Source organism: Pseudomonas sp. K2I15, assembly GCF_002204795.1.
Taxonomy (GTDB): Bacteria; Pseudomonadota; Gammaproteobacteria; order Pseudomonadales; family Pseudomonadaceae; genus Aquipseudomonas.
Map to the genome: position 1 here is coordinate 1 of NZ_NIXO01000004.1, position 115,343 is coordinate 115,343.

Sequence of the window (115,343 nt, forward strand, 5' to 3'; positions counted from 1 at the left end):
GCTGGATGCGTCGTCAACCAGAACACTGCTGCTAAGCTTATCCACAATTGCTGGGACAAAAATCAGCAATCCGTCCTGGGTCAATTTTCAATCGGCAGGGTGGGTCAGTTTTCAATCAGCGCCAACAAGGTGAGGTGAACCTTTAACGGCGGGGCGTGTGGTCCCCAAGGAGGATCAAAGAATGGTGCATGCGTGAGAAAGAATGTAAGCCCGCGTATTTGGTGTTGACGCGGTGTTGCAAGGCTTGGTAATAAGGACATGGAGGAATGCGCTTTCGCCGCTTTAGCTCAGTTGGTAGAGCAGTTCATTCGTAATGAAAAGGTCACCAGTTCGAATCCGGTAAGCGGCACCATCCCTTGTAGAAATGATTTAAGAAGCACCAGGTGCAATTCAGGAATCATCGTATAGGTGTAACGTTACCTACCTTGCGTAGCGCGGCTTCAAGCTCCAACATATACTTTATATACAGTGCTTCGCGGCTTAGCGCTGCGTTTATCTCGCTCTGTAAGATTTTTATCTTGTCTTTGGCTTCTATTAGTTTCTTTTGATATTTATCATTACTTTTGAATTTCTTACCGTAGTGCTCCGAAATATTTTTGATCAGTAGCTCATGAGTTGGATTGTATTTTTTTATCGCGCCGCGCGGATAGCCAGCCTCTACAGCCACTGTATCATTGTTAATTTTGTATGGCCCATTGATATGGATTGGAACTTCGGATAGCAGGCGCTCAAGTGCAAGAAAGCCCTCTGTAATATTCATTTCTTATTCCTATGCTAGCTCGATGTTTTGTCGTTGGAAATGATCAGTTATTATATTTAGTTCTTTTATTGCACTTATTTGCTCCGGTGAATTAGGTTGCAATGTGGCTAGGAAATCGTTGAAGGTTGAGACTGCGAGACGTATTCTGGATGGTATTAGTGCGGCATGCGCACACCCAACACACGCAGATAATGGGTTTATTAGATGGCGGTGGCATGGGTTAGGGTTCATACATCCACCTGTTGCACGGGGAGTGTACGCAAGCAACCCTGCCTGTACTTGCTCGATGGTTTTCTGTCGGTGAATTAGAATATGCTCTTTGCCTAATGGTTTTATATTTTTTTCTACATGCTTCCCATAACCTCCAATAAGTTCCTCATCTGAAAGCAAAATAGTCTTAACGTAGTCTAGTGCTCGAACTATAGTGGTTACTCGTTTAAATTCGTGCTGAAAATGGTTAGTCGAATTACCGATCAGGGATGTCGCTACCGATCCGCCTTTTGAATAGTGCGTAGTCATCTGCATGCGGATGTGTTGCAGTTGCTCATGTAACGAAGAAAAACGAATAAGTCCGCTTTCAATTCCATAATAGGCAAGAGAGCGCCGAAACTGGTGAGTGGTGAAGTGCCAATGAACTCCAGTGATGTATATTTCTTCCGCATCCCAGTTGCGAGCATACTCAATGAATTGGACTTCAATAGAGTCTTTCTCGGAAATAATAAACTCTGATGTCTTGAAAATTCGATTGAACGTCGCGTGTGTGAGGTTGGAAAATTTGTTGCCATTTTCATTTGGCTTTATTCGATTGTGGGAAAGTGCGAAAGCAAAATGGCTGATATTAGAGAAAAGGGGTATGGCTCGTTCGATTTTACATGCTATCTTGATCCAATCACAAATGGCTTCGCAAACCGTAATTGCAGGACAAACATCAAGCGATGTTACCCAAGCAGCGGGCTTTTTACGACCGTATCCTTTAGTTGCAATGCCGTGAAGCCAATATCCTACCTCTCCGTCAACGGTTTCTTCGCACAGGCATCCAGGGAGTAAACTGTATGCTTCGTCGTCCCTCATTCCTGAGTATATGTGAATAAGTGTTTTCGATGAAAACTGTACTTCGGAAAGATAACGCCCAAACGATATTGAGTTATTCCATTTGTAATGCTCAGAAAGCTTCCTGAGGTTATATTGATCTATCAGTTCGTTAAATCTGAGGGGGGATATTTTACCTTCATGCAGGTATTGACGTGCTCCGGAGTATTTTGCGGTTTCGCGATGCATTTCTAATGTTAGGAGTTTGAGGTCCTCCAAATGCAGATTAAAATCTGAAACGATTTTTTTTGTTGTTTTTATACATTTGAAAAGTAGCCTGCTCGGTATTACTAAGGTCTGTTCTTCTTGGTTCGATTCAGTAGAAGTTGAAAGCTCGGAATGATACGCGTCAAACATTTTACATCCGATCTCTTCGATGGTAAGTGAGAATAACATTTTGAGCATTGATGCAGCGGTTCGTTTTCGCGGTTGTGGACAAAATTTATGAACAAATTCTAGGCACAACTTTTCTTGCGTCAAGCAAGTTGCTATTGATAAATTATTATTTGTGCAATAATTAGATAAGCAATGAAGTGCGGAAGCCCAGCGCAAATATGCACTTACTGAATGAGTTTTTTTCTTGTAAAAATTTAGTTTAATTAAGTGCCAAAGTAAATGCTTTACATCCTGAAGTATGCCTGGGTTTGAAAGGTAGGGTTCTTTGTTGAAGTACAGAATTCCATCTCCTTTGTTTGAGGCAACAAAATATCGGAAGTCCCATAACCAGTCCCCATAAGCTGATACGCTTTCGCCGTTTAGCAAGGTCGTTACAGTAGTTTTTTTATGTGTAAATTCGCGGGGGGACAGGGATGGAAGTAAGGAATCAGTAAGTTTAGTCTGAGTTCGCTGAATGACCATGGCTATTAAATTTTTCCAGTAAGTGCCCATAGATTTACATAGGCTTGCCAATAAGAGTGAAGTGATCCGTCGGCTAACTGTTTGTCGATGATTCTATCTGTGACTATTAAGTCTGGATTTTGCTCTAAAATGAGATTTATGTAGTATTTGGCACGGTTCAATGTCTCTGAAAGTGCTGGTGTGAAATCAGATGAGTTATCCCGAACAACCTCGATGGTGTAAGCCATGCTTTTAAGTTTATGCAGGTCTTCTGCGTCAGCATGAAGAGCATAATGGACGCAGAAAAGGCAGCCCCAAAAAGTGCTACAGTCTTTATCAAGGCCTATATTAGTGCCTATATCAATAGGTACTTGACCGCCTATACATGCACCCGAAGGCGTATTGATAGTGTCATCTATCTCGCTTTCAGATAGGTCGGTAATGTAAGCGTATAGTTTGGTGAATTCTTTTTGCCTTATTTTTTTTGCAGACGACGAATATCTATTGGAAAATACACGATGAGTATTTTGCATAACTAGGCTAGCAACTTGAGTTCCTTTGGTGTCGAGTACCCAGTTTGCTTTGTATTTTCTATACTCGGTTGAAGTGATGCGTGGTAGTGAGGCGTCGAGCATATGGCTAACGCGGTCATGATACGTCTGTAGAAACTGGTCGCAAATTTTAGAGGGGATTCCATTGTGAATCCGAACAAACAGATACTTGCTATTCTTCCCATTAAGTACATAGCTTCTGAGTTTTAAGTACTTGTTGAGCAATGGAACAAAAGCGCTTTGCACTTCAAAGTATACATATTTTTGCGCCCTCGCTTTATAGACGCGAAATCCCTGCTGCTCACTGGGCACTGATATAATGTCATTAGACCACGGTATGTTTCTGAATGACTCCAGATCCATGCCAGTAGCAGACAGCATAAGTATCTGAAATCCAGTCTGCGCCCATGAAGCAAGAAGGTGTCTTTTGTTGTGGTGTGTGTTTTCATTGGCTGAATTTAAAATTTTTTCTGCTTTAGCCAATTCGCTTTTAGCTTTGGATGGTTTATATCCATGTTTTTCTTGCACATATTCCACGCTATTTAGACTTCCCGTCTCGTAATCCCATCTCCAGTTAGGAGACTGCATCAAGTCGCGCTGGGATAAGCGAGATTTTGTGAGTGCCCACATTGTGCAAGGTATGACGGTTACAGATTCTTTCGGAAGTTTAAGCGTGAAAGGATATGGAGCATCATTCAGCACAAAATCGGATAGCTGTGTAAATAGCTGATAAGCCATTGTAAGGTTTTCGGTTACTGCCGCCTCCCCAGGAGGAGGGACCGGCCGCCCGATTGATCGAGCAATTATTGGCACACCTTGTCCCAATGCAAATTTTGGATTTGTTGATGCCAAACGGAAAAATTTCCTCGCTGCATGCTGTCGACGCGAAGTGAAATCATCTAGATTTTCGTGCTGTGATTTAAGCATCAGCAGATGTTTGGTGTACTCAGCATATCGCGAATTTAGTTCATGTTCATTGCTCAGTGAGTTGTTTAAAGCTTCGCAGTCTAGCCATGAAAAAAAGGGTTTAAGATGGTAGAGGTCTGAGGCCCAAATAGAGATGATTCGTTTTTTTCCGCTGCGCAAGTCGGTCGCTATGTCATCTAATAAGTTCTGAAGTAAGCAAACCCTCGCAGAATCTAGTGATGCAGGGTCAACGTACGTGCAGTCATCAATAGTTTCTCGAATCAAGTAAGCGTAGCTGCCGAAGTCGATAAAGGATTTGTTTTTTTCCGTGAGAATTCCGATGGTCTCTATTGCATTGAGATGTTGCGATAAATCTTCGTTGTCAATAAGCTCTTGAAGTGAAATAATGCTACAGCATGGATTAATTAATTTCACAGTCTTTATCCAAAGCTTTGACAATGTCAGATAATAATTTTGCGGTCCATGCCTTATTCACGGTATTGATCACAGGATTCAAATTTCTGTAATCAAGGTATCTGTAAGTTGTCCTGATGTCAGAATGCCCCATGGCGTCCTGTATTCCACGGAGGACTCCATCGAGCGTAGCTTCCCCACGCTCAACGCTTTGTAGCCCCTCGTCGAGTCTGTTCAGGCAGTAAGTGGCACGAAGGTCATGAAATCGGAAACGAAAGCTGTGCCCGAGTCGCGCTATTCTGGGGAAGAGTTGTTCTGTCATGAATACTCTTACAGCTGAGCCTTCTTTGCTAGCAGATGTAGCATCGTCGGTTGATGTGTAGTATGGGTTGCCTCTACTAGTATAAAAAATATACTTCTCCGACTCTGGAAGTTGACATATTTTTGCGCGGGCTAAATACCTGTCACTGCGTAGATAAACATAAATTTTTTTGTACAGCCACGCGGGAACGTCGAGATAGTGCTTTTTGCCCCGTTTGGTATCCACGCCCGTACCTTTGCCAGTGTGAATTCTGAAGAATTCTTGATGGGTAGGCAGTTCTCTGGCAAAGCTTCGTGCGCGCAGTGTAAATGCGGTTTGAATCCGAGCGGAAGATGATAACGCCATCAAAAATCCGAGTATCATTTCAGTATTCTTCGAATCATATAAAGCCTTAACGGTTTCAGTCTGTTGTTCTTCTGTAAGTGGCTTAAGTTTTCCCTCGTCCACAATATGGTTAGGGTCGCGTGGGGACCTCGCTTTTTTGATAGTTTCAGCGAGGTCTGTTGTAGTGTAAGTTGTTACTACGGTCACACCTTTGTCATCTACTGTCGATCTGGTTCGCGTAAATTCTTCCCACAGTGGATACATGCGTTGCAATCTGAATTGAAATTCCAACCACCGATAAAACTCCACTATTGTACTCACGATCCTTGACGCACTTGACTCTGCCAATTCGCCCAAACTCACACGTTGATTAAGCAGGCTTAGAAAGGCATATGTGGGACGATTCGTTTTAAAGCGCTCGTCCGCTTTGAAATCGATCTCCAAGGTATCGAGTGCATTTTTATAGTAAGCCAAATCATCAGCTTTACGCGAAATAGATCTCACACTTAAATTGGTACGAGTAAAATTTTGGTCGTACATACGGCTAATGAGAAAACCTACACCCTCTTTCCAGAGGGAACCGTCGTTAAGACGCAATACCGGCAGTTCTTTTATGTAGGTTGCAGCCGTTGGATACGACCAATTTAACAGCGAAGGTGATTGTAAAAGTTTTTCATTGGTCAAAAGGGCGAGAGCAGGCCTGGCGCAAGGCACCCGTTTAAGTACTATTTTTTTCATTGATCTAAACCGGGTGATATATGCGCTTTGCTCTGGCGTCTATGAACAGTGCATGCATGATATGCGCAAAGTTTTCGTTGTTTCAACTCTGCCGATCTGGGCTGTGGTAGTTAAGTTGTATACAATGTTTGTGGAGTTGACAAAATTGGTTCAAAAACGAAGTTTGTTTATATGATTGACATATTGATCGTATGTTTTAATGGGTGTCGCGCGCTTTAGGGGAAGTTTCAATCGCGATATTCGATTGCTGTATTTTTGATTGATCCGACGAATGGTAATGCTTTGTCGCTCATTAACCTTAAAAGATGACTGTGTCACGCTTCTTACAGAGTACTTAAGCCCGCGTCGGTAGGTGCGAACCCGAATAGATGAACGAGCCCCCGTGAAAGACAGGACACAGCTTCTCCCTTACGATAACGGATAGGCAAACGGTTATGACTAATAGCAACGATAAGAGTGGTGAGCTGTAGGGGCAGGAGCGGCGCCGCCGCTGGAGTCCAGAGCAAAAACTGGCCATGGTTCGAGAGAGTCTTGAGCCAGGGCAAAGCGTTTCAGTGGTGGTCGGCGCAACGGTATCAGTGCCAACCAGCTGTTCCTGTGGCACAAGATGTATCAGGACGGCAACATGTTGGCGGTCCGTGTTAGCGAGGCCGTGGTGCCACGTCGGAGCTGAGCGATGCGCTCAAGTAGATCCGTGAACTGCAACGGATGCTGGGCAAAAAAATGATGGAAGCAGAAATCCTCAAAGAGACCGTGGGGATCGCCCGGTCGCGAAAATGGACTACCAGTGAGAAAAAATGACGTCATTGATCTCTGGGACGTCGCTGCGAGGGTGCAAGAACATTCTCAGCATTCATGCGTTGCGCATGGCCAACGCTAAAAGTCTTGCTAGCGTTCCAAGCTCTCCGTGATTTCCATGGGCAGCCGCGAAGGAGGCTAAATCAGCTGTGTTGCCAAAGCGTCGAGACCCAGGTGCAGGTCCTTAGAAATTCAAACGCTTGCGCTCGGGTTCACACCATGCTCTTTGAAGTATGCGCGCCAGCTGGACGCTTGCCGCGATCCTAGCGCATCCCAACGGCTCAGGCTGCGGTTTTCACGTGAATGTCGGACCTAAAGATTCCCTCCGCGCACTCGAAGCTGCGTTGTTCATGATCGGCTACGACTTGGGTGAGTGACCTAACATCTTCGCCTGACTGGTCCTCGGGAGCACCGGAGGGGCCTCCAGATTAGGAGATCGATTAATGGAATCATTGAGCAACGGGCAGGCCTTGATCATGAGTCTCGCAAGTCACGGGATTTGCGTCAAAGCCCTTCAGCTGAGATGGTGGAACGTCTCCCAGAAATGACGCACGAACAATGCCAGACCCACCTCTTCGCCCTCCAGAAAGGAAACCGCATTATCAGTGAGGAAATGGATGGCCGGTGGGTGGTATCAACTGTTGATCTTGCTGTGCCAGCTTATCAGCCGGAATACAGTCCGGAATTTGCTGAAATGATCATTGCTGCGTCGTGCCGTGAAATGATTGAAATTGACCCTGATGAAATGATTGCCCAGCTAGAGGTGGTGATTAAAAACGCTTGGGTCAAAAAATCTCAGTTTTGATTCTCATGCCGTATTGTCGGGCATCGCCACGAAGCGGTAAGTCGTATGGATGAAACACTGTCGAGTGTCGGAGGCCTATTGCGTAGCATCGACTGGTAAGAGCCACAGACGACCTGCCCCGCGCGCCCCAATCTCGTCAGGTGATTAGCCATAGGGATGCCAGACATCCATCGCAACGATCCCTATCATCAGTTACGCGATGACCCTGGCGCTTGGATGTCAGGCGCGCTTCGGCAGCTTCCAGTTCGCCAGTATGAAGTGGCAGCTGTAGTCGTCAGGTAAGCGCTGCAAATAATCCTGGTGCTCAGGTTCGGCTTCCCAGAACTGCCCTGCCGGTTCGATTTCGGTGACCACAAGGCCTGGCCATAGATGCGAGGCGTCTATGTCGGCGACGGTGTCTTCCGCGACGTCGCGTTGCTGTTCGCTTAAGTAATCGATTGCCGAACGGTAGCTGGCGCCACGGTCATTTCCCTGGAGGTTGGGTGTTCTGGGATCGTGTATCTGGAAAAAGAATTCGAGGATCTGCCGGTAGCTGATATCGGCAGGATCGAAGACTATTTCAATGGCCTCGGCGCGGGTGCCATGCTTACGGTAGGTTGCATTTGGCACATCGCCGCCGCTTTAGCCGACCCGTATTTGCAGCACGCCGGGGTGAAATTCAAAGAAGCTCTGCATCAGTCAGAAACATGATCGCTCGGCTTTTAGTGAATTGACTGGCGAAAACACGAATTTTGAATGGAGAATTTGCGAGTTTTCATTAGCGCATGAACTAGGAGCGCTACAAAAAAGCGTACTCTCGCTCTGTTTCCTTTGAAAAGCGTACGCAGTTGATGAGCGAATAGGCTAGGTTCATCTGCTCAGCGCTTTGCAACAATGAAATTTAGCCATATCATTTTTTCGCTTATGTCGGAGGAAGCACTTTCCCACGAGTCTACAACTACGAGTTCCAACTGATTGGCGATTATCGAAACCAACTCGGATTGCCGGTAGTTGTAGAATAGTCTGCCATCAGGTTTTCGAACCTCTCCCTCTCCTCGTTTCACAGAAAAGTAAAAGACTCCGTTCCTTTTTAGTCGATCGGACACCAAAGAGAGCACTTTGCTCATATTTGGTGGTGCTACGTGCAAAAGAGATGCGCAAGCCCACACCCCATCATAAAATTTATTGATATGTAAATTCTCGGCAGTACACTCGTAAATGACAGTTTTTGTGCGAGTTCTTGCTATGGCCGCTACTTCTTTTGCAGGTTCTACACCATCAACCTCAAAACCAAGCGATAGAAAATATGCTATGTCTCTGCCAGGACCGCACCCTATATCCAGAATACTTCCGCCTTGTGGCACCCGCGATGTAAATTCAGACCAAGGCCGATGTAAAGCCAGAGAGCTGGTTCGCAAGTCGTAGCTGATAGCATTCTGGTTGTAATACTCCAAAGTCAGGTCGTCAGCTGCCACTTCTATTAAGCTCACGGTGTTTTGCCATTGATGAGTTGGTTTATGGTGGTTGGCCAATTGGTAATTTCGGCAGTGATTGTACGATAGTCGCTGCTCACTAGCTGTTCTAGTTTCCATGGATATGCAGCATCATGAACGCGGGCGGGAGTCGCCTTACCAGAAGTGGTTGCTTGGTTATATGCGTCAGTCAGCGCCAGTCGATGCGCAAGGTATTCAGCGAAACAAGCCATTAAAGGTTCATTCGCCGGGTCGGCAAAGCCTGATTTTTGTTCAATAAGGTCAGAAATTTTCTCGCCGGTGTCTAATATTAACTTTACATATGGCAAGCAATTCTGGTAGTGCTCAGCAAGCAAGTTAATATCTGATATTAGCTTAAATGGTCGATCGCCATTTTGAGATCTAATATAAAGAGACTCTCGACCGTCCCTGGCGGGGTCAGTTAAATAGTAAAAAGAGCTGGGGGATTCGTTTAGGAGAAGGCTGTAGAGTTGACGGCTAAGATTATAGCTTTGGCGAATCAATATCAAAAGCGGACCATAAAACTCATTCGCTTGTTTGTGGCGGTACTCAAGCATTTTTGACATGGCTTCAAAGCCAGATTTGCGATCTTGACTTTGCTCGTTATGTTTGAATTGTTTGGACTGAACATACAATGTCAGAAACGCACTAATCACTGATAGGATTATGGCAACCAGAAATGGGGAGTAGGTCTTAAGCCAGTTATCGGTTAATTTCTGGTCAATTGATTTAAGTTGTGCACCTAACTCAGCGAAATGGGATTGCGCAGACTGAGTAGTACCATCATGACCAACCGATACGGTATATTGGCTAGCATGTAGAACTCCGACAGATGAAGGGGCTGACGGTGAAATTGGAAATATTAAGGCGTTGTTAAAATCTGCCGCGTAAATAGTTGACGAAAACATCAGAGCTAAAAATGGACAAATGAGTAGCCGGAAACGCTTCAAGTGATCACTCCTAAAAATACAAATATCTCATGCCTCTTAAGCGTTTCATAGACCGAATTCCAAGGTACTCAAGCAGGCTTGAGCCTACCCCCATCAACCGTCTGAAACGCTTTTAGCTGTTGGTAGGCCCATTGAGCAAACCCTGGCAAACGGAAGCCTGAATTGAGTGCATGGCGACCTGCGAGCAGCAAACCTGGGGATAGCATTGAGCTATCATGGAGAGTAAGGTACGAATGCTGCTTTCGTGTGGATAGCTTCTTCGTCATAGTAAGTGATGCGGGCGCCACTATGCACCACGGATGGAATGAGATGACCCCTATACACAGCTTCTTCCGACCTACTGCCCCTTCCGTCCCGGTAGGTAAGCACGCGTCCCTGCCTGACATGCGACCGCCTCAATCGTATTCCTATTCTGTAAAAGTATTCCTGCGGTTAAGACCAAACATGCCGAAACCTTTCAGTTTTCAGATATATAACTACCATCTATTTTTTGCGTTGCTGAGGTTCAGTTAAAATGTCAATGACACTTCGGAAGGCATTAAGCGTTCTGGGCAAATCATCTCCGTTTTCAGTAAGTACCGTCAGTGACAAAGCTAGTGATGAGCTAGATATCTATAAAAACAGGTTATATGTACAACAGGATATTGAAAAAGAATTCGCAGACAGAGCGGAGCAGTTGGGTCCACACGGCGTTATATTTCTGTGCGGCAGCAGCGGTGATGGTAAGTCTGAAATATTAACAAGATTTTACTCACGACTAAGTGAGACATGTGATTTTCATCTTGATGCAACACATAGTTTCGCTCCTCATGAAACCGCTATCCAAGCATTGGATCAATTGTTCGATAAGTTCAAGAACTCAAATAAGCCGCTGATACTCGGAATCAACGTTGGTATGTTGGCCAATTACTCTAAAGAAGGTGCAGAAAGGCACAGGGATTTTAGAGAAAGCATAGATCTGTTTTTGAGTGGAAACCACAACCTTGTTGGCGAATTTCATTTTCTAGATTTCGAGAACTTTTCAAAGTTCAAATTTGCAATAGGTGAAGAGTCCTATTCTGAGTTCGCTGAGCAGTTAATCAGTAACCTTGCTTGTCGGGAAAATTCTAATCCATTTTATCTCCGTGCTCTTGAAGCCGAGTCCGCGGGAGTAGAGACAAAGCTTGTGGCCAATTTCAATATGCTGAGTATGCCAGGAGTCAGAAGGGTTATTATAACTCAGCTATTTAAAGCAAGGCTTCTGAAAGATCAGTTTATTACAACTCGCGCAATATTGGATTTGCTGCACCATTTGCTTACCGCTGATGGGTATTTATTCGACAATCTTTATGTGGGAACTGCCAATGAACTTGTGCAGCGAATTTCGGAATTTGACCCCGCACTTTTAAGAACGAGAGCCCTTGATGACTTTATATTGAGATATGAGTTGGGGTTGCCTGATATTGAGTTGGATGTTTTTGTCGCTCAAATATCCAGTTTAAATATATGCTTTAGTCGTGAAGGGGTTAAGCGGGGGGACGCGGCGTCATTGATAAGGCTCTTCAGCCTTCTACGAGAACAAAATATTAGTAATAACTACCATCAACAATTTACAAGCGAATTTTCCGAGCTTACTTTGCTATCCTATGCGCGTATGTGGAGTTTGCATATGGGTTATCAGGGTGGAGGCAATGATAAAAAAGAAATAAGAAAATATTATCATAACGATTTCATTACTGGTGTGCTGCGTTATGCTAACCGCAACGCACCACAGCTTCAAAATTCTCGCGGAGAGATCTATCTTGGTGAATTTGGTACTGTAAAACTTTCCGCAGTAGTCGAAGTTAAATTTGATTTTGACGCGCTAGCTAGCCTGAAAAAGAGTCGAGGGGTTTATTTCTCAGCTCTTTTGAAGGTTTTCGATCAGTCGCTTAAGTCGTTACCTTTGACGCTGAATTTGTTTCAATTAGTGGAAAAGCTTAATTATGGATATCGGCCTAATAAGTACGACAAAAATACTGTGGTGATTTTGGATGATATTGTTGAAAATATTAAAAACGTTGCCAGGCAGCATGGTGAGTTGAAACTTTATGAGGGTGATATCACGTACACTGCTAAAATGGATGATGATATGATCACAGTTGATAGGGGGGCGTAATGTACCCAATACCAGAAAGTATCGTGCCCGCAGATGATAATAAGCTTGATAGCTATTTTCCTATACGAAGTAAAGGTAATGAATTTGACTGGGGTGTTATCACCGGGCTCATCTTGAGCTATATTTTAAGATTGCAAATTAAAAACTATAGTATCGAGGACTTTCGCTCGGAATGTGAGAAGCATATGTCGGAGCTGCTCGGAAGTCATGATCATGGTTTTTTGGCTGTGCTTGAAAGAATGTACTTTTCTACTAATGACGTTTTGAAAATATCACCATTATTCCTTCTCTTTAAAGCCCAGTACAACGGGAGCGGCAAGGCTACTTTAGGGGCGTCGAACTGGAGAATGGGTGCGCTTTTTGCGAGCCTTCTGGGCGACCAAAAAACAGAAAGCGAACTCCCTCAAAAGCTTAATTTTTTGGAGGTTGAAATATTAAATGTATTGTCAGCCCGGTTAAAACCTGCCGCAGAAGTGCTTTTCGCTGAGGAACGGCCGTATCTCCCTTACCTAGCAGAGAAATTTAAACTCGATATTAGTTTTTTGTCTGGGCATCCCACGTATTTACTCGAACACCTTGAAGACGCTTTAAAGTTATATGCGTTTTCCTATTGCAGTCAGCTTGCGTTGAATATTCGAGCTTGGAAAGAAGGCTGTCCAGTTAGCCGAAAGCTTTATTTTATTCTAGACTCTGAAAAAGCCAGTGCTGAACGTTCAATGGTACAAAACCACGGTTATAAGATGTTTTCAAAAGCTTCTGAGTATTTGTTTCCTATACTTTCCGCTTTGGAAGTTCTCCAGCTTCAAGGGTCGAAGCGTCCTCTATGGCAGGTTTATGATGAATGTAATAGTTATTCTGATCACGTCCAGCTGCTAACAGATTTGAATAACTACCTGTCGGCGTTCATAGAGCTGCGTGTACTACCTAAGCAGGCACCATCAACAACTGTCGAAGAGGCTTTCACGCAACTTGAAAAGGTCGCGGTTGGTCAATTCCGCGACGAGAAGACAAAGCGCTCGGACGTAAATAAAAAATACATGATCGCACTTGAGGACCAGATCGGAGCTGAATTCATACAGTCCAGAGGTAGGGCAGGGCGTGTGCTAGTACTGAATCAAGATCAATTGGTATTATTAACAAATTTATCAATTGGCTTGCGTGATAAGTTGAGACTGCACGAGCTGATAGATGAGTTTAGATCCAGAGGTTTCTATCTTGATAGCCAATCACAGCAAGTGCTCGTTTCCTTTTACGAACGTATGGGGAACATCGAAAGGATGAGCGATAGTGGAGACGCAGTTTATGTCCGCAAAACCATATGAAAACTTTATGGTAGAGTGCCTGCTTAAGTCGATTAGTAAGGATATGCAGCCAGGCTCTCGTTATCAATTTAAGTCCTCAGACGACAAAAATTCTTTTAAGTTGTACGAAGCGTTTATGGTTTTTTCGTCTGAAAAAAGTATGATGTTTAATGGACAGAAGTTGAGTTATATAGAGGTTAATGGTGTCCGCTTAATTTTTGTTATGCAGGGTGTGTCAGAAGTTGGGTTTACCGAGAACTATATATCACATCTGCGTGATCAAGTTGCAGGTCAAGGCGGGGTATTCAAGGGTAGTGCGCTTTTATATGTTCATAATAGTATGCTGGATACGCTAATTAATAGTGCTAGTGATGTAGCGGCTGAAGGTGCAATATGGCACCCAAAGTTTTTCCAAGATGAATTATACCTTCTAGTTGACAAAGCAGTAGCGCATGCCTCTCTGTTCGTTTGTTTATTAGAAGATCAACTACGAGTGATAGTTGAAGACGGAGCAACGATTTTTGGTTTTGCCTCGTTGTACAAATCTCTTTCTGGAGGTGTGCTTGAGTTTGAGGAACTTGGTCTGTTTAAGGATCCTATCATTCTCCAAATGAGGGAGCAAACTCCTCAGATCAAACGGAGGCTCGACGAAAATAGGTCGCTACGTCGAGAGATAGAGTTTTGTGTTGCCAATTATCGAGATCAACTTGATGGTGTGCTAACTAAGTTTAGCCCTAAATTTATTAAGGCCCATTTTGAAGATGCTAAGGATTGGCAGTCTTTAAATTTCGAGGCCTTCTCTACCGAGATACGTTCAAACAAAACTCCGAAACTTGTCCTTGCAGACATTAAGGTGGAACGAGCTACTGCTGAGCCCCGAACTAAGAGCATGACAAAAGCTGGCCAGCGAGAAATAAGCTTACTTATGCATTACGTGCCAGGTGCTACGGATGTACTGATCAGTTTAGACTTTTCCGGAAGTGAGCTTCAGGCGTCTGATATAAGAGTAGTTAGTCGGCACGGCATTATCGACCACAAAATTGATGTTAAATCTATTGCAGGAGGAGCATCAGCTAGGATTAAGGTGTTCCCCCAGCAAAAAATTTCTTTCTTTAGTATTGAACTCAATCGGACTAACAAGGCAGAAGAGTATAAAGTGAGATGTCTGTTAGTAGAGGAAGGTTTATTTGAGCTTAATAGGTTTAAAACTTGTTTCAAACTTGAGCCTACTAAGCCAATCCTTACTCTTCAGCTAGAGGAGAACAAGCTATCAATTGGTCCATCCATTTCGAATATCTGGACTTTAACCGGCTCACAAGATGTTGTCGACTGGAACGTTTATGGAACGGTTGACTTTAACGCTGTCGCGAACCAAAGCGATATAATTCAGTTTTGGTTGGAAAGTTCAGGTCATAAAATATTTATAAATATTGAGGGTGCAAGCGCAAATACTGGCCTGGTAACCCCTTTATTATTTGATCGGGAACGATATAACAAGCTATTTAGAGACGACGGTAACGCGGAGTATAATCGAGCAAAGCGTCGGGTAATTTTAGATAATTCGGAACACACACTTGTAGGTGTAAGGCATCAACTTATAGAGTTTGAAGCATACTTGGTTGACAATCGAAAGCTTAACAAACTTTCTGATAATTCATTACACATAGATGACCTCCAGTATTCGCATCCAGAGCTTCATGGCGGCTACGTTAGACTATTTGATTACTATGACCAATACAAAACACTTCCTAGTCTATGTGCTTGGGGCCCTGAGTATTGTGAGATAGTGCAAGCCTTGCTTGATGCGTACGAAGATGCGTTGACGGCCATTCGGTTGAATCAAGTACTTTCGATTGAAGATCGAATGCTTCTTCAGATCGGTCTTCACGTGCATGAAGACAAAGAACGGTTGTCGCCTATTCACCCTCTTACGCTAGTTTACCATTTACAATTGGTACATGAGATTTTGCTGGAGAGGGATAAAAAAGGTAGCTTCTCATTTTTTGAACTACCGGAGGTCACGACAGAGCGTCTCGTAGCTTCTGGGTTGTTGCCATATATATACCATAGTGATGCTGACTACGCGAACTTGGTGCCAGTAAGGGAGAATCAGTTTTGGATAGATTTGATCCCTCAGCGTAAAGGAAGCAGTCAATACGTACGACGGCTTGTTAAGGACAAACTTACCGAGTTTACCAAGGCCTACACAAGGTTGTTCGAGGGTGGTCGGAGCAGCACGCTGATTGTTAACGCGATAAATCAAGGTCAGGCTAAAGAGTTATTCTTGGGGATAATTGATTTTTTCAAAGAGGACTTGCTTCACAATAAGAGTTGGCTTCATGTTAATTTTTATGATCAAGATGTGCTTCAAAATCAATTCGATCTCTTTGCTGAAGCGGGAACTTATGATAAAGCCCAAGAGCTGCTCGGGCTCAAAAGTGGTCAGCTTCGCGCCGATGTAGATACCTTAATCGACTATGTCAGGGGCCGATTAACGTATAGTAAGTTCCCTTCACCTACCTCCGATACTACGCTTGAATATGCACATCTTGCTTTTTTTAAAAATGATGTTCCAGTTGATAAACAAGATGTGAATATAGACAACCAGCTTAGCGGTGTATTGTGCGGCGGCTTGATATCTGGCGAAGCAGCGGAGACAAAAGGTCAAAGCTATTTTACAGCTTTTGGGCTGCGCGATGTTGACACCTCGGACGTGCAAAGTTTGAGGTTCGCTAGGCTGATTGGAATGCTATGGAAGCCTTCTCGACACCCCAATGCACAGTACTTAGGCACTGGTATTGGTTTGGCGGTTAGCCCTGATTTTAAAGAGCTTCTTATACGCTCGTACGATAGTGCTTTGTGGACCACTATAATCGATCCAAAAGTGACGCTAGATTTCTTTACTAGCCAGAAAGATGTGGTCTTGATTCACTATTCTGACCAATACACTAGTAGTGCTGGATATGACGCAATAACCGTTACGAAGCAAATCGAGCTATTTCAAAGACTGATCAAAGCGGATAGTAGCGTGGTTAGCGATAGGCTGCTTTCCGAATTTAATGCATTTAATGGTGAGTGGTTGTTAAAAATGCTGACGGCTCCAGCAAAAGATCGAAAAGAAAAGCACGGGATCATTGGCGCCTATAAGTTTGTTAACGCGATTCTGCGAAAATCCGATATCTGCTGGGTACCGCTGTCGGTAGCGGAGATGATTCGGGTGTCCGGTAATGTTGGTCTAAAGATGTCAGAGGGGGATTTTTCAAGGAAATTGCAAGGTTACAAAAAGGGCGCAATCTCTGATGATGTATTATTTGTGGGGTTACATGATGATGCTCTTTATCTTCTGCCACTTGAAGTGAAAACGGGTGCTCACCCGGATTATGAATATGCTGCTAAACAAGCAGCTGAGTTAAAGCGATATCTTGTAGATGATGTGCTTGGCCCTGACACTCTTGCTGGAAAGATGTATCGCTCGCTGTTTGTCCGTCAGATTTTTATTCAGCTTGAAAAGTTTAGGCTATACCAGGTACTAGTTGACGAAAAAGCTGAAAAATTGCTCGCGGCTCGTCAAAAATGGCTAAAAGGCGATTACGCTATCAAAAATTTATCTCATTACCCCGAGGGATTTGTCCTTGCGCATGTGGATAGCGATTGCTGTTTTGGACCTAGCTACAAAATGCGTGATCCAGATATCTTGCAAATCGAACTTCCTTATGCATTGTTGCCGACATTGATTGCGGCGGATAGTAATGCTGGTCTCGATGCTTTGGTTGAATCGTGCCACGTACCGCAAGAATACGTTCTCGTGAAGTCTATGGGCTTAATGAGCAAGTCAGCCTCAGTGGCCAATTTGAGCCTAGACGAATCAGTTAGCTCTGTTCACAGTCAGCACTACCAACGTTCCGAGACTGAGGACAGTTTTGTTAAGAAAAAATCTGAGCAAATAGACTGCGACCATCAATTAAGTGTGCCAATTGTAGGGCCTCTTCAAGTTTTGTTTGGCCATGAAGCCCTGCACGGTGCACCATTATTTTGGGAGCCAACCAATACCGATAAGTTCATGAATACCAATACTGGGATTATCGGCACTATGGGTACTGGGAAGACGCAGTTTACTAAGTCTCTGGTAACTCAGCTCATCAGGAACGAAATGTCTAATGTGGGTGGTGCGCCGATTGGTTTACTGATTTTTGACTATAAATCAGATTACGTCGACCCAGAATTCATAGCTTCTAATAATGTAAGCTGTATGAAGCTTCACAGGCTACCTTATAATCCGCTTAGCCTTTACGGAAACATGCCAATGTTACCGGTGCATACAGCAACTGGTTTTGCAGAAACTATGGCCAAGGCATTTGGGCTTGGACAAAAACAACAGTTTCGGCTTCGCAAACTGATTCTAGAGGCGTATGAGCGTGCTGGTATTAGCGTCTCCGACCCCAAAAGTTGGACGCTCCCTTGCCCCACTATATTTGCGGTTTGGAAACTTTTTCTCGCCCAAGACAAAATAGAAGAAGACTCTTTATATGCGGCGCTGGATAGCTTAGCTACGTATGAGATATTCGAATCAGATCCAAAAATGGTTACTCCGCTTTATGAAATGCTCAGAGGCGTAACAGTTATCGAGTTGGCGGGGTACTCTCCCCAAATTCAAAACCTCGTTGTGGCTTTGACGTTAGACTTGTTTTACGTTCAAATGCAGAAGCAGGGAAAGCCGAGGGTTGTTGGTAATTTGCGTCAACTAACCAAAATGATCCTTGTAGATGAAGCGGATAACTTCATGAAAGAGGACTTTCAAAGCTTGCGAAAAATACTGAAGGAAGGTCGTGAGTACGGTGTAGGAGTAATATTATCAACTCAAGAAATTACCCACTTTAAGACTGGCGAGAATAACTACGCGTCATATATTTTGACTTGGGTTATTCATCGAGTTGCGGAAATAAAAAATTCAGAAGTAAAAGCGTTATTCAATAAAGATGATAAAGCGGATCAAGAAAAATTAATGGAAGAAATAAGAAAATTGGAGAAGCACTATAGTCTTTATGTTGATGGTGACAAAAAAATTGTAAAGATGCGGGATCGAGCTTTCTGGGAGCTATAGATTTAATATTAGGACTTCGGCTATCGCTTGAGCATGTTACATCACGGCGGGAAATCCCGCTGTGATGTAGGGACGGACTTTTCGGTTTGGCGTTAAATTGCGCTAACAAAATCTTTCAAACTGCGATGATTCCGCAGTGACGCTACCCCGTCATGCACATGGGCGGCCCAAGCTTTTGCCATTTGTTTGGGGTCAAAATTTGAATAGTGTAGCCTCAGTACTAACTCTGTAACTACTGCTGTTTCTCCTAACCATGTTATCTTGTCCAAGACAAGTGCCCCATCGAGCTTCTTTTCGTCCTGTATATATCTGTGTCCTGCTTCTATTGATCTGAAGAACGCGATGCGAGCAGCAACATTCGGCGTGATGCCTGTATAGGCTTTGAGCTTCTTCAGTTGCTCTTCCGTATCCAGAGAAAGCTGCATTCTATTAGGCAGCATAAAACTTTCCTCCTTCAGTCTGATTCCAGAAATAGCCGTTTTGCAGCTTGGAAGATCTGCTAGATTCTTCAAACTCTATACGAAACGAATGTGATACTGATGAATTTAGCTTCTCCGCGAAGTATTGTTCATGGACTTCAGTATCGGTGGATAAAATGATGACTTGATGACTCGCATTAGGAAAGTAGTTTTCAATCAATGTATCACGATGGTGCGAGTCGAGACGACCCAATGGGGTATCAATAATGACAGGAAGCTCACGCCCGGAGCTTTTAGCTAAGGCGTCAAGAATTGAAAGCGCGTATATTTGTTTTTCACCAGCAGAGAGACTATCTCTGTCGATAGTAATACCTTGTTCATCGATAAGCTCAACATCGAATGTCTCAGGGTTGATCTTGGCTGAAATCTGCAATTTTTTCTTCCGCGCGAGTCGATGATAAGCTTCTTCGAACTTTCGCTCTAACTTTTCGACGCGAGCTTGCGTCAAATTTTTAGCATATTGATCCAACATATCTAACGTGCGCTCTGCATTTTGCACTGCGGTAGAAGCGTCATGCTGCGATCGCCTGCTGTCATGCAAACGTTGTAACTTACGACTACAATCTAACTGATCTGCTAAGGCTCCTTTAGCTTTTTCTAAGAGAGACCGATATTCATTCTGTGCGATTTGCCGTTTTCCATCTAGCTCTCGAATTGACTGGACGACACCCAGCAACTGCTCGTCATCAGGAGCGCGGTCAATGTTTGCAGCCGCTTGTTCCAAAGCGTGCTCTACTGCGAACAAGCTACTTCGTGCCTCTTCAAATCGTGCCCTAGCGCGCCCCGCCTCAACGTGTGTGGAATTTGTAAGCGCACCTAGCTCGCGCTCCGATATATCCAAATTCACCTCACCACGAGGCTGACCTGCAATATAGCCATCAAGCTCCCCAGTTAAAATCTTGATGGTTTCCGCTTTTTGCTGACTTGTTTCGAAACTCTTAGTCTTTTCAATTTGGCGCATGAACACAGAAAACTGATTAGCGAAAGCGTTGGTGTGTTTTATTTGGGCTTCAATGTTTAGTTGATCAACCAATCTCGCAATCGTATTGGGAGCTAGTGTGAAAGGGAATGTCCCTTCTAGTTCTAGTCTTATAGAACGCTCAAACTGCGCTTTGTCCCTTATGAGCAAATCTACCTTCGATTGTTCTTGCGCTTTTGAAGCCGCGAATGCCCCGCCTTGAGCGGCCAGGCTACCTTCTTGTTTTCTGATTTCATTGTCCATTAAACCTAACGACATCTTCGCCAGGTCAGCGGCATATCGAAAGTTCTCAGCACTTTTACCAAGTCCGTAGCTTTTTTCTTCAAGCTCGGACAACTCTTTTTTATAATCGGCCTCGGAACCGCGAGTGGCTTGGCGTTTTATATATATAACCAGGTCATTCCTAAGCTTTTCAATTAAGTCCAAGCCTAGTAGTCGACGAACAGCGGCTTGTAACGTTTTCCCGGTCTTGTCTTCTGCTAACGCAGCGATCTTTTCACCGTCGAAGAAGAAAAGATCGGCAATACCGCTCGGGATCAACTCATTTAAAAAGCCCTGGCACTGCTCATAGTTTAATTCACTCAGCTCAACGCCATTCTGCTGAAGGGTCAATTCGTCCTTCGAACCTCTGGACCAACTGCGCTTTACAGTAAATTCAGATTGCTCCCCGGCTTTATTGTAAGTGAACACTAGCATCACCGATGCAGAATCCCCTTGACAGCTATCCCCTTCCCCGTTATGAATCAGTGATGATAACTTTTCGATATAATCCTGAGTGGTATGGAGTTCACCAAATGCTAGCCGTCCATACAGAGCTAATCTAATTGCTGTTAGGATTGACGTTTTACCCGATCCATTAAGTCCACCAAAAAGAATAATTGGCTTTTCTCCAGGTGGCATCGGCTCCAAAGCCATTTCGTGCTTGCCTTGGAAGACCCTGAAATTTTCTACCGTCAACTTCTTAATGATCATTTTTTGTCCCCCTCTGGACCGGCAACAACTGTTGTGCCGCTCCTTGAAGCTGTGCTGTCACATCTAGCAATTCACGTTCAATTTTTTCTATATCGAGCTTGTGAATATCTCGTTCATGCTTTTTTTGCAACTGGGCTTGATCTTCTTCAATTTCAGCAAGCGAACCCCAATCTTTGGAAAGGATACTTTCAATCTTTTCGAATATGCCGTGGCGTCGACTAAGTCCTTCCATTGAAACTTCAAGCTCGATCAGTTTCATAACCATCTCGGCAGGCGCCCCTGTCTCAAGCGATACCTCCCTCAGTAATGCCGCATCGAGTTGATCAAATTGTGACTGGTCATCAACTATCCATGCCAGATTTCGGTTGTATACTTCTTGATATATCTTCGGTAGTTCATCAGCCCAGTCCGGCTCGTTCGGATCTCTAAGCCAATGCTGACGTATTACATGCAGTTCTGGCTCTGTAATCAAAGATATTTCATGGCCATCTTTATTAAGATCCCGTTCGAGTATAAGAAGCTCTTTCAACCAGGTTTTCCGGTATTTTAGCCAGTATGGGCCCGGAATATGTTTGCGCGCCGTTGTTAGGTCTTCACCATCTTTCGCATACTGGTAAGTAACCTTGCCATTCCGGCGCTTGTAGTTACGGTAAGTGTCTTTTTGCTCAGGCTCAGTTGTTTTGGCCAGGACGTCACGGAAAGACAACAGCGGTAGCATCCAGTCTTCACCATTTTGGATGAGGTTTTCCATTGCTCTGTCTTTGGATACTACAGTACACGTCCAGCACCCAAATCTAGAGTTACCGCAAGATGGTGTGCTTTCATCAATTACTAGTGGGCACTCGCCTTGGCTTGATGAGTGCATGTAAAGCGTCCAAAGAGGACGGTTATTTCCACCCCAAGGTGTCTCCCATTCCTCAATGTCATTAGACGAGTATTTAAATGCGCCACGCAGTAGACCCCATACTTCTTCGGTGCTCCATGTGTCAATAGGTGTATATATAAAAGCATTCGAAAGTGAGGTGTGTCTGGCCAGTCTCGAGCCATCTATCCTATGTTTTGCTATTACTTGGGCTCGTGACGAGCTTTCGTCACTTCTTGCCCCTAGAAGGATAATTACTTCTTCGAACTGACTAATTTTTTCCCGGATGAACTCGCTTACCGGATTGATTTTCATCCTTTCTGTGCACCAGCGGAAGCTACGGCTAGGCGCGGGGTATCCTTTCCCTAGCAAGTTTACCCAAAACGTTTCGCCTACCTTTGGCATAACAGTATGTTGAGTTATTGGAAGTCCATCGCGACGCGCGGACTGCTCTATCAATTTCATACTGGTTTTGATTAGATCGACGACTACAGGTGTTTCAACCAACGTATCAGATGTTACAAGAAATACATCTTTTTTTCTTAACTCTGGTGGCAGTCCGAGTAATGCCAAGTACACTAGTGTAGCGACTGCTGTCGAGTCTTTTCCTCCGCTATATCCAATAATCCAAGGTCGGTTGTCAAGGCAGTAAATCCTTTGTACCTCGGAAACGTATTCAGCGAGCGGTCTACCAGCGATTAACTCATTATTTATGAATTCTTCGTAATCTGCGAGATCATGTGAGAGTGCTAACATTTTGGTCATTTTTCCGGTAGCTGCTGCTCAAGTTCAACTTCTTCATCAGTCAAAGGAACTTTAATTATGTTTTTAAGTGCGTTACACGTCAGCCGAATCGCTGATATGGATTTACTTAATTTTCCATGCGACATAGTCCTGCGAAGCCACTCAGGGTTTGTCTTTCGCCAATCCACATCGCGGATTTTTTCGAGTTCTGTTACCCATGTATCCGGCTTATAAGCTATGAGGCTTCTACCTAACAGACCTAAGGCATGCAATCCGACCGCATGTGCATGCACATACTCTTGCCTCAAATGAGCAGGAGAAATACTCTTGGACATGGCCATTTGCCAATCAGGCATATGTTTATAAAGATTTTCCCAGTACGTAGCTGCTAGCTCTGCTTCGTCAGTACTGTATCCATCCTTTGGCCCCTTACCTAGAAGGGACCTTGTAGCTTGCTTTATACTGCTTAGAGTGAACAGTTTGCTGGATAACGCTGATACGCTTGACCGTTCCATTTCTGTCAGGCCAATGAACGGTACGGTAGCTCGTGCGAGGTGCCGTGCAAGTTCTGATGACGGGTCGCGGTGATCATACAAGGTCGAGAGAGACGGACTTGGCTTAATGGCGTGCTTGTTAAGATCAGCGAACATTTGCTGGCTTCGCTTCAAACCTTCGTCCACAAAAAACATTACAGGAATATTATCCTGACCAAGTTCGGGTCTTTCCTGAAGTGCTTGCTCTATCGCTTTTCTTCGGTGTTGCCCGTCATTAATCAATATCTGTGCATCCATAGGAACCCGCAATGTTCCTAAATTATGCGACGCTGGATACTCTTCAAAAGCGATATCTACCGCAATAGATGCAGTTAAGGCCGAGAACACATAGTCGTCGGGATTTTCCAGCAGGTACCTAACCATCTCTGGTATCCGTGTTTTATTTAGCGTGCGCTGGGCTCTCAGCTCAGGTGGAACTTCCGATTCGTCAAAGCTGAAGATTTTAGGAATTATTCTCATCGGGCACGTGGCGATGTAAAAAGGCCTACCTGCCTGCATCCCTCTGACGGCAGGGAAGGAGTAGCAATAGTCGACATCGAGCGATTTCATTTTCCGGGTAAGCCTGGGCTAGATGAGATTAATGCCCCATTTTACCCCATGCTTCGTCATTTTTTCACGTAATAATTTTATTTTTGACGTAGCCTGCACACAGCTACGGCACTCAGATGGGCTCAAGCCTCCACAATCCATTGCCGGTCATCGGACCCCTCGGGGGTATAGTTGCGTACCGTTAGCCTCTGGGAGCAAGACGTAATGCCCTGAGCAGAGCGTAGGTACAGCGTACCTGGCAGGGCGTGGACGTCGGGAGATGCTTATGCCTTTTTTGCAGGTCAAGGAGCCAAACTGTGCCCAAGTTAGAGGGCATTCTTTCTGCGATCACCGAGGATGTGCACGCGGTGCTCCACACGTTTTGAGAACCCACATAAAGGATGATTATCCATGGGGAATGAGAAAAAAATCGCGGACGAACGAGACGTCCTCGAAGCAGCAAGTAGCCTCCTGAGAGACCTATATGGGCACTTCGTGATCGATCCCAAGCAGATCGACAGGCCTGATGCCGCGATAGATGCCAGCGAGCCTAAGAAGCGAATCGGAATCGAGATTACATCTGTAGATGACCAGAAGGACAAGGCATACCTCAACGACGAAAAGTTTGGAAAGGACATCACACGCCAGCAGGTTGAAAACTTCCTGCGCGATGGGAGTTACACCATTGCCCCACGCAAGAAAATCGACATCGACGTCCATGCCAAGTACATCTACAAGGGTGCGGTAAAGAAGCTGGACGACCACAAGGTGTACGCCAACTCCGGAACCTTCGATGAGGTGATCTTGCTTTGCTACAGCGACTACATCACCCCGGAACTATCTGCGAAGCTTGGAATCATCGAGTGGACGAATTTCTTTCTGAGCGCCGACGATTTCCCCTATGACAAGGTCATTTACGCAAACGTGGAAGACCAAAAAGCTGCGGTGGTATACGAGCGAGGCGAGCCTCCCAAACAAAAACCTTTGCGCTACGAGTCAGCGACTACCACTGTTATCCAGGGCAGCTTCACGCCTATGGGCGCTGAGTTCAATATGAACAACACAGCCAATCAAGCTCCTCTCATCAGGCCCAAGCAATTTCGCAAGAAGGGCAAAAAGTAGCCTCGACTCCAGCCAAGTCTCGCGCTGCGGGGATTGAACGCCAGGAGCCATGGTCTCAGGCAGGCAGTCTCCACTGCTCCGACAGGCATCGGCAAGCTCTCAGGGGCAGGTTCATTATAAAAAGCGGTGTCGTAACAATGCATGGAGCAAGCCAGCGCGACCATTGTGGGATAGCCTCGCAAGCTTGTTGAAGCAAGCCACGATCCTGCGGTTTTCTTTCAACCAGCCAAGCATGGGTTCGACGATGTTGCGCTACCGGTATCGGTGTGGATGATGAATCGGGCCTGGTGCATAGCGTGGTGTGCACCAGGCCAATGTGGCAGATGTCACGCAGGTCGATAAACTGCTGCACGGCGACGAAAACGTAGTCTGTGCCGATGCCGGTTATACCGGAGTGGAGAAGCGCCCCGAGCATGAAGGTCGCCAGGTCATCTGGCAGATAGCCGCCCGGCGCAGCACCTACCATAAACTGGGCAAGCGCAGCGTCCTGTATAAAGCCAAGCGCAAGATCGAAAAAAGCCAAGGCGCAGATAAGGGCGAAGGTCGAACACCCGTTCCGGGTGATCAAGCGCCAGTTCGGTTATGTGAAGACGCGCTTCCGTGGCCTGGCCAAGAACACGGCACAGCTGGTGATGCTGTTTGCACTGTCGAATCTGTGGATGGCTCGCCGACATTTACTGAGCGATGCAGGAGAGGTGCGCCTGCAATGCGGGGAATAGTCGCTTCGAGGTGCTCGCAGCGGCTAAAAAGACAGGAATGAGTGAGTGATCTCAGCGTTTTGGATCGACTCGCCACTTTCAGAAACGGCGGTGGCCGAAGTCAGCCAGAAACACATGGCTACTTCAGACCATCCCTAGGTGTCGCAAGAGTCCTATAACAAGAAAGGTTCTCAGGTTCGCTCTACGCCTTTCTGTCTGCGCGTGAAACTAAATTGTTGGTTGAAAGAGTTTCAAAAAGCAGGCTTGACTGATGTACAGAGCATTTAATGGCAGCGTCTACAGGCTAAATTTTTATTCGATCGATATCATCGACCCTTTGAAGTGGATATCTATCCAGTATATTCTGATGCGGAAAGTAGAAAAATCAGAAGATCACTAGCTGTTGATCTAGAATATCACATAGCAAGTCGCGTAGTTAATTTGGGGGGATGATGACAATCGTCGGAGCAATACAGAAAGTCTTATCCCAAGATGGGCGGGCTCTCACGCATAAAGAGATATACGATTGCATAATTACAAACGGGTATTATGAGTTCGGGGCCAAAGATCCAATTTCGATTGTTAGGAATAAATTAAGAAAACATTGTGTTGGAGTTGATTTTCCCAGCGCTAGCCCTCGGAAGTTATTTGCTATTGCGAAGCAAGAAAAAAATGGCACTGCATCGTATTATGAACTTTGGGATGGTAAGTCATCCAATGCCTTTAAGGAAACAACGGGGTTAAAGGACTTAATATCGGAAGAGCTTATATATAAAAGCCATAAAGTACATATTCTAAATATAAAGAATCAGCTTCTAGATTGTATCAAATCGTCAGACCCTGCCTTCTTCGAAAAAATTGTTGTAGACCTGCTGTTAAAGATGGGTTACGGCTGGCATAGCTCACTCGCTGGGCACGTCACCGGTGGGAGAGGTGATGGAGGTATAGACGGCATTATATATGAAGATAAACTTGGTTTAGATCGGATATATATACAAGCTAAGCGGTACAAGGGGAATTTCGTCAGTCCTAGTGATATTAGGAATTTCATTGGTGCGATGTCCCTTAGAGGTGCTAGAAAGGGCGTATTTTTTACATCCTCTGACTTTACGGCGGAAGCAACGAAGCAAGCCGGGCAGGCACAAGGTATGAACATCACGCTCATCAACGGTCAATTGCTTTGTGATTATTTGGTTCAGCACGAAATGGGGATAGAAAAGATTGTTACCTATCCGGTTTACGAGATAGACCGCAATTTTTTCAATGACGAATGACACCGATCAGAGGGTGAATCAGTTGTTTTTTGCTTGTCGATTTTCTAATGTGATCTACAAACTGATTCTTGCGCCTCACGAAAGTTTAAAATTGATGCTCTGAAGTAGATAAATTTAATTTTTTTAGCAAGGGTTTAAGATGAAAATTAAAGCAACTGATCCTGATTTGAGCACTATCTACTCAAGAATTAAAGATGAGAGTCTTGATTTGCAGCCTGATTTTCAAAGGGCGGAAGTTTGGAGGATTCCAAAAAAGAAATTATTGATTGATACTATTCTAAGGGATTGGCAAGTACCTCCTGTGCATGTTGTTTTAAATGAAGATTCGATGGTTCAAGAAGTTCTGGATGGGCAGCAGCGCTTAAGTGCCATACGGGATTTTATGGATGATAGGTTTAGGGTGGACGGCCGAATAGAGCCTTTTGATGACGATCTTAATGATCTAAATGGTATGTTCTATTCGCAACTTCCGAACAAGGTAAAAAATAGGTTCGATCGGTACGCAATTAGGGTTTTTGAGATTTTAGAATATAATCAGGGAGAACCTGGTGAGTTGTTTAATAGGTTAAATGAGTCCTTAAAATTAACTTCGGCTGAAAAGAGAAATGCTTATGTTGGGGCCCTTCGTACCCAAATAAAGTCTTTGGTTGATGAGCTTGATATTAATGACATTGATAAAAGATTTTTGGGGTTTAGTAATCAGCGAATGGCTTATCACGATCTTTTTATTAAGCTGTGCTACATGTTGGAGGCTAGATCTGTCACAGCCTCATTTACTGAAAAGCAGCTGAATGATCGCGCTAGAGAAGACAGACCATTTGCCACTACTATCGTGAGTGCAGTGAAAACTGCAATCAAAGTGATCGGAGCAGCTAAAGAAGAATTGGACGAGGCAGGGAAAATAATTCACGTTACAAAAGCTTCGATAAATAGTTGGTTATTCTTTATAGCTTATCAAAAATTGACGACTCGAAAATTTGAAGAGAATTCGCTTATAGAGGCGTTTGTGAGTTTTGAGGCGGACAGGGCTTATTATCGCACATTGAATAAAGCACCGCGTAGAAGTTATTCTCTAGGCTATGAGGTTGTTAATGAGCTTTTTTCTATATTTGGAACTCGTTCTACGTCGAGAGTTACTACGGTCAGTTCCCTGGTGATTCGTGATAGCATAATATCGCTTTTTTATTATATGTATCAATCCGATTCGTTGAGCGAGTTCAATAGTTCTAAAGCGTCCTCGATGAAAACTTTGATCGAGTCGCTCGCTGTTAGCGATAAACCAGTAGTTGTCGTGGTTGAGGAGTTTGCTGATGATGTAATTTGGGAGGCTGCATTGTGAAGAAAGCACTGCTGGCGGACTATCGAAGATACATAGATGAATGTAAGCAGTTTTCATTCTATATGGAGGGGATTACGTTAGAAGGTGTTGATGGAATAGAAGATACCAAACTGAGTTTTTCTTCTGCATTGATTTCAATTTGCGGCAGAAATGGGGTTGGGAAAACTTCCTTCCTAAAACTTATCTATAGGGTTCTAACAAAAGAAGATCTTGGGCTGGGCGTTTTTAGTGAAAGTAATATAGATAATGTGAGCGTAGAATTAATCAGAAGAGGAAAGCCCATAATTGTAAAAGCTAACGATGAAACAAAGGTTCCAAAGGTTTTTTATTTTGACCCATCTACGTTTGCATTAAAAATAATAGATGAGTATAAGCGTGATGAGGAAAGAAATGGCTGGCTCAATGGTACTGCCGCTAATGATCTAGATAGCGAAACTTTGCGGTGGGTTAATAAAATTACTGGCAAGTCTTATGATAGAATAACTATTAGTGAGGTGAGTGGTATCATTGATGATACTGTTTTTCCATATTTTGAAGTTAGTGCTGGTTCGCGAATTTATCATACGCAAGACATGGGCCAGGGAGAGCATAAAATACTGATAATGGTTTGGAGGCTTATCTCCTTAGACAAAGAGAGTATATTGATTGTCGAGGAGCCTGAGTCATTCATCTGCCCGGTTAGTCAGATCAGGCTAATGGAATTTATCGTTACTCTAGCGTTCGAAAAAAAAATAAACATTGTAATGTCTACGCATTCTGAGCATATTTTACAAGGGCAAGGCATAAAGGCTATAAACGTTATGTCGCAGGTGGCGAAGAGAAGGATTGTGCCCGATCACTTGAAAGCTTTGTCTGCGCTAGGACTTACTCCAGAGAAGAAAAATGTTTTGTTAGTTGAGGACTCTTTTGCAAAATTAGTCCTAGAAAGTATTCTAAAAGCCAAGCTCCCTGATTTTTTTATGCGGAGTTATATTCATGTATTGGCTGGCGAGTCCAATATTCAAATGCTTTCTAAGCATTATCGTGGCATAACTGGGTTGAGTTTCACCGCAGTTTATGACGCGGATCAAATTACTCGGAATGATAATTTTGTTTCGAATATTGCGAAGGTATTCTTGCCGTCAGTCGATAAGCTACCGCCTGAAGCTGAGGTGATCAAAGCAATTAAACAGCACGCTACTCTTTTGGCTCAACGAATTGACTTTCCTGATGATTATCACGAATTTGTAGCAATCGTAAATAAGATGACTAGCGATCCTCACGACTTCTTTTTAGATCTGGTGAGTGAACTTGAGGGGCTTGAGATTTTCTACAATGTAAACGAGCTAAAGCAAAAATCCATCAAGTTGTGGATCGAGCTTAATTCTATTTTAATAGATTATTTTGTTTTTGAGCTTCAAAATATAACCAATAATATATTTGTAAATGTGATGGAAAAAGATGATGGTGATATAAGTCGATTTGGGAGTGTAGGAGTCAATTTAACTTATGAGCTTGACAAAAAATTTGATTCGTTCCCTGCTGGACAATGTAAGGGTAAGTTGATGCACTGTCATGTATCTCAGAAAATTATGCTAACGCTTTTAAATTGACTTCGATGTCTGTGTCTCATAGATAAAATAAGCCTTGTTGATAGTAAACCTCGCTTGCAATTTTTAGGGGCGATGTCAATAGGGCGCTTGTCAAGGAAGCAGATTTCGATATTGATTGGGGTTCACATGATCGGCTTTTTTGGGGGACTAGTTCCGAGCAATCCTTATGGCATTATGGCCAACTAGAGAACACTACTCATAAATCCGGAGAGAAATTGTGTCGAGGAACTACTGGGGTTTTCGTATCGACAAACGCAATATTATGTTTTTCCGGCAACAACTAGAGCATGGTCGCCTTCACCAGGGATGGGGGAAGCACCCAGAACAAGAACTGACCAATCCGCACCTTAGCGGTGGTGCTAAACGCAATCTACCAATCTACAACAAGGTAAAAAAAGGCGACATCCTTTTGGTCCCAAGGCTACCTAACTACCATGAGGTGGTCATCTTGGAGGCAACAGAAGACTTCAACCTTGGCTATACCTATGCGCCCGATCCTGTGTTCAGGGACTATGGGCACAGTTTCCCGGTTAAACGGCTCAAGCAGTTCACCCGCAAGAACTCCAACGTATCTGGCAGGATCCGCGCTGCGCTGGGTTCTCGCTCAAGGTTCTGGGACCTGAATGGATGCGCCGAAGAAATTGAAGCGCTGATCACTCTGGCTGACGAGGCCATGCGCTCGACTCAAAGCTTCAGTGATCGCTTTACTGAGGCGGTCCAAGACAGCTTTGCAGACTCATTCAATGAACACAAATTCGCTGCTTCGCTGTACGAAAAAGTACAGAGCGGTTTCTCCAACGCGGAATGGGAGTTTGCCTTGGTTGACGGATTGAAACGCCTGTTCCCAGCCCCTTGTAAGGTAGAGCGTCGCGGTGGCCCAGAAGAATCCCATCATGGCACCGATATTTCCATCACGATTCCTGGCTTGACTGATTACAGCTACTTAATCGCTATCCAAGTAAAGGACTACATCGGTAAAGTATCAGAAGCTCCGCTGAACCAACTCAACAAAGCAGATGCTTACTGGTGTAACGATCAAAAGGTTCGCTTGATCGACAAGATATTGATAGTAACCAAAGCTAATGCGGAGCAGAATTGTCAACTCGCCGAAAACCAACACGGCATCACGGTCCTGTTTGGTCATGATGTCCAGGCCCTCCTGCTACGAATAGGAAAGGCTTATAAAGGTCTCCAAGATTAGCTATCTTAATCACACTTGGATTACTAGATATAGCAGACTTACTGCTTTTGGCGTTTCACGGTCTAAGGCGAGAGCATCAGCTAGTAAAGGTAGTAGCCAGCGTCTTGTGATACGGATCGTTGGCAGGTTTTAGTCGCGGTGTAATGGCATATTTTGTTTATACTGTCAGGTACCTATTGAAAAGAGATACGTCATGTCTAAACTTGCAGAGTTCCGCCAGCTAGAAAAGCACCTCGCCGAGCAACTCGAAGCTCTTGATCCGTCATCAGGCGATTTGTCAGTAAAGGGGAGGTATCTAGTGGACGTGAGCCCGCTACATGCACTCACTCACGGTCCTCAAACTCAATATCTTCATAAGCAATGCCTGCTTTCTGAAGCCGAGCTTGGATTTTGTATTTGAGGTATGTCCATGTGTCAACGCCTTGATCGGCGCATGTGCTTATATCGAGGCATAGGGCTGTAACCTCAAGATCTACCTTCTCATCTCCATTCTCGTCGTAGAAGGAAATCTCCTCTACAGACCTATAGTCCTCACCGTCATACTGAGTTCGTACCACAAAAGTTTTCTTCATCGTGTCCTACTGTCGAGTGGGATGGAAGCGAGCAAGCGCAGCCGTTGATTAGCGGTACAGACGTACGAATACTCTTCACTAGCTAACGTCCGACCGGTAACCGAATTGGACCAGCTTGGGCTGGTGCAGCTACGTCGACTCTGTAGGAGTATTTGAAGATGAAAAGTCAGGTCTATTCCAACTTGCTGATATAGGCCATCAAATGCGCTTTACCCGCATCGCTAAGCCGAAAGTAACGTTCAAGCAGCTCCGCTTCATCATGGCAGTAGGCGTAAAAGTAAGCAGTAGGTAGGTCAAGCTCGGCTGCAACCCGCTCAATTAGCTCAGGGGCGGGAACACGCTTACCAAGCTCATATCTATTCATTCGGGTGCTTGCGGAGGCCGGCTCAAGACCGATACGTATGCCCAGCTCTTCTTGAGAGAGATTGGCACGTAACCGTGCGTACTTCAGCCGGATTGATAGCGTACTACTGGTCATGGCGTCGTCTAGTAATTCAGTGACGTCATGGTGCGATTTGCTGCTTTTCTTAATACTACCGATTTGGTAGCTTTGGCCGACGATGGCAAATCAGTGGCTCGGAAGCGCTGAGGTGGCCGTCACTACGGAAAAATCAAAGGGATAATATTCATGGTCTTGGACCACAAAACGTTGCTGGGACGCCGTTTGCTTGCGCTCGCAGTACCACTCGGCTGTGTTCTGTTAGCGGGGTGCGGCGGTGACGGTGAGTTGCCTAAAGAGAAGAACTCCGTGGCCACATCGGCTCCAGAAAAAGCGGGAGCGATTGACTCAACGGCCGCAGACCGGGTGGTGATGCAACAACTTGCGCAAGAAAATGCTCCACGCGTGGTCACCTTCCAAGATCCAGGGATAGGTGAGCCAAGTGCCTATCTTGACGCCAAGCAGCCAATGACGACTTTCAATCTTTATAATGCTAAGCGGGATTGGAACGAGGTTCCCGAAGATATCGCTGACTCTATTGGGGATGCGTTCAACGTCCGTACAGTTAGTCCCGAGCTTTATCGATTGGCTGCTGAGAGATTGTCTGAGCAAGACACATTTAAAAAACGGGATCTGACGACCGCGCTCGGCGTCTTGGTGGGACAGGAAGCTGAACAAAATAAGCAGCGCAATTTAGTAAAATTAAGTTCTGATGATTGGGCTCCAATTTCCCTGAGCAGCTATGATCCTCAAGCTAAAGGCTTCCGAATAGATAACTGCTTGTTTTCGGATAAGCTTGATTACACTGATGAAGAAAAGCGCAATCAGACCTCCCTAGCTAGAGCGTCCAAACTTCGGTGCTATATAAATCCTGGACCAACTTCTTATTATCTCGGGTTTCAAGGCGGTTCTGACGTACTACTAGATGTTCCCAGTGAATCGCTCGCGCGCGAAATAGAAAGCTCTAAAGGAAACTTGAAGATCGATATTTACGGCTACGTGAAATCCGTAGGGCGTGAGCGATTTGCAGGAGAGTTTGGTCCTCAACGATTCGTCTTAATCGGTCCGCAGCGTATTGATATCAAAAGCCCTGACGGCAAGATTATCTATTCCAAGAATATTTAACGTTACTCAATCAATGTCTTCCTCGAAGGGGGTGTGGATATGGCACTTGTAATATTAGATGGCGTCATCCAGGAAATTGGCGTGGGCTCTTCCATTGATGGGCAGAGAATCGTCTCATTTGTTAAGATAAATGGCGTTCGGATTAAAGATGTAATTTGTGACGATTACATGCGGTCATTTTTAGTCGTCGGGAAAAAGGTAAAGCTAGCACTAGTTCGACGGCTTCAGGGTGTGCATGTTCTATACTCCGCGCAGTTGGATGATGGCGAGGTTGTCACGAGCGGCAAAGCTCTTCCTGTTGCGCAGGTGATGATGGTCGGATTCGCATTTTCCCTACTGCTGAGTCCAATATTCATAGCTATCCTGCGAGCAACCAACTCGATAGTGATGTCATTGATAATACTTATAGGTGCTGGAATGGGGATGGCCTATTTTATAATGAAAGACCACTTTAAGGCCCGGAAGGTGTTCAACGCTAAGCATTGAATAAATCCGATACTTTGACGCTTGTATAATGGTTGTAAGCTTCTGCCATACAGCTATTTTCGCTCGTGACTACACCTCTATTTATCTGCCCGATCTGGCATAAAACGGAAAGGGCAGCGAGACAAGGACGGCCACTCTTCGCGGCGCGGGAATTGGCCAGCTCGCGGCTGTCATGACAGACAAATAGCCGCCACTTACCCAAGAGCTAAGGGCACGGGTTCGTCCGTTTAGATGAGCGAGGCGAGCGGTTTAAGCAATTAGTCATCTCCAAATAAATGGATATAAAGCTCATTTATGGTGTTTAGCTTGACGAAACTACCTTTGTTCAATACGCGGATATTAGGTCTCTCTAACTTCAAGCCCGTGGCATCACCTTTAGTATGTTTGGCGACTTTTAGATTTTCTAGGCTTGGCAGTGGTAGTCCAGGGCGGCTACCAAAGTAATAAAAGGGTCCAAGATCAAGCGTTTCATTATCGAAGTGGACTAATACAACGCACCCTGATGGTTTCTTTGTCAAGGAAATATGAATTCTATGACTTGCCGTGGTCGACCCGATAAATGTGGCTTTGAGTTGAATGTGTCTAATAATACCATTTGCTTCCGCGATGATATCGTAGCCAGACCTGTCGACTTCCGGTTTGGAAATTTCCAGAGTAAAGTCTTTATTTATCCAAGAAATTTTAAGTAGCTCGCCAATAAATAAATGTTCGATTAGCTTTTCACGGTAGGAAGAGTGCAGCGAGTGTTCAGCCATTTATGGTCGCCTGCGATAAAGTAGGGTTTGATGGTTATCGAGAGATCTTCGCTCACACGCCGGAAGTTAGTTTTGGATCAACTGTCGATGCCAAGGGGGGTCAGCATTGGGTGTGAGCTATGTGATTGTATTTCTAATACATAGACCTAACGCTTATTACTTCGACATATCTGAATTTTTTCTTCGCCGCTTTAGTAGCTTCCTGCTCCGCCAAGAGAGTGCTCAGTGTATCGGCCTCATGGATAATTTCGTGCGTTTCCCCTTCGAACTCATTTCCCACCTTTAGGGTGACCCTTAGCCTCGGTGTGAAGGCTTTCGAAGCTCTCTTTTTTGTCACCGCTTTTGCGAGCGGAAGGATCACGACATCCGCAGGTACTTCTTGCACACTGAAGGTGCCAGCATGCGGAGAAACCTCGCCATTACCAAACAGCGCACGGCGCATCTCTTCTTCTATCGATTCTTTATTCATGCAATGTCCCTGAGTGTTAATGTTCGAGCTTTTCCCGATTCTACCTGCATGGCTGATGACTGAAGCTGCCGCTCACGACGGGCTAGCATCGGCCAAAAACGGCGGCTCAGATATGTCGCTAAATGAGAGCTAAAATCTGCCTTCACTCCCTTCCAAGTCATGATTTTACGGGTTTTTTCCTAGTGGGAAGCGAGGATCGGGCTATCTGTAGTAACCGGGCCATTGAATTTAGTAAAAAGTCGTAGAATTCACATGTCGATGAAGGTGTACATATTTGACTGCCGAACCTCCTTGCGCGCGCGCGGTCATGCAATCTTCTAACAACCATTGCAGCACCAGGACCGGCTAGAAGTATCAAAATTTGGCCTAGATTAATCACTCCATGAAATATGATCCAAGCCCAAGGTTGGGATAGTTTCCACCCGGGTTGTTGAAGACGTATGTGCAGCTCTGGCCAAGTTGAGGAGCTTGATCTGTATCCACCCAATCCGAATCACTGATGAATACAATGCAAGCCAGATGCTTGTGACTAACATTGGTCATCAACGCCTCCGAAAATACTGAGAGTAGGTTCGGGTGTACCTGGCATACCGTCTTCATTTTGTGGCCAGACATCCCTTCAAGACGGATGATCAAACAACCAGGTCGCTTTCCACTCATCTGTTTTCGAATGGCGTTCTTGGCTGAGTCCTCCCACGCTTTCAAAGTGCCATCGCCTTCATCACTTGCGATTGTCAGCAGAACGCAAGCGAGATTTGGCGTGGTGGCGATAAGTCTCATCGAGTTCATCTCCCCCACGTGGTCCCGGACGTGTTTGCTGAACAGTTCGGCGAGATGAGCTTGTCCCTTTATTTCGCCCGGAGCAAAAGGCTCAATCGAAAGTTTCTCCAAGGAGAACAACTCTTCGACCACAGGAGCATTATTGTGAATGGCAGCGCAGATTTTGTCGCGCAACCCCTTCAATTCGGTAGTTCCCGTGGGTAGCCGCTTCGGCACGGAGATCGACACTGCAACCATTGCGCCACGGGAAAGTGTAGGGGATAGCGATGTCAGGAGTTCTCCCAAGAAGCCCTGAGCTTCTTTCGCCGGGATTTTCAGACCCTTGTCAGAAGAGAAGGACTTACATTCGACTTCGAAGACATCATGGTTCGCTCCACTGGCAAGTATATCGAAGGTGTCGACGCTATTAGGAATCGTCTCAGGCCATTGCACTGTGAGTCCTTTGCGATGAAGGCCGATAGCCGCATGCAATTCAAGGGTCATGGCCCGAAGATCGGCCGGGTTATTAAACGCGCCAGCAACCCGACCAGCGAGTCTGCTAGAGCCGGCTTGGGTCTCGGCATCACACATTGAGTTGACCTGAATCGCAAATGCCATGGCGGCCTTCACTGCTTCCCAAGATTCAATATCGTTTGCCTTTACGCCAGCATCAAACCAGGTCAGGCCATAAGCGATGCGGTTTTCGGCGACTAGAGCGGGGATTGATATGGGCTTGGCTTTAATCTCGTGTTGCAGGTTCTGAATACGCTTGAGCCAAGGCTTTTTGGGAAATCGTGTAACTAGCTGGGCGTAGATCAGAGGAAAGTCGTCGGCATGCATTTCGGTGATCATAGCTATACCGGGCCTGGGAGTTAGAAAGATGACAAGGAGCGCGGCCCTGCATGCACAATCTCAGAAACCGGAATCATGGTAGCCGATTGACAGAGTCCGAAAGGCTGCACAGGGCATGAGCTTCTCATGACCGTGCAGCATACGGCGTAATGACGTCTGACAGAAATCTCCCGAAAGGGTCCATCCGCGACCGGCGTCCATTGACAATACAGAAGCAGATATCTGCATGTTTCCCAATGCACGGGGCGGTTTATTACCCAGTAATTTGGGGAACACCGTTTAGAAACTTTAGACGGATCTTTTTCAACGTTGTTAACTCGGAGCGCAGTCTGTGTTATCGGGCAGTGCGCAAGATGAATGTTGTAATGGGTTGTGGTAGATCTGCTAAATTGAATTCAACCAATCTGGAACACCATTCGCGCGGTACGCGCAAACTATACCCGCCGTCACCATTCGATCTTAGGAGCCACATATGTCCAAGCTTGCAGAATATCGTCAATTGGAAAAGAATTTGGCCGAGCAACTTCAAGCGCTTGAAGCTTTGAAGGGGGACTCAGGTCTAAAAAAGGAAATTGAATTCGAGGCCAAGCTTCGCGACTTGCTCGCAAAGTATGGCTTCAGCCTCAGAGATGTCGTTAACATTTTGGACCCAAAGAGCGGACGTCGCGCTGCTGGCGCTGGCACTGACGCGCCGAAAGCAGGGGCTCGACGAGCGCGAGAGGTGAAGATCTACGAAAATCCGAAAACGGGTGAGCGAGTAGAAACCAAAGGTGGCAACCATAAGATTTTGAAGCAGTGGAAATCTGAGCATGGGTCTGCAACCGTCGAATCATGGCTCAAAAAGTAAAGTATTCGACTATGACAAAAAGGCCCTGCGGTGCCGAGTCGTTCGCTTAATCTGTTGAAAACCTAAAGCCCAGTGAAGGAGAGCTTGTCCCTGTACTTCGCTGGGTCTTGGGCCATACAAGATGCATGGCCAAGGTCTTACCGTCCTTGCTCTTGAGCACATAGTTCACTGCTCGCAGGATATCCCGAAGTTTCTGCACCTGATGGGGCTCCTAGTTAACCAAGACACTCGCGTAGGCCATTGATGAGTGACTGCGGTCCTCTACCTTGATGGCGAAATGGGCGTAAATGGGTGAGTAATTGGTTGTTGAGGCGCTGACATCGTTCGATCGCCTTTCCCCAATCCCGGAGGATGGACGCCTTGGGCTACTGGCTCGATGCTCTAGCCTTGGGAAGTTATTACCCAATGACAGGCGGGCTTCACTAGCATCGCCGGGCCGGCTGAGGGATCAGCCGACGCACTATGCTCAGGTCGGCATCAAGGCCGATGCGTGTGTCCAGTCCTGCCTGAGAGAGGCGGGCACGTTGTCGCGCGCCTTTGAGTCGGATTGCTAGCGCGCTACTGATCACAGTGTTTTCTCGTAAATCAGTAGCCCCGTGGGGCGATTACTGCTTTCTTAAAGGCTACCGTTTTGGTAGTTTTGGCCAGAATTTCAAACCAGCGGCTCACAAGCGCTCAAGTAGCCGTCTTCCTGGGACCTCATAGGGAGGCAGATTGCGGTCTTGGGCCAAAAAGTTGCTAATGCGCCTGTTGCTCGCCGTCACGACCTGCTCGATGTGCATTGATAGCTGGGTGTGGCGGTGATGGTGAGCCGCCTAAAGCAATGGGTTATCTGGAGAAAAAGTATGTTCGAAACTCACGAGCAAGCACTTGTGCAAAATCCTTTCTTCGTGCTTGAGGAGGGCGCACGTCGATGGGCGTATATCTCGCAAACGACAAACGACGAGTGGTTTTATGTCACCTCTGAATCAGCGGGCGAGGAGGGTAATGCCCAGCAACAATTCATAGTTTCGACCGTTCCTGTTCTATTGGCTTTATCGTCCAAAGATGGACCTGAGCGTTGGATTCAGCAGGTTCAACTGGTATCGCCGCCCTGGTTGAACAAAAAGGGTAGCTGGTTGATGGAGCCAATTTCTGCAATTTATAAGGTCGACAACCGGGTGTGTTACGAAGTGATAGATGGACATATCTATCCATCTGAACTGAGCGAAAAGCCTCGCGAACTTCTGTGGTCCCAAGAGTCGGGGATAGATGGATAATTTCATCGAAAGGCATCTCGCCGCTCAGTACCGCACTCTGCTTTTTCCGCACGACTACTCCGGGGAAGGAATGTTCGGTTTTGAATGCAATGACGGTTGGGCGGATCTCATCGAAGCGACTCTTCGGCTGACCCGGCAACATGCTGAGCTGAACGCGCTCGACGTGAAGGTTAACCAGGCGAAAGAGAAGTTCGGTCAGCTCCGGATCTACCACAGCGGAAGCGATGAAATCATTGGTTCAGTTTTTGAAATTGCGCAGCTTGCGTCTGGCAGTATCTGTGAGCTTTGCGGCAAGCCTGGCGAAGTGGTGAGTCTTGAGGGCTGGCTCGTAGCTCGCTGTGGCAAGCATACCGGGAGGGGGCATCTAGATCCGATTGAAGCCTACATCCCGGATGAAAAATACATCACCAGCTACACACAAGCCCTGGACATGATTTTGGCGTTTTTCGGAACAGGTGCAGTGCGTTGGGTACAAGACGAACGCACTGCCTTTGCATGGCGACGCCCCCTAGAAATGCTGGCGACAGAAGAGGGGTGTCAGGCGATTTTCACCTTTCTGAAACGGTTAGAACATGGGGTTGGCGTTTGACTTCGCAACTGGTTCGCGGGACGTGTGTGGTGATGGCCACCCACCCAAACCTAGAGAATCATTTGCGAGGTGAATTGAAATGGGAATTCAGTCAAGGGCTAGTGGATTTACGCCACGTTAGAAGCCTCGTATCGTCGCCTCGATTGATATCGTTAAGCGTCCGTGCTTTCAGCCATCCCGCACTAGCCGAAGCTGGGGACACGTTTTTGGATTCACGCACGCGGTTGGCGGATTACCCCCAAAAAACGTGGGCCATGTCGCTTGTCAATTTTCTACCTCTGGCGGACGCGGTCGAGATTGTCGAAGAATACAATCCCAATGATCCGTCGGTGATGAAGCTTCAAGTCTGGCCATACGAGCCGGGTGCTCTAAATGACTTCGCTATGACTGTCGCGGTGGCATTGAGTTACACGCCTGCGGAGCTAATGGCTGAATCGAGGATTTCGCTCGCGATAGATGAGTTAGTCAGTGAGTGGGGCTATTTCACGGATGGGTTCTGATTCCCGCTTCAGTTAATAGCTCTCTCGTCAGGTCAAGATGAGGGCGCGCATTGACCAATGCCCATGTGCTGCTTTTGCATTGCTCGACGGCCACGCTACATGCTGAATGTCATCCAATTCACCAGAACTCCAGCCCCACCGGTTGCAGTTCTTCCCATGCTTGGTCCACGTGGTTTCTCGGTGTCTCTACTAACAAGCCCTCAAGCGAATGTTTCGTACCTAATGGCACATCATTAAAGGAGTCCACTTGCGCGACGGCATGACCTTGCTTCGCCAGGCATTTTTTTGAAGTGGCCGACTCTTTTTTCCGCGCCATTATTTTTCTCTCGGGTTTGATAGCTGGAGTTCAGTAATTTGAGTGGAAGAGAGAACGGCGGGGTGACGGGTGGCAGGACCCGCTTGGAAGTCGAATATTGCGAGCGTTGCAGTGACGGCCTGAGCGTCCTTCGGTGACACCGCAAAGCGGTGCGCGGAAGGATGGCAGCACACGATTGAAATTGTGCTGCTACCCCACAGATGATTTTCCGTTTGGACGAAACCCAATCCTTATGCGGCTATCGGCCAATGCAATCTCGTTGGGGTGGAATAAGCCTATATTATCAGCTAGCGTTGCCCCTACGTTTTAGGTTGCACCCTTCAGGCATTCCTGAAACTGCGGTACTCTCGGATTCGTTTGCGATGGCATATTTTCTGCCACTAGCACGGCCCGGATAGGGTGGCCTTACTTACGCGTAGAAGGTCGCAGGTTCGATTCCTGTCTCGGGCAAAAAGGCAACACAGTTTTCAGATGATCCCAGAATGGTTCTGAAGGCCAGACGAACGGGTATTCATGCCTGTTCTTTTGTATCTGCGCGACCTTGATGACCCAGATGCATCCCCATTCCTCGATCTAAGAGAACGACATGACCACACAAGAAATGACCCAGGAAGCGCGGCACGAAGCAGCCCTCAAAAAGTACGTCGCGGAGTCGCCGGAACTGCTGGATGAGATCAAGGACCTGAGCGCCGATGATCAAAGGGACCAGATCCAATGGTCATTTGAGGATGAGGCCGAGGCCCAGGGCTTGCAGCCGTGGGAACTGACCCTGAAGTACACCTCTACCCCCGAAGAGTTCGAGGCGGCGCGCTTGGCTTTGCACAAGCAGGCCGCCGAGGTGCTGGGTGTCGACTGGAACGAGTATTGCGGGATGAATAATCTCGCGATCTGAGACGTAACTGTAGGAGCGAGCTTGCTCGCGAAAAACCTGAGGACCCTGCGGGGTGTCAGGTTTTTCGCGTTATCGTTGACGACCTTCGCGAGCAAGCTCGCTCCTACAGGTGTTGTCAGAGACTAAGCCGCATCGACAAATCCACCGCCTTCACATCCTTGGTCATCGCGCCGATGGAGATGTAGTCCACGCCGGTTTCAGCGATGGGCAGCAGGGTGCTTTCGTTGATCCCGCCACTCGCCTCCAGCTTGGCTTTGCCGCCGTTCAGGCGCACCGCTTCGCGCATGTCATCCAGGCTCAGCTCATCCAGCATGATGATGTCGGCGCCCGCCGCCAGTGCTTCGCGCAGTTCCTCCAGGCTTTCCACTTCGATTTCCACCGGCTTGCCCGGGGCGATCTTGTGGGCCGCGCTGATGGCCTGGGCAATGCCGCCACAGGCTGCAATATGGTTTTCCTTGATCAGGAACGCGTCATACAGGCCGATGCGGTGGTTGTGGCAGCCGCCGCAGGTCACTGCGTACTTCTGCGCCAGGCGCAGGCCGGGCAGGGTCTTGCGGGTATCCAGCAGCTTGACCTGGGTGGCGGCGACAAAATCCGCCAGATATTGGGCGCGGGTGGCAACGCCTGACAGTAGTTGCAGAAAGTTCAGCGCGCAACGCTCGCCACTGAGCAGCGAACGTGCCGGGCCTTCGAGGTGGAACAACACCTGGTTCGGGCTGACGCGCTCGCCGTCGCGTACCTGCCAATGCACCGCGACGCGCGGGTCCAACTGGCGAAACACCGCATCCACCCATGCCGTGCCGCTGATAACGGCGGCATCACGGCTGATGATCGTGGCCTTGGCCAGGCGCTCTGCCGGGATCAGTTGTGCGGTGATATCCCCACTGCCGATGTCTTCCAGTAGTGCTCGACGCACATTGGCTTCGATTTCGGCGGTCAGGTCGGCTAGACGAAGATTGGGCATAACAGGCTCCACAAACAAAGTGCCTGGATTATAGGGGTAGGGCGGGCCTGAACCCAAGGCGGCAGGTGCCACTGGGGCGACTCGCGGTGCTCATTTACACAGCAATCACAGAGTTTGCTGGCGCAACAACCCTCATTTGCAAGATAATCTCGCGCCTTGCAATTGGCGTCATAGCTTTGACGTCGCAGTGATAGGCCGATTTTCGCAGCGCTCCACGTTGCTGCACCGATCTTTCACAAAATCGAATACCGCCGGTTCAGGAGGCCAGGATGCACAATGACGGAAAGGTGGTGCCGATCAATAAGGCACGGACGACGCCATCGCCGCTCGCCCGCCTGCCGGTGGTTCTGCTCCAGGTCCGTGACAAGGCGGCGCAGCAACTCAAACAGGGGTTGCAGGAGCTATTTGATAACGCCGACGACACCCTGTTTGAAATGGCTGACAAGACTCGCAGCAACGTCGACCACGGTATTTTCTTTGAGGCCATGCGCGACTTGCGCCTCAAGCGCAAGAATTTCGAGCGCGGCTTCATGGAACAGCTCTACGAGGCATTCGCCAACCTTGGCAACGTGGAGCGCAGTGAGTTGCAGCTGATTCCGGTGGTGTCCTACGCGGCGGTGCCCGGAGCCTCCAGCGACGAACTGGAAAAAGCCGTGGCCCTTGAAGCGATGCTGGGCAAGGTGCTGCGCCGCGATGGCCTGGCCCTTGGGCAGTTGACGGCTCGCCTGAACGCCTTGCTCGACAAACACCTGGATGATCGGGACAACCCTCTGGGGCCAGCGATGTTGTGCGCGTTCTTTCTGCAAGCGGGGCGCAGCCTTGGCGTAGAGATTCGGGTCAAGCTGATCATTCTCAAGCTGTTTGAAAAATACGTCCTCAGTGACGCCGACCTGTTGTATGGCGAAGCCAATCAGTTGCTGATCGCCACCGGCGTGTTGCCTGAACTCAAGGCGGCGCCATCACGGCGTGCCGTTGCCCCCACTGACCAAACCGAAGACACCCCGCCCATCACCGACCACCCAGCGGACGACAGCGGGCAGGAAGTTTTCGCGGCGTTGCAAGAGTTGCTGTCTGCCGTGCGCGGCAGCGTTGCACCTACCCTTGAGGCCAGCGCCGAGACCCAGCCAATCTCCACCCGTGACCTGCTGCGCCTGCTCTCTCATTTGCAGCAATACGTGCCGGCGCCCGAGGTCGAGGATGACTTCGACCTGCGCAACCAGCTTGAACAACTGCTGACCCGGGTCAGCGTCAAGAGCGGCAAGTCGCGGGTGGTGGAGGACGCGGACGAGGATGTGATCAACCTGATCGCCATGCTCTTCGAGTTCATCCTCAATGACGGCACGGTGCCGGAGTCCCTCAAGGCGCTGATCGCCGGCTTGCAAATACCGATGTTGAAAGTGGCGGTGCTGGACAAGAGCTTTTTCAGCCGCGCCAATCACCCGGCGCGGCGCCTGCTCAATGAAATCGCCGCAGCGGCCATGGGCTGGAGCCGACGCGACGACTATCAGCGCGACAGCCTGTACCTGCACATCGAGCAGGTGGTGCAGCGGTTGTTGAACGACTTTGTCGATGATCCGGCGATTTTTTCCCAACTGCTGACGGAATTCACCGCGTTTACCCATGATGAGCGGCGCCGCAGCGAATTGCTGGAGCAACGCACCCGCGATGCGGAAGAAGGGCGCGCCCGGACCGAAATCGCCCGTCAGCGAGTGGCTGAAGCGCTCAATCTGCGGCTGCTGGGCAAAGTCCTGCCTGAGGTTGTGGTGCAGTTCCTGCAACAGGCCTGGAGCCAGGTGCTGTTGCTGGCCTGTCTGAAGCACGGCGAACACTCGCCGCAATGGGCGGCCGGGCTGCGCACCATGGACGAGCTGATCTGGAGTATCGGCCTCAGCGAAGACACCGAGGCGGGCCGGCGTTTGCTGGAGCAGTTGCCTGACTTGCTCAAGGCCTTGCGCGACGGATTGAGCGGCGCCGCGTTTGATCCCTTCATCACCCGGGAATTTTTCACGCAGTTGCAGACCCTGCATGTCCTGTCTTTGCGGGGCAATGCCGACGGAAATTCTTGGTTGGCGCAGGTCGAGGTGCGTGAGGCGTTTGTCCTCAGCCCCGCTGCGCCGGCCATTTCGGTGAGCCTGCCGGAAGATGATCCCGACCTGCTCAAGGTTCGCCAACTGCGAGTCGGTTGCTGGGTCGAGTTCCAGGAAGACGCCGAAAACACCCTGCGCTGCAAGCTGACGGCGATTATCGCGCCGGACCATACCTGTATTTTTGTCAACCGAACCGGCCTCAAGGTATTGGAAAAAAGCCCGGTTGAACTGGCGCTGGAATTCAAGCGCGGCGCGGTGCGAACCCTCGATGATGCGTTGCTGTTCGACCGCGCCCTGGCCTCGGTGATTGGCAACCTGCGCCAACTTCATCACGCCAAGTGATCGCAACCGGATAGCGGAACGCGGCATACTGAGGCACCCCAGCCTCGTTCAAGGAACCTGTATGCAGTTGGACCCCGCCAGCGGTTGGTGCCAGGGCATTCGTCATTGCCCCTCGCCCAACTTCAACGAGCGCCCCGGTGGCGAGATTTCCCTGTTGGTGGTGCACAACATCAGCCTGCCACCGGCGCAATTCGCCACCGGCAAGGTGCACGAGTTTTTCCAGAATCGTCTGGATGTCACGGAACATCCCTACTTTGAAGGCATCGCCGACCTACGGGTTTCTGCGCATTTTCTGATTGAGCGTGATGGCGCGGTGACGCAGTTTGTCTCGTGCCGGGACCGGGCGTGGCATGCCGGGGTATCGAGCTTCGAGGGCCGCGAGACCTGCAACGACTTTTCCCTGGGGATCGAGCTGGAAGGCACCGACGACCTGCCTTTCACCGATGCCCAGTATTCATCCCTGATCGCCCTGACGCGCCAGTTGCTGGCGGCGTACACGGGCATTACCCGCCAGCGCATTTGTGGCCATAGCGATATCGCCCCGGGACGCAAGACCGATCCCGGACCCGCTTTTGATTGGGCGCGCTTTCGCAGCGCCTTGCAGGATGGAGGACACGCACAATGAGTTTTCTGGTGTTGGTGTTGGCGGTATGGATCGAGAAGTTCTCGGCCCTGCGCCAGCGTATACAACGTGATGGCGGCTGGCTGCGGGAACTGGCCAAGATGGAATCGAGTGCCAGCCTGGGCAAACAGCCATGGCTGATCCTCGCGCTGCTGGTACTGCTGCCGGTGGCCTTGCTTGCACTGTTGCTGCTGGTGCTGGAGCCAGTGGCTTATGGCCTGTTGGCGCTGCCGGTGCACCTGCTGGTGGTGATCTACAGCCTGGGCCGTGGCGATCTATTGGCTGGGCTGGGACCGTTCCGGGATGCCTGGCGCCGGGGTGACCTGCAAGCGGCCGAGCATGTGGCCGAGCGCGACTTGAGCATCAGCGCGGACAGTGGCGAGCAGTTGCTGGAGCGGGTCCAGGGGCATTTGTTGTGGCAGGCCTACCAAAGCTTCTTTGCGGTGATTTTCTGGTACTTCCTCCTCGGGCCGGTGGCTGCCCTGGCCTACCGGCTGCTGGCGCTGGCGACCGAGAACAGCCAGAACCCGCTGGTGGCCGAACGTGCCGGGCAAATACGCCATGCATTCGACTGGTTGCCGGTGCGCCTGCTGGCGGCGAGTTTTGCCTTGGTAGGCAATTTTGTGGCGGTCGGCCGCGTGATGCTGCATGAGCTGTTGAGCTGGGACATCACGGCGGCGCAACTGGTGGACAAGGTGGGCCTGGTGGCCGCTGAAATCCCGCCGCCGGTGGTGGGCGCCGAGGGCATCAATAGCCTCGACCGAATTTGGGAATTGCTGCTGCGCGCCGCTGTGCTGTGGTACGCCGGCTTTGCCATCTGGACCGTGCTGCCGTAATTCGCCCCTGTAGGAGCGAGCTTGCTCGCGAAAAACGCAAAGACACCGCGTGCATCCAAATAGCGCGCGTTATCGTTGACGTTCTTCGCGAGCAAGCTCGCCCCTACCTCGTTAACCTTAAGTTACAAACCTCCTTTTCGAATTGAGCTATACAGACAGAGCGCCAAATAGTGGCTATCTGCCGCCGCCCTGCGCCCTCAATAAAAATAAAAGAAAAGGGAGTTCACCTGTGAAGAGCTTGCTCTATCCCGCCGTCGCGTTCATGAACCGCCTGACCTTCGGCATGAAGTTCAGCCTGATCAGCGTGCTGTTCCTGCTGCCCATGCTGGCCACCAACTACTTCCTGGTACGCGACTCCTGGCGTGAATTCCAGGGCACCCGCATCGAACTGCAAAGCCTCGACCTGCTGACCAGCAGCCTGGCCCTGCGCCGCGACCTGGAAACCCTGAACAACCAGGTGCAGATCAACGCAACCCTCGGCCAGTCAGGCAAAGCCGGGGATATCGAAAGCAAGATCACCGCCCTCGAACAAAGCCTGCTACAGCGCCTGCAAAGCTTCCACGCCCTGTCCGCCGACCCCGAACAAGCCGCTGCATTCGAAGCCAAGCGCGATGAAATAATCGCCGCCTTCAAGGCCCAGCAACAGGAAACCTCACTGCTCAGCAAAAGTGCACTGATTGGCAAACTCCTCAACAAGGCGCAGATGCTCAGCCAGCTCATCGCCAGCCAATCAGGCCTGAGCCGCGACCCCCACGGCGACCTGCGTCAACTCAGCGAACTGATCACCAGCGTCACCCCGCACGTCACCCAGACCTTGGGCGAAGGCCGGGCAATGGGCGCTTATTCGTTGGGCCAGGGTTTTCTCAACTCCTCCTCCAGCACCCGCTTTGACGAGTTGCTGCAGCAACTGGAAAAACTCCAGGCCGAATACGCCCTGAAACTGCAAGACGCCCTCGGCGCAAGTAAACCCGCTCACGCAGCGCTGGCGAGCCTGGCGGACGCGAGCAAAGCAAGCCTGAAGCAAGGCAGCGAGTTGTTCGAAGAGCAGGTGGTAATGGCCGAAACCCTCGACGCCCCCTGGCAAGGTTTCTACGACGAAGTCAGCACGTTGATGGCCAAGACCTACGAGCTGGACGAAGCCACCCTGACCTTTCTCGAACAGCAACTGGAGCAACGCCTGTCAGAAAACCGCACGCACATGATCGGATTGGTCGCGGCCCTGGCGTCGGTGTTTCTGCTGGTCTTCTATCTGTACGCCGGCTTCTACGCCTCCACCCGCACCACCTTGCGCCGACTCGGGGCGATGATGGACAAGGTGGCGGCGGGCGACATGACCGTCAGCTTCGTCGCCCATAGCCGCGATGAACTGGGCGACCTGGGCCAGGTGTTCAACGGCACCGTGGCCAAAATCCATGACCTGATCGAGCGGGTAGGGCACACGGTCAGCCAGGTCGAGCATCAGGCCGGGCAAGTGGAGTCGGTGTCGGCCCGCAGCAACCAGGCGGTGTCGGGCCAGCGCAGCCAGATCGAGCAAGTGGCGACCGCCATGAACCAGATGTCATCCACCGCCCAGGAAGTGGCGCGCAGTGCGGCCGCGGCGGTCAGCAGCGCCCACAGCGTCAACGATGAAACCGTCAGCGGTCGCGGCCTGGTGCAGTCCCAGCAAGGCAGCATTGCGGCATTGGCCTCGGAGATCGATCAATCGGTGCGGGTGATCAATCAGTTGGCCATCGACAGCCAATCCATCAGCCGCGTGCTGGAAGTGATCAAGAGCATCGCCGAACAAACCAATCTGCTGGCGCTGAATGCCGCCATCGAGGCCGCGCGCGCCGGTGAGCAAGGGCGCGGTTTTGCCGTGGTGGCCGACGAGGTGCGCACCCTGGCCCGGCGCACCCAGCACTCCACCGAAGAAATCGAGCAGATGATCGCCAAGCTCCACAGCGGCGTCGGCGCAGCGGTGAAGGCCATGGGCACCAGCCACGAGATGGCGAATGGCACGGTGGGGCAGTCGGAAAAAGTCCAGCAGGCCCTGGAAAATATCCTCGGCGCCGTAGGCATGATCGTCGACCAGAACCAGCAGATTGCCGCCGCCGTCGAGCAGCAGACGGCCGTGGCCCACGACATCGACCAGAACATCGTCGAGATCAATCGCGCCGGTGAACATGCCGCGCACGGCGCGCATCAGACCGAAGCGGCCAGCCGGCAGTTGTCCTTGCAAGTGATCGAACTGAAGCAGTTGATCGGAGCCTTTCGGGTGTGAGGCACGGCTGTAGGATTACTTCGCGGGTGGCGTGGCATTGTTCTCATTTTTGGCGGTGGTCTTTTTTGGCTGCCAAAATGGGTGAGAATTTGTGTCATCCATTTTCGCGGAGGTTCGGTCATGACCGCTGCCATTGTCGGCGTCCGAGGGCATTGCGCCCATTGCGACATATCCTTTGAACTCAAGCCCTGGCAGCTCAACGCCATTGCCATCAACGAACCCTTTGATTGTCCGTATTGCCACAAAGGCGTGCAGCCGAGTTGCCCCAAGCAGTTGAAGCAATTCAAGTCACTGGACAACCTGGCGCTGCTGCGCCCGAGCATGATGGTGCTCACCGGCATGGCGCTGTTGGTGGCGCTGGTGGCGGAGTGGATAGGGCTGATCAGCGTGATCGGCCAGCTCAACGTCTCGATGATGGCGGTACTGATTTACTTCATGACGTTGCGCTATGCCCGTCATCGGCAACGGATGACGCTGATGCTGCAGTGGGTAAAGCCCCTACCAGTTGAACAGCTCGCAGGCATTGCGGGTGCTCGCCTCAGCCAACGCTGAGGGGCTGATGCCCATGCGCTCGGCCAGGGCGGCGCAGATGTCGGGCAGGTGTTCAGGGCTGTTGCGCTGGCCGGGGTACATCACCGGCGCCATGTCTGGCGAATCGGTTTCCAGTACCACGGCTTCCAGCGGCAAACGCGCAATCACTTTGTGCATGCGCAGGGCTTGTGGCCATGTCGCCGCGCCGCCCAGGCCGAGTTTGAAACCCAGCTTGATGTACTCGCGGGCCTCTTCCTGGCTGCCGGCAAACGCGTGGATGATGCCGCCCCGTGGCAGGCGAATGCGTTTGAGGGTGGCGACCACGGCGGCGTGGCTGCGCCGCACATGCAGCAGCGCCGGTAGCTGGAAATCCACCGCCAACTTCAATTGGGCTTCGAACAAATGTTGCTGGCGCTCGCGGTCCAGCTGTTCGAGGAAATAATCCAGGCCGATCTCACCCACCGCACACAGTTGCCGGTGGCCGCTCAGGCGGGTCAGCCAGTCGCCCAGTTCCGTGAGGTCGGCGGGGCGATGGTCATCGAGATACACCGGGTGCAGGCCGAAGGCCGCGAATAACCCCACGTCCGTTTGCACCAGGTCCCACAGCCGTTGCCAATTTTGCTGATAGACCCCCAGCAGCACCATCCTGCGCACGCCCAACTCGCGGCTGCGGCTCAGGACTTCGCTGCGGTCGGCATCGAAGTCCGGAAAATCCAGGTGGGTGTGGCTGTCGATCAGCTCCACACCGTTTACTCCGAGTGAATCCGCTGTTTGAACGTACGGCCGATGGCATGCACGCCCGGCGCGTAGTGCTGTTCTTCAACGGCCGCCAGGGCCAAACGCAGCGCAGTGTCGGCGATCAATTGATGCTGCTGGGCCATGGCATTCACCGGCAGCGGCAGGAAATCCAGCAGTTGCGTGTCACCAAATGTACCCAGGCGCAGCGGGCGGGATTTGAGCGGGAAGTCATGCAGCGCATCAAACACCCCTTGCAGCAGGACGTAGGACGTCGTCACCAGCGCGTCAGGCAAATGCCCCAGGCTTTGCAGCAATTGCTCCATCAGCTGTCGGCCACAGTCGCGGCTGAACGATTCACCCTGTTCGATCAGTATTTCACCGCTGAAGTCTTTCAGCGCTTCCTTGAAGCCGGCGGCACGTTCCTGGCTGATGCTCAGCTCTGGTCGCGCGCCGATCAACACGATCTGCTTGGGCAGTGGTTGCAGCAGGCTGCTGGTCAATTGCTGGCAGGCCTGGCGATCATCACTGACCACCGAGCAAAACTGCGTAGACTCCATCACCCGGTCGATGGCGATCACCGGCAAACCCTTGGCTTGCAGTTCGCGGTAGCTGTCGTCGCTGGCCGGCAGGCAACTGGCAACAAACAGCGCATCGCAACGACGGGCGCGGAACAGTTGCAGCAATTGCCGCTCACTGTTGGCGTCGTCGTCGGAGCTGGCGATCAGCAGTTGATAGCCGCGGGCCCGCGCGCCTTGCTCCAGCAGCTTGGCGATGCGTGCGTAACTGGGGTTTTCCAGGTCCGGCAGGATAAAACCCAGGGTACGGGTATGCCGGCTGCGCAGCCCGGCGGCCTGGGGATTGGGCGTAAAGCCATGTTCTTCAACCACGGCGCGCACCCGTTCGACGGTTGCGCTGCTGATCCGTTGCTGTTCGGCCTTGCCATTGATGACGTAGCTGGCGGTGGTCACAGACACACCGGCAATGCGCGCGATATCACTGAGTTTCAAACCGGGATTTCCTTGTTTTTTAGAGCTTGCCCCGACACTTTGTCCAATCGTAACCGATTACTGCAGGCGACCATTGTCGCAACTCAACAGCCGAGTGGCTCTTCAATCATGCGTAATTAATGCGTAATCTGCCATAAACTCTAGATTAAACGTTTCAGCAAGCGTATTTTTACGATTATCGCGACGAACGTGGTCCTGCCAACTGACCGCTCAGTCAATTTATTCGAACGTCTTTGCACTGATTTATTCAAAATAATACCTAGTGCGCCCGCCGCACTAACTAGGAGAACGGCATGCTTGAGCTCACCCACGAGCAGATATCCATGGGCCAGACGGCTGTGGATAAGTCTGCTGCCTTGCAACTGCTCGCTGAAAAACTGGTGGCCGATGGCCTGGTCGCCGAGGGTTACCTCAGTGGCTTGCAAGCGCGTGAAGCCCAAGGCTCGACCTTTCTTGGCCAAGGCATCGCCATCCCCCATGGCACGCCCGAAACCCGCGACCAAGTCTTCGCCACCGGCGTGCGCCTGCTGCAATTCCCCGAAGGGGTGGATTGGGGCGATGGCCAGATCGTCTACCTGGCGATCGGCATTGCCGCCAAATCCGACGAGCACCTGCGCCTGCTGCAACTGCTGACCCGCGCCCTCGGTGAAACCGATCTGGGCCAGGCCTTGCGTCGCGCGAGCTCCGCCGAAGCCCTGCTGAAACTGCTGCAAGGGGCACCGCAAGAGCTGGCGCTGGACGCACAGATGATTGGCCTGGGCGTGTCCGCTGACGATTTCGAAGAGCTGGTGTGGCGCGGCGCACGTCTGCTGCGCCAGGCCGATTGTGTGAGCAATGGCTTTGCCGCCGTGCTGCAACAAGTCGACGCGTTGCCCCTGGGCGACGGCCTGTGGTGGCTGCACAGCGAACAGACGGTGAAGCGTCCGGGCCTGGCCTTTGTCACCCCGGACAAACCGATGCGTTACCTGGGCCAGCCATTGAGCGGCCTGTTCTGCCTGGCCAGCCTCGGCGAGGCGCACCAAACCTTGCTCGAACGCCTGTGTGCGTTACTGATCGAAGGCCGCGGCCAGGAACTCGGTCGCGCCACCAGCAGCCGTGCCGTATTGGAGGTGCTCGGCGGTGAACTGCCGGCCGACTGGCCAAGCGTGCGCATCGCCCTGGCCAACGCCCACGGGCTGCATGCACGGCCTGCGAAGATCCTCGCGCAATTGGCAAAAAGTTTTGACGGTGAAATCCGTGTGCGCATCGTCGATGGCGACGTCAGCGCGGTGTCGGTAAAAAGCCTGAGCAAGCTGCTGAGCCTCGGTGCACGTCGTGGCCAGGTACTGGAATTTGTCGCTGAGCCAGGCATTGCCGGTGACGCCTTGCCCGCCTTGTTGGCCGCCGTGGAAGAAGGCCTGGGCGAAGAGGTCGAGCCGCTGCCAGCGGTAAGCGCCCAGCAGACCGTGGTCGACATCGAACCTGTGATCAGCGCGCCAGTGTCCGGCAGCCTGATCCAGGCCATCGCCGCCGCCCCCGGCATCGCGATTGGCCCGGCGCATATCCAAGTGCTGCAACCCTTCGAATACCCTTTGCGTGGTGAGTCCCCGGTGATCGAGCGCCAACGCCTGCACAACGCGTTGACCGAGGTACGCCAAGATATCCAGGGCCTGATCGAGCGCAGTAAATCCAAGGCCATCCGCGAGATCTTCATCACCCACCAGGAGATGCTCGACGATCCGGAACTGACCGACGAAGTCGAAACGCGCCTCAAGCAAGGCGAAAGTGCGCAAGCGGCCTGGATGAGCGTGATCGAAGCCGCCGCCAAGCAGCAGGAATCGCTGCAGGACGCCTTGCTCGCCGAGCGCGCCGCCGATCTGCGTGACATTGGCCGTCGCGTGCTGGCCCAACTGTGCGGCGTCCAAACCGCGCAAGAGCCCGACGAACCCTACATTCTGGTAATGGACGAAGTCGGACCATCCGACGTCGCGCGCCTGGACCCGGTGCGCGTCGCCGGCATCCTCACCGCCCGTGGCGGGGCCACCGCCCACAGCGCCATCGTCGCCCGCGCCCTGGGCATTCCCGCGCTGGTGGGTGCAGGTCCCGCCGTGTTGTTGCTGGCCTCGGGCACGCCGTTGTTGCTGGATGGCCAGCGCGGTCGCCTGCATGTCGACGCCGACGCCGCCACCTTGCAGCGCGCCACCGTCGAGCGCGACACCCGCGAACAACGCCTGCAAGCCGCCGCCGCACAACGCCATGAACCGGCCCTGACCCGCGATGGCCATGCCGTCGAAGTGTTCGCCAATATCGGCGAAAGCGCCGGTGTTGCCAGCGCCGTGGAGCACGGCGCCGAAGGCATCGGCCTGCTGCGCACCGAACTGATTTTCATGGCCCACAAACAAGCGCCCGACGAAGCCACCCAGGAAGCCGAATACCGCCGCGTGCTCGACGGCCTCGGCGGTCGGCCACTGGTGGTGCGCACCCTTGATGTGGGCGGCGATAAACCGCTGCCTTACTGGCCGATCGCCAAGGAAGAAAACCCCTTCCTCGGCGTGCGCGGCATTCGCCTCACCTTGCAGCGCCCACAGATCATGGAAACGCAATTGCGCGCGCTGCTGCGCTCGGCGGACAACCGCCCGCTGCGCATCATGTTCCCCATGGTCGGCAGCGTGGATGAGTGGCGCCAGGCCCGGGACATGACCGAGCGCCTGCGCCTGGAAATCCCGGTGGCCGACCTGCAATTGGGGATCATGATCGAAGTGCCGTCGGCGGCCTTGCTGGCGCCGGTGTTGGCCAAGGAAGTGGACTTTTTCAGCGTCGGCACCAACGACCTGACCCAGTACACCCTGGCCATCGACCGTGGCCACCCGACGCTGTCGGCCCAGGCTGACGGCCTGCACCCGGCGGTGTTGCAACTGATCGACATCACCGTGCGCGCAGCCCATGCCCATGGCAAATGGGTGGGCGTGTGCGGCGAGTTGGCGGCCGACCCGTTAGCCGTTCCGGTGCTGATCGGCCTGGGTGTGGATGAGCTGAGCGTGTCTGCGCGCAGCATCCCCGAGGTCAAGGCGCGGGTACGTGAATTCAGTCTGAGCGAGGCCCAGGGCCTGGCACAAAAAGCGCTGGCGGTGGGTTCTCCTGCCGAAGTGCGTGCGCTTGTGGAGGCCGTGTAAATGGCAAGGATTTTAAGCCTGACGCTGAACCCGGCGTTGGACCTGACGGTGCGCCTGGCACGCCTGCAACCAGGTGAGGTCAACCGCAGCGAAGCGATGATCACCCATGCTGCCGGCAAGGGCGTGAACGTTGCCCAGGTGCTGGCGGACCTTGGCCATCAGGTGACCGTAGGCGGCTTTCTTGGCGAGGACAATCCCCAGGCGTTCGAGATGCTGATTGCCCGTCGTGGTTTTACCGATGCGTTTATTCGCGTGCCGGGAGAAACCCGCAGCAATATCAAGATCGCCGAGCAGGACGGGCGGGTCACGGACGTCAACGCACCCGGCCCGGTGGTCGGTGAGCAGGCGCAACAGGCACTGCTTGAGCAACTGGCGCGGATTGCGCCCGGCTATGACGCAGTCGTCGTGGCCGGCAGCCTGCCCCGTGGCATCACCCCGCAGTGGTTCCAGGGCTTGCTGCAGCAACTGAAACACCTCGGTTTGAAAGTCGCCCTGGACACCAGCGGCGAAGCGTTGCGCGCCGGGCTGAATGCCGGCCCGTGGTTGATCAAACCCAACACTGAAGAACTGGCCGATGCACTGGACTGCCCGACAGACTCTGTCGCCCAGCAGGCACAAGCAGCCGCACGTTTGCACGCCCAGGGCGTCGAGCACGTGGTGATCTCCCACGGCGCCGATGGCGTTAACTGGTTCAGCCCCGGCACGGCGTTGCACGCCACGCCGCCCAAGGTCAGCGTTGCCAGCACCGTGGGTGCGGGGGATTCGCTGCTCGCCGGGATGCTCCACGGTTTGCTGACCTTCGATGTGCCTGAAACCACCTTGCGCCGGGCCACCGCGATTGCCGCGATGGCGGTCACGCAAATCGGCTTTGGCATCACCGATGAGGCACAGCTTGAGACTTTGCAGAGCGGCGTCCACGTGCGCCCGCTGACAGAACAATAAGAGGGTTGGTCATGAAGTTAGCCATTGTTACTGCCTGCCCGAATGGCATGGTCACCAGTGTGCTGTGCGCCCGCTTGCTGGACGCCGCCGCGCAACGCCAGGGCTGGAGCACCAGCGTCGAAGTCGTGGACGTGCAGCACCCGGAACGCCAGTTGTCGGCGGCCACCATTGAAGCTGCCGAGTGGGTGTTGCTGGTCAGCAGCACGCCGGTGGACATGCAGCGTTTTGTTGGCAAGCGGGTATTTCGCAGCACGCCGGCCCAGGCGTTGCAGGATGTAGAAGCCGTGTTGCGTCGCGGGGCCGAAGAGGCCCAGGTGCAGATGGCGGATGCGGCTCCGGCTAAAAGCACGCCGCGTATCGTCGCGATCACGGCATGCCCGACCGGCGTCGCCCACACCTTCATGGCTGCCGAAGCTTTACAGCAAACTGCCAAGCGCCTGGGGTACGACCTGCAGGTTGAAACCCAGGGTTCGGTGGGTGCACGCACGCCGTTGAGCCCCGAGGCAATTCGTGACGCCGACGTGGTGCTGCTGGCGGCGGATATTGAAGTCGCCACCGAGCGGTTTGCCGGCAAGAAAATCTACCGCTGTGGCACCGGGATCGCGCTCAAGCAATCGGAGGCGACCCTCAACAAGGCGCTGGCCGAAGGCAAGCAGGAATCTGCCGCCAGCGGCGCCGCTGCCAAATCCGAGAAGACCGGTGTCTACAAGCACCTGCTCACCGGTGTGTCGTTCATGTTGCCGATGGTGGTGGCGGGCGGTCTGCTGATCGCCCTGTCGTTTGTGTTCGGCATTCATGCCTTCGAAGAAAAAGGCACCCTGGCCGCCGCGCTGAAAACCGTTGGCGACCAGGCGTTCATGCTGATGGTGCCGCTGTTGGCGGGCTACATCGCCTACTCGATTGCCGACCGTCCGGGCCTGGCGCCGGGCATGATCGGCGGACTGTTGGCCAGCACCTTGGGGGCGGGCTTTATCGGCGGGATTTTCGCTGGTTTTCTTGCTGGCTACTGCGTCAAATTCATCAGCCGCGCGATCCGTTTGCCGCAGAGCCTGGAAGCGCTCAAACCGATCCTGATCATCCCGTTGCTGGCGAGTCTGTTCACCGGCCTGGCAATGATTTACCTGGTTGGGCCGCCGGTGGCGAAGATGCTCACGGGCCTCACGGACTTCCTTAGCACCATGGGCACCACCAACGCGGTGCTGCTGGGCATCTTGCTGGGCGGCATGATGTGCGTCGACTTGGGCGGGCCGATCAACAAGGCGGCCTACGCGTTTTCCGTCGGTTTGCTGGCGGCGCAAAGCGGCGCACCGATGGCCGCGACCATGGCCGCCGGGATGGTGCCGCCGATAGGCATGGGTATCGCCACCTTGCTGGCGCGGCGCAAGTTCGCCCAGACCGAGCGCGAAGCCGGCAAGGCGGCACTCATCCTCGGCATGTGCTTCATCTCTGAAGGCGCGATTCCGTTTGCTGCCAAGGACCCGCTGCGGGTCATTCCGGCAAGCATCGCCGGTGGCGCGTTGACCGGTGCGCTGTCGATGTATTTCGGCTGCAAGCTGATGGCGCCCCATGGCGGGTTGTTCGTGATGCTGATCCCGAATGCGATCAACCATGCGCTGCTGTATCTGTTCGCAATTGTGGCGGGGAGTTTGTTGACCGCGGTGGTGTATGCATTCCTCAAGCGTCCGGAGACAGTAGAGCTGAGTGTCGCCTCCGCCAAGGCCTGACACGATCAAAAATGTGGGAGCGGGCTTGCTCGCGAAGGCGGTGTATCAGTCACCTGATGCATCGACTGACACACCGCCTTCGCGAGCAAGCCCGCTCCCACATTTGATCTCCAGTGTCTGGGGGGTGTCATAACCCGTTCATCCCGGCGTGCTTTAGTTTCCCTTTTGCTGCTCAAGAGGGAATCTGCATGAGCCACTTCAACCTCGGCCGCCGCCGCGTGATGCAAGCGGTCGGCGCTGGCCTGTTGCTACCGGGCCTCGCGCCTGCGGTGATCGCCTCGGTCAAGGACCGCCCGCAACTCACTGACGGCGTGCAGTCCGGCGACCTGCTGGGCGACCGCGCGATGATCTGGAGCCGCAGCGACCGTCCGGCGCGGATGGTGGTGGAGTGGGACACCCGCAGCGTGTTCAACAACCCGCGCAAATTCGTCTCGCCCCTGGCCGACAGCCGCACCGATTTTACAGCCCGTGTCGAACTCACCGGCCTGCCCGCCGACCAGGCGATTTTCTACCGAGTGCACTTCGAAGACGCCCAGACCGGCGTTGCCAGTGAACCCTGGTTCGGCCACCTGCGCAGCGTGCCGCAACAACGCCGCGATATCCGCTTCGTGTGGAGCGGTGACACCGTCGGCCAGGGCTTCGGCATCAACCCGGACATCGGCGGCATGCGCATCTACGAAGCTATGCGCCTGCGCCTGCCGGACTTTTTTATCCACAGCGGCGACACCATCTACGCCGACGGCCCGGTGCCCGCGCAACTGACCACCGAAGACGGGCGCATCTGGCGCAACCTCACCACCGAGGCCAAAAGCAAAGTCGCCGAAACCCTGAATGAATACCGCGGCAACTACCGCTACAACCTGATGGATGAAAACGTGCGCCGCTTCAATGCCGAAGTGCCGCAGATCTGGCAGTGGGACGATCACGAAGTGATCAACAACTGGTCGCCGAGCAAGCAACTGGATGAGCGCTACAAGACCCGGGACATCAACACCCTGGTGGGCCGTGCGCGCCAGGCCTGGCTGGAATACTCGCCCATGCGCCGGCAAAGCGCCGACCAGGGCGGGCGCATCTATCGCAAGCTCAGCTACGGCCCGTTGCTGGATGTCTTTGTGCTGGACATGCGCAGCTATCGCGGGCCCAACGACGACAACCTTGGCGGCGAAAAACCGTTCCTTGGGCGTGAGCAACTGGATTGGCTCAAGCGCGAATTGAAGGCCTCTCAGGCACAGTGGAAAGTCATCGCCGCCGACATGCCCATCGGCCTCGGCGTGCCCGACGGTGAAGTCAGCCCCGGCGTGCCGCGCTGGGAGGCGATTGCAAACGGCGACCCGGGCCCGGCCCAGGGACGCGAGTTGGAAATCGCCGAATTGCTCGCGTTCCTGCGGGCGCAACAGGTGCGTAATCACGTGTGGCTGACGGCGGATGTGCATTACTGCGCGGCCCATCATTACCATCCGGACCGGGCGGCGTTTCAGGATTTCGAGCCGTTCTGGGAGTTTGTCGCGGGGCCGCTGAATGCCGGGAGTTTTGGGCCTAACCCGCTGGATAAAACCTTCGGGCCGCAGGTGGTGTTCGAGAAGGCGCCGACGGTGCAGAACAGCTCGCCGTTTGCCGGGTTCCAGTTTTTTGGCGAGGTGCAGATTGATGGGCAGACGGCGGAGTTGACGGTGGTGCTGCGGGACCTGGATGGGGTGTCGGTGTTTGAGCAAAAGCTGCAGCCGGTGTGAGGCTCCAGCTTTTGGGGTGCTCATTGGGACGGTCAGTAAACATCCCGGCGATAGCGGCCCTGTTCGATCAACCGCTCAACCGCTTCACTGCCCAACACATCGTGCAGCACCTGATCCACACCCGCCGCCATCCCTTGCAAACTGCCGCAGACATAAATCGCGGCGCCTTGCGCGATCCATTTACGCAGCACATCAGCCGACTCACGCAGGCGGTCCTGAACGTAGATTTTCTCGGCCTGGTCCCGGGAAAACGCCAGGTCCAGCAACGCCAGGTCACCGCTCGCCAGCCAGCCTAGCAGCTCGTCCTGGCAGTGGTAATCGTGGGCGATAGTGCGTTCGCCAAACAGCAGCCAGTTGCGCTGCTGACCGTCGGCAATCCGCGCCTTGAGCAAGCTGCGCAACCCGGCAAGACCAGTGCCGTTGCCCAGCAGAATCATCGGCACTGGTTCGGTCGGCAGATGGAAACCACTGTTGCGTCGCAGGCGCAGGCTGATCGCCGAACCCATCGGTGCATGTTTGCTCAACCAGCCGGAAGCCACGCCCAGGCTGCCGTCGGAATGACGTTCCTGGCGCACGATCAGTTCCAGCACGCCGTCGCTGGCAATCGAGGCGATGGAGTATTCGCGCATGCTCAACGGCACCAGCGCATTGACCAACGCCTGGGCATGCAGGCCCACCAGGTGCGCGCGATTGTCCGGTAGCTGGCGGCTGGCCAACGCCTGGTCGAGGGTGTGCGCCAGGCCGTCGATCACTACACCTTCACTGCCGGCCAGTCCCAGGCCTTCGAGGAAGTGCTCGATGGCCCGTGGGCAATTGCGCGGCAGCACTTCTACCAAATCACCGGCCAGCCAATCACGGGGCGCTGGCGGGGTGAGTCCGAGCAAATAGACGCCGGAGCCGCTGCTGTGCGGATTGAGCAGGGTGCGTTGGTTCAACGTCCAGTTTTCATAGGTCGCGGTGGCCCATGCTGCCGCCGGTGCATGGCCGGTCAGTTGGCCCAGTTGCTGTTGCCAGTGCAGCAAGGCATCGGTGTCGCCATTGTCGACTTCCACCGGGGCGAATAGCGGGTTGCCGCCCTGGTGGGTCAGCCAGAAATGCAGGCGCCGGGCGAAGCCGCAGAAGTGTTGGTACTGGCGATCACCCAGGGCCAGCACCGAGTAGTTCAAGCCCTTGAGTGACAGGTCCTGGCCGAGCACGCTGCGCTCGAAACCGCGGGCGCTGTCTGGCGCTTCGCCGTCGCCGAAGGTGCTGACCACAAACAACGCATTGCTCGACTGGCGCAAATCTTCCTCGCTGACGCTGCCCAGCGACTGCACGTTTACCGGCAAGCCGGCGGCCTGCAATTGCCCGGCGGTTTGCCAGGCCAGTTGCTCGGCAAAGCCGCTCTGGCTGGCAAAACCGATCAACCAGGCCGGCGCGTCGCTGGGGTTGTCGGTCAGGCCGTCGCGTGCATCGCGCACCTGGCGTTTCTTGCGGCGGCGGTCCAGGTACAGCAGCCAGCCGGTGATAAAGAACAGCGGCATGAGCAGTGCGGTGAGGGTCAGGATGATCCGGCCGGGCAGGCCGAAATAGCTGCCGGTGTGCAACGCATAGATGCTGGTCAGGATCTGCGCCTTGAAGCTTTTGCCGGCGTAGGTGCTGTGGGATTTGACCTCACCGGTGGCCGGGTCGAGGTTGATCTGGTTCAGCGCGCGGTCGTGAGGTGAGGTCTTCAGCAAGTAGTAGACGGTGGCCGGTTGCCCTGCGACCGCTGGCATGCGGATGTTATAGCCACTCAGGCCGGGCCCGGCGTTGCTGTAGATGCTGCTCCAGATCGCGTCGTAATTGGCTACAGGCGTGGGGCCGTCCGGCGCTGGGCCGCGCTTGCGCACCCGTTCGTTTTGCGGGGCGTCGGACAGCAGTTTGGTCATGCCATCGCTGTACCACTCGTAGGACCAGAACAGCCCGGTCAGCGCCGCCAATAGATAGAACAGCAGGCACCAGGTGCCGAACACCGAGTGCAGGTCCCAGTTGAAACTGCGGCCTTTTTTACGCCAGTCCAGGGTCAGCCAGGCGCGCCAGCTTGCCACCTGGCGCGGCCAGCGCAGGTACAGGCCCGAGAGACAGAAGAACACCAGTATCAGCGTACAGGCGCCGGTGATTTGCTGGCCGGTTTCGCCGATCGCCAGGAAGCGGTGCAGTTGCAGCACGAAGCCGAAGAAGTCCTGGCCAACGGGGTCGCCCAGGTAGTCGCCGGTGTACGGGTCGAAGTAGCGCATCTGGCCGCGACGTTCACCGGGCGGCGGGGTGAACCAGACCTTGGCGGCGTTGGCGCTATCGGGTTGCACCGTGAGCATCGACACCACTTCGCCTTCACGGGCTTGCAGCAGTTGCACCAGTTCAGCAGGTGGCAGTACGCCGGCCGGACGCTTTTCAACCGTCAACACCGTCGGGTTCAGCAGCTCGATGATTTCATCCTGGAACGACACCGTCGCGCCGGTGATCCCCATCAAGGCCAACACCAGCCCGGCGGTAATGCCGAAGAACCAATGCAACTGGAACAGGGTTTTCTTCAACACGTCGTGCGGCCTCGTCATCAGGTTAGGTGGTTCACGGGGCGCATTATGCCGCGAGTAGTCGAGAAAGATTCTTTTTTACATGCAATAAATCCGACCGTCCGATGCATGGGGTGTTGTGCGCGATCAATAAGAATCACTACCATTGGCAATTCTCCGCCTTCAGGTACTTCCCATGCTGCTGCACATTCCCGGCCTGTTCTCTCGCGAGGAAGTGCTGCGCATCCGCGAAGCCCTGGCGCACACCGAATGGGCCGACGGCAAAATCACTGCCGGGCATCAATCGGCCAAGGCCAAACACAACCTGCAACTGCCGGAAGGCCACCCACTGGCGAAGGAAATCGGCGCGGCGATCCTTGATCGCCTGTGGAAAAATCCGCTGTTCATGTCAGCGGCGTTACCGCACAAGGTCTTCCCCCCGCTGCTGAACTGTTACACGGCGGGTGGCAGTTTTGATTTTCATATCGACAACGCCGTGCGCCAGTCCAAGGGCAGCCACGAGCGGGTGCGCACCGACCTGTCCTCCACCGTATTTTTCAGCGACCCCGACGACTACGACGGCGGCGAGCTGGAAATCCAGGACACCTTCGGCCTGCAACGGGTCAAGTTGCCGGCGGGCGACATGGTGCTGTACCCCGGCTCCAGCCTGCACAAGGTCAACGCCGTAAGCCGTGGCGCGCGCTACGCCTCGTTTTTCTGGACCCAAAGCCTGGTGCGCGAAGACAGCCAGCGCACCTTGCTGTTCGAAATGGATGGCGCGATCCAGCGACTGAGCCGGGACGTGCCCGACCACCCGGCACTGATCCAGCTCACCGGCACCTATCACAACCTGCTGCGCCGCTGGGTTGAGGTCTGAGCGTGGGCATTTGATGGCGCGCAATATGCTCGGGCGTTGCCTGGAGCATGGCTGGGGTTGCCGAGGATCAAACCCAGGCGCTGGCGTGTTATCGACAGGCGGCGCGAGGTGGGGATTTTCGCGGGCAGTTCAGTTACGCGGCGGTGTTGGCGGACCGGGGCGAGATAGAAACGGCGCTGGAATGGCTGCGTAAGGCACTGGCAGGCGGGAATTTGAAGTTTTGCGGGTGGCTTACAGCACGTTGGTAAACGCAGCACAGCCTGAAATCAGGCTTTTGGCTAGGGACTATCAACTGCGTACGATTCAACTAAACGATGGGTGGCAGGATGCTGAGGTTGCTGCACAAGTTTAAATCACTATGATTGGATTTGATTCATTCTTAATCAGCTGTGTATTACGCACCAGCGAGGAGATTTTATGGGCGCCGATACTAAAGTCCTGACAGCTCACGTTCCAGCGGCGCTGGCTCAAAAAGTTGATCAGATGGCAGCGCGAATGGACCGCTCACGCGGTTGGATCGTCAAGCAGGCGCTTGCCGACTGGGTTGATCAGGAAGAGGAGCGCAGCCGCCTTACACGAGAGGCAATGGCGGATGTCGATGCCGGTCGCGTAATAGATCAGCATGCGGTGCAGGCTTGGGCTGACAGCCTGAGTACTGATACTCCGCTTCCGGTACCGCGCTGATGGAGTTGAAATGGACGAGTAAGGCCTTATCGGACCTGGCTCGGCTTTTCGATTTTCTCTGCGTTGTAAATCGGCCGGCAGCTGCTCGTACCGTGCAATCACTTTCTCAGGCTCCCATCAGTCTGCTGAGTAATCCGCGAATCGGTGAACGCATTGAAGAGTTCGCACCAAGAGATCTGAGAAGGCTGTTGGTCGGACACTATGAGATGCGCTACGAGATTCAGCAGTCGACGATTTATATTTTGCGCTTATGGCACGTTCGCGAAGATCGTTGAAAATTGAGACCCACAAAAAAACCCATGACACGTCATGGGTTTTTTATTTGCAGCCGGCTTACAGGTAGAACGATTTCAACGGCGGGAAGCCATTGAATTCAATCGCGCTGTAGCTGGTGGTGTACGCACCGGTAGACAGCCAGTACATCCGGTCACCAATCGCCAGGTTCAGCGGCAGGCCGTACTTGTAGTTCTCGTACATGATGTCGGCGCTGTCGCAGGTTGGGCCGGCGATGACCACTTCTTCCATCTCGCCTTTCTTCTCGGTCCAGATAGGGAACTTGATGGCTTCGTCCATGGTTTCGATCAGGCCGGAGAATTTGCCCACGTCGGTGTACACCCAACGCTCGACGGCGGTACGCGATTTACGCGCAACCAATACCACTTCACTGACCAGGATCCCGGCGTTGGCGATCAACGAACGGCCCGGCTCCAGGATGATTTCCGGCAGGTCGTCACCGAAGTCTTCCTTCAGGAAGCGGATGATTTCCTCGGCGTAGGTTTCCAGGCTGTTGGTGCGGGTGATGTAGTTGGCCGGGAAGCCACCGCCCATGTTGATCAGCTTGAGGTGGATGCCGTCTTCTTCTTTCAGGCGCTCGAAGATCACTTTGACCTTGGCGATCGCAGCGTCCCACACGCTGATGTCACGCTGTTGCGAGCCGACGTGAAAGGAGATGCCGTAAGGCACCAGGCCCAGGTCGCGGGCGAGGATCAGCAGGTCCATGGCCATGTCGGTCTGGCAGCCGAATTTGCGCGACAGAGGCCAGTCGGCCGTGGTCGAGCCTTCGGTGAGGATGCGCACATAGACTTTCGAACCCGGGGCGGCCTTGGCGATGTTGCGCAGGTCGGCTTCGGAGTCGGTGGAGAACAGGCGCACGCCTTTATCAAAGAAGTAGCGGATGTCCTTGGATTTCTTGATGGTGTTGCCGTAGCTGATACGGTCGGCGCTGACGCCGCGGTCCATGACCTTGTCCAGCTCGTAGATCGACGCGATGTCGAAGCTCGAACCTTTGGCTTTGAGCAGGTCGATGATCTCGACGGCCGGGTTGGCCTTGACCGCGTAATACACCTTGGCGAATTCGAAACCGGCGCGCAGGTCATCGTAGGCCTGGCTGATCATCGCGGTGTCGATCACCACGAACGGGGTTTCCTGGGTATCGGCGAACGCCTTCATTTTGTCAAAAGTGGCGCGCGCGAAATAATCTTCGACCTGGATCGACATGCTGGGAACTCCTACTGGCAAACTAGATTGATCAATGGGTGCAAATGAACGTCCTCCGTATCCCCACTTTGGTTCGCCTACTTCCCAAGGCATGTCGCCGAAAGCAAAAAGGCCATGGGATCAACCGCTTCCCTTGGCCTTGCTGTCTCGTCGTCAGTACTTGAGCCGGATGGATCGTTTCCAGCATGGACGTTCGGCGCGAACTTTAGGACGTGAGGGACTTTAGATCAACTAAAAATGTCGCGTTTTTGCACGCGTTCGTCGTGAGACCGTGTGCAGCTACTTATGTAACCGACCGGTATGACGGATTGATGTTCCCCGGGAGGGGATATTTGAGGTGTTTCTGACACAGTGAAGATCTAAATGTGGGAGCGGGCTTGCTCGCGAAAGCGGAGTGTCCGTCAATACATCCGTTGACTGACACACTGCCTTCGCGAGCAAGCCCGCTCCCACAATTTGAACCGCGCTGTGTCAGGTCATGCGAGCGCCGTCTCGGCTGGCGACACGATACTGGTCTTGCCCCCACGCGACTTACCAGAGCTCAAGTACTCGGCAATCGACTCCTGGGTCACTTCCCCCAGGAACACCCGCTCTGCGTCCATTACCGGCAACCACGAGCGGTTGAACTCGTACATGCGCGACAACAGGATGCGCAAATGCTCGTCGTACGCCGCCGTGGCGTTGAACTCGCGCAGGTACTGGCCGCAGGTACCGGTCTGACGGTGCAGGTCGCGGCGTCGTACATAACCCAGCGCCTTGTTCTCGGCATCGGTCACCACCACATAGCGACGGTCGAGTTCGTCCATCTGCTCCAGGGCATCCGCCACTGGCGTCTCCGGGCTGACCGACGGCGCGTTATCCGCCGCATCTTCAGCTTTCACCAGCAACAGACGCTTGAGGGTGCTGTCCTGGCCAACGAAGTTGCTGACGAATTCGTCGGCAGGGTGGGCCAGCAGGGTGTCCGGGTGATCGATCTGCAGCAGCTTGCCGGCCCGGAAGATCGCGATCTTGTCGCCCAGCTTGATGGCTTCGTCGATGTCGTGGCTGACCATGATCACGGTCTTGTTCAGCGCGCGCTGCATTTCGAAGAACTCGTTCTGGATCATCTCGCGGTTGATCGGGTCGACCGCGCCGAACGGCTCATCCATCAGCAGCAACGGTGCATCCGCCGCCAGCGCACGGATCACGCCGATCCGCTGCTGCTGGCCACCCGACAGCTCACGCGGGTAGCGGTGCAGGTACTGCTTGGGTTCCAGCTTGATCATGCTCATCAATTCGCGGGCACGGTCGTGGCATTTCTGCTTGTCCCAGCCCAGCAGCTTGGGCACCACCACGATGTTCTCTTCGATGGTCATGTTCGGGAACAGGCCGATCTGCTGGATCACATAGCCGATGTTGCGACGCAGGGTCACTTCATCCAGGTCAGTGGTGTCTTCGCCGTTGATCAGGATCTTGCCCGACGTCGGCTTGATCAGGCGGTTGATCATCTTCAGCGTGGTGCTTTTACCGCAGCCCGAGGGCCCCAGGAATACGCAAATTTCGCCTTCGTTGACGGTCAGGCTTACGGAATCAACGGCGGTGATGGTCTTGCCGTTGCTTTGGAAGGTCTTGGTCAGGTTTTGAAGTTCGATCATTTGAGCAGTCCTTTTGGAGTCAGCGTGCGTTGCAGCCATTGCAGAAGCAGGTCGGCGAAGATGGCCAGGAGACTGACCAGTACGGCGCCAACGATCAGCATCGACATGTCGCTGCGGCTGATGGAAGCCAGAATAAGTACACCCAGGCCACCGGCGCCGATGGTGGCGGCGATGGTCATCACACCAATGTTCATGACGACGGCGGTGCGCACACCGGCGAGGATCACCGGCACGGCAATCGGCAGTTCGACCATGCGCAGGCGCTGGCCGAAGGTCATGCCGATGCCTTTGGCGGCTTCGCGGATGCCCGGTTCCACGCCGGTGAGGGCGAGGTAGGTGTTACGCATGATGGGCAGCAGGGAGTAGAGGAACACCGCGGTGATCGCCGGCATCGGCCCCAGGCCCTGGCCAAATTTGGAGTAGAACGGCAGCAGCAGGCCGAACAGCGCGATCGACGGCACGGTCAGCAGCACCGTGGCGCTGGCCTGCAACGGGCCGGCGAGGGTCGGGAAGCGGGTCATCAGCACGCCCAGAGGCACGCCCACGACGATTGCCAGGATGACTGCAATGCCGACCAGGGTGATGTGCTGCCAGGTCAGTTGCAGGACGAGTGCCCAATCAAGATGGGAAAAGGCGTTCAGAAATTCCATGTCTTCTCCTCTTATTGATTGATCGGATGTTGGCGCAGGAAATCTGCGGCCACAGCGGACGGGCTTTCATGGTCGACGTCGACCCGCGCGTTCAGCTGGCGCATGGTTTCGTTGTCGAACAGTGCGGCCAGCGGCTTAAGGTCAGCGGCCAGTTGCGGGTGGGCGTCGAGGTAAACCTGACGCACCACGGGTGCTGCGGTGTAGTCCGGGAAGTAATGCTTGTCGTCATCCAGCAGCTTCAATTTGAAGGCGTTCAGGCGACCGTCGGTGGTGTAGACCAAGCCGGCAAACACCTGGCCATTACGCAGCGCGGTGTAGACCAGGCCGGCGTCCATCTGCCGGGTGTTTTTGCGGGTCAGGTTCATGTCGTACAGCTTGACCATGCCGGCCATGCCGTCGGAACGGTTAGCGAATTCAGTGTCGAGGGCTACCAGGCGGTTTTCGCGGGTTTTCTCGGCCAGCGCCACGGTCAGGTCGCTGATGCTGTTGATCTGCGGGAATTCCTTGGCCACGTTCTCTGGCAGGGCCAGGGCGTAGGTGTTGCTGAACTTCGACGGGGAGAGCCAGACCAGGCCTTTTTTCGCATCGAGTTCTTTAACCCGGGCGTAGGACTGTTCACTGTCGAGCTTCTCGTCGACGTGGTTGTAGGCCACCAGCGACACGCCGGTGTATTCCCAAATCAGGTCCAGTTGCCCGCTTTCCTGGGCACTGCGCGCCAGGTTGCTGCCCAGCCCGCCGGTCACACGGGTGTCGTAACCTTTGGTGCGCAGGTACTGGGAGGTGATTTCGGCGAGCAGGGTCTGTTCAGTGAACACCCGGGCGCCGATACGAATGACCGGTTTTTCAGCGGCTTGCGCAAACCCTGCGAACAGCAGGACGCAGCCCAATATCAATGTCAGTTTTTTCATGTGAATTCCTTTGCCAAGCCTTAAGACGCACGCACTCCGCGTTCCAGCCAGAGGCGGCTGGCCATGGTCACCAGACCGTCGAGCAGCAAGGCCAGCAGCGCGGTGCACGCGGCGCCGAGCAACAGTTGCGGCTGATTGTTCAGGGCGATGCCGGGGAAAATCAGGCTACCCAGGCTGTTGGCGCCAATCAGGAACGCCAGGGGCGCGGTACCGACGTTGATCGCCAGGGCCACGCGCACACCACCGATGATGATCGGCACGGCGTTGGGCAATTCGACGCGAAACAGCACCTGGCGCGGCGTCATGCCGATGCCGACGGCGGCTTCTTTCAATGAGCCTTGTACGTTTTTCAGGCCTTCATAGGTGTTGCGCACGATGGGCAGCAACGAGGCGAGGAACAGCGCGAAGATCGCGGGGCCGCTGCCGATGCCGAGGACACCGAGGGCGATGGCCAGCACGGCCAGGGGAGGGACGGTATTGCCGATGTTGAAGATCTGCATGAAGCGTTCTGCGCGCCCGACCATATTCGGTCGGCTGAGAGCAATACCGGCGGGGATCCCTACGATCAGGGCGGCCAGCATCGAAACAAGGACGAGGATCAAGTGAGCTTGCAGGTAAAACAACAAATCGTCGCGGTACAGTTCGATCGTGTTGATGCCGATCCAGTGGACCAGCAGGGCCAGGAGAGCGACGACAACCGCTCCTCCTATCAGCCCTTTGCCATAGCGAATAGCCACAGGCGGACTCCTTTTTTCTTCTGTCGGCGAACACATTTCCGAGCGGCAATGCCATTCCTGGCTGCCTCTAAATGTGGTCGCGAAATGCAGCTCGCCAATACCGGCAAAACGGTATGAGGTCGAGCCATGAGCGCAGCCTCGTCAGGCTAACTTGCTGATTTTTCAGCCCCTGTTACGAGTGCGATAGCAGGGGAGTGGACGTCTCTACCTTTTAAAAGGTTCCATACTTGGCAGCATTTAGCCACCCCCAATGGGGTGAACGGTGGTCCGTCACCCTGGGTTTGCGCTATACTCGCCGCCCTTTTTTGACTCACCTGCCAGGCGATTTCCCATGACCCACCAGGCCGCCGAAGTCGCGAAACGCCGCACTTTCGCCATTATTTCCCACCCCGATGCCGGTAAAACCACCATCACCGAAAAGCTGTTGCTGATGGGCAAGGCGATCGCGGTGGCCGGCACGGTGAAATCCCGTAAATCCGACCGCCATGCCACCTCCGACTGGATGGAAATGGAAAAACAGCGTGGTATTTCCATTACCACGTCGGTCATGCAGTTCCCGTATCGCGACCACATGATCAACCTGCTCGACACCCCGGGCCACGAAGACTTCTCCGAAGACACCTACCGCACCCTGACTGCGGTCGACTCGGCACTGATGGTCCTCGACGGCGGCAAAGGCGTTGAGCCACGTACCATCGCGCTGATGGACGTTTGCCGTCTGCGGGACACGCCGATTGTCAGCTTTATCAACAAACTCGACCGTGACATCCGCGACCCGATCGAACTGCTGGACGAAATCGAAGCCGTCCTGAAGATCAAGGCTGCGCCGATCACCTGGCCGATTGGTTGCTACCGCGACTTCAAGGGTGTGTACCACCTGGCGGACGACTACATCATTGTGTACACCGCCGGTCACGGCCACGAACGTACCGATGTGAAAATCATCGAGAAGCTCGACTCCGACGAGGCCCGCGACCACCTGGGTGACGAGTACGACCGTTTTGTCGACCAGTTGGAACTGGTGCAGGGCGCCTGCCACGAGTTCAACCAGCAGGAATTCCTTGACGGCCAACTGACGCCGGTGTTCTTCGGTACCGCCTTGGGCAACTTCGGTGTCGATCACGTGCTTGATGCCGTGGTCAATTGGGCACCCAAGCCGCTGGCCCGTGTTGCCAACGAGCGTACCGTTGAGCCGGTGGAAGAGAAGTTTGCAGGCTTCGTGTTCAAGATCCAGGCGAACATGGACCCCAAGCACCGCGACCGTATCGCCTTTATGCGTATCTGCTCCGGCAAATACGAAAAAGGCATGAAGATGCGCCACGTGCGCACCGGCAAGGACGTGCGCATCGGCGACGCCCTGACCTTCTTCTCCTCCGAGCGTGAGCAACTGGAAGAAGCGTTTGCCGGCGACATCATCGGCTTGCACAACCACGGCACCATCCAGATCGGCGACACCTTCACCGAAGGCGAAGTGCTGGGCTTTACTGGTATCCCGCACTTCGCCCCGGAACTGTTCCGCCGCGTACGCCTGCGCGACCCGCTGAAATCCAAGCAACTGCGCCAGGGCTTGCAGCAGTTGGCGGAAGAGGGCGCTACCCAGGTGTTCTTCCCGGAACGCAGCAACGACATCATCCTCGGCGCCGTCGGTGTGCTGCAGTTCGATGTGGTGGCCAGTCGCCTGAAAGAGGAATACAAGGTCGAGTGCTCCTACGAGCCGATCACCGTGTATTCGGCACGCTGGATTGATTGCAGCGATAAGAAGAAGCTTGAAGAGTTCAAGGTCAAGGCGGTGGAAAACCTCGCGATCGACGGCGGTGGTCACCTGACCTACCTCGCCCCGACGCGGGTCAACCTGGCGCTGATGGAAGAGCGCTGGCCGGATGTGAAATTCCGCGCGACCCGCGAGCATCACTAAGGGTTAGCGATATAAGAGAGGGCGAAGCTGTCATGGCTTCGCCCTTTTGTTTGGCCACCCTGTAGGAGCGAGCTTGCTCGCGAAGAGCTCACGAGCACCGCGTTTATCCGGGGTTGACGCGTCATCGTTGACGACCTTCGCGAGCAAGCCCGCTCCCACAGGGGGTGGCGAAAACTTCAGTTCAGGACTAGCTTGAAACGAGGCGACGGCGGACAGCTGTCGTACGCAGTTCAACTCCTGACTGGGCGGAATTCGACCATGAGTATCTTTCAACGTGTGGTGCTGTTGCTCAAAGTGCTGGTGATGTTGTCGTTGGGTATGTCTTCCGCGTGGGCCAATACGGCTGTGCAAAGCCATGGCACAGGGTTTGTCGCGGCGAAGACGGTGCAGGCGGGTGGCTTGCAGCTGGCCAAGAGTGAATCCGAGCCAGACGACCAGAACCAGGGCGGTTCCAAGGACGATGACGACGCCGAGAACCCGGATAACGACGGTGAAGACAGCGACACCTATAACGACGGCGACAGCGATACGTAAGTAACGCAGGCAAAAGAAAGCCCCTCTTGCCGGACAGATGCGCTATCCGACAAGAAGGGCTGTAGAACTCAGGAATTTCAATGGCCTTTGTAGGCGCGAGCTTGCTCGCGAAGGTCTTCAACGATGACGCGAGGTGCTTGATACCCCGCGTCGCTCTCACGGTTTTCGCGAGCAAGCTCGCTCCTACAGATACAGCGGCCGGTCAGACCACAAATTGCTCCGCGTAGTGGCAAGCCACCTGGCGGTTGTCGAGTGGTCGCAGCACCGGTTCATCGGTGCTGCACAGCTGGGTCGCGTACGGGCAGCGCTTGTGGAACGCGCAGCCAGACGGCGGGTTCAATGGATTGGGCAACTCGCCGACGATTTTGATCTTCGGTTTGTTCGGATCCGGATGAATGGTCGGTGTCGCCGACAGCAGCGCCTGGGTGTACGGGTGCAACGGGCGCGCATAGATGTCGTGCTTGGGGCCCACTTCAACCGGGCGGCCGAGGTACATCACCATCACGTCATCGGCGACGTGTTGCACCACCGCGAGGTTGTGGGAGATGAACACGTAGGCCGTGTTGAATTCCTGCTGCAGGTCCATGAACAGGTTCAGCACCTGGGCCTGGATCGATACGTCCAGCGCCGAGGTTGGTTCATCCGCCACCAGCACCTTGGGTTGCAGCATCATGGCCCGGGCCAGTGCGATCCGCTGGCGCTGGCCACCGGAGAACATGTGCGGGTAGCGCTGATAATGCTCAGGGCGCAGGCCCACTTGCTTCATCATCGCCTGGACCTTTTCCCGACGCTCGGCGGCAGACAGGTTGGTGTTGATCAGCAGCGGCTCGCCCAGTTGATCACCGACCTTCTGGCGCGGGTTCAACGAGGCATACGGGCTCTGGAACACCATCTGCACGTCTTTGCGCAATTGCTTGCGCTGGGCCTTGTCGGCGCCGGTGACTTCCTGGCCGGCGATTTTCAGCGAGCCGGAGGACGGCTCTTCAATCAGCGTCAGGGCGCGGGCCAGGGTGGATTTGCCGCAACCGGATTCGCCCACGACCGCTAGGGTCTTGCCGGCTTCCAGCTCGAACGACACACCATTGAGCGCGCGCACCAGGGCGTGGCCCTTGAACAGGCCACGGGACACTTCGTAGTGACGGGTCAGGTCGCGGGCGGTAAGTACGACGGCCATTACGCCACCTCCTGATTCAGCGGGTAGAAGCAGCGGGCGAGGCTGTTGCTTTTTGGGTCAAGGCCCGGGCGTTGGGCGCGGCAGGACTCCTGCACATACGGGCAGCGCGGTGACAGCAGGCAACCCTGCGGGCGGTCATAACGGCCCGGAACGATACCCGGCAGCGTCGCCAGGCGCGTGGCGCCCAGGCTGTGCTCGGGAATCGCCTTGAGCAGCGCTTCGCTGTACGGGTGCGCCGGGATGTCGAACAACTGCGGTACCTGGCCGACTTCAACGGCTTGGCCGGCGTACATCACGCACACGCGCTGGGCGGTTTCGGCCACCACCGCGAGGTCGTGAGTGATCAGCACCAGGCCCATGTTCTGCTCTTTCTGCAAGGCCAGCAGCAGGTCCATGATCTGGGCCTGGATGGTCACGTCGAGTGCAGTGGTGGGTTCATCGGCAATCAGCAGTTTCGGCTCGCCGGCAATGGCCATGGCGATAGCCACACGCTGGCTCATACCACCGGACAACTGGTGCGGATAAGCATCCATACGGCTGGCTGCGCCTGGGATTTCCACCTTTTCGAGCAGTTCGATGGCACGCTTGCGCGCTTGCTTGCCGGACATCTTCAGATGCAGGCGCAGCACTTCTTCGATCTGGAAACCCACGGTGTAGCTGGGGTTCAGGGCGGTCATCGGGTCCTGAAACACCATCGCCAGGTCTTTACCGACGATCTGCCGACGCTGGCGGTTGCTCAGCTTGAGCATGTCCTTGCCGTCGAAGTTCAGGGCGTCGGCGGTGACGATGCCGGGGTGCTCGATCAGGCCCATCAGCGCCATCATGGTCACGGACTTACCCGAGCCCGACTCGCCAACGATCGCCAGTACTTCGCCTTTGTCGACGCAAATGTCGAGGCCATCGACTACAGGCACGGCGGTCTTGTCGCCGAAGCGGACATTGAGATTCTTGATTTCTAGCAGTGACATGGGAATCTCCTCAGGCGGCGTTCTTGAGTTTCGGGTCCAGCGCATCGCGCAGGCCGTCGCCCATCAGGTTGATTGCCAGCACGCTGAGCAAAATGGTCAGGCCAGGCAGGCTCACTACCCACCAGGCGCGTTCGATGTAGTCGCGGGCCGAAGCCAGCATGGTGCCCCACTCAGGGGTTGGCGGTTGTACGCCAAGGCCCAGGAAGCCAAGGGCGGCAGCATCGAGAATCGCCGAGGAGAAACTCAAGGTGGCCTGAACGATCAGCGGCGCCATGCAGTTTGGCAGCACGGTGACGAACATCAGGCGCGGCAGGCCGGCGCCGGCGAGGCGGGCGGCAGTCACGTAGTCACGGTTCAGTTCGCCCATCACCGCAGCGCGGGTCAGACGGACATAGGACGGCAGCGACACGATCGCGATCGCGATCACGGTGTTGATCAGGCCAGGGCCGAGGATCGCCACAATGGCCACCGCCAGCAGCAGCGACGGCAGGGCCAGCATGATGTCCATCAAGCGCATGATGGTTGGGCCGAGCAGGCGCGGGAAGAAACCGGCGAACAGACCCAGCAGGATCCCCGGGATCAACGACATCACCACCGACGACAAGCCGATCAGCAAGGACAGGCGCGAACCCTGGATCAGTCGCGACAGCAGGTCACGGCCCAGTTCATCGGTGCCCAGCAGGAACTGGATCTGCCCACCTTCCAGCCAGGCGGGCGGGGTCAGCAGGAAGTCACGGTATTGCTCGCTCGGGTTATGCGGGGCCACCCAAGGGGCGAACAGCGCGCAAAACACCACCAGCAGCATGAACAACAGGCCGGCAACGGCGCCCTTGTTCTTGGAGAAGGCTTGCCAGAATTCTTTGTACGGGGACGGGTACAGCAGGCTTTGATCGACTGCTACCGCGGGAGTAGGTGTGGTCATGGTCATGATCTCAGCGCTGGTGACGGATGCGTGGGTTGGCGAAGCCGTAGAGGATGTCCACCACGAAGTTCACCAGAATCACCAGGCAGGCGATTAACAGGATGCCGTTTTGCACCACGGGATAATCCCGCGCGCCAATGGCTTCGATCAGCCATTTGCCGATGCCGGGCCACGAGAAGATGGTTTCGGTCAGGACCGCACCGGCCAGCAGCGTGCCGACTTGCAGGCCGACTACGGTCAGTACCGGGATCAAGGCGTTACGCAGGCCGTGGACGAATACCACGCGCGCCGGCGACAGGCCTTTGGCCTTGGCGGTACGGATGTAGTCTTCGCGCAGTACTTCGAGCATCGACGAACGGGTCATCCGCGCGATAACGGCCAGCGGAATGGTGCCGAGCACGATGGCCGGCAGGATCAGGTGGTGCAGGGCGTCGAAGAACGCGTCTGGCTCGTCAGCCAGCAGGGTGTCGATCAACATGAAGCCGGTGCGCGGCTCGATGTCGTAGAGCAGGTCGATCCGTCCGGATACCGGCGTCCAGCCCAGGCTCACGGAGAAGAACATGATCAGGATCAGGCCCCACCAGAAGATCGGCATCGAATATCCCGCCAGGGAGATGCCCATCACCCCATGGTCGAACAGGGATCCTCGCTTCAAGGCCGCGATCACCCCGGCTAACAGCCCCAGGATGCCGGCGAACAACAGGGCGGCCATGGACAGTTCCAGGGTCGCCGGGAAAAGGGCGGTGAATTCAGTCCACACGCTGGTACGGGTGCGCAGGGATTCGCCGAGGTCGCCGTGGGCGAGCTTGCCGACATAATCCAGGTATTGCGCATACAGCGGTTTGTTCAGACCAAGGCGTTCCATTGCCTGAGCGTGCATCTCGGGGTCGACTCGTCGTTCGCCCATCATGACTTCGACGGGGTCGCCAGGGATCATGCGAATCAACGCGAAAGTCAGCAAGGTGATGCCGAAAAACGTGGGGATCAATAACCCCAATCGGCGGGCAATAAAACTAAACATCTTGTTGTGTACCTCAATCAGCCGGTTAGGCAGGTTCGGCACCGTCAATGTCGACGGTGCCGAGCGTTTCTTATCTACTTCACCTGGGTGGTGGCGAAGTTATTTGTAGTCAGAGGGCTTTGGGTAAAACCTTCGACGTTTTTACGCATGGCGGTGAACATTTTCGGGTAAGCCATGGGAATCCATGGTTGCTCCTTGTCGAAAACGTCCATTGCTTGTTCATAGAGTGCAGCGCGTTCGGTGGGTTCAGCGATAGCACGTGCCTTGTCGATCAAGTCTTGAAACTCTTTGTTACACCAGCGGGCGTAGTTTTCGCCGTTTTTCGCAGCATCGCAACTCAAGTTCGGGGTGAGGAAGTTATCCGGGTCCCCGTTATCCCCGGCCCAGCCGGCGGAAACCATGTCATGTTCGCCATTTTTGGCGCGTTTGAGCATTTCGCCCCATTCCATGACCTTGATGTTCACTTTCAGGCCGATTTGCGCCAAATCCGCCTGCATGCGCTGGGCGCCGAGCATTGGGTTGGGGTTGGTCGGGCCGCCGCCGTTGCGGGTGAACAGGGTGATCTCGGTGCCTTCCGGTACGCCGGCTTCCTTGAGCAGGGCGCGGGCCTTGTCCAGGTCACGGGGCGGGTTCTTCAGTTTGTCGTTGAAGCCCAGCAGGGTTGGCGGGTAAGGCCCGGTGGCGTCGACTGCGTTGCCTTTGCCGTACAGGGACTCGTTGTAGCCTTTCTTGTCGAACGCGATGTTGATCGCGTGACGCACCCGCGCGTCGCTCATGTACTTGTGGGTGGTGTTCATGGCGGTGTAGGCGGTGGTCATCGCTGCCAGTTCCGCCACCTTCAGGTTCGGGTCGGCCTTCATGCTCGGCACGTCATCCGGTTTTGGATACAGCGCGATCTGGCATTCATTGGCCTTGAGCTTTTGCAGGCGCACGTTGTTGTCAGTGGTGATGGCCAGGATCAGCGGATCCGCCGGCGGCTTGCCACGGAAGTAGTCCGGGTTGGCCTTGAAGCGCACTTGGGCGTCTTTGGCGTAGCGGGTGAAGATGAACGGGCCGGTGCCGATTGGCTTGGCGTTCAGGTCATCGGTCTTGCCGGACTTGAGCAACTGGTCGGCGTATTCGGCGGAGTGGATCGAGGAAAACGCCATGGCCAGGTCGGCCAGGAACGGTGCTTCAGGACGGGTCAGGGTGAAGACCACGGTGTGGTCATCGGTCTTCGTTACGCTCTTGAGCAGTTCCTTGAAGCCCATGCTTTCAAAGTACGGGTAGCCCACGTTGGACTTGTTGTGCCACGGGTGATTCGGGTCCAGCTGGCGCTGGAAGCTCCAAAGCACGTCGTCGGCATTCAGGTTGCGCGTGGGTTTGAAGTAGTCGGTGGTGTGGAACTTGATGTCGTCACGCAGGTGAAAGGTGTAGGTCAGGCCATCGGCGCTGATTTCCGGCAGGGCTTTGGCGAGTGCCGGGACCACTTCGGTGGTGCCGGGCTTGAAGTCCACCAGGCGGTTGAACATGGTTTCAGCCGCGGCGTCCGCGGTGACAGCCGTGGTGTACAGAACCGGATCGAAACCTTCCGGGCTGGCTTCGGTGCAGACCACCAACGGTTTGGCCGAAATGCCGACGGCGACGCTCAGCAGCGCAGCGGCAATAGCGGCTTGTAACGGGAGCATTTTCATCTAAGAGCCCTCTGCAATCGATTGGACCAGACAAGCGTAGGCGGCGGGCTCGTCCTGAGCCCGCCGTCTACCTGGCGCTAATTAAAGAATGTTGAACGGGATGGTGGTGACCAGGCGGAACTCTTTGATGTTGCCGTCAGCCTGATCGGCGCTGGCACGGTGAGTTACGTAGGTTGCACGAATGGTAGTGGCCTTGAGTGGGCCGCTCTGAATCGCGTAGGACGAACCAACACCGTATTCCTGGTGGGTCTCGCCATCCATCAGGCGCAGATCGCTACGTGCCACGCCAGCTTCGCCGTAGGCAGTGCCGGTGTAGTGAGTACCGTCGATGCCCCAACCGCGAGCCGAGTAGACGTTGAATTTCAGGCCTGGTACGCCGTATTCAGCCATGTTGAGGCCGTAGGCGATCTGGAAGGATTTCTCGTTCGGTCCGTTAAAGTCGGAGGTCAAGGAGTTGGCCAGGTAGATGCCGTTGGTTTCGTGCAGGTAGTCGAAGTACTCGTTACCGTTGATGGCCTGGTAGGAGAAGGTCAGGCTGTGGGCTTGGTGAGTCAGGCCCAGGGACAGGGAGTAGGTATCGTTGTCGATATTCCCCATCAGCTTTTTACCGGTATCGGTAGTTTTGTAGTAGTTCAGGCCGGTGGTCAGGGCCAGGGTCTGGCTGTCACCCAACTCGTGGGTAGCGCCGAAGTAGTACTGGTTCCAGAAGTCTTCCACGTTGGCGGCGAACAGGCTGGTCTTCAGGCTCTTGAACGGCTGGTAGTTAACGCCGAAGGTGTTGACCTTGTCGGTTTCCTGGCCATTGCCGTATTCGGAACGGAATTTCGACAGGCTCTGCTCGGTCCGTGGCGAAACGCGGTCAAACACGCCGCCCTGGAACGACAGGTTGCTGAACTCTTCGCTGTTGAAGCTCACACCTTCAAAGCTCGAAGGCAGTGCACGGTTGCCGATGGTGTCGACGATGCCGCTGCTGAAGTTCTGGCGACCGGCGGTCAAGGTGGTGTTCGAGACACGGAACTTGACGTTGGCCAGGCCCAGTTTGCTCCACTGGTCTACGGCGTCGCCGTTGGAGTCGGCCAGGGTACGGTTGGAACCGCCCTTGATGTCGCGCTTGCTGCGGTCCAGGACCAGAGCGTTGTAGACCGCAACCTCAGTGCTCACGCCCACGGTGCCTTGGGTGAAGCCCGAGGTGCCGTTGAGGATGGTGCCCTGTACCCAGTTGGTACGGTTGGTGTCGGTACGCGTTTGGTTGTGCTTCTCGTAGCTGAAACGCTGGCCACGGAATTTTTTCTCGGTGGAGTACCAGTTACGGGTTGTACCGCCCAGGCTGAATCCATCGATAAAGCCTTTGGCCTCGCTTTGGGCGCTGGTGCCGGCCAGTGTGGTAGGAACGAAGTCCTGGCTTGCAGGTTCAGCGTAGGCGGTAGCCGTGATGCTGCTGATGGCCAGGGCCAGTAGCGCGGTGCTGCTCAGTTTCATGGGTGAAGCTCCTTTGGTTCTCTTTTTAATGCCGGTCTTTTTAGGTGAACCGGCTATTGGGTGTGTAACTCGTTCAAGCCTTTGCAAACGTTTGCCTTGGGGTAAAACCCGAAATAAGGCTGCACGTTTGCAGCAAGGCGAATGTTCGCCCTGCGCAATCCGGTTATTTTTTATGGGGTAATGCTGACGCCCGAGAACACGTTGCGGCCGAAGGGGCTGACTTTGAACCCTTCGACTTTGGCGCTTAACGGCTGGTTGACCGTCGAGTGGGCGACTGGCGTGATCGGCACCTGTGCTTTAAGCAGTTGCTGCGCCTGTTTGTACAGAACAGTCCTTTGTTCGCGGTCGGTCACGACCTTGGCTTGCTTGATCAGCTTGTCGTACGCCGGGTCACACCACATGGAGTAGTTGTTCCCGCCGATGGCGTCGCAGCTGTAGAGAGTGCCCAGCCAGTTGTCCGGGTCACCGTTGTCGCCGGTCCAGCCGATCAGGCTGATATCGTGCTCGCCGTTCTTGGTGCGCTTGATGTACTCGCCCCATTCATAGCTGACGATCTTGACCTTGAGGCCAATCTTGGCCCAATCGCTTTGCAGCATTTCGGCCATCAGCTTGGCGTTGGGGTTGTACGGCCGTTGTACCGGCATCGCCCACAGGGTGATCTCGGTACCTTCCTTCACGCCGGCGGCCTTGAGCAATTCCTTGGCTTTTTCCGGGTTGTAGGCGGCGTCCTTGATGGTGTCGTCGTAAGACCACTGGGTAGGCGGCATGGCGTTTACCGCCAGTTGCCCCGCGCCCTGGTACACGGCGTTGAGAATGCTCTGCTTGTTCACCGCCATGTCCAGGGCCTGGCGCACTTCGAGCTGGTCGAATGGCTTGTGCCGCACGTTATAGGCGATGTAGCCGAGGTTGAAGCCTGGCTTGGTCAGCAGTTGCAGCTTCGGGTCGGCCTTCAGGGCTTCGACGTCGGCCGGGCGCGGGTGCAGGGTGATCTGGCATTCGCCGGCCTTGAGCTTTTGCACTCGCACCGATGCGTCGGTGTTGATCGCAAAAATCAGCTGGTCGAGCTTCACGCGGCTCGGGTCCCAGTACTGTTTGTTGCCGGTGTAGCGAATTTGCGAGTCTTTCTGGTAACGCTGGAACACGAACGGCCCGGTGCCGATCGGCTTCTGGTTGATGTCGCTGGGCTTGCCGATCTTCAGCAAATGGTCGGCGTATTCAGCCGACAGGATCGCGGCGAAGCTCATGGCGATGTTCTGGATAAACGCGGCGTCGACCGTGTTCAGGGTCATCACCACGGTGTGTGGGTCGGTTTTTTCGACCTTCGCAATATTCTTGTTCAGGCTCATCCCGTTGAAGTACGGAAACTCGGTGGGGTAGGCCTTGCGGAACGGATGTTCGGGGTCAAGCATGCGATTGAAGGTGAACAGCACGTCGTCGGCGTTGAAATCACGCGTCGGCTTGAAGTCTTTGTTGCTGTGGAATTTCACCCCTTCACGCAGATGGAAGGTGTAGGTCAGGCCGTCTTCGGAAATATCCCAACGGGTTGCCAGGCCCGGTACGACGTTGGTCGCGCCTTTTTCGAACTCGGCCAAGCGGTTGTAGATAGGCTCGGCTGCGTCGTTATCGGTAGCCGTCGTGTATTGCGCGGTGTCGAAGCCAGCCGGGCTGCCTTCGGAGCAAAACACCAGACTCTTTTTATCGGCAGCCTGGCCCATCGAGGCCACAGCCAGCAGGCTGGTGCCAAATATCGCGGATAGAACGGTGGTATGGCGCATGACAATCCCGATCCTTGTTTGTTGTTTTCGTCAGTGAGCAATCGCCCGGTCGTTCATGACCTGGCGACATCACTGATCCCACAACGGCAGTTGCCATACAGAGACGATGCTTCTGCCGTACCACGACGTTATGGGTCGGGAGCCGGGCAGTAAATGCAACGAATCTGACAGACCTTGTAGGCAATGGAGCCGCGATTCGCAGTTAACGGCCGTAGGACGGCAGCTGGTACGAACGTGGTCTGTTTCCTACGGTCTTGGCGGATGCAATAACGGCGACGTTATGAACGTCGCCGCCAGTGACCCTTACTTGCCGCTTACGCTCACGCCGTAGAAGGAGTTCAAGCCAAATGGGCTGATCTTGAAGTCCTGCACGTTGTTGCGCATTGGTTGATACACCGTCGAGTGCGCGATAGGTGTCATCGGGACTGCATCTTTGAGGATATGTTGCGCCTGCTTGTACAGCTCGGTGCGTTTGGCTACGTCGGAAGTCGCCTTGGCTTCTTTCACGATGCCGTCGAATTTCTTGTCGCACCACTTGGAGAAGTTGTTGCCGGCCAGGGAATCGCAGCCGAACAGCACGTTCAACCAGTTGTCCGGGTCACCATTGTCGCCGCTCCAGCCAATGATCATGGCCTGGTTCTCGCCGCCTTTGGAGCGCTTGATGTACTCGCCCCACTCGTAGCTGACGATGTTCACTTTCAGGCCGATCTGTTTCCAGTCGTTCTGCAGCATCTCAGCCATCAGCTTGGCGTTGGGGTTGTACGGACGCTGGACCGGCATCGCCCACAGGGTGATTTCGGTGCCTTCCTTGACGCCTGCTTCCTTGAGCAGTTCCTTGGCTTTGGCCACGTCGTGCGGCGCATCCTTGATGGTGGTGTCGTAGGACCACTGGGTTGGCGGCATGGCGTTGACTGCCAGCTGGCCTGCACCCTGGTAAACCGAATCGATGATCTGCTGCTTGTTCACCGACATGTCCAGGGCTTCACGCACCCGGATGTCCGACAGCGGGTTAGGCGCGGTCTGGCCCTTGAGGACCGGCATCACGTTGTAGGCGATGTAGCCCAGGTTGAAACCGGCCTGGTGCGGCAGTTTCAGGTCCTTGTCTTCACCCAGCGCCTTGAGGTCGGCCGGACGTGGGAACAGGGTGACCTGGCATTCGTTTTTCTTCAGCTTCTGGATACGCACCGACGGGTCGGTGGTGATAGCGAAGATCAAGTTGTCGATCTTCACATCTTCAGGCTTCCAGTAATTCTTGTTGCCGGTGTAACGGATGTTGGAGTCTTTCTGGTAGCTCTTGAACACGAACGGACCAGTGCCGATGGGCTTCTGGTTGATGTCCTGAGCCTTGCCTTCCTTCAACAGTTGGGCGGCGTATTCAGCCGACTGGATGGAGGCGAAGCTCATGGCCAGGTTCTGGATAAAGGCGGCGTCCACGGTGCCAAGGGTGAACTTGACGGTGTGGGCATCGACTTTCTCGATGTTCTTGATGTTGGTGTCCATACCCATGTCCGTGAAGTACGGGAACTCGGTTGGGTAGGCTTTGCGGAACGGATCATCTTTGTTGATCATCCGGTTGAAAGTGAACAGTACGTCGTCAGCCGAAAATTCACGAGTTGGCTTGAAGTACGGGGTGGTGTGGAACTTGACGCCTTCACGAAGGTGGAAGGTATACGTCAGGCCATCCGGGGAAACGTCCCAGGTAGTGGCCAGCCCAGGAATCACAGCAGTGCCGCCGCGTTCAAACTGGGTCAGACGGTTGAACATGGTTTCGGCCGAAGCATCGAAGTCTGTTCCGGTGGTGTACTGGCCTGGATCAAAACCGGCCGGGCTCCCTTCGGAGCAGAACACCAGATTGCTCGCCGCTTGGGCGAAGGGTGCAGCAGCCATTAAACCGGCGCTGACTAATAACGGAATGACTGCGTGTTTAAGCATGTTGGCCTCATGATTTGTTGTCATTTTTGGTAGTGAGGGCGACCTCGTGAGTCGACCTGCGGATACTTATGCAGGGCCCATACCCATTGCAAGATGTTGAGAGCCTACAACCGCTAAACAGTGGTACGAACGTACACGAATGTCGCATATGTGTAAGTTCGGACATATTTATGCACTTTTGAGGGGTTTTTTCGGTGCGAGGGGCGCACCAGGAATGCCCAACCGAGGCGTCTGGCGCACTCGGTTGGGGCGCAGCTGTTACTTATTCAGGCTGACGCCATAGAACGGTGTGAGTCCAAATGGACTGATCTTGAAGTCCTGTACTTCTTTTCGAAGGGGCTGGAAAACCGTCGAGTTTGCAATAGGCGTTATAGGTACTTGTTCTTTAAGGATTTTTTGTGCCTGCTGATACCACTTGATGCGCTGCTCGCGGTCGCTGCTGACCTTGGCCTGCTGCACGAGTTTGTCGTAGGCGGGGTTACACCATTTCGCATAGTTGCTGCCTTTCACCGCGGCACAACTGTAGAGCACGCCGAGCCAGTTATCCGGGTCACCGTTGTCGCCGGTCCAGCCGTAAATCATCACGTCGTGCTCGCCGGCTTTGGCGCGTTTGATGTACTCGCCCCACTCATAGCTGACGATATTGGCCTTGATGCCAATTTTGTCCCAATCCTGCTGGATCATCTGCGCCGACATTCGGGCATTGGGATTGGAGGCGCGTTGTACGGTCATTGCCCACAGGTTGATGGTGGTACCTGGTGCAACCCCTGCTTCTTTTAGTAGCGCCCGGGCCTTGGCCGGATCATAGGGAGCGTCCTTGATGGTGGGGTCATAAGACCACTGCGCCGGAGGCAGTGCGTTCTGCGCCAATTGTCCGGCGCTCTGGTACACGGCCTTGATGATTGCCGGCTTGTCGATGGCCATGTCCAGGGCCTGGCGCACCTTGAGCTGGTCCAGCGGCGGGTGGGTCACGTTGTAGGCGAGAAAGCCCAGGTTGAAGCCGGCTTGTTGCAGCACCCGCAGGTTTGGGTCCTGCTTCATCACGTCGATGTCGGACGGGCGCGGATAGCCGCTGACCTGGCACTCGCCGGCCTTGAGCTTTTGCAGGCGCACGGCGGCGTCCGGGGTGATCGAGAACACCAGGTTATCGAGTTTCACATCGTCGGGCTTCCAATACTGTTTATTGGCGCTGAAACGAATCTGCGAATCCTTTTGGTAACGCTTGAACACAAACGGCCCGGTGCCCACCGGCTTCTGGTTGATGTCGGCGGCCTTGCCTTCCTTGAGCAACTGAGCGGCGTATTCGGCGGACTGCACCGAGGCGAAGCTCATGGCCAAGTTCTGCACGAAGGAGGCATCGACGTTGTTCAGGTTGAAACGCACGGTGTGCTCGTCGAGTTTTTCGACGCTCTTGATCGTGGTGTTCAGGCCCATGTCGGTGAAGTAGGGCGATTCCGACGGGTAAGCCTTGCGGAACGGGTTCTCGGGATCGAGCAGACGCTGGAAGGTGAACAGCACATCGTCAGCGTTGAAGTCGTGGGTCGGGGTGAAATAGTCGGTGGTGTGGAACTTCACGCCATCGCGCAGGTGGAAGGTGTAGGTCAGGCCGTCTTTGGACACGTCCCAACTGGTCGCCAGGCCAGGTTCGACTTCGGTGCCGCCGCGCTTGAACTGGGTCAGGCGGTTGAACACGGTTTCGGCGGAGGCATCAAAATCGGTGCCGCTGGTGTACTGGCTGGGGTCGAAACCGGCTGGGCTGGCTTCGGAGCAGTAGACCAGGGTGCTGGCCGCCTGGGCCATCGGCATAAACGCCAGCAGGCCGGCGGCGAGGAGAAGCGGTTTAAAGGCGATTCTTTCCATGGAGACCCCTGAGATGGCAGCACTCAGCTGCCCGAACGAAAACGGCGGTCACCGAGGTTACCGCCGTTCAGGGGGGGCCAGATAGTGGGGAGTGCGTATCAGCCCAGCTTGGGTGTGATTTCTATCCGTGTGGGTGCGGAGGGGTCTATGTCATAACCGTCGCCGTTAACTTCATTATTGCGTCGTATAGTTATCGTCCTTGTCGACTTAACATTTATGTCAGTGAGGGTATCAAGTTCGCCATTGTTATCGTCCAGCTTGTTAATTATAAAGTCGGACTTGGCGGTAACAGTGGTTGCAGTACCCTTGGGGTCATAGTTGATATAGTAGTGGGGGTCACGTCCGCTGCCAAAGACGGTGCCTTTGAATCGAGAGGTCTGAAATTCGTCCGGCGCGGCGCCTAATAACCATTGATTGGCAACTTCAGAAATTCGTGCTCTTAGTGCCGGGTCAGGAATGAATTCCTCAATGTTCAAGATATTTTTTTGTATGACTTGATCGAGCTCGGCGGTTGATAACTTATCGCCTTTTTCCAGTTCGAGTGTTTTTACCTCGTTGCCGATGTCAATTTCCAGCTTGGTGCCATCGGGTTTTTGTATTGTGAACTTACTGCGGTTTATATCTTTAATAAACTGCTCGCTGTAATCGCTCGTGCCGAATGTCGAAGCACTGGCTGTTGGATGCGGCGTGGCCTTGGCGGGGTCTTCCTCAGCTGTCCAGGAGATTTGCGGTACGCTCTCACCTTCCTCGTTCACGGCAATGCCGTATGTGTACTTGTTTTCACCAAGATTGAGGTATTTGTCCAGTATGTCTGCACCCTTCATTTTCGAGCCATCCAGCTCCAGGAACTGATCTGAAATCATTGGCGGGACCTTGGGTTCAGTACTTACCGTCGTCGAAACCTTACGTTGCCATGGCCATTTTCCAGAGCCGTCTGCGGGCGCGCGTACCCAATCCCCGTCGGCCCCCGGATGAACTCTCATCACCGCTCTTCCAGTGTTGGGGTCTATTATCTGAGAAGAAATGTCACCCATCCTGTAACGGCTTTCAAGTTCAAACACCTGGCGCTTGCCGGTTTCGTCGGTATGCCGGACGAACCGGCGATACAAACCGTTACTGCCTTTGATTTGATAAACGCCTTGGCTATTACGGGTGGCGTCGCTGATTAATGCCTCGCCGTCGGGCACGGCGTAGTCGCTCATCTTGATCAGGCTTGGGCCAGAAGGTATGGCCGGGACGGTATTCGCAGCGCGGCCACTGGAAGGCCCGGCTATTGGCTCCCCACCCGCTGGGGGCAGTTCCTGCGTTGAGGTCACCGGTGTTTCAGGCTCGATAAATGGGTCTTCAACGCGCCCACTGGCGCCGGCCGAGAACAAGGTGTTGAGCGTGCCATCGAAGGCTTTCCACGCACCATCACTGCGTTCTGCCTTGGTGTCACCCGAGGCGGATTTCTCCGCACCCAGCGCTGTTTCGGTAATACCGACACCCACGGCAGCCACCGCAGCGGGAGCCCCCAGTGGCGCCAGTTTGCCCAACAGCCCCGCAGCTGCCGAGATATCGTTGAGCCAGGTGTCCCGCGTGACCTCGCTGCTGGACTTGATCGCGGTGTCGGCGTCACGGGTCATCCGCGCCTTTGCCTGCTCTGTCATGTGGCTGAAGACATCCCCGGCAATTTTGATATTGGCGCGGTCAATGGTGTTGCCTTCCGCGTTATCCCAGTTTCCGGAGGCCAGGTGGCCGAGTGCGGCGTCCACCCCGAACTTGCCAAAAATGCCGCCATCCTGGCGGTTGTACAGCGAGAAGTGCGAGGCGAGGCGTTCGCGTTTTTTCGGGTCCTTGGCCTGATCCACCACCCAGTCGTCCATTTTCTGCAGTGAGTCGAACCTTAGAAATGCCGGCGTGTTACCCGGGATGTAGAGGATTTGTGTGCCGTCTCGACGGTTGTTTTCGAAGTTGTATTGGCCGTCATCCACCTCAGCAAACCGAATGATGTCGCTGGAACCCCAACCGTTGATATCAAAGGCATGCGCCCGCACCTTTCCGCTCGTGGGAGCCTGCGCCTGCAACTGCGCAACGGTCAGGGGCGCGTTCTCGTCGAGAGGAAGATTGGAGACGGCGCCCATCACGATTTTGTAGTCGCCGCGGGTGAATTTCTCCTCGTCCGGCATCAACTTTTGTTCGATCGGGGTTTTTGCCTCAAAGCCCTTCAACTGCTGGCGTGCCTGTTGGGTAAATTCGCCCTTCAGGGCTGTGCGGTAATCATCCCCGTGGGCACTCCAGAATTGGTCGATTTTTGTGGTCATGCGCGACTGAAAATCAGTTTTCCAACTGGCATGCATCAACGTCGAGGGAGCCAGCGGGAATTGGTTGTTGGCACCGTATCCGCCCTGTGTGCTTGCGCCGCGGCCTACCGTATAAATGCCGGCTTCAGCATCAAGCTGGCCGGGGATCTGGTCGTGTTCAGAGAAGTTGTCCAGCAACGCATCCGGGAGGTTTTTCGAGTAAAACGGTTCTTCGTCCAGATGCATCGCGCCAGTGGCGGTCCCTGGCGAGGCGCTTTGATTATGACGAAAGCGATTAAAAAACAGGGTGTCGGGGTCTACGTTTTTTTGGCCGGTTTCTTTTTCGATTATCTCCCCAGCCCACCGCTTGGCCTCGTCATGCACGTTCGGGTAGGCGTTCGCCACCCCGACTGCCAGGTGCGTAAAGGCCAGCTTTTGCGGTGCGGCGCTGTAAAACGTTTCGGCATTGGCTTTTTGTGTTTCCAGCGCCTGCGCAGAGCGTAGGTTGGCCGGTCGCAGGCGGTCATCGGGGGAGATGGCATCGAAGGACTTGTTCTGTTCCAGCCGCTTGATTTGCGCTTGGCCCTGGGTTCGGTTCGACGGTGATGGTTCGCCATAAAAGCGCGCGACCACGGCGACTGACACCTTTGCCGTGTCTGCACTCAACCCTACTCGGAGTTCCTGGCCATCGCCGGGGACAATGATCTTCCCGGCTGCAAGGAGTGGCCCTGAAACCTGTCCCCATCCCGAACCGTCCGTGAGGGAAAAGTCTTTCCTCACCCCGTCTACCTTGGCTGACATGGCACCCGTGGAGGGTATGACTGTCACGCTGGACGGGTCGATTTTCTGCTCGCGCATCCAGTCCTGAACAACCGGGTGTTCCAATTGTGAGCGATACAGTTCAAGCCATTGGCCCAGTACGGTCTGGGAGGGTACCGTTATATTGCCGGGTTTATTGCCGTCTATTTTGTTCTGCACTCCCCGAATGTAAGCCTCGACCAGGCTTGCGTCACCGGGCGCTGTATTGCTGGCCGGTACGGGCTGTGTTGCAGGGGTGCCAATACCGGTTTGAGCGGTGGGCTGCGAGTTGGCCGCAGATGCCGCAGCTTCAGCCTGGGCCCTTTGCTGCATATAGTCATTACGGGCACTTAGCATGCCAGGAGAAAGAATTTTTGCCATGGATGTGGTTCTCGGTAGTGGTTTGAACACGTACCCGCAGAGCAATCCCTGTCAACCTGGGGGGTATACATAAGTGTCGAAACCGGGCTACCGATTACCATCGGCAAATACAGAAATGGATTACAAGATATTGTTTTAAAGACAAAAAACGGCGCGAGCCTGAGGTCGCGCCGTTTTTGTACCCGCAGGCAGAGTGTTACTGAATAACTTCGATCACGCCATCGGCGGTCATATTGACCTGGCTGGTACCGGCCTCGACTTCCGGCGTTGGCGCCGAATCCATCGCAGCGGCTTTCATCATCATCCCGCCACGCGCAAACGGCTGTGGATAACCGTTGGTGTTGAAGTTCAGGTTGACGATCTTGTAGCCCTTGCCGCCCAGCGCGTCGGTGGCCAGTTGTGCACGAGCCTTGAACGCGGTGACCGCTTCTTTAAGCAAGGCATCTTCGCTGGCCTTGCGGGTTGGGTTGGCGATGGCGAAATCCATGCTGTCCATTTTCAGGTTGGTCAGCATGTCGCCGGTGAGCTTGGACAGCGCGGCAAAGTCAGCACTTTCCATGCGCAGTTCGGCGCGTTCACGCCAGCCGGTGATTTTCTGGTTCTTGTTGTCGTAGATCGGGTAGCTGTTACGGCTGCCCTGGCGCAGGGTCACGCCTTTGACTTCGCGGGCCTGGGCCAGCGCCTTGTTCATGGTGGTGGTGATTTCGGCGGCAAGCTTGGCCGGGTCGGTGTTCTGCGACTCGGTGTAAAGGGTGACGATCATCTGGTCGCGTGCCACTTCCTGGCTGACTTCGGCACGCAGGGAAATCTGGTTGTAATGCAGTTCATCAGCGGCCATGGCAGGCAGACTGGCGAGGGTGGCGGCGCCGAGGGTGAGGGTGGCTGCACTGCGAATGAAACGTGACATGGAAGCTCCTTGAGATGTTCGTGTTCGGTAAGACTGTAGACGCAAGGTTTCAGTTCTTCGGGTTTACACATTCGCTACAAGTCAGCGGATGCCGACGAATGGTCATATTCCTGACCCCTGCGTCAAAGAGCCACACACGCCGTGCCAGCGCTGTCGCTTCGTTTATACTCCGTGCGATCCGCCTGCAGCGCTCATCGGGAGAGCTCATGCTCGCCGCCGTAAAACTGACTTCCGCCACCCGCCAGAACCTTTGGCGCCTGACGTTCATCCGCACCCTGGTGCTGGCCGCACAGGCCGGTTCGGTCGGGCTTGCCTATTGGTTCAACCTGCTGCCGCTGCCGTGGCTGCAACTGGCCGTGACCCTCGGTTTTTCCACGGTACTGTGCGCGTTTACCGCCATCCGCCTGCGCACCACGTGGCCTGTGACCGAGCTGGAATACGCCCTGCAACTGGCCTGTGACCTGTTTATCCACAGTGTGTTGCTGTACTTCTCCGGCGGTTCCACCAACCCGTTTGTTTCCTATTACCTGGTGCCACTGACCATTGCCGCAGTGACCTTGCCATGGCGCTATTCGGTGGTGTTGTCGGGCATCGCCCTAACCCTGTACACCCTGCTGCTGGCGCAGTTCTACCCGTTGCAGACCTTTCCCATCGCCCGTGAAAACCTGCAGATCTATGGCATGTGGCTGAGCTTCGCCCTGTCGGCGGCGGTCATCACCTTCTTTGCCGCACGGATGGCGGAAGAGTTGCGCCGCCAGGAAGAGCTGCGCGCCATTCGCCGTGAAGAAGGCCTGCGCGACCAGCAGTTGCTGGCCGTCGCCACCCAGGCCGCCGGCGCAGCCCACGAATTGGGTACGCCGCTGGCGACCATGAGCGTACTGCTCAAGGAAATGACCCAGGACCATCACGACCCGGCCCTGCAAGACGACCTGAGTGTGCTGCAGGAGCAAGTGAAGCAGTGCAAGCTGACCTTGCAGCAACTGGTACGCGCCGCCGAAGCCAATCGCCGCCTGGCGGTGGAGATGCAAGACGTCACCCACTGGCTGGACGAAGCCCTGAACCGCTGGCACCTGATGCGCCCTGAAGCCAGCTACCGTTTCCACCTGCTGGGCCAGGGCACAGTACCGCGCATGGCGCCGCCCCCGGACCTGACCCAGGCGCTGCTGAACCTGCTGAACAACGCCGCCGATGCCTGCCCGGAAGGGTTGGAAGTGACCCTGAACTGGGACGCAGAAGACCTCACCATCAGCATTCGCGACCACGGCGCGGGCGTGCCGCTGGCGATTGCCGAGCAGATCGGCAAGCCATTCTTTACCACCAAGGGCAAAGGCTTCGGCCTGGGCCTGTTTTTGAGCAAGGCCAGCGTGACTCGCGCGGGCGGCTCAGTGAAACTCTATAGTCATGAGGAAGGCGGCACGCTCACCGAGCTGCGCCTGCCCCGTGTCGCACGAGGAGACATCGATGAGTGACGAGATCCAAGTCGAAGGCGAAGAACTGCCGCACCTGCTGCTGGTAGATGACGACGCCACCTTTACCCGCGTGATGGCCCGCGCCATGAGCCGTCGTGGCTTTCGCGTGAGCACCGCAGGTTCCGCCGAAGAAGGCCTGGCCATCGCCACCGCCGACCTGCCGGAATACGCCGCCCTGGACCTGAAAATGGACGGCGACTCCGGTCTGGTGCTGTTGCCCAAGCTGCTGGAGCTGGACCCGGAAATGCGCGTGGTGATCCTCACCGGGTATTCCAGCATTGCCACTGCCGTCGAGGCCATCAAGCGTGGCGCCTGCAACTACTTGTGCAAGCCGGCCGATGCCGACGACGTGCTGGCTGCCTTGCTCTCCGAGCATGCCGACCTCGACACCCTGGTGCCGGAAAACCCGATGTCGGTGGACCGCCTGCAGTGGGAACACATCCAGCGCGTGCTGACCGAACACGAAGGCAATATCTCCGCCACTGCCCGCGCCCTGGGCATGCATCGCCGGACTTTGCAGCGCAAGTTGCAGAAGCGCCCTGTCCGACGTTGAACGGCGACTGAACAATCTGCTTCAGGCTGCACGGAGCCTGGGCTGATCACCTATGATCAGCCCAGTACTTGATGATCGACTGTAGGAGCGAGCTTGCTCGCGAAGGTCGTTAACGATGACGCGGGAAACCGGAAAGCACGCGGCGTCCTTGAGTTTTTCGCGAGCAAGCTCGCTCCTACATCGGTCTGACGCCTGTTCTTTATTTCCTACCGAGCCTGAACAATGAATCAGAACGCTGAGTATTCCGCGGTCAACGACGCGGTGCGTGGGCAATTTTTAAGGAAAGTATGGGCGCTGATCACCCCTTACTGGCGCAGTGAGGAGAAGGGCAAGGCCTGGCTGTTGCTGCTGGTGGTGCTGGGGCTGTCACTGTTCAGTGTGGCGGTGTCGGTGTGGTTCAACAGCTGGAACCGCGACTTCTACAACGCCCTGCAGAAAAAGGACTACGACGCCTTTACCCACTTGCTGATGTATTTCAGCGTGATCGCGGTGGTCGCGATCGTCACCGGTGTGTTCACGTCTTATTTGCAGCAAATGCTCACCATCCGCTGGCGGCGCTGGCTGACCGAAACCTACTTCGCCAAGTGGCTGAGCCAGAAGAACTACTACCACCTGGAATACGGCGGTTACACCGATAACCCCGACCAACGTATCTCCGAAGACCTCAACGCCTTTACCAGCAGCACCCTCAGCCTGGGCCTGGGTTTTATCAGCAACCTGGTGAGCCTGGTGTCGTTCTCGGTGATCTTGTGGGGCGTGTCCGGCAGCATTGAAGTGTGGGGCATCACCATTCCCGGCTACATGTTCTGGGCAGCGCTGGTGTATGCCGTGCTGGGCAGTTGGTTGACCCACTTGATTGGTCGAAAATTGATCGGCTTAAGTAACCGTCAACAACGGTTTGAGGCCGACTTGCGTTTCAGCCTGGTGCGGGTGCGGGAGAACGCCGAAAGCATTGCGCTGTTCAATGGTGAGCCCAATGAACACCAGCAGCTGAGTGCGCGTTTCGGGCGGGTGTGGAGCAACTTCTGGAGCATCATGCAGCTCAAGAAGCGTCTTAATTTCTTCACCAGCGGTTACTCGCAGATCGCGATCATCTTCCCGTTTGTGGTGGCAGCGCCGCGCTACTTTTCCGGCCAGATAGAGCTGGGTGTGCTGATGCAAGTGGCCAGTGCGTTTGGCAGCGTGCAGGGCAGCCTGAGCTGGTTTGTCGACGCGTACACCGTGTTGGCCAGCTGGCGCGCGACCTGTGATCGTCTGCTGAGTTTTGGCGAGGCGATGGAGGAAAACGAAGGCCGCAACATGGGCATTCAGTTGCAGCGCCAGGGTGGTGATTTGCAGATGAACAACCTCAGCCTGGATCTGGCGGATGGTCGTCATCTGCTCGATGGCGCCAACCTGACTGTTGCCCAAGGGGAGCGCTTGATGCTCAGCGGGCGGTCCGGCAGCGGCAAATCAACCTTGCTGCGGGCCATGGGGAATTTGTGGCCAAACGGGCATGGCAACATTCGTTTGCCGGCCGAGCGTTATCTGTTCCTGCCGCAGAAGCCGTATTTGCCGATTGGTACTTTGCGTGGGGTATTGAGTTATCCACAGGAGGAGGGCGCGTATCCGGCGGAACGTTATGCACAGGTGCTGGAAACTTGCCGCCTGGCGCACCTGATTCCACGGTTGGATGAGGCTAACCACTGGCAGCGCATGTTGTCGCCGGGTGAGCAGCAGCGTCTGGCGTTTGCTCGGGCGTTGTTGTTTGAACCGCAATGGTTGTACATGGATGAGGCCACCTCGGCGATGGACGAGGAGGATGAGGCGGCGCTGTATCAGGCGTTGATTGATGAGTTGCCGGGGTTGAGTATTGTCAGCGTCGGGCATCGCAGCAGTCTCAAGCGCTTTCATGGGCGGCATGTGCGGATCGAGGATGGGCAGTTGGCGGAGCAGTCGGTGGTTTGAGGTGGGGGGCATATCCGTTGCTGCGGTAACGGCTTCCTAGGGTTTCGCTCTTACAGCGGGTCACTTTTGGCAAACGCCCGGAATGCCGGCCCAGCCAAAAGTAACCAAAAGGTCTTTGCCCCACCACTCGGTGCCTCGCCTAGGCCCGGCTGCGCGGGTCGCCGCGATGGGCTATCCCTGGCCAGCGCGGGTAAACCGGCATCCTTGCCGATTTACCCGCTCCACCGTGCCTACTTGCGGCCATCGTGGTTAACGGGGCCCGCAGATCAAGGGCACGGCGGCCTGAAAGCTGACCTGAGTGTTAAAGGCAAGGTCCAGAGCGAAAGCAGAACTGCTTTTCTGTGGGAGCGGGCTTGCTCGCGAAAAACCCGAGAGCGCCGCGTTGAATCAGAAAACCATCGTCATCGTTAACGACCTTCGCGAGCAAGCCCGCTCCCACATTTGGACCGCGCCCGCTTTAGCTTTTGATTTTGCTTCACCACACTCAAGCCGGCCGGCAGGCCGCTGTGTTCTTGATCTGCTGTTGATCTTGATCTTAGGCGCCCCGTTAAACCACGCTGGTCGAACGCAGGTAGTACGGAGCGGGTAAACCGGCAGGACGCCGGTTTAGCCGCGACGGGGCAGGGACGCCCCGTCGCGGCGGCCCGCGCAGTACTACCGGAGAGAGGGCACACCGAGCCCAGGCGAGGTGCCGAGTGGTGGGGCAAGAGCGTTTTGCTTACTTTTGCGCTGTTCAAAAGTGAGCCGCTGTAAGAGCGGAACCAATAGCCGCCATCACCGCAGCAACGGATATGTACTCAACCCACCCACCCATCCAAACAAAAAAAAGCCCGGCTGATCATCAATCAGCCGGGCTTTTTAGTATCGCTCGAAAACGTATTACTTCTTCAAACCGTAATGCTCATCCAGCATCCCCGGAGCGTTCGGCGTTTTTGGCGCGTAGTCCCGTGGCGGTTCCTGATTTTCCCGAGGTGGGGTCAGGCGCTCCCGTGGCGCTTGCGGTGCATCGGAATGCAGCGCGGCCAGCAGACGCTGGCGGGTAATGTCGTCCAGGGCCAGGCGGTTGGCACCCTCGGCGAGATGATCCTGTACTTCCTGATAGCTCTGAGTGAGCTTTTTCACCAGGGTCGCGGTGCTGTTGAAGTGGGTAACAACCTCGTTCTGATAACTGTCAAAACGTTCCTGAATGTCATCCAGCTGACGCTGCGTGCGGTTAGGCGCGGCATTCGGCAGCAGGCGGGCAACCAGGAATCCAATGGCGACACCGGCAACCAAGGCGAGAGTCGGCAACAACCAAACTAAGAGCGAGTGTTCCACGAGTCCTTCCTCTATAAACGGCTTTGCTTTACGTTAACGGCTCGGACCTGCGCTGTATACCGCGATTAAGCTCGCAATGATGCCATGCACAGACTTTTAGCTAGACGAGTCGACCCCTTGAGAGGTCACGGAGTTCCTTCCTTGCTGATGCGTGAAACCCCCGTTTTGATCGATGGCCCGGTAGGCCAACTGGAAGCCCTGTACCTGGATCACCCCGAGCCACGTGGCCTGGCGCTGATCTGCCACCCTAACCCGGTGCAGGGCGGCACCATGCTCAACAAAGTCGTATCGACCCTGCAACGCACTGCGCGCGATGCCGGCTTGATCACGTTACGTTTCAATTATCGCGGTGTCGGCGCCAGCGCCGGTACGCACGATATGGGCACTGGTGAAGTCGACGACGCCGAAGCCGCCGCCGCCTGGCTGCGTGAAAAGCATCCCGACCTGCCAATCACCCTGCTGGGTTTTTCCTTCGGTGGGTTTGTTGCCGCAACCCTCGGCGGCCGCCTGGAAGCCAAGGGCGAAAAACTCGCGCACCTGTTCATGGTGGCCGCGGCCGTGATGCGCCTGCGCGATAACGACGTGCTGCCACAAGGCTGCCCATTGACCGTGATCCAGCCGGAAACCGACGAAGTGGTCGACCCTCAACTCGTCTACGACTGGTCCGCCGCCCTGAATCGCCCCCATGAGCTTCTGAAAGTGGCAGAATGCGGACACTTTTTTCATGGCAAGCTGACCGATCTCAAGGATCTTGTGCTGCCACGTCTTTCGAATTGATGACAAGCGATCACCCATGACGACCCGTACCCGCATCCTCACCGGCATCACCACCACCGGCACGCCGCACCTGGGCAATTACGCCGGCGCGATTCGCCCGGCGATTCTTGCCAGCCAGGACGCCAACGCCGACTCCTTCTACTTCCTGGCCGACTACCACGCCCTGATCAAGTGCGATGACCCGCAGCGCATCCAGCGCTCGCGTATGGAAATCGCCGCGACCTGGCTGGCCGGTGGCCTGGATGTGAACCGCGTGACGTTCTATCGCCAGTCCGACATCCCGGAAATCCCCGAGCTGACCTGGCTGCTGACTTGCGTAGCGGCCAAGGGCCTGCTCAACCGTGCGCACGCCTACAAGGCCTCGGTGGACAAGAACCTGGAAAACGGCGAAGACCCTGATGCAGGCATCACCATGGGCCTGTATAGCTACCCGGTGCTGATGGCGGCGGACATCCTGATGTTCAACGCGCACAAGGTACCGGTCGGTCGTGACCAGATCCAGCACGTGGAAATGGCCCGCGACATCGGCCAGCGCTTCAACCACCTGTTCGGCAATGGCAAAGAATTCTTCACCATGCCCGAGGCGTTGATCGAAGAAAGCGTCGCCACCTTGCCGGGCCTGGATGGCCGCAAGATGTCGAAAAGCTACGACAACACCATCCCGTTGTTCACCAGCGCCAAGGACATGAAGGATTCAATCTCGCGGATCGTCACCGACTCCCGCGCACCGGGCGAAGCCAAGGACCCGGACAACTCGCACCTGTTCACCCTGTACCAGGCGTTTGCCACCAAGGCCCAGGAAGAAGAGTTTCGCGGCGAGCTGCTGCAAGGCCTGGGCTGGGGCGAGGCGAAGAGCCGTCTGTTCCAGCTGCTGGACGGCCAGTTGGGCGAGGCGCGCGAGCGTTATCACCAACTGATGTCCCGCCCATCCGACATGGAAGACCTGCTGCTGATCGGCGCCAAGAAAGCCCGCGCCGTGGCTGCGCCGTTCCTGGCCGAGCTGCGTGAGGCAGTGGGCCTGCGTTCGTTCGTCAACCAGGCCGCTGTTACCGCCACCACCAAGAAGAAAGCTGCGAAAGCCGCACGTTTTGTCAGCTTCCGCGAAGACGACGGCAGCTTCCGCTTCCGTTTGCTGGCGGCCGAAGGCGAGCAACTGCTGCTGTCGCGCAACTTTGCCGACGGTAAAACCGCAGGCGCGGTGACCAAGCAGCTGCAATCGGGCCAGGCGCTGGATGTGCGCAGCGAAGCCTTGAGCTTCAGCGTCTGGCTGGAAGGCGCGGCTGTGGCCGATAGCCCGGCGTTCACCGACAGCGCCTCGCGCGATGCGGCGATCGAAGCCTTGCGCGTTGCGTTGACCCCAATCGAGGATTAACCCGACCAAGGGTTGATTGCCATTCTTCAGGGCCGTCGTTACAGTGGCGGCCCGTTTTTGTTGCCTTGCTAACGAATTATGACGCCCCTAGAACGATATCAAGCTGATCTGAAACGCCCTGAATTCTTCCATGACGCTGCCCAGGAAACTGCGGTGCGCCATTTGCAGCGCCTGTACGACGATCTGGTCCAGGCCTCGCAGAACAAGCCGGGCATGTTCAGCAAGTTGTTTGGCAAGAAAGACCACACACCGGTCAAGGGCTTGTACTTCTGGGGTGGCGTCGGCCGGGGCAAGACTTACCTGGTCGATACCTTCTTTGAAGCGCTGCCGTTCAAGGAAAAGGTCCGCACTCACTTCCACCGCTTCATGAAGCGCGTGCACGAAGAGATGAAGACCCTGCCGGGCGAGAAGAACCCGCTGACCATCATCGCCAAGCGCTTCTCTGATGAGGCGCGGGTGATCTGTTTCGATGAGTTCTTCGTGTCCGACATCACCGACGCGATGATCCTCGGTACCCTGATGGAAGAGCTGTTCAAGAACGGCGTGACCCTGGTTGCCACCTCGAACATCGTGCCGGACGGCCTGTACAAGGACGGCCTGCAACGTGCGCGCTTCCTGCCGGCCATCGCCCTGATCAAGCAGAACACCGACATCGTCAACGTCGACAGCGGCGTCGACTATCGTCTGCGTCACCTTGAACAAGCCGAACTGTTCCACTTCCCGCTCAACGAAGCGGCCCAGGAAAGCCTGCGCAAAAGCTTCCGCGCACTGACGCCGGAATGCACCCAGGCGGTCGAAAACGACAAGTTGATCATCGAAAACCGTGAAATTATCGCGTTGCGTACCTGCGACGACGTGGCCTGGTTCGACTTCCGCGAACTGTGCGACGGCCCCCGCAGCCAGAACGACTACATCGAACTGGGCAAGATCTTCCACGCGGTGATCTTGAGCGGCGTCGAACAGATGACTGTGACGACTGACGACATTGCGCGGCGCTTTATCAACATGGTCGACGAATTCTACGACCGCAATGTCAAGCTGATCATCTCGGCGGAAGTTGAGCTCAAGGACCTCTATACCGGCGGTCGCTTGAACTTCGAATTCCAGCGGACCTTGAGCCGCTTGCTGGAAATGCAGTCCCACGAGTTCCTGTCGCGGGCGCACAAGCCGTAAGCGATGTGCTCGAAATGAAAAAGGCCCGCAGCGATGCGGGCCTTTTTTATGCAAAATTTCCAGGTCAACAGAAATCAACTGTGGGAGCCGGGCTTGCCCGCGATAGCGGTCTGTCAGCTAATGCATCTGGGGCCTGACACGCCGCCATCGCAGGCAAGCCAGCTCCCACATTTTTACTGTGTATACCCTTTGGTTACGCGGCTTGCTGGAATTGCTGGCGGTACTGGTTGGGCGACAGTTCGGTGTGCTGCCGGAACAGCCGCGCAAAGAAGCTCGCGTCGTCGTAACCCACTTCGTAGCTGATGGTCTTGATGCTTTTGCGGCTGCCCGACAGCAGGCCCTTGGCGGTCTCGATGCGCAGCCGTTGCAGGTAATGCAGCGGCTTGTCGCCGGTGGCGGTCTGGAAGCGGCGCATGAAGTTGCGGATGCTCATGCCGTGTTCCCGGGCCACGTCTTCGAAGCGGAATTTGTCGGCGAAGTGTTCTTCGAGCCAATGCTGGATCTGCAGGATGATCACGTCCTGGTGCAGCTTTTGCCCGCCAAAGCCGATACGCCCTGGAGCGTAGTTGCGCTGCACTTCATAGAGGATATCGCGGGCCACGGCCTGGGCGATGTTGGCGCCGCAGAAGCGTTCGATCAGGTAGATGTAGAGGTCGCAGGCCGAGGTGGTGCCGCCGGCGCAGTACAGGTTGTCGGCGTCTGTCAGGTGTTTGTCCTGGTTCAGTTGCACCTTGGGAAAACGTTCGCTGAAGGCGTTGAAAAAGCGCCAGTAGGTGGTCGCTTCCTTGCCGTCCAGCAGGCCGGCTTCAGCGAGCCAGAACACCCCGGTGGCTTCGCCGCACAGCACCGCGCCACGGGCATGTTGTTCGCGCAGCCACGGCAGCACTTGGGGGTAGCGTTGGCACAACGAGTCGAAATCGTCCCAGAAGGCTGGCAGCACGATGATGTCGGCGTTTTCGAGGCCGCCGTCCACCGGCATGATCACATCGCTGAAGCTGCGCACTGACTGCCCGTCGGGGCTGACCAGGCGGGTTTCGAAGGCGGGAGTAAGGCCTTGGCCCAGCTGTTTGCCGTAGCGCAGGCTGGCGAGATGGAAGAAATCCTTGGCTTGCATGAGGGTTGAAGCGAATACCCGATCAATGGCCAAAATGCTGACGCGCCGCAAGGGCGTGGAGATTTGGTTAGACATAATTTCATTTATTCTTATAGGGGAAAGTGGTCACCAGACGGCTGGATCGTCTTATTTTTTGTCGCATGTGTCCAGTGTCCCGTGACGCCTTCGCGGCTTAGGCTCTGTGATCCCGGTCTTGTCCGACAATTCACGCAGGTGACCCATGATTCCCAGAACCTTGTTCAGCTCGGAGCACGAACTCTTCCGCCAGAGCGTGCGTACCTTCCTCGAAAAAGACGCGGCGCCGTTCCACGGGCAATGGGAAAAGCAGGGCTACATTGACCGCAACCTGTGGAACAAGGCAGGGGAGGCGGGGATGCTCTGCTCGCACTTGCCGGAAGAGTACGGTGGCCTCGGGGCGGACTTTCTCTACAGCGCGGTGGTGATCGAAGAGATCAGCCGCCTGGGGTTGACCGGGATTGGCTTCTCCCTGCATTCGGACATTGTTGCGCCGTACATCCTGCATTACGGCAGTGAGGCGCTGAAGCACAAGTACCTGCCCAAGTTGATCTCGGGTGAGATGGTCACGGCCATCGCCATGACCGAGCCGGGTGCCGGGTCCGACCTGCAAGGGGTCAAGACCACCGCGGTGCTGGACGGCGATGAGTACGTGATCAACGGCTCCAAGACGTTCATCACCAATGGTTTCCTGGCGGACCTGGTGATTGTTGTCGCCAAGACCGATCCCAAGGCCGGCGCCAAGGGCACCAGCCTGTTCCTGGTGGAAGCCAACACGCCGGGCTTCGACAAGGGCAAGCGCCTGGAGAAGGTCGGGATGAAGGCCCAGGATACGTCGGAGCTGTTCTTCCAGGATGTGCGGGTGCCCAGGGAGAACCTGCTGGGCCAGGCGGGGATGGGGTTTGCCTATCTGATGCAGGAGTTGCCGCAGGAGCGTCTGACGGTGGCGATTGGTGCGTTGTCGTCAGCCGAGGCGGCGTTGCAGTGGACGCTGGAGTACACCCGAGATCGCAAGGCGTTCGGCAAGGCGATCATCGACTTCCAGAATACCCGTTTCAAACTGGCGGAGATTGCCACTGAAACGCAGATTGGCCGGGTGTTCGTCGATAAGTGCATGGAGTTGCATCTGGAAGGCAAGCTCGACGTGCCCACGGCCGCGATGGCCAAATACTGGGCCACGGACCTGCAATGCAAGGTGCTGGACGAGTGTGTGCAGTTGCACGGCGGTTACGGTTTTATGTGGGAATACCCGATTGCGCGGGCGTGGGCGGATGCGCGGGTGCAGCGGATTTATGCCGGGACCAACGAGATCATGAAGGAGATTATTGCGCGGGCGCTTTGAATCTTCGGTGATTTTTAGGGACCCTTCGCGAGCAAGCCCGCTCCCACATTCGACCGAGCTCCATCTTTGGAATGCAGTCGAATGTGGGAGCGGGCTTGCTCGCGAAGGCGGTCTAAAGGTCAATCAAGGCGCAGGGTTCGGATGATCCTTCTGGATCGCCTCAATCCCCGCCAGCACCTCATCCGACAGTTTCAAATCAGCGCTGGCGATGTTGCTGTCCAGCTGCTCCAACGTCGTGGCGCCAATGATGTTGCTGGTCACGAACGGCTGTTGCGTCACAAAGGCCAACGCCATCTGCGCCGGGTCCAGGCCGTGCTCACGGGCCAATGCCACGTAACGGCTGCATGCAGCTTCCGACTGCGCATTGAAGTAGCGGCTGAAGCGGCTATAGAGGCTCAGGCGACCCTTGGCCGGGCGCGCGCCACCTTCGTACTTGCCGCTGAGCATGCCAAACGCCAATGGCGAGTAAGCCAGCAAACCACACTGCTCACGAATCGCGATTTCCGCCAGGCCCACTTCAAAGCTGCGGTTGAGCAGGTTGTAGGGGTTCTGGATCGACACCGCGCGGGTCCAGCCACGGGCTTCGGCCAGGGCCAGGAACTTCATGGTGCCCCACGGGGTTTCGTTGGACAGGCCGATGTGGCGGATCTTGCCGGCCTTGACCTGCTCATCCAACGCTTCGAGGGTTTCTTCCAACGGCGTCAGGTCTTCTTCGGCCTTGTGCTTGTAGCCCAGTTGGCCGAAAAAGTTGGTGCTGCGCTCGGGCCAGTGCAGTTGGTAGAGGTCGATCCAGTCGGTTTGCAGGCGCTTGAGGCTTGCATCCAGGGCTTCGGCGATATGCTTGCGGTTGTGCTTGAGGCTGCCATCGCGGATGTAGTCGATGGTGTTGCCGGGGCCGGCGATCTTGCTGGCGAGGATCCAGTCGGCACGGTCGCCGCGGCTTTTGAAGTAATTACCGATATAGCGCTCGGTGGTGGCGTAGGTGTCTGCCTTGGGCGGCACCGGGTACATTTCCGCAGTGTCGAGGAAGTTGATGCCCGCGGCCTTGGCCCGTTCGATCTGTGCGAAGGCCTCTGTCTCGCTGTTCTGCTCGCCCCAGGTCATGGTGCCCAAGGCTATCGCGCTCACGTTCAGATCGGTTCGGCCCAGCTGTCGATAGTCCATCGGGTACTCCTTCGAGGAAAACAATCATAAAAGCAGGTTGAAATTTTTTTGGCAATCTGCATAATTGCCCACCTCTTTCTGCAGTGGAAGTGATGCGCCGCCTGCCGAAGAATCTTGCCGTTGAACGGACGCGCCGACCCGAGCCCCCGATAGCGTCTGTATCCGGCTGCCTTTGACTTGTCAAAGTACGCACTATTCAGTAAGATCCGCCGTCTAATTTACAGGGCGGCCCCTGAGGCTATTAAAGAATGACAACTTTTACTGCAAAACCAGAAACAGTTCAGCGCGACTGGTTTGTCGTCGACGCCGCTGGTCAGACCCTGGGTCGTCTGGCCACTGAAGTCGCCAGCCGTCTGCGTGGCAAGCACAAGCCTGAGTACACCCCTCACGTTGATACCGGTGACTACATTGTCATCATCAACGCTGAGCAGGTACGTGTTACCGGCAACAAAGCGCAAGACAAAATGTACTACCGTCACTCCGGTTTCCCAGGCGGTATCAAGTCTTCGAACTTCGAAGGCCTGATCTCCAAAAAGCCTGAAGCCCCGATTGAAATCGCGGTCAAAGGTATGCTGCCGAAGGGCCCACTGGGTCGCGACATGTATCGCAAGCTGAAAGTCTATGCGGGCGCTGCTCACCCTCATGCTGCTCAGCAGCCCCAAGAACTGAAGTTTTAACGGAATAGTTCATTATGTCGGCGACTCAAAATTACGGCACTGGCCGTCGCAAAACCGCTACCGCTCGCGTTTTCCTGCGTCCGGGTACTGGTAACATCTCGATCAACAACCGCACTCTGGAAAATTTCTTCGGTCGCGAAACTGCCCGCATGGTAGTTCGTCAGCCGCTGGAATTGACCGAGACTGTTGAAAAGTTCGACATCTACGTCACCGTTATCGGTGGCGGTGTAAGTGGTCAAGCTGGCGCAATCCGCCACGGTATCACTCGCGCTCTGATGCAGTACGACGAAACCCTGCGTGGCGCTCTGCGCAAAGCTGGCTTCGTTACTCGCGATGCTCGTGAAGTTGAACGTAAGAAAGTTGGTCTGCGTAAAGCGCGTAAGCGTCCGCAGTACTCGAAGCGTTAATTCGCTTTTACGTTCCAGAAAACGCCCAGCCTCCTCACGGAGCTGGGCGTTTTTTATTGCCTGCTATTTATGTAAAAAATCTGTGTGACAACTTGCCACATCCGTAGAGCCCCTATACTCAAAGGCTTGGAGCCAGCGCCGGGGGTAATTACCTTGTCAGGCGTGTGGCTTTTCATTACCATTCGGCAAAATTTTTATAAGTTCAGATTTAACACTTAGTAGACGCCTGATTTAACAGGCCACAAAGCTGATGGGAGAGGACTGAATGAGCAATGACGGCGTGAATGCAGGCCGGCGTCGCTTCTTGGTAGCAGCCACATCCGTGGTGGGTGCTGCAGGAGCGGTGGGGGCTGCGGTCCCGTTCGTGGGGTCATGGTTTCCCAGTGCCAAGGCGAAAGCCGCAGGTGCACCGGTGAAGGTGAATGTCAGCAAGATCGATCCAGGCCAGCAAATGATTGCTGAATGGCGCGGTCAGCCAGTGTTCATCGTTCGTCGAACTGAGGAAATCCTGGGGAATCTGAAGAAGATCGAGGGCCAACTGTCTGACCCCGACTCGAAGAATTCCGACCAACCCGCTTACGTCGATAAGGAAAATCGCTCGATCAAGCCGGAGATTCTGCTGCTGATCGGTATCTGCACCCACTTGGGTTGCTCTCCCACCTTCCGTCCGGAAGTGGCGCCCGCAGACCTGGGCAAGGACTGGGTCGGGGGCTATTTCTGCCCGTGCCACGGTTCTCACTACGACCTCGCTGGCCGCGTCTACAAGTCACAACCCGCACCACTGAACCTGCCAGTTCCGCCACATCACTACGAGACTGACAGTGTCATTGTCATTGGCGTCGACGAGGGGGAGAAAGCCTGATGAGCAAGTTCATGGATTGGGTTGATGCGCGCTTCCCCGCGACTAAAATGTGGGAAGACCACCTCAGCAAGTACTACGCACCGAAGAATTTCAACTTCTTCTATTTCTTTGGCTCCCTGGCACTTTTGGTACTGGTCAACCAGATCGTTACCGGTGTCTGGCTGACGATGAGCTACACCCCGTCAGCCGAAGAAGCCTTCGCCTCCGTCGAATACATCATGCGCGACGTCGAGTACGGCTCGATCCTGCGTCTGCTGCACTCCACAGGTGCCTCTGCGTTCTTCATCGTGGTCTACATGCACATGTTCCGTGGACTGCTCTACGGTTCATACCAGAAGCCCCGCGAGCTGGTGTGGGTGTTCGGCATGCTGATCTACCTGGCGCTGATGGCCGAGGCCTTCATGGGCTACCTGCTGCCGTGGGGCCAGATGTCCTACTGGGGCGCCCAGGTGATCATCTCGCTGTTTGGCGCGATCCCGGTCATCGGCAACGACCTTACCCAGTGGATCCGTGGTGACTACCTGATCTCCGGGATCACCCTGAACCGCTTCTTCGCCTTGCACGTGGTGGCCTTGCCGATCGTGATTCTCGGCCTGGTCGTTCTGCACATCCTGGCGTTGCACGAAGTGGGTTCGAACAACCCCGACGGCGTGGACATCAAGAAGCACAAAGACGAAAACGGCGTACCGCTGGATGGCATTCCGTTCCACCCGTACTACACCGTAAAAGATATCGTCGGCGTGGTGGTGTTCCTGTTCATCTTCTGCTCGATCGTGTTCTTTTTCCCGGAGATGGGCGGTTATTTCCTCGAGAAACCGAACTTCGAACAGGCGAACGCCTTCAAGACCCCGGAACACATTGCCCCGGTCTGGTACTTCACCCCGTTCTACGCGATCTTGCGGGCGATTCCCGACAAACTCATGGGCGTTATCGCCATGGGTGCGGCGATTGCGGTGCTGTTCGTGCTGCCTTGGCTCGACCGTAGCCCGGTCAAGTCCATGCGCTACAAGGGCTGGCTGAGCAAGATCTGGCTGTGGGTGTTCTGCATTGCGTTCGTGATCCTGGGTGTACTGGGCGTACTGGCGCCGACTCCGGAGCGTACGTTGCTGTCGCAGGTCTGCACCTTCCTGTACTTCGCCTACTTCATTCTGATGCCGTTCTATACCCGGCTCGAGAAGACCAAACCGGTACCGGATAGGGTGACTGGCTGATGAAAAAATTATTCGTTGCATTCATTCTTGCGGCCCTGCCGCTGCTGTCTTTCGCTGCTGAACACGGCCCCGAGCTGGAAAAAGTCGATATCGACGTGTCGGACAAGGCTGCCATGCAGGATGGCGCACGTACGTTCGCCAACTACTGCATGGGCTGCCACAGCGCCAAGTTCCAGCGTTACGAGCGCGTTGCCGATGACCTGGGCATCCCGCACGACGTGATGCTCAAGAATCTGGTGTTCACCGGGGCGAAGATCGGCGACCACATGACCATCGGCATGCAACCTGCCGACGCCAAGACCTGGTTCGGGGCTGCACCGCCCGACTTGACCCTGGTGGCCCGCGTGCGTGGCACCGATTGGCTCTACGGCTACCTGAAATCCTTCTACGAAGACCCGACGCGTCCCTACGGCGTGAACAACAAAGTGTTCCCGAACGTCGGTATGCCTAACGTTCTGGTCGGCCTGCAAGGTCGCCAAGTGGTAGGATGCAAGCAAGTACAAATCGTCGAAGACGGCAAGAAGCAGTATGATCCGCTCACCGGTACGCCTTTGACTCATGAAGCGTGCGATCAGCTGACCATAGTGCCGAAGACCGGCGCGCTGAACGAAGAGCAGTTCGACGAGAAGGTCAAGAATCTGGTGACCTTCCTGGCCTACTCGGCCAACCCAGTGAAGCTGCAGCATCAGCGCATTGGTACCTATGTGTTGCTGTACCTGGCCTTCTTCTTCGTGTTCGCTTATCTGCTGAAACGCGAATACTGGAAGGATGTGCATTGATCCAACCGTAAGTAATTGCTGTTAATCTTGCGCGCCCAGCGGCATCTCTGAAGGTAAGTCTGGTTTATCCAGGCGTCACGGAGATGCTCACTGGGCGCGCTCGTTTTTGAGCTTCCGATAATTTCAACAAGCGAGGAGGACCGCCATGGGCGTGACCAATCGGTTGGCCTGTTACTCCGACCCCGCCGACCACTATTCCCACCGAGTACGCATCGTGCTCGCAGAGAAGGGTGTCAGCGCAGAGATCATTACTGTTGAGGCGGGTCGTCACCCACCGAAACTGATCGAAGTGAACCCTTACGGCAGCTTGCCCACCCTGGTCGATCGTGATCTGGCGTTGTGGGAGTCAACCGTGGTGATGGAATACCTGGATGAGCGTTATCCCCATCCGCCGTTGTTGCCGGTGTATCCGGTGGCGCGTGCCAACAGCCGCCTGCTGATCCATCGGATCCAGCGTGACTGGTGTGGCCTGGTGGACCTGATTCTGGATTCACGCAGCAAAGAAGCAGCCCGGGTTCAGGCGCGCAAGGAATTGCGCGAGAGCCTGACCGGTGTTTCGCCGTTATTTGCTGACAAACCTTTTTTCCTCAGCGAGGAACAAAGTCTGGTGGATTGCTGCCTATTACCCATACTCTGGCGCTTGCCGATTTTGGGCATTGAATTGCCGCGGCCTGCCAAGCCGCTGCTTGACTACATGGAGCGCCAGTTTGCGCGTGAGGCTTTCCAGGCGAGTCTGTCTGGTGTCGAACGCGATATGCGCTAAGGCTTAAGGAGCCGTTGATGAACTCCAGTCGACCTTACCTGGTCCGCGCGCTCTATGAGTGGATAGTGGACAACGATTGCACCCCGCACATGCTGGTCAATTCCGAGTTTGCTGCGGTTCAGGTACCGCAAGGTTTTGCCAGCGACGGACAAATCGTCCTGAACGTTTCACCCAGTGCCGTGCGACACCTGCACATGGACAATGAAGCGGTCAGCTTTGAAGGGCGTTTCGGCGGTGTGCCGCATACGCTGTTCGTGCCCATCGGCGCCATCCTCGGGATTTACGCCCGGGAAAACGGCCAGGGCATGGTGTTTGATCTGGAGTCCTCCCTTGAGGAAGACGAAGCGATCGAGCTCGAAGGCGAAGATGATGCACCGCCGCCGGATTCCGAGCCACCGCGCCCAAGCGGTCGGCCGAGTCTGAAAGTGGTGAAGTAACAAGCCGCGGGCCTTCGGGCCAGTGTTAAAAGTGCCTCGGTGATGCCGGGGCATTTTTTTGCGTGGCGAAAACCCCGTCAGTTATAGATGAAAGTCATGACAGGACGGTGATCGTACAACCGCCATGGGCTATCATGCGTGCTTCAGATCGCCGAGATAGATGATTCATCATGGAAAACGCCAGCGCCGCCCCACGTCTTCCCCGCAAGCGCCGCAGCCTTGCCCAGGAATTGGTCACGGTGTTGTCCGAGCAGATCCGCGACGGCCAACTCAAACGTGGCGACAAACTGCCTACCGAGTCGGCGATCATGGACACCCATGGGGTCAGCCGCACCGTGGTGCGTGAAGCCATCTCGCGATTGCAGGCGGCCGGGCAGGTGGAAACCCGCCATGGTATCGGCACCTTTGTTTTGGATACGCCGAGCCCTAGTGGCTTCCGGATCGACCCGGCCACGGTGGTCACGCTGCGTGATGTGCTGGCTATCCTTGAATTGCGCATCAGCCTGGAAGTGGAGTCTGCCGGGCTTGCCGCTCAGCGTCGTAACGACGAGCAATTGGCCGGCATGCGCGCAGCCCTCGACGCGCTGAACGAAAGTGCAGCCCACGCCGGTGATGCGGTGGCGTCAGACTTCCAGTTCCACCTGCAGATTGCCCTCTCCACCGGCAACCGCTACTTCACTGACATCATGACCCACCTGGGCACCAGCATTATTCCGCGCACGCGGCTGAACTCGGCACGCCTGGCCCATGATGACCAGCAGCACTACATGAGCCGCCTGAGTCGCGAACACGAAGAGATCTATGAGGCGATCGCTCGCCAGGATTCGGATGCGGCACGAGCGGCCATGCGTTTGCACCTGACCAACAGCCGTGAGCGGCTGCGCCATGCCCATGAAGAGGCAGAGGCGCAACGCGGTTAAATGCGATCAGTGTGGGAGCTGTCGAGCGTTAGCGAGACTGCGATGCAGGCGCTGAGGTCTATCAGGTACACCGAGTCGATCCCATCGCAGCCTCGCTGGGGCTCGACAGCTCCCACATTTGATCTTTGTGGCCTTGAGGATAGGCTTGCTTAGCTGGCCGGCTGATTCGGCTTGTAGTCCTTGAGCAGCAGGTACGTGCTCCAGCCCCACCAATCATTGGTCCACTGCTTGTCGTTCAGGTTGTTGACGTCCTTGCGCCGCAGCACCTTGTCGCCCTCTGCCTTGAACAGCGGTGAGAAGTTATTCGCCGGGTTTTGCGCGGCATTCAGGTCCGGCACATACAACGGCGCCTTGAAGTTGGCCGGGGAGGGCGCCACGCCGCTGATAAACGTTTCGAAGATTTCATCGGCCGAGGCCTGCACGGCACGTTTGACCATGGCCCGGTTGGCCGCGTCGTTGCTATCGAAATAACGTTTATCACCGTAAGCATGCCATTGCTCGCCGAGGGCATTGCGCACATTGAGCCCGAACTTGCTGTCTTCATCGTGCATGAAGCGGCTGATCAGCGAGCCCAGTTCACCCGGTGTCACCACCGCCGCGAGTTGTTTACGCGGTACCCGCAGGTGGCCAGCGGAAAACAGATCGGTCAAAAAGTGATCAGCGAAGCTGTTCATGGCATAGGCCAGTTCCAGCGCCTGGTCGGTACCGGTCTGATGCGCCAAGACCGCTTGTTGCAGCGCCGCGGTATGGCCCGCCAGATAGGCCGCCAACGCCCATTCGCCGAAGTGGTCGGCATTGTCTGCCGCCAGTTTCAGGTAGCGCCCCAGTGGAATCAGCGCCGACACGGCACTGCCGCCGCCGGTGATACGGTTCCATTCCTCGGACAAGGTGTCGCCCAGCGCGTCATAGGCTTCGTGGGGTTGCTTGCCATCCTTGATCGCCTGGTTGACCGCATTGATCTCCTTTTGCATCACCGCCAGGATCTTGCCCGCTTCCTCCCGTGAGGCCGGCAATACCGCCAGCGAGTTAAACGCATCGGTAAAGCGCTGCACGCGATCAGCAGGTGATGCGCCTTCGTTGATGGGGCGCCCGGGAATCCCATAGAAATCGCCGCCCAGGGCGATGATCTGGCCGTAGCTCAGAGCGAGGCCATTGGGCAGGTGCAATTCAACCTGCCGCGCGGGAATCGCCGGGGCGTCCTTGACGAAGCGCAACAGAGTGTCGTCGCCGATGGCGGTGTGTTCACCGCCTTCGAAACGCAGGGTGTGCGGTTTTTTTTCAGGTGTGGCGAGTTCAAGATCTGACATGTTAGCTCCTTGCTATGTCGTAGGAATCTTCCGTATTAGCTGTATATATATACAGTAATATAGAGCATAGAGGAGAAATTTCCTACGTCAAGAAAGCAGCAACCAGGAAGAACACCGATGAATTGCAGTTGACGAATATTTTTATAGTTGTACGATGACGTACGACATCAAGATAACCATCCGTAATCTCTCAACAGAAAGTCTTCGCCCAGGGTGTTCGAATAATGAATCCACAAGAACTGAAGTCCATCCTCTCTCACGGTCTGCTGTCTTTCCCGGTGACCGATTTCAACGCCCAGGGTGATTTCCACCAGGCGGGCTATATCAAGCGTTTGGAATGGCTGGCCCCTTACGGCGCCACGGCCCTATTCGCCGCTGGCGGCACCGGTGAGTTTTTCTCCCTGGCGGCCAGCGAATATTCGCAAGTGGTGAAAACAGCGGTAGATACCTGTGCCACCAGCGTGCCGATTCTCGCCGGTGTTGGCGGTGCCACCCGCCAAGCTATCGAGTACGCCCAGGAAGCCGAGCGTCTTGGCGCCAAAGGCCTGCTGTTGCTGCCGCACTACCTGACCGAAGCCAGCCAGGACGGGGTTGCCGCCCACGTTGAAGCGGTATGCAAGTCGGTCAAGATTGGCGTAGTGGTCTATAACCGCAACGTTTGCCGCCTGACCGCGCCGCTGCTGGAACGCCTGGCCGAGCGCTGCCCGAACCTGATCGGCTACAAGGACGGCCTGGGTGACATTGAATTGATGGTGTCGATCCGTCGTCGCCTGGGTGACCGTTTCAGCTACCTGGGCGGCTTGCCGACTGCAGAGGTTTACGCCGCTGCCTACAAGGCCCTGGGCGTGCCGGTGTACTCCTCGGCGGTGTTCAACTTCATTCCAAAAACCGCGATGGATTTCTACCACGCCATTGCCCGGGACGATCACGCCACCGTCGGCAAGATCATCGACGACTTCTTCCTGCCGTACCTCGACATTCGTAACCGCAAGGCCGGTTACGCTGTGAGCATCGTCAAGGCCGGGGCGAAAATCGTCGGTTATGACGCAGGCCCCGTGCGTACGCCGCTGACCGATCTGCTGCCGGAAGAATACGAAGCCCTGGCCGCGCTGATCGACAAGCAAGGCGCGCAGTAACCCATCACCAAGGCCGCTGAGTAATCAGCGGCTTTTTGCGTCAGGAGAGAATTCGTGTCCCAAGCCAAGCGTTTTGAAAACTACATCGGCGGCCAGTGGGTTGCCGGCGCCGACTATTCGGCCAATATCAACCCGTCGGAGTTGTCTGATGTCATTGGCGAATATGCCAAGGCGGATGTCACTCAAGTCAACGCTGCCATTGACGCTGCTCGTGCTGCATTCCCGGCGTGGTCCACTTCCGGCATCCAGGCACGTCATGACTCGCTGGATAAAGTCGGCACTGAAATCCTCGCCCGTCGCGAAGAGCTCGGCACTCTGCTGGCCCGGGAGGAGGGCAAGACCCTGCCGGAAGCCATCGGCGAAGTGACCCGCGCCGGTAACATCTTCAAATTCTTCGCCGGTGAATGCCTGCGCCTGTCCGGCGACTACCTGCCGTCGGTGCGCCCAGGCGTCAACGTGGAAGTCACCCGTGAAGCGTTAGGCGTGGTTGGCTTGATCACCCCGTGGAACTTCCCGATTGCCATTCCAGCCTGGAAGATCGCCCCGGCCCTGGCCTACGGCAACTGCGTAGTGCTCAAGCCGGCTGAGCTGGTACCGGGCTGCGCCTGGGCCCTGGCCGAAATCATTTCCCGCGCCGGCTTCCCAGCTGGCGTGTTCAACCTGGTGATGGGTAGCGGCCGTGTGGTCGGTGACGCCATGGTCAACAGCCCGAAAGTCGACGGCATCAGCTTCACCGGTTCGGTGGGTGTGGGTCGCCAGATCGCCGTCAGCTGCGTTTCGCGCCAAGCTAAAGTGCAGTTGGAAATGGGCGGCAAGAACCCGCAGATCATTCTCGACGACGCCGACCTCAAGCAAGCGGTCGAGCTGTCGGTGCAGAGCGCGTTCTACTCCACCGGCCAGCGTTGCACGGCGTCCAGCCGCTTTATCGTCACCGCCGGGATTCACGATCAGTTCATCGCGGCCATGGCTGAGCGGATGAAGTCGATCAAGGTCGGCCACGCGCTGAAAACCGGTACCGACATTGGCCCGGTGGTTTCCCAGGCCCAGCTGGACCAGGACATGAAGTACATCGACATCGGCCAGAGCGAAGGTGCTCGTTTGGTCAGCGGTGGTGAACTGGTGACCTGCGATACCGAAGGCTACTTCCTTGCACCAACGCTGTTTGCCGACAGTGAAGCCGCGATGCGTATCAGCCGTGAAGAGATCTTCGGTCCGGTGGCCAACGTGGTTCGCGTGGCGGATTACGAGGCGGCGCTGGCGATGGCCAACGACACCGAGTTCGGCCTGTCGGCCGGTATCGCCACCACGTCGCTGAAGTACGCCAACCACTTCAAGCGTCATTCCCAGGCGGGAATGGTGATGGTCAACCTGCCGACTGCTGGTGTGGATTACCACGTTCCATTCGGTGGCCGTAAGGGTTCATCCTACGGTTCACGTGAGCAGGGTCGCTATGCGCAAGAGTTCTACACCGTGGTGAAAACCAGCTACATCGGTTCGTAACGCCAGCACTGTGGCGGGCCCGTGCCCGCCACAGGCTTACAATTTGATTACCCGCAAAAAAAATAATTAGTGGGAGTACATTTTCATGCAAGCGACCAAGCCGACTCACGTCCGCTATTTGATTCTGCTCATGCTGTTTCTGGTGACCACGATCAACTACGCCGACCGTGCCACCATCGCCATTGCCGGCTCAAGCCTGCAAAAAGACCTCGGCATTGACGCCGTCACCCTCGGCTATATCTTCTCCGCATTCGGTTGGGCCTACGTGGCCGGGCAAATCCCCGGCGGCTGGCTGCTGGACCGTTTCGGTTCGAAAAAAGTCTACGCCCTGAGCATCTTCACCTGGTCACTGTTCACCGTGCTGCAAGGCTACGTCGGTGAGTTCGGTGTCTCCACCGCCATCGTTGCGCTGTTCATGTTGCGATTCCTGGTGGGCCTGGCTGAAGCGCCATCCTTCCCCGGAAATGCCCGCATCGTGGCGGCATGGTTTCCTACGGCTGAACGCGGCACTGCCTCGGCGATCTTCAACTCGGCGCAATACTTCGCTACCGTGTTGTTCGCGCCGCTGATGGGCTGGATCGTCTACAGCTTCGGCTGGCAGCACGTGTTTGTGGTGATGGGCGGCATCGGCATCGTGTTCTCGCTGATCTGGCTGAAAGTTATCCACAGCCCGCGCCAGCACCCGATGATCAACGAGGCCGAGTTCGAGCACATCGCTGCCAACGGCGCCATGGTCGACATGGACCAGGACAAGGGCAAAGGCAAGAAAACCGACGGCCCGAAGTGGGATTACATCCGTCAGTTGCTGACCAATCGCATGATGCTCGGCGTGTACCTGGGCCAGTACTGCATTAACGGCATCACCTATTTCTTCCTGACCTGGTTCCCGGTGTACCTGGTTCAAGAGCGCGGCATGACCATCCTCAAGGCTGGCTTCATCGCCTCGTTGCCGGCGATCTGCGGGTTTATCGGTGGCGTGTTGGGCGGGGTGATTTCCGACTACCTGCTGCGCAAAGGCCATTCCCTGACCTTCGCCCGCAAGGCGCCGATCATTGGTGGCTTGCTGATTTCCAGCAGCATCGTCGCGTGCAACTACGTGGACATCGAATGGATGGTGGTGGGCTTCATGGCCCTGGCCTTCTTCGGTAAAGGCGTTGGCGCACTGGGTTGGGCGGTGGTGTCCGACACCTCGCCGAAACAAATCGCTGGCTTGAGTGGCGGTTTGTTCAATATGTTCGGCAACCTGGCGTCCATCAGCACCCCGATTGTGATTGGCTACATCATCAGCACCACCGGCTCCTTCAAATGGGCGCTGGTGTTCGTCGGTGCCAACGCGTTGCTGGCGGTGTTCAGCTACCTGGTAATCGTCGGCCCGATCAAGCGTGTGGTACTTAAAGAGCCGCCGGCCAACGGCCCAGAACTGACTAAACTTTCCCAAGCGCATTCCTGAAGGGGCTCGCGTCATGCAGTTGATTGAACATGCCGATTCGCCACGCTCCATCCGTTTGCACGCGCTGGATAACGTGGTGATTGTGGTCAACGACCAGGGCGTACCGGCGGGGACCGAGTTTCCCGACGGCCTGGTGACGGTGGATTTCATTCCCCAAAGCCACAAGGTGACCCTGGAAGATATCCCCGAAGGCGGTCGGATCATTCGCTACGGCCAGACCATCGGTTACGCCTTGCGCCCGATTCCTCGCGGCAGTTGGGTCCAGGAAGATCAACTGCGCATGCCCACCGCGCCGCCGCTGGACAGCTTGCCGCTGTCCACCGAGGTGCCCGAGGCCCAGGCGCCGCTGGAAGGTTTTACCTTCGAGGGTTATCGCAATGCCGACGGCACCGTCGGCACGCGCAACATTCTCGGCATCACCACCACGGTGCAGTGCGTCACCGGCGTGTTGGACCATGCGGTGAAGCGCATCAAGGACGAGTTGTTGCCCAAGTACCCGAACGTCGATGACGTGGTGGCGCTGACCCACAGCTACGGCTGTGGCGTGGCGATTACTGCCACCGACGCCTACATCCCGATCCGCACCGTGCGCAACCTGGCGCGTAACCCGAACCTGGGCGGTGAAGCCCTGGTGATCAGCCTCGGTTGCGAGAAATTGCAGGCCGGGCAGGTGATGCATGAAAACGACAGCTCGGTTGATTTGAGTGAGCCGTGGCTGTATCGGTTGCAGGATTCCAGCCACGGCTTTACCGAAATGATCGAACAGATCATGGAGCTGGCCGAAACCCGCCTGAAGAAACTCGACCTGCGTCGGCGGGAAACTGTACCGGCGTCGGAGTTGATCCTGGGGATGCAATGTGGCGGCAGTGATGCCTTCTCCGGCATCACCGCCAACCCGGCGCTGGGTTATGCCTCGGATTTGCTACTGCGAGCGGGTGCGACGGTGATGTTTTCCGAAGTGACCGAAGTGCGCGATGCCATCTACCTGCTGACATCCCGCGCAGAGAACCAGGACGTGGCCCGCGAGCTGGTGCGGGAAATGGACTGGTACGACCGCTACCTGGCCAAGGGCGAGGCGGATCGCAGCGCCAACACCACGCCGGGCAACAAGAAGGGCGGGTTGTCGAATATTGTCGAGAAGTCGTTGGGTTCGATCGTCAAGTCGGGCAGCAGTGCCATCAATGGCGTGCTTGGCCCGGGCGAGCGGTTTAATCGCAAAGGCCTGATTTTTTGCGCCACGCCGGCCAGTGATTTTGTGTGCGGTACGTTGCAGTTGGCGGCGGGGATGAACCTGCATGTGTTCACCACCGGGCGTGGTACGCCGTATGGGCTGGCGATGGCGCCGGTGGTGAAGGTTTCGACACGCACCGAGCTGGCACAGCGTTGGCCGGACCTGATTGATATCGACGCCGGGCGAATTGCCACCGGGCGGGCGACGATCGAGGAGCTGGGTTGGGAGTTGTTCCACTTCTATCTGGATGTGGCCAGCGGCAAGAAGCAGACGTGGGCGGAGCAGCACAAGCTGCATAACGACATTACGTTGTTCAACCCGGCACCGATTACTTAAGACCGAGTCGCCTGCTTCGCGAGCAAGCCCGCTCCCACATTCGACCGCATTCCAAAGGTGGAACTCGGTCGAATGTGAGAGCGGGCTTGCTCGCGAAAGCGGTAGTCCAGACGAAGCCGCTCATGCTGGCTTATCATTAGCCACCTACCGACGCCCACCCAAGGTTCTCCCCGGCATGCTGGCAATCTTCCTACAAACCCTGAACATCACCGCGCCGGTGTTTGCCATGCTGTTCCTGGGCGTCCTGCTCAAGCGCATCAACTGGATCAACGACAACTTTATCCACACCGCCTCGTCCCTGGTGTTCAACGTCACCATGCCGGCGTTGCTGTTCCTCGGGATTCTCCATGCCGACCTGCATTCAGCCCTCAAGCCCGGCCTGCTGATCTACTTCGCCGTTGCCACACTGCTGAGCTTTGCCCTGGCCTGGGGCTGGGCGATCTTTCGTTGCCCGCGTGAAGACCGCGGCATTTACGCTCAAGGTGCGTTTCGTGGTAACAACGGCGTGATCGGCCTGGCCCTGGCGGCCAGCATGTACGGCGACTACGGGATTTCCCTCGGGGCGGTGCTCGCGGCGCTGGTGATCCTGTTCTACAACACCCTGTCGACCATTGTGCTGGCGGTATACAGCCCGGTGATCAAGTCCGACCCGTGGAGCATCTTCAAGAGCGTGCTGGCCAACCCGTTGATCATCAGTGTGATCGTGGCGGCGCCCTTTGCGTATTTCCAGCTTGGCCTGCCCGGCTGGCTGGAATCCTCTGGGCGTTACCTGGCGGACATGACGTTGCCTTTGGCGTTGATCTGTATCGGCGGCACGTTGTCGTTGGCGGCACTGCGTAAAAGCGGGGACATGGCCCTGAGTGCCAGCCTGATGAAGATGATCTGGCTGCCGGTGCTCGCCACCCTGGGTGCGTGGCTGTTGGGGTTTCGTGGGCCGGAGTTGGGGATTCTGTTCCTGTACTTCGGCGCACCCACGGCGGCGGCCAGTTTTGTGATGGCGCGGGCGGCGGAGGGCAATCATGAGCTGGCGGCCGCGATTATCGTGATTACCACCTTGATGGCGGCGGTGACCACGAATATCGGGATCTTCGTGTTGCAGGCGGGCGGCTGGATTTAAACGTCTTTCTGGTAGCTGTCGATCACTTCCTGAGCAGCACGGAACGCATCAATCGCCGCCGGCACACCGGCATACACCGCACAATGCAGCAGCGCCTCACGAATCTCTTCCACGGTGCAACCATTGTTCAGCGCGCCGCGTACGTGGCCCTTGAGTTCCTGCGGGCATTTGAGGGCGGTCAAGGCGGCGAGGGTGATCAGGCTGCGGGTTTTCAGCGGCAACCCTTCACGATTCCACACGCTGCCCCAGGCATGCTCATTGACGAAGTCCTGCAGCGGCTGGCTGAACTCGGTGGCATTGCCCAGCGCCCGATCGACAAACACATCACCCATTACCTGGCGGCGCATTTCAACGCCGGGCTTTTTCTGTTCGGTCATTGCGATTCCCTCTTGTGTTGGCGGCGCCAGGCTTGCAGCGAGGTGAATAACAGGAAAGCCACCAGCACTGGCAGGACGTAATACAGCATCAAATGTTCGAGCTTGTTAGCCAGCGGCATGCCGAAGGTGAACGACACCACATGCAGCCCATACACCAGGTACAGGCCCAGGAACACCAGGCCTTCGGCCCGAGTGACGCGGTAGCCCGAATAAAACACCGGCAGGCACAACGCGATTACGCCGAGCATCACCGGCAGGTCAAAATCCAGGGCATTGGGCGACACCGACAACGGTGATGGCGCTACCAGGGCGGTAAAACCCAGCACCCCGAGCAGGTTGAACAGGTTGCTGCCGATCACGTTGCCCACGGCAATTTCCCGTTGGCCGCGCAGCGCGGCGATCAATGAGGTGGCCAGGCAGGGCAGGGAAGTGCCGACGCCAATCAGCGTCAGGCCGATGATGCGTTCCGACAGCCCAAGGTCCTCGGCCACGTCCACCGCGGCGCCCAGCAACAGGTGCCCGGCCAGGACGAGGATCAACAGCCCGCCGATCATCAGCAACACGCTGCTCAGCCAAGGCGCTTGCACCACGGTGTCGAGGGTGCGGGGGCGGCGGGAGTGGCGGGTCTGGTAGAGCAACACGCCGAGGTAGGCCACCAGGGCCACCAGCAGCAACAGGCCGTCGACCGGCGTCAGCTCTTCATTGGCGGCGAGCACAAACACCAGCAGGCTGGCGAGGATCATCACCGGAATATCCAGGCGCACCAGTTGCCGCGAGACCCGCAGCGGAATGATCAGCGCCGACAGGCCAAGGGTTACGAGGGTATTGAAGATACTGCTGCCGATCACACTGCCCACGGCGATGTCGGTGTTGTCCGCCAGGGTGGCTTGCAGGCTGATCGCCATCTGCGGCGCACTGCTGCCGAAGGCGACGATGCTCAGGCCGATGATCAGCGGCCGCACCTTCAGGCTCGCAGCCAGGCGCACGGCGGCTCGCACCAGAATTTCGGCACCGACGATCAGCAGCAGCAGGCCGCTGATCAGTTCGATCACGCTAAAGAGCGAGAGGGCGGTTAATCCGAAAATGGCCTGGGCTCCGTTTGTCAGTTGCTGAGTGCTTGCACGCGAACACGCGCGGTGCCGCTGCTGATCATACCCAGCTGTTCGGCGGCCTTGCGTGAAAGGTCGATCAGGCGCCCACGGGTGTGCGGGCCGCGATCGTTGATGCGGACAACGACGCTTTTGTTGTTGTCGAGGTTGGTGACCTTCACCTGCGTGCCGAAGGGCAGGCGACGATGGGCGGCGGTCAAGGCATTCTGGTTGAACGGTTCACCACTGGCAGTACGGTTGCCGTGGTGTTTGGCGCCGTAGTAGGAGGCGGTGCCGGTTTCGTCGTAGCCGTTGGGGTCGATGAGGCCGCTGGCGCAGCCGGTGAGCAGAGAGAACAGGGCCCAGAGGCCGAGTAGACGCTTCATTTTCAAGGTTTCCCCATTACAAATGTGGGAGCGGGCTCGGGTGGGGGGCGGGCTTGCTCGCGAATACAGTGTGTCAGGCAACGAATAGGCTGACTGATCCACCGCTTTCGCGAGCAAGCCCGCTCCCACACACGCCCGCTCCCACAAGGGGCCAGAGTTGGACGTGAGATCCTGCTCCGACCATTTCACCGCGATCAGCCTTCGAGTTTGCTTTTCAGCAGTTCGTTGACCTGTTGCGGGTTGGCCTTGCCTTTGGAGGCTTTCATCGCCTGGCCGACAAAGAAGCCGAACATCTTGCCGCGCTTGGCTTCATCGGCCGCACGGTATTGT

92 protein-coding genes, 1 tRNA gene and 7 pseudogenes (1 of these 100 running past the window's edge) are annotated in these 115,343 nt (G+C 54.9%); 55 read left to right on the top strand and 45 right to left on the bottom strand.

The features are described 5' to 3' along the window. The first annotated feature begins 276 nt into the window (after positions 1 to 276). Positions 277 to 352 (top strand) — tRNA-Thr (locus CEC48_RS04395). Between the two features lie 45 nt (positions 353 to 397). Here CEC48_RS04395 and CEC48_RS04400 read toward each other — a convergent pair. From CEC48_RS04400 to CEC48_RS04410, 4 genes are read right to left on the bottom strand one after another with little or no spacing between them, the layout of a single operon-like run. Then, a complete protein-coding gene (locus CEC48_RS04400) occupies positions 398 to 760 on the bottom strand; it encodes a hypothetical protein (RefSeq protein ID WP_088422644.1) in 363 nt (120 codons plus the stop codon). A gap of 9 nt (positions 761 to 769) precedes the next feature. After that, positions 770 to 2,737 (bottom strand): hypothetical protein, encoded by a 1,968-nt coding sequence (locus CEC48_RS30860; protein ID WP_141099648.1) that lies wholly within the window; start codon positions 2,735 to 2,737, stop codon positions 770 to 772. Beyond that, a complete protein-coding gene (locus CEC48_RS30865) occupies positions 2,713 to 4,578 on the bottom strand; it encodes a hypothetical protein (RefSeq protein ID WP_141099649.1) in 1,866 nt (621 codons plus the stop codon). Before CEC48_RS30865 ends, CEC48_RS30860 begins: the two co-directional genes overlap by 25 nt. Further along, entirely contained in the window at positions 4,565 to 5,941 is a 1,377-nt protein-coding gene (locus CEC48_RS04410; RefSeq protein WP_141099650.1) for a site-specific integrase, read from the bottom strand. Before CEC48_RS04410 ends, CEC48_RS30865 begins: the two co-directional genes overlap by 14 nt. A 515-nt stretch (positions 5,942 to 6,456) precedes the next feature. Here CEC48_RS04410 and CEC48_RS04415 point away from each other — a divergent pair. Continuing rightward, positions 6,457 to 6,718, top strand: a pseudogene (locus CEC48_RS04415) (transposase); the annotation flags it as partial. Positions 6,719 to 7,283: 565 nt separating this feature from the next. After that, complete coding sequence (locus CEC48_RS04420) at positions 7,284 to 7,544, top strand: hypothetical protein (RefSeq protein ID WP_088422648.1); 261 nt, start codon at positions 7,284 to 7,286, stop codon at positions 7,542 to 7,544. Between the two features lie 219 nt (positions 7,545 to 7,763). Here CEC48_RS04420 and msrA read toward each other — a convergent pair. From msrA to CEC48_RS30870, 3 genes and pseudogenes are all read right to left on the bottom strand, one after another. Next, positions 7,764 to 8,198, bottom strand: a pseudogene (gene msrA / locus CEC48_RS04425) (peptide-methionine (S)-S-oxide reductase MsrA); the annotation flags it as partial. A 203-nt stretch (positions 8,199 to 8,401) separates the two neighbouring features. Next, positions 8,402 to 9,013, bottom strand: a complete 612-nt coding sequence (locus CEC48_RS04430; RefSeq protein ID WP_176438667.1) for a class I SAM-dependent methyltransferase — start codon at positions 9,011 to 9,013, stop codon at positions 8,402 to 8,404. Beyond that, complete coding sequence (locus tag CEC48_RS30870) at positions 9,010 to 9,966, bottom strand: hypothetical protein (protein ID WP_141099651.1); 957 nt, start codon at positions 9,964 to 9,966, stop codon at positions 9,010 to 9,012. The genes CEC48_RS04430 and CEC48_RS30870 overlap by 4 nt, the downstream gene beginning before the upstream one ends. A 514-nt stretch (positions 9,967 to 10,480) precedes the next feature. On the opposite strand from CEC48_RS30870, the gene dptF reads away from it, so the two are divergent. From dptF to dptH, 3 genes are read left to right on the top strand one after another with little or no spacing between them, the layout of a single operon-like run. Beyond that, positions 10,481 to 12,103 carry a DNA phosphorothioation-dependent restriction protein DptF gene (gene dptF / locus CEC48_RS04435; RefSeq protein WP_088422650.1) on the top strand — a complete coding sequence of 541 codons (1,623 nt, stop codon included), beginning with the start codon at positions 10,481 to 10,483 and terminating at the stop codon, positions 12,101 to 12,103. Positions 12,104 to 12,126: 23 nt separating this feature from the next. Then, a complete protein-coding gene (dptG, locus tag CEC48_RS04440; RefSeq protein ID WP_218192524.1) occupies positions 12,127 to 13,425 on the top strand; it encodes a DNA phosphorothioation-dependent restriction protein DptG in 1,299 nt (432 codons plus the stop codon). Further along, positions 13,406 to 18,505 carry a DNA phosphorothioation-dependent restriction protein DptH gene (gene dptH, locus CEC48_RS04445; RefSeq protein WP_088422765.1) on the top strand — a complete coding sequence of 1,700 codons (5,100 nt, stop codon included), beginning with the start codon at positions 13,406 to 13,408 and terminating at the stop codon, positions 18,503 to 18,505. Before dptG ends, dptH begins: the two co-directional genes overlap by 20 nt. Positions 18,506 to 18,597: 92 nt before the next feature. On the opposite strand, the gene dndE is transcribed toward dptH, so the two are convergent. From dndE to dndB, 4 genes are read right to left on the bottom strand one after another with little or no spacing between them, the layout of a single operon-like run. Next, positions 18,598 to 18,945, bottom strand: a complete 348-nt coding sequence (gene dndE, locus CEC48_RS04450; protein ID WP_088422652.1) for a DNA sulfur modification protein DndE — start codon at positions 18,943 to 18,945, stop codon at positions 18,598 to 18,600. Then, a complete protein-coding gene (gene dndD, locus CEC48_RS04455) occupies positions 18,935 to 20,935 on the bottom strand; it encodes a DNA sulfur modification protein DndD (protein WP_088422653.1) in 2,001 nt (666 codons plus the stop codon). The genes dndE and dndD overlap by 11 nt, the downstream gene beginning before the upstream one ends. Then, the gene (gene dndC / locus CEC48_RS04460) at positions 20,925 to 22,562 is read right to left on the bottom strand and encodes a DNA phosphorothioation system sulfurtransferase DndC (RefSeq protein WP_088422654.1); all 1,638 of its coding nucleotides are present in this window, start codon (positions 22,560 to 22,562) and stop codon (positions 20,925 to 20,927) included. Before dndC ends, dndD begins: the two co-directional genes overlap by 11 nt. After that, a complete protein-coding gene (gene dndB, locus CEC48_RS04465; protein WP_088422655.1) occupies positions 22,559 to 23,644 on the bottom strand; it encodes a DNA sulfur modification protein DndB in 1,086 nt (361 codons plus the stop codon). The genes dndC and dndB overlap by 4 nt, the downstream gene beginning before the upstream one ends. Positions 23,645 to 24,034: 390 nt before the next feature. Between dndB and CEC48_RS04470 the strand changes: the two genes are divergently transcribed. Further along, positions 24,035 to 24,745 (top strand): hypothetical protein, encoded by a 711-nt coding sequence (locus tag CEC48_RS04470; protein ID WP_088422656.1) that lies wholly within the window; start codon positions 24,035 to 24,037, stop codon positions 24,743 to 24,745. A gap of 134 nt (positions 24,746 to 24,879) precedes the next feature. Here CEC48_RS04470 and CEC48_RS31755 read toward each other — a convergent pair. After that, positions 24,880 to 24,997 (bottom strand): annotated as a pseudogene (locus CEC48_RS31755) (IS5/IS1182 family transposase); the annotation flags it as partial. Between the two features lie 64 nt (positions 24,998 to 25,061). On the opposite strand from CEC48_RS31755, the pseudogene CEC48_RS04475 reads away from it, so the two are divergent. From CEC48_RS04475 to CEC48_RS30875, 6 genes and pseudogenes are all read left to right on the top strand, one after another. Further along, positions 25,062 to 25,464 (top strand): annotated as a pseudogene (locus tag CEC48_RS04475) (transposase). A 431-nt stretch (positions 25,465 to 25,895) separates the two neighbouring features. Beyond that, complete coding sequence (locus CEC48_RS04480) at positions 25,896 to 26,717, top strand: restriction endonuclease (RefSeq protein ID WP_088422766.1); 822 nt, start codon at positions 25,896 to 25,898, stop codon at positions 26,715 to 26,717. A 139-nt stretch (positions 26,718 to 26,856) separates the two neighbouring features. Further along, entirely contained in the window at positions 26,857 to 28,056 is a 1,200-nt protein-coding gene (locus CEC48_RS04485) for a DUF262 domain-containing protein (protein ID WP_088422657.1), read from the top strand. Continuing rightward, positions 28,053 to 29,648: an AAA family ATPase gene (locus tag CEC48_RS04490; protein WP_088422658.1), complete on the top strand. Its 1,596-nt coding sequence runs from the start codon at positions 28,053 to 28,055 to the stop codon at positions 29,646 to 29,648. The genes CEC48_RS04485 and CEC48_RS04490 overlap by 4 nt, the downstream gene beginning before the upstream one ends. A gap of 217 nt (positions 29,649 to 29,865) precedes the next feature. Beyond that, positions 29,866 to 30,849, top strand: a complete 984-nt coding sequence (locus CEC48_RS04495; protein ID WP_088422659.1) for a hypothetical protein — start codon at positions 29,866 to 29,868, stop codon at positions 30,847 to 30,849. Positions 30,850 to 31,042: 193 nt separating this feature from the next. Continuing rightward, positions 31,043 to 31,135 (top strand): annotated as a pseudogene (locus CEC48_RS30875) (transcriptional regulator); the annotation flags it as partial. 458 nt (positions 31,136 to 31,593) lie between these two features. Here CEC48_RS30875 and CEC48_RS04505 read toward each other — a convergent pair. After that, a complete protein-coding gene (locus tag CEC48_RS04505) occupies positions 31,594 to 31,899 on the bottom strand; it encodes a helix-turn-helix domain-containing protein (RefSeq protein ID WP_088422661.1) in 306 nt (101 codons plus the stop codon). A 150-nt stretch (positions 31,900 to 32,049) separates the two neighbouring features. On the opposite strand from CEC48_RS04505, the gene CEC48_RS04510 reads away from it, so the two are divergent. After that, positions 32,050 to 32,985: a hypothetical protein gene (locus tag CEC48_RS04510; RefSeq protein WP_088422662.1), complete on the top strand. Its 936-nt coding sequence runs from the start codon at positions 32,050 to 32,052 to the stop codon at positions 32,983 to 32,985. A 39-nt stretch (positions 32,986 to 33,024) separates the two neighbouring features. Beyond that, the gene (locus CEC48_RS04515) at positions 33,025 to 33,471 is read left to right on the top strand and encodes a hypothetical protein (protein ID WP_088422663.1); all 447 of its coding nucleotides are present in this window, start codon (positions 33,025 to 33,027) and stop codon (positions 33,469 to 33,471) included. 257 nt (positions 33,472 to 33,728) lie between these two features. On the opposite strand, the gene CEC48_RS04520 is transcribed toward CEC48_RS04515, so the two are convergent. The 3 genes from CEC48_RS04520 to CEC48_RS04530 form a co-directional block, all read right to left on the bottom strand. Beyond that, on the bottom strand, positions 33,729 to 34,226 hold the full coding sequence (locus CEC48_RS04520) for a hypothetical protein (protein ID WP_088422664.1): 498 nt from the start codon (positions 34,224 to 34,226) through the stop codon (positions 33,729 to 33,731). A 133-nt stretch (positions 34,227 to 34,359) separates the two neighbouring features. Continuing rightward, positions 34,360 to 34,695 carry a hypothetical protein gene (locus tag CEC48_RS04525; RefSeq protein WP_088422665.1) on the bottom strand — a complete coding sequence of 112 codons (336 nt, stop codon included), beginning with the start codon at positions 34,693 to 34,695 and terminating at the stop codon, positions 34,360 to 34,362. Between the two features lie 375 nt (positions 34,696 to 35,070). Beyond that, the gene (locus CEC48_RS04530) at positions 35,071 to 36,306 is read right to left on the bottom strand and encodes a hypothetical protein (protein WP_088422666.1); all 1,236 of its coding nucleotides are present in this window, start codon (positions 36,304 to 36,306) and stop codon (positions 35,071 to 35,073) included. A gap of 472 nt (positions 36,307 to 36,778) precedes the next feature. Between CEC48_RS04530 and CEC48_RS04535 the strand changes: the two genes are divergently transcribed. From CEC48_RS04535 to CEC48_RS04555, 5 genes are all read left to right on the top strand, one after another. After that, on the top strand, positions 36,779 to 37,153 hold the full coding sequence (locus CEC48_RS04535; protein ID WP_088422667.1) for a histone-like nucleoid-structuring protein, MvaT/MvaU family: 375 nt from the start codon (positions 36,779 to 36,781) through the stop codon (positions 37,151 to 37,153). A gap of 845 nt (positions 37,154 to 37,998) precedes the next feature. Next, positions 37,999 to 38,412 carry a hypothetical protein gene (locus CEC48_RS04540; RefSeq protein ID WP_088422668.1) on the top strand — a complete coding sequence of 138 codons (414 nt, stop codon included), beginning with the start codon at positions 37,999 to 38,001 and terminating at the stop codon, positions 38,410 to 38,412. Then, entirely contained in the window at positions 38,405 to 39,001 is a 597-nt protein-coding gene (locus CEC48_RS04545) for an MbcA/ParS/Xre antitoxin family protein (RefSeq protein ID WP_088422669.1), read from the top strand. Before CEC48_RS04540 ends, CEC48_RS04545 begins: the two co-directional genes overlap by 8 nt. Next, positions 38,998 to 39,501, top strand: coding sequence for a hypothetical protein (locus tag CEC48_RS30880; RefSeq protein WP_141099652.1), 504 nt, complete (start codon positions 38,998 to 39,000; stop codon positions 39,499 to 39,501). The genes CEC48_RS04545 and CEC48_RS30880 overlap by 4 nt, the downstream gene beginning before the upstream one ends. 902 nt (positions 39,502 to 40,403) lie before the next feature. Beyond that, a complete protein-coding gene (locus CEC48_RS04555) occupies positions 40,404 to 40,709 on the top strand; it encodes a DUF6388 family protein (protein WP_088422671.1) in 306 nt (101 codons plus the stop codon). A 5-nt stretch (positions 40,710 to 40,714) separates the two neighbouring features. Here the strand turns inward: CEC48_RS04555 and CEC48_RS31760 are convergent. Further along, a pseudogene (locus tag CEC48_RS31760) lies at positions 40,715 to 40,828 on the bottom strand (outer membrane lipoprotein carrier protein LolA); the annotation flags it as partial. Beyond that, positions 40,825 to 41,673 carry a carboxylating nicotinate-nucleotide diphosphorylase gene (gene nadC, locus CEC48_RS04560; protein WP_088422672.1) on the bottom strand — a complete coding sequence of 283 codons (849 nt, stop codon included), beginning with the start codon at positions 41,671 to 41,673 and terminating at the stop codon, positions 40,825 to 40,827. The gene nadC and the pseudogene CEC48_RS31760, both read right to left, overlap by 4 nt. Positions 41,674 to 41,942: 269 nt before the next feature. Here nadC and CEC48_RS04565 point away from each other — a divergent pair, with 269 nt between their 5' ends. The 5 genes from CEC48_RS04565 to CEC48_RS04585 all read left to right on the top strand — a co-directional run bounded on the left by CEC48_RS04565 (position 41,943) and on the right by CEC48_RS04585 (position 48,372). Beyond that, positions 41,943 to 44,102: a DUF1631 domain-containing protein gene (locus tag CEC48_RS04565; RefSeq protein WP_088422673.1), complete on the top strand. Its 2,160-nt coding sequence runs from the start codon at positions 41,943 to 41,945 to the stop codon at positions 44,100 to 44,102. Between the two features lie 61 nt (positions 44,103 to 44,163). Further along, the gene (ampD, locus tag CEC48_RS04570; protein ID WP_088422674.1) at positions 44,164 to 44,727 is read left to right on the top strand and encodes a 1,6-anhydro-N-acetylmuramyl-L-alanine amidase AmpD; all 564 of its coding nucleotides are present in this window, start codon (positions 44,164 to 44,166) and stop codon (positions 44,725 to 44,727) included. Next, on the top strand, positions 44,724 to 45,560 hold the full coding sequence (gene ampE, locus CEC48_RS04575; RefSeq protein ID WP_088422675.1) for a regulatory signaling modulator protein AmpE: 837 nt from the start codon (positions 44,724 to 44,726) through the stop codon (positions 45,558 to 45,560). The genes ampD and ampE overlap by 4 nt, the downstream gene beginning before the upstream one ends. A gap of 1,555 nt (positions 45,561 to 47,115) precedes the next feature. Continuing rightward, positions 47,116 to 47,820 carry a methyl-accepting chemotaxis protein gene (locus tag CEC48_RS32070; protein WP_371917742.1) on the top strand — a complete coding sequence of 235 codons (705 nt, stop codon included), beginning with the start codon at positions 47,116 to 47,118 and terminating at the stop codon, positions 47,818 to 47,820. A gap of 120 nt (positions 47,821 to 47,940) precedes the next feature. Further along, the gene (locus CEC48_RS04585; protein ID WP_088422677.1) at positions 47,941 to 48,372 is read left to right on the top strand and encodes a hypothetical protein; all 432 of its coding nucleotides are present in this window, start codon (positions 47,941 to 47,943) and stop codon (positions 48,370 to 48,372) included. Here CEC48_RS04585 and CEC48_RS04590 read toward each other — a convergent pair. Together CEC48_RS04590 and cra are read right to left on the bottom strand one after the other, a co-directional pair. Beyond that, positions 48,319 to 49,095 carry a TatD family hydrolase gene (locus CEC48_RS04590; RefSeq protein ID WP_088422678.1) on the bottom strand — a complete coding sequence of 259 codons (777 nt, stop codon included), beginning with the start codon at positions 49,093 to 49,095 and terminating at the stop codon, positions 48,319 to 48,321. The genes CEC48_RS04585 and CEC48_RS04590 overlap by 54 nt on opposite strands. A 5-nt stretch (positions 49,096 to 49,100) precedes the next feature. Then, complete coding sequence (gene cra, locus CEC48_RS04595; RefSeq protein WP_088422679.1) at positions 49,101 to 50,096, bottom strand: catabolite repressor/activator; 996 nt, start codon at positions 50,094 to 50,096, stop codon at positions 49,101 to 49,103. Between the two features lie 293 nt (positions 50,097 to 50,389). On the opposite strand from cra, the gene ptsP reads away from it, so the two are divergent. The 4 genes from ptsP to CEC48_RS04615 all read left to right on the top strand — a co-directional run bounded on the left by ptsP (position 50,390) and on the right by CEC48_RS04615 (position 57,644). Beyond that, positions 50,390 to 53,248 (top strand): phosphoenolpyruvate--protein phosphotransferase, encoded by a 2,859-nt coding sequence (ptsP, locus tag CEC48_RS04600; protein ID WP_088422680.1) that lies wholly within the window; start codon positions 50,390 to 50,392, stop codon positions 53,246 to 53,248. Next, positions 53,249 to 54,190, top strand: coding sequence for a 1-phosphofructokinase (gene pfkB, locus CEC48_RS04605; protein ID WP_088422681.1), 942 nt, complete (start codon positions 53,249 to 53,251; stop codon positions 54,188 to 54,190). Between the two features lie 11 nt (positions 54,191 to 54,201). Next, positions 54,202 to 55,914 (top strand): PTS fructose-like transporter subunit IIB, encoded by a 1,713-nt coding sequence (locus CEC48_RS04610; protein WP_088422682.1) that lies wholly within the window; start codon positions 54,202 to 54,204, stop codon positions 55,912 to 55,914. 188 nt (positions 55,915 to 56,102) lie between these two features. Then, on the top strand, positions 56,103 to 57,644 hold the full coding sequence (locus tag CEC48_RS04615; RefSeq protein WP_088422683.1) for an alkaline phosphatase: 1,542 nt from the start codon (positions 56,103 to 56,105) through the stop codon (positions 57,642 to 57,644). Positions 57,645 to 57,676: 32 nt separating this feature from the next. Here the strand turns inward: CEC48_RS04615 and CEC48_RS04620 are convergent, their stop codons facing one another. Further along, positions 57,677 to 60,202 carry a sulfite reductase flavoprotein subunit alpha gene (locus CEC48_RS04620; RefSeq protein WP_088422767.1) on the bottom strand — a complete coding sequence of 842 codons (2,526 nt, stop codon included), beginning with the start codon at positions 60,200 to 60,202 and terminating at the stop codon, positions 57,677 to 57,679. 172 nt (positions 60,203 to 60,374) lie between these two features. On the opposite strand from CEC48_RS04620, the gene CEC48_RS04625 reads away from it, so the two are divergent. From CEC48_RS04625 to CEC48_RS04640, 4 genes and pseudogenes are all read left to right on the top strand, one after another. Next, positions 60,375 to 61,055, top strand: a complete 681-nt coding sequence (locus CEC48_RS04625; protein WP_088422684.1) for a Fe2+-dependent dioxygenase — start codon at positions 60,375 to 60,377, stop codon at positions 61,053 to 61,055. Beyond that, positions 61,045 to 61,407 (top strand): annotated as a pseudogene (locus CEC48_RS31765) (sel1 repeat family protein); the annotation flags it as partial. The gene CEC48_RS04625 and the pseudogene CEC48_RS31765, both read left to right, overlap by 11 nt. A 65-nt stretch (positions 61,408 to 61,472) precedes the next feature. Continuing rightward, positions 61,473 to 61,739: a CopG family ribbon-helix-helix protein gene (locus CEC48_RS04635; RefSeq protein ID WP_088422685.1), complete on the top strand. Its 267-nt coding sequence runs from the start codon at positions 61,473 to 61,475 to the stop codon at positions 61,737 to 61,739. Further along, entirely contained in the window at positions 61,739 to 62,014 is a 276-nt protein-coding gene (locus CEC48_RS04640) for a type II toxin-antitoxin system RelE/ParE family toxin (RefSeq protein WP_088422686.1), read from the top strand. The genes CEC48_RS04635 and CEC48_RS04640 overlap by 1 nt, the downstream gene beginning before the upstream one ends. A gap of 58 nt (positions 62,015 to 62,072) precedes the next feature. On the opposite strand, the gene CEC48_RS04645 is transcribed toward CEC48_RS04640, so the two are convergent. From CEC48_RS04645 to CEC48_RS04665, 5 genes are all read right to left on the bottom strand, one after another. Next, positions 62,073 to 63,236 carry a type III PLP-dependent enzyme gene (locus tag CEC48_RS04645; RefSeq protein WP_088422687.1) on the bottom strand — a complete coding sequence of 388 codons (1,164 nt, stop codon included), beginning with the start codon at positions 63,234 to 63,236 and terminating at the stop codon, positions 62,073 to 62,075. Between the two features lie 476 nt (positions 63,237 to 63,712). After that, a complete protein-coding gene (locus CEC48_RS04650) occupies positions 63,713 to 64,870 on the bottom strand; it encodes a betaine/proline/choline family ABC transporter ATP-binding protein (protein WP_008437274.1) in 1,158 nt (385 codons plus the stop codon). After that, a complete protein-coding gene (locus CEC48_RS04655) occupies positions 64,867 to 65,520 on the bottom strand; it encodes an ABC transporter permease (protein WP_010175055.1) in 654 nt (217 codons plus the stop codon). Before CEC48_RS04655 ends, CEC48_RS04650 begins: the two co-directional genes overlap by 4 nt. A gap of 11 nt (positions 65,521 to 65,531) precedes the next feature. After that, positions 65,532 to 66,428: a glycine betaine ABC transporter substrate-binding protein gene (locus CEC48_RS04660; protein ID WP_088422688.1), complete on the bottom strand. Its 897-nt coding sequence runs from the start codon at positions 66,426 to 66,428 to the stop codon at positions 65,532 to 65,534. A 20-nt stretch (positions 66,429 to 66,448) separates the two neighbouring features. Beyond that, a complete protein-coding gene (locus tag CEC48_RS04665) occupies positions 66,449 to 67,165 on the bottom strand; it encodes an ABC transporter permease (RefSeq protein WP_088422689.1) in 717 nt (238 codons plus the stop codon). A 331-nt stretch (positions 67,166 to 67,496) separates the two neighbouring features. Between CEC48_RS04665 and CEC48_RS04670 the strand changes: the two genes are divergently transcribed. Beyond that, entirely contained in the window at positions 67,497 to 69,080 is a 1,584-nt protein-coding gene (locus tag CEC48_RS04670; protein WP_088422690.1) for a peptide chain release factor 3, read from the top strand. A 258-nt stretch (positions 69,081 to 69,338) separates the two neighbouring features. Beyond that, a complete protein-coding gene (locus tag CEC48_RS04675; RefSeq protein WP_088422691.1) occupies positions 69,339 to 69,614 on the top strand; it encodes a hypothetical protein in 276 nt (91 codons plus the stop codon). A gap of 202 nt (positions 69,615 to 69,816) precedes the next feature. On the opposite strand, the gene CEC48_RS04680 is transcribed toward CEC48_RS04675, so the two are convergent. From CEC48_RS04680 to CEC48_RS04730, 11 genes are all read right to left on the bottom strand, one after another. Then, a complete protein-coding gene (locus CEC48_RS04680) occupies positions 69,817 to 70,788 on the bottom strand; it encodes a peptide ABC transporter ATP-binding protein (protein WP_088422692.1) in 972 nt (323 codons plus the stop codon). Continuing rightward, positions 70,788 to 71,756, bottom strand: coding sequence for an ABC transporter ATP-binding protein (locus CEC48_RS04685; protein WP_088422693.1), 969 nt, complete (start codon positions 71,754 to 71,756; stop codon positions 70,788 to 70,790). Before CEC48_RS04685 ends, CEC48_RS04680 begins: the two co-directional genes overlap by 1 nt. A 10-nt stretch (positions 71,757 to 71,766) precedes the next feature. Then, entirely contained in the window at positions 71,767 to 72,678 is a 912-nt protein-coding gene (locus tag CEC48_RS04690; protein ID WP_003215991.1) for an ABC transporter permease subunit, read from the bottom strand. 10 nt (positions 72,679 to 72,688) lie between these two features. Then, positions 72,689 to 73,699, bottom strand: coding sequence for an ABC transporter permease subunit (locus CEC48_RS04695; RefSeq protein WP_010565541.1), 1,011 nt, complete (start codon positions 73,697 to 73,699; stop codon positions 72,689 to 72,691). A 74-nt stretch (positions 73,700 to 73,773) separates the two neighbouring features. Beyond that, positions 73,774 to 75,372: an ABC transporter substrate-binding protein gene (locus CEC48_RS04700; protein WP_088422694.1), complete on the bottom strand. Its 1,599-nt coding sequence runs from the start codon at positions 75,370 to 75,372 to the stop codon at positions 73,774 to 73,776. 81 nt (positions 75,373 to 75,453) lie between these two features. Beyond that, positions 75,454 to 76,851, bottom strand: coding sequence for an OprD family outer membrane porin (locus CEC48_RS04705; protein ID WP_088422695.1), 1,398 nt, complete (start codon positions 76,849 to 76,851; stop codon positions 75,454 to 75,456). Positions 76,852 to 77,021: 170 nt separating this feature from the next. Then, complete coding sequence (locus CEC48_RS04710) at positions 77,022 to 78,566, bottom strand: ABC transporter substrate-binding protein (protein WP_371917743.1); 1,545 nt, start codon at positions 78,564 to 78,566, stop codon at positions 77,022 to 77,024. Positions 78,567 to 78,929: 363 nt separating this feature from the next. Further along, entirely contained in the window at positions 78,930 to 80,558 is a 1,629-nt protein-coding gene (locus CEC48_RS04715) for an ABC transporter substrate-binding protein (protein WP_088422697.1), read from the bottom strand. Between the two features lie 258 nt (positions 80,559 to 80,816). After that, complete coding sequence (locus tag CEC48_RS04720; RefSeq protein ID WP_088422698.1) at positions 80,817 to 82,418, bottom strand: ABC transporter substrate-binding protein; 1,602 nt, start codon at positions 82,416 to 82,418, stop codon at positions 80,817 to 80,819. Positions 82,419 to 82,516: 98 nt separating this feature from the next. Next, positions 82,517 to 85,879 carry a dermonecrotic toxin domain-containing protein gene (locus CEC48_RS04725; RefSeq protein WP_088422699.1) on the bottom strand — a complete coding sequence of 1,121 codons (3,363 nt, stop codon included), beginning with the start codon at positions 85,877 to 85,879 and terminating at the stop codon, positions 82,517 to 82,519. A gap of 196 nt (positions 85,880 to 86,075) precedes the next feature. Further along, positions 86,076 to 86,786 carry an SIMPL domain-containing protein gene (locus CEC48_RS04730; RefSeq protein ID WP_088422700.1) on the bottom strand — a complete coding sequence of 237 codons (711 nt, stop codon included), beginning with the start codon at positions 86,784 to 86,786 and terminating at the stop codon, positions 86,076 to 86,078. A 206-nt stretch (positions 86,787 to 86,992) separates the two neighbouring features. Between CEC48_RS04730 and CEC48_RS04735 the strand changes: the two genes are divergently transcribed. The 3 genes from CEC48_RS04735 (at position 86,993) to CEC48_RS04745 (ending at position 90,755) form a co-directional block, all read left to right on the top strand. Continuing rightward, the gene (locus CEC48_RS04735; RefSeq protein WP_088422701.1) at positions 86,993 to 88,255 is read left to right on the top strand and encodes an ATP-binding protein; all 1,263 of its coding nucleotides are present in this window, start codon (positions 86,993 to 86,995) and stop codon (positions 88,253 to 88,255) included. After that, the gene (locus CEC48_RS04740) at positions 88,248 to 88,808 is read left to right on the top strand and encodes a response regulator transcription factor (protein WP_003216016.1); all 561 of its coding nucleotides are present in this window, start codon (positions 88,248 to 88,250) and stop codon (positions 88,806 to 88,808) included. The genes CEC48_RS04735 and CEC48_RS04740 overlap by 8 nt, the downstream gene beginning before the upstream one ends. 222 nt (positions 88,809 to 89,030) lie before the next feature. Continuing rightward, positions 89,031 to 90,755 (top strand): ABC transporter ATP-binding protein/permease, encoded by a 1,725-nt coding sequence (locus tag CEC48_RS04745; protein WP_088422702.1) that lies wholly within the window; start codon positions 89,031 to 89,033, stop codon positions 90,753 to 90,755. Positions 90,756 to 91,634: 879 nt separating this feature from the next. Here CEC48_RS04745 and CEC48_RS04750 read toward each other — a convergent pair. Next, positions 91,635 to 92,072, bottom strand: a complete 438-nt coding sequence (locus tag CEC48_RS04750) for a YhcB family protein (protein WP_010170781.1) — start codon at positions 92,070 to 92,072, stop codon at positions 91,635 to 91,637. A gap of 147 nt (positions 92,073 to 92,219) precedes the next feature. On the opposite strand from CEC48_RS04750, the gene CEC48_RS04755 reads away from it, so the two are divergent. The 3 genes from CEC48_RS04755 to zapE all read left to right on the top strand — a co-directional run bounded on the left by CEC48_RS04755 (position 92,220) and on the right by zapE (position 95,394). Continuing rightward, the gene (locus CEC48_RS04755; protein WP_088422768.1) at positions 92,220 to 92,849 is read left to right on the top strand and encodes an alpha/beta hydrolase; all 630 of its coding nucleotides are present in this window, start codon (positions 92,220 to 92,222) and stop codon (positions 92,847 to 92,849) included. A gap of 16 nt (positions 92,850 to 92,865) precedes the next feature. Then, positions 92,866 to 94,221, top strand: a complete 1,356-nt coding sequence (locus tag CEC48_RS04760; protein ID WP_088422703.1) for a tryptophan--tRNA ligase — start codon at positions 92,866 to 92,868, stop codon at positions 94,219 to 94,221. Between the two features lie 78 nt (positions 94,222 to 94,299). After that, a complete protein-coding gene (gene zapE / locus CEC48_RS04765) occupies positions 94,300 to 95,394 on the top strand; it encodes a cell division protein ZapE (protein ID WP_088422704.1) in 1,095 nt (364 codons plus the stop codon). 193 nt (positions 95,395 to 95,587) lie between these two features. Here zapE and CEC48_RS04770 read toward each other — a convergent pair whose 3' ends face one another. Next, positions 95,588 to 96,508 (bottom strand): GlxA family transcriptional regulator, encoded by a 921-nt coding sequence (locus CEC48_RS04770; protein ID WP_176438669.1) that lies wholly within the window; start codon positions 96,506 to 96,508, stop codon positions 95,588 to 95,590. A gap of 220 nt (positions 96,509 to 96,728) precedes the next feature. Here CEC48_RS04770 and CEC48_RS04775 point away from each other — a divergent pair, with 220 nt between their 5' ends. Beyond that, entirely contained in the window at positions 96,729 to 97,865 is a 1,137-nt protein-coding gene (locus CEC48_RS04775) for an acyl-CoA dehydrogenase family protein (RefSeq protein ID WP_088422706.1), read from the top strand. A 123-nt stretch (positions 97,866 to 97,988) separates the two neighbouring features. Here the strand turns inward: CEC48_RS04775 and CEC48_RS04780 are convergent, their stop codons facing one another. Then, positions 97,989 to 99,029: an NADP(H)-dependent aldo-keto reductase gene (locus tag CEC48_RS04780; RefSeq protein WP_088422707.1), complete on the bottom strand. Its 1,041-nt coding sequence runs from the start codon at positions 99,027 to 99,029 to the stop codon at positions 97,989 to 97,991. A 248-nt stretch (positions 99,030 to 99,277) separates the two neighbouring features. On the opposite strand from CEC48_RS04780, the gene rplM reads away from it, so the two are divergent. From rplM to CEC48_RS04820, 8 genes are all read left to right on the top strand, one after another. Next, positions 99,278 to 99,706: a 50S ribosomal protein L13 gene (gene rplM / locus CEC48_RS04785; RefSeq protein ID WP_003216032.1), complete on the top strand. Its 429-nt coding sequence runs from the start codon at positions 99,278 to 99,280 to the stop codon at positions 99,704 to 99,706. A gap of 14 nt (positions 99,707 to 99,720) precedes the next feature. After that, on the top strand, positions 99,721 to 100,113 hold the full coding sequence (rpsI, locus tag CEC48_RS04790; RefSeq protein WP_003216038.1) for a 30S ribosomal protein S9: 393 nt from the start codon (positions 99,721 to 99,723) through the stop codon (positions 100,111 to 100,113). A 265-nt stretch (positions 100,114 to 100,378) separates the two neighbouring features. Further along, complete coding sequence (gene petA / locus CEC48_RS04795) at positions 100,379 to 100,975, top strand: ubiquinol-cytochrome c reductase iron-sulfur subunit (protein ID WP_088422708.1); 597 nt, start codon at positions 100,379 to 100,381, stop codon at positions 100,973 to 100,975. Then, entirely contained in the window at positions 100,975 to 102,186 is a 1,212-nt protein-coding gene (locus tag CEC48_RS04800) for a cytochrome bc complex cytochrome b subunit (protein ID WP_088422709.1), read from the top strand. Before petA ends, CEC48_RS04800 begins: the two co-directional genes overlap by 1 nt. Continuing rightward, positions 102,186 to 102,965, top strand: coding sequence for a cytochrome c1 (locus CEC48_RS04805; protein WP_088422710.1), 780 nt, complete (start codon positions 102,186 to 102,188; stop codon positions 102,963 to 102,965). The genes CEC48_RS04800 and CEC48_RS04805 overlap by 1 nt, the downstream gene beginning before the upstream one ends. A gap of 145 nt (positions 102,966 to 103,110) precedes the next feature. Then, complete coding sequence (locus tag CEC48_RS04810) at positions 103,111 to 103,728, top strand: glutathione S-transferase N-terminal domain-containing protein (RefSeq protein ID WP_010170749.1); 618 nt, start codon at positions 103,111 to 103,113, stop codon at positions 103,726 to 103,728. A gap of 17 nt (positions 103,729 to 103,745) precedes the next feature. Continuing rightward, a complete protein-coding gene (locus CEC48_RS04815; RefSeq protein WP_088422711.1) occupies positions 103,746 to 104,165 on the top strand; it encodes a ClpXP protease specificity-enhancing factor in 420 nt (139 codons plus the stop codon). 170 nt (positions 104,166 to 104,335) lie between these two features. Further along, positions 104,336 to 105,085 (top strand): FadR/GntR family transcriptional regulator, encoded by a 750-nt coding sequence (locus CEC48_RS04820; protein ID WP_088422712.1) that lies wholly within the window; start codon positions 104,336 to 104,338, stop codon positions 105,083 to 105,085. A gap of 149 nt (positions 105,086 to 105,234) precedes the next feature. Here the strand turns inward: CEC48_RS04820 and CEC48_RS04825 are convergent, their stop codons facing one another. Next, positions 105,235 to 106,392, bottom strand: a complete 1,158-nt coding sequence (locus tag CEC48_RS04825) for a phospholipase (RefSeq protein WP_088422713.1) — start codon at positions 106,390 to 106,392, stop codon at positions 105,235 to 105,237. A 224-nt stretch (positions 106,393 to 106,616) separates the two neighbouring features. Between CEC48_RS04825 and kdgD the strand changes: the two genes are divergently transcribed. The 5 genes from kdgD to CEC48_RS04850 all read left to right on the top strand — a co-directional run bounded on the left by kdgD (position 106,617) and on the right by CEC48_RS04850 (position 113,162). After that, positions 106,617 to 107,528, top strand: coding sequence for a 5-dehydro-4-deoxyglucarate dehydratase (gene kdgD, locus CEC48_RS04830; protein ID WP_088422714.1), 912 nt, complete (start codon positions 106,617 to 106,619; stop codon positions 107,526 to 107,528). 54 nt (positions 107,529 to 107,582) lie between these two features. Continuing rightward, positions 107,583 to 109,028, top strand: a complete 1,446-nt coding sequence (locus CEC48_RS04835) for an aldehyde dehydrogenase family protein (protein WP_088422715.1) — start codon at positions 107,583 to 107,585, stop codon at positions 109,026 to 109,028. An 85-nt stretch (positions 109,029 to 109,113) separates the two neighbouring features. Beyond that, complete coding sequence (locus CEC48_RS04840) at positions 109,114 to 110,478, top strand: MFS transporter (protein ID WP_088422716.1); 1,365 nt, start codon at positions 109,114 to 109,116, stop codon at positions 110,476 to 110,478. A 13-nt stretch (positions 110,479 to 110,491) separates the two neighbouring features. After that, positions 110,492 to 112,045: a galactarate dehydratase gene (gene garD, locus CEC48_RS04845; RefSeq protein WP_088422717.1), complete on the top strand. Its 1,554-nt coding sequence runs from the start codon at positions 110,492 to 110,494 to the stop codon at positions 112,043 to 112,045. A 175-nt stretch (positions 112,046 to 112,220) separates the two neighbouring features. Then, positions 112,221 to 113,162 carry an AEC family transporter gene (locus CEC48_RS04850; RefSeq protein WP_088422718.1) on the top strand — a complete coding sequence of 314 codons (942 nt, stop codon included), beginning with the start codon at positions 112,221 to 112,223 and terminating at the stop codon, positions 113,160 to 113,162. On the opposite strand, the gene CEC48_RS04855 is transcribed toward CEC48_RS04850, so the two are convergent. From CEC48_RS04855 to gatB, 4 genes are all read right to left on the bottom strand, one after another. Then, positions 113,159 to 113,539 (bottom strand): carboxymuconolactone decarboxylase family protein, encoded by a 381-nt coding sequence (locus tag CEC48_RS04855; RefSeq protein ID WP_088422719.1) that lies wholly within the window; start codon positions 113,537 to 113,539, stop codon positions 113,159 to 113,161. The two genes, CEC48_RS04850 and CEC48_RS04855, sit on opposite strands and share 4 nt — an antisense overlap. Further along, complete coding sequence (locus tag CEC48_RS04860; RefSeq protein ID WP_088422769.1) at positions 113,536 to 114,582, bottom strand: calcium/sodium antiporter; 1,047 nt, start codon at positions 114,580 to 114,582, stop codon at positions 113,536 to 113,538. The genes CEC48_RS04855 and CEC48_RS04860 overlap by 4 nt, the downstream gene beginning before the upstream one ends. Before the next feature lie 59 nt (positions 114,583 to 114,641). Continuing rightward, entirely contained in the window at positions 114,642 to 115,013 is a 372-nt protein-coding gene (locus CEC48_RS04865; protein ID WP_088422720.1) for a septal ring lytic transglycosylase RlpA family protein, read from the bottom strand. Positions 115,014 to 115,207: 194 nt separating this feature from the next. Beyond that, positions 115,208 to 115,343: the 3' end of an Asp-tRNA(Asn)/Glu-tRNA(Gln) amidotransferase subunit GatB gene (gatB, locus tag CEC48_RS04870; protein ID WP_088422721.1), read on the bottom strand. Its footprint extends 1,310 nt past the window's final position; 136 of the gene's 1,446 nt are visible here — the last part of the coding sequence; its start codon lies beyond the right edge, outside the window; it ends in the stop codon at positions 115,208 to 115,210.

Excerpts from the sequence above, each read along its gene's own strand:
- CEC48_RS04400 (WP_088422644.1), bottom strand. The coding sequence starts at position 760 with ATGAATATTACAGAGGGCTTTCTTGCACTTGAGCGCCTGCTATCCGAA.
- CEC48_RS30860 (WP_141099648.1), bottom strand. The coding sequence starts at position 2,737 with ATGGGCACTTACTGGAAAAATTTAATAGCCATGGTCATTCAGCGAACT.
- CEC48_RS04410 (WP_141099650.1), bottom strand. The coding sequence starts at position 5,941 with ATGAAAAAAATAGTACTTAAACGGGTGCCTTGCGCCAGGCCTGCTCTC.
- CEC48_RS04420 (WP_088422648.1), top strand. The coding sequence starts at position 7,284 with ATGACGCACGAACAATGCCAGACCCACCTCTTCGCCCTCCAGAAAGGA.
- dptF (WP_088422650.1), top strand. The coding sequence starts at position 10,481 with ATGTCAATGACACTTCGGAAGGCATTAAGCGTTCTGGGCAAATCATCT.
- dptH (WP_088422765.1), top strand. The coding sequence starts at position 13,406 with ATGTCCGCAAAACCATATGAAAACTTTATGGTAGAGTGCCTGCTTAAG.
- dndE (WP_088422652.1), bottom strand. The coding sequence starts at position 18,945 with ATGCTGCCTAATAGAATGCAGCTTTCTCTGGATACGGAAGAGCAACTG.
- dndD (WP_088422653.1), bottom strand. The coding sequence starts at position 20,935 with ATGATCATTAAGAAGTTGACGGTAGAAAATTTCAGGGTCTTCCAAGGC.
- dndC (WP_088422654.1), bottom strand. The coding sequence starts at position 22,562 with ATGACCAAAATGTTAGCACTCTCACATGATCTCGCAGATTACGAAGAA.
- dndB (WP_088422655.1), bottom strand. The coding sequence starts at position 23,644 with ATGAAATCGCTCGATGTCGACTATTGCTACTCCTTCCCTGCCGTCAGA.
- CEC48_RS04470 (WP_088422656.1), top strand. The coding sequence starts at position 24,035 with ATGGGGAATGAGAAAAAAATCGCGGACGAACGAGACGTCCTCGAAGCA.
- CEC48_RS04480 (WP_088422766.1), top strand. The coding sequence starts at position 25,896 with ATGACAATCGTCGGAGCAATACAGAAAGTCTTATCCCAAGATGGGCGG.
- CEC48_RS04485 (WP_088422657.1), top strand. The coding sequence starts at position 26,857 with ATGAAAATTAAAGCAACTGATCCTGATTTGAGCACTATCTACTCAAGA.
- CEC48_RS04505 (WP_088422661.1), bottom strand. The coding sequence starts at position 31,899 with ATGACCAGTAGTACGCTATCAATCCGGCTGAAGTACGCACGGTTACGT.
- CEC48_RS04510 (WP_088422662.1), top strand. The coding sequence starts at position 32,050 with ATGGTCTTGGACCACAAAACGTTGCTGGGACGCCGTTTGCTTGCGCTC.
- CEC48_RS04515 (WP_088422663.1), top strand. The coding sequence starts at position 33,025 with ATGGCACTTGTAATATTAGATGGCGTCATCCAGGAAATTGGCGTGGGC.
- CEC48_RS04520 (WP_088422664.1), bottom strand. The coding sequence starts at position 34,226 with ATGGCTGAACACTCGCTGCACTCTTCCTACCGTGAAAAGCTAATCGAA.
- CEC48_RS04525 (WP_088422665.1), bottom strand. The coding sequence starts at position 34,695 with ATGAATAAAGAATCGATAGAAGAAGAGATGCGCCGTGCGCTGTTTGGT.
- CEC48_RS04530 (WP_088422666.1), bottom strand. The coding sequence starts at position 36,306 with ATGATCACCGAAATGCATGCCGACGACTTTCCTCTGATCTACGCCCAG.
- CEC48_RS04535 (WP_088422667.1), top strand. The coding sequence starts at position 36,779 with ATGTCCAAGCTTGCAGAATATCGTCAATTGGAAAAGAATTTGGCCGAG.
- CEC48_RS04540 (WP_088422668.1), top strand. The coding sequence starts at position 37,999 with ATGTTCGAAACTCACGAGCAAGCACTTGTGCAAAATCCTTTCTTCGTG.
- CEC48_RS04545 (WP_088422669.1), top strand. The coding sequence starts at position 38,405 with ATGGATAATTTCATCGAAAGGCATCTCGCCGCTCAGTACCGCACTCTG.
- CEC48_RS04555 (WP_088422671.1), top strand. The coding sequence starts at position 40,404 with ATGACCACACAAGAAATGACCCAGGAAGCGCGGCACGAAGCAGCCCTC.
- nadC (WP_088422672.1), bottom strand. The coding sequence starts at position 41,673 with ATGCCCAATCTTCGTCTAGCCGACCTGACCGCCGAAATCGAAGCCAAT.
- CEC48_RS04565 (WP_088422673.1), top strand. The coding sequence starts at position 41,943 with ATGCACAATGACGGAAAGGTGGTGCCGATCAATAAGGCACGGACGACG.
- ampD (WP_088422674.1), top strand. The coding sequence starts at position 44,164 with ATGCAGTTGGACCCCGCCAGCGGTTGGTGCCAGGGCATTCGTCATTGC.
- ampE (WP_088422675.1), top strand. The coding sequence starts at position 44,724 with ATGAGTTTTCTGGTGTTGGTGTTGGCGGTATGGATCGAGAAGTTCTCG.
- CEC48_RS32070 (WP_371917742.1), top strand. The coding sequence starts at position 47,116 with ATGTCATCCACCGCCCAGGAAGTGGCGCGCAGTGCGGCCGCGGCGGTC.
- CEC48_RS04585 (WP_088422677.1), top strand. The coding sequence starts at position 47,941 with ATGACCGCTGCCATTGTCGGCGTCCGAGGGCATTGCGCCCATTGCGAC.
- ptsP (WP_088422680.1), top strand. The coding sequence starts at position 50,390 with ATGCTTGAGCTCACCCACGAGCAGATATCCATGGGCCAGACGGCTGTG.
- pfkB (WP_088422681.1), top strand. The coding sequence starts at position 53,249 with ATGGCAAGGATTTTAAGCCTGACGCTGAACCCGGCGTTGGACCTGACG.
- CEC48_RS04610 (WP_088422682.1), top strand. The coding sequence starts at position 54,202 with ATGAAGTTAGCCATTGTTACTGCCTGCCCGAATGGCATGGTCACCAGT.
- CEC48_RS04615 (WP_088422683.1), top strand. The coding sequence starts at position 56,103 with ATGAGCCACTTCAACCTCGGCCGCCGCCGCGTGATGCAAGCGGTCGGC.
- CEC48_RS04625 (WP_088422684.1), top strand. The coding sequence starts at position 60,375 with ATGCTGCTGCACATTCCCGGCCTGTTCTCTCGCGAGGAAGTGCTGCGC.
- CEC48_RS04635 (WP_088422685.1), top strand. The coding sequence starts at position 61,473 with ATGGGCGCCGATACTAAAGTCCTGACAGCTCACGTTCCAGCGGCGCTG.
- CEC48_RS04640 (WP_088422686.1), top strand. The coding sequence starts at position 61,739 with ATGGAGTTGAAATGGACGAGTAAGGCCTTATCGGACCTGGCTCGGCTT.
- CEC48_RS04645 (WP_088422687.1), bottom strand. The coding sequence starts at position 63,236 with ATGTCGATCCAGGTCGAAGATTATTTCGCGCGCGCCACTTTTGACAAA.
- CEC48_RS04650 (WP_008437274.1), bottom strand. The coding sequence starts at position 64,870 with ATGATCGAACTTCAAAACCTGACCAAGACCTTCCAAAGCAACGGCAAG.
- CEC48_RS04655 (WP_010175055.1), bottom strand. The coding sequence starts at position 65,520 with ATGGAATTTCTGAACGCCTTTTCCCATCTTGATTGGGCACTCGTCCTG.
- CEC48_RS04660 (WP_088422688.1), bottom strand. The coding sequence starts at position 66,428 with ATGAAAAAACTGACATTGATATTGGGCTGCGTCCTGCTGTTCGCAGGG.
- CEC48_RS04670 (WP_088422690.1), top strand. The coding sequence starts at position 67,497 with ATGACCCACCAGGCCGCCGAAGTCGCGAAACGCCGCACTTTCGCCATT.
- CEC48_RS04675 (WP_088422691.1), top strand. The coding sequence starts at position 69,339 with ATGAGTATCTTTCAACGTGTGGTGCTGTTGCTCAAAGTGCTGGTGATG.
- CEC48_RS04680 (WP_088422692.1), bottom strand. The coding sequence starts at position 70,788 with ATGGCCGTCGTACTTACCGCCCGCGACCTGACCCGTCACTACGAAGTG.
- CEC48_RS04685 (WP_088422693.1), bottom strand. The coding sequence starts at position 71,756 with ATGTCACTGCTAGAAATCAAGAATCTCAATGTCCGCTTCGGCGACAAG.
- CEC48_RS04690 (WP_003215991.1), bottom strand. The coding sequence starts at position 72,678 with ATGACCACACCTACTCCCGCGGTAGCAGTCGATCAAAGCCTGCTGTAC.
- CEC48_RS04695 (WP_010565541.1), bottom strand. The coding sequence starts at position 73,699 with ATGTTTAGTTTTATTGCCCGCCGATTGGGGTTATTGATCCCCACGTTT.
- CEC48_RS04700 (WP_088422694.1), bottom strand. The coding sequence starts at position 75,372 with ATGAAAATGCTCCCGTTACAAGCCGCTATTGCCGCTGCGCTGCTGAGC.
- CEC48_RS04705 (WP_088422695.1), bottom strand. The coding sequence starts at position 76,851 with ATGAAACTGAGCAGCACCGCGCTACTGGCCCTGGCCATCAGCAGCATC.
- CEC48_RS04710 (WP_371917743.1), bottom strand. The coding sequence starts at position 78,566 with ATGGGCCAGGCTGCCGATAAAAAGAGTCTGGTGTTTTGCTCCGAAGGC.
- CEC48_RS04715 (WP_088422697.1), bottom strand. The coding sequence starts at position 80,558 with ATGCTTAAACACGCAGTCATTCCGTTATTAGTCAGCGCCGGTTTAATG.
- CEC48_RS04720 (WP_088422698.1), bottom strand. The coding sequence starts at position 82,418 with ATGGAAAGAATCGCCTTTAAACCGCTTCTCCTCGCCGCCGGCCTGCTG.
- CEC48_RS04725 (WP_088422699.1), bottom strand. The coding sequence starts at position 85,879 with ATGGCAAAAATTCTTTCTCCTGGCATGCTAAGTGCCCGTAATGACTAT.
- CEC48_RS04730 (WP_088422700.1), bottom strand. The coding sequence starts at position 86,786 with ATGTCACGTTTCATTCGCAGTGCAGCCACCCTCACCCTCGGCGCCGCC.
- CEC48_RS04735 (WP_088422701.1), top strand. The coding sequence starts at position 86,993 with ATGCTCGCCGCCGTAAAACTGACTTCCGCCACCCGCCAGAACCTTTGG.
- CEC48_RS04740 (WP_003216016.1), top strand. The coding sequence starts at position 88,248 with ATGAGTGACGAGATCCAAGTCGAAGGCGAAGAACTGCCGCACCTGCTG.
- CEC48_RS04745 (WP_088422702.1), top strand. The coding sequence starts at position 89,031 with ATGAATCAGAACGCTGAGTATTCCGCGGTCAACGACGCGGTGCGTGGG.
- CEC48_RS04755 (WP_088422768.1), top strand. The coding sequence starts at position 92,220 with ATGCGTGAAACCCCCGTTTTGATCGATGGCCCGGTAGGCCAACTGGAA.
- CEC48_RS04760 (WP_088422703.1), top strand. The coding sequence starts at position 92,866 with ATGACGACCCGTACCCGCATCCTCACCGGCATCACCACCACCGGCACG.
- zapE (WP_088422704.1), top strand. The coding sequence starts at position 94,300 with ATGACGCCCCTAGAACGATATCAAGCTGATCTGAAACGCCCTGAATTC.
- CEC48_RS04770 (WP_176438669.1), bottom strand. The coding sequence starts at position 96,508 with ATGCAAGCCAAGGATTTCTTCCATCTCGCCAGCCTGCGCTACGGCAAA.
- CEC48_RS04775 (WP_088422706.1), top strand. The coding sequence starts at position 96,729 with ATGATTCCCAGAACCTTGTTCAGCTCGGAGCACGAACTCTTCCGCCAG.
- CEC48_RS04780 (WP_088422707.1), bottom strand. The coding sequence starts at position 99,029 with ATGGACTATCGACAGCTGGGCCGAACCGATCTGAACGTGAGCGCGATA.
- rplM (WP_003216032.1), top strand. The coding sequence starts at position 99,278 with ATGACAACTTTTACTGCAAAACCAGAAACAGTTCAGCGCGACTGGTTT.
- rpsI (WP_003216038.1), top strand. The coding sequence starts at position 99,721 with ATGTCGGCGACTCAAAATTACGGCACTGGCCGTCGCAAAACCGCTACC.
- petA (WP_088422708.1), top strand. The coding sequence starts at position 100,379 with ATGAGCAATGACGGCGTGAATGCAGGCCGGCGTCGCTTCTTGGTAGCA.
- CEC48_RS04800 (WP_088422709.1), top strand. The coding sequence starts at position 100,975 with ATGAGCAAGTTCATGGATTGGGTTGATGCGCGCTTCCCCGCGACTAAA.
- CEC48_RS04805 (WP_088422710.1), top strand. The coding sequence starts at position 102,186 with ATGAAAAAATTATTCGTTGCATTCATTCTTGCGGCCCTGCCGCTGCTG.
- CEC48_RS04810 (WP_010170749.1), top strand. The coding sequence starts at position 103,111 with ATGGGCGTGACCAATCGGTTGGCCTGTTACTCCGACCCCGCCGACCAC.
- CEC48_RS04815 (WP_088422711.1), top strand. The coding sequence starts at position 103,746 with ATGAACTCCAGTCGACCTTACCTGGTCCGCGCGCTCTATGAGTGGATA.
- CEC48_RS04820 (WP_088422712.1), top strand. The coding sequence starts at position 104,336 with ATGGAAAACGCCAGCGCCGCCCCACGTCTTCCCCGCAAGCGCCGCAGC.
- CEC48_RS04825 (WP_088422713.1), bottom strand. The coding sequence starts at position 106,392 with ATGTCAGATCTTGAACTCGCCACACCTGAAAAAAAACCGCACACCCTG.
- kdgD (WP_088422714.1), top strand. The coding sequence starts at position 106,617 with ATGAATCCACAAGAACTGAAGTCCATCCTCTCTCACGGTCTGCTGTCT.
- CEC48_RS04840 (WP_088422716.1), top strand. The coding sequence starts at position 109,114 with ATGCAAGCGACCAAGCCGACTCACGTCCGCTATTTGATTCTGCTCATG.
- garD (WP_088422717.1), top strand. The coding sequence starts at position 110,492 with ATGCAGTTGATTGAACATGCCGATTCGCCACGCTCCATCCGTTTGCAC.
- CEC48_RS04850 (WP_088422718.1), top strand. The coding sequence starts at position 112,221 with ATGCTGGCAATCTTCCTACAAACCCTGAACATCACCGCGCCGGTGTTT.
- CEC48_RS04855 (WP_088422719.1), bottom strand. The coding sequence starts at position 113,539 with ATGACCGAACAGAAAAAGCCCGGCGTTGAAATGCGCCGCCAGGTAATG.
- CEC48_RS04865 (WP_088422720.1), bottom strand. The coding sequence starts at position 115,013 with ATGAAGCGTCTACTCGGCCTCTGGGCCCTGTTCTCTCTGCTCACCGGC.